Genomic DNA, 115,343 nt, shown 5'->3' on the forward strand with positions numbered 1-115,343 from the left:
AAAAAGCGCACAATTAATAATTAACTGTACGCTTAAATGAATGTAGTGATTACTACGTGTTATGATTAAGTTAAATATAAAATTAGTTACTTTTAATTATCTGCCCACCACAAAAGATGAACATCCTAAAAAAGCGCGCCCATCTATTTGAAGATGAGCGCGCTTAATTTGATTCACACATTTTTAAGAATAAAATGTTTTGCCACGACGTGATTCTAAAAATTTCATCACGTCTTGATCAATGTTGTTGTCGTATTTTTCATGAATTTCAATGACTTTATCAATACCTATCGCATCCATCATTTCGAATGGTCCAATAGGTGAACGTGAGTTAATATGCCAAGTTGTATCAATGACATCGTATTCTGCAATTTCGTTAACGTATAAATCTTCAGCGGCTTTGAATAAAGACAATAACAATTTAGATAACACGCCATTGTTGTCATTCGCGACGGCTTGTTGTAAATGTTCGTCAGATGGTTTTTCGTCGACAGGAATGTCCCAAGTTTCATATTCAGGGTTTGGATATGTGTAGAATCCTTTACCTGTTGCTTTACCAAGTTCACCATTTTGGATTTTGACGTTATTTTTGTCAACGTACGCTTTTTTCCAAGGTGTGCCGTCTTTTTCATATTCTGCTTGTACGATAGCAGTATTTGTATTTAAACCAACGACGTCAATCGCACCGAATGGACCCACGTTCATACGTATAGCGTTCATCCAAATTTTATCAATTTCTTGTGGTGTTTCTTCTTCATTCGCATACATTTCTTCAGCCACGTGGAAGAATGGCACAAGAAGTGAGTTTTGAACGTAACCTGCATGTTCTTTTTTAATTGACACTGGGTGTAAGCCCATTGCTCCTGCATATTCAACAACTTCATCAAATACAGCACGATCTGTGTCTTTAGTCGCCATAATTTCGCCGACATTATTTAACCAAATTTCGTTCGCAAAGTGTAACGCTAAGAAACGATCTGTACGTCCTGTTGCATCTTTAAAATCACTTGGTAATAATGTTGAGGAGTTTGTTGCGAAAATTGTTTTTTCTGGCGCAACTTCTCCAAGTTCTTTATAAAATGATTGTTTTATTGATAATTTTTCAGGAATGGCTTCAATCACTAAGTCCGCATCTGCGACAATTTCTTTTAAATTTGTTGAAGTTTGGATGCTTTTAACGGTTGCTTTTAATTTGTCTTCTGGCGCATCTAAATCTTTAATATAACGCGGTACTAATTTTTCTAAACGGTCTTTTGCCGCTTCAAGCCCTTTTTTATTCACATCATAAATTGAAACGTTAAAACCTGAATACGCAGCCTGAAAAGCGATTTGGCTACCTAATACACCGCCACCAGCGACAACTACATTTTTAATATTCATCTCTACACTACCCTTCAGAAATAATTTTAGTAAATACCTTTATTATGACATCTAAAAATTAACAAAATCATGAGGTGTTATTTTTATGGGGTGTCACAATTTATTCACAACATAAGTATAATTAATATACCTTTGAAAATCAAAAGAAGAGATTTCCACTCGCAACTGTCTAATTTGGAAAACTCTTCTTATTTCGTGGCATTGTTTAAACTTATATAGTAGATATGCGCTTAGTAAAACCTTGTAATCACTAAATCACTAATATTTAAACGACTGTCATCATTTAATAAGGTAATAAACAGTTTTTTGATAAATGTTATTCTTCTAAAATTCTTTTTAATTTACACACTAAAAAATATCATCCTTAACAATAATAAGTTATTTAAATTATTGATTAAGGAGGATATTTTTATATCTATTTATTTCTCAATTTAGAACTAGATTTTTATCGTGCTTTCAACTCATTTCCTGTCATCCATTTATGATTTTTAATGATTTTACCATTATCTTTGGATTTGTAATCAACTACGTAAACAGTAGTCTTTTTCACGTTATCTATATTGGCTGTAGCACCTTTCATACCAGACATATGACTTGCTTCTAATTTAACAGTATCGCCCTTGCTAAATCCATCTTTAGGTGCATCTTTAATCTCTTCGTTTACGACCCATTTATGATTGTTTACTTTTTCATTTCCATTTGTGGGTTTATAACTTACAACATAGGCATATGTTTTATACGCACCTTTTACAGTAGCTTCTGCACCTTTCATACCTGGCATATGCCCTGCTGTAATCGTTACTTTATCTCCCACTTTAAATTCACCCTCATTAGTCGATTTCATATCTTCTGGAACTTTACTTTCATCATTATGCTTCATATGGCTCTCACTTTTTTGGTCATTAGTGTCTTTATCTTTTTCATCATTATTGGAGCAAGCTGATAATATTAGTAATGATCCTAATATCATAAAAAATAATTTTTTAATCATAATAAAACTCCTATCTTTTATTTTAATTTTAATGTAAAGGCATTAATTGCAACAATAACCGTACTTAGTGACATTAAAATAGCACCTATTGCAGGTGATAAAATCAAGCCGATAAATGCTAAAATACCAGCTGCTAAAGGTACAGCAACAATATTATAACCTGCACCCCACCATAAGTTTTGTACCATTTTTCTCATAGTATTATTTGAAAGGGTCAAGAAATGAATAATATCTGATGGATTACTTTTAACAAGTATGATATCACCTGAATCCACTGCAACATCTGTGCCTGCACCAATTGCTATACCAATATCGGCTCTTATAAGACTCGGCGCATCGTTGATACCGTCTCCGACCATCATGACTTTATTACCGTCACTTTGATAATCTTTTATAATGCTTTCCTTATCTTCTGGCATGAGTTGTGCGTGGACATCACTAATACCTAATTCTTTTGCGACAGCGTGTGCCACTTCATTATTGTCACCTGTAAGCATGACTGGTGTAATATTTCTTGATAGTAAATCAGCTACCATTTGTTTTGAGCTTTCTTTAATTTGATCTCCTTGAGCAATCATGCCAATGACTTGTTGATCCTCAATTAAATAGCTGATTGAATTACCTTGTTGAGCTAATTTAGTAAACAAGTCATCGTCATAATTAAGTTTATGTTTATCAAGATAAGAGACATTTGTTATTTTATATGTTTTATTATCAATTAGACCTTCTAATCCGACACCTGGAATATTATTAACGTCTTGTGGATTAGTAAATGAAACATTTTTACTTTTCGCAAAATCAACAATACTTATAGCTAATGGGTGATTAGATCGACTTTCTAATGAGGCGAAAAGGCTTAATATTGTATCATTACTCAAATCATTTTTAAAGCTCTCATAATGATTCACAGAAAAGTTACCCTCAGTTAAAGTACCAGTTTTATCCATCATTACATAATCGATATGTTGAGCTATTTCTACAGACTCTCTATTTTTAATAATTAAACCATTATGTGCACCAATTGAAGTAGAACGTGCAGTGACAAAAGGTATTGCCAAGCCTAAAGCATGTGGACAAGCAATGACTAACACAGTTACAAGACGTTCTAATGCAAAATCAACATCATTTTGAATGAGCATCCAGACAATAAAAGAAATCACACCAACACTTACAGCAAAGTAGAATAAATAACCCGCTACTTTATCAGATAACAATTCAGCACTAGATTTATCACTTTGTGCTTGATTAACAAGTCCCATAACTTGAGAAAGATATCCATCTTCTCCCACAGCTGTAACCTTGACTTGTATTGTTCCAGACCCATTAATAGAACCCCCGATGACGTTGTCATTTTGATTTTTTTGTACTTTTTTAGATTCTCCAGTGACTAGGGATTCATCTATAGATGTTTGTCCTTGAACGATAATACCATCTGTTGGAATGCTTTCTCCGGCTTTTACTTCGACGATATCATCAGTCATGATGTCTGATATTTTAACTTCTTCGCGTTGGCCATTATCCATAACTTTAATAGCACTATTAGGTAACAGTTCTGCCATTTTCTTTAAAGCATCTCCAGCATTTCCGACAGCATTCATTTCTATCCAATGTCCTAATAACATAATTAAAATTAAGGTAGCTAATTCCCAAAAAAAGTCCATTGTATGACCAGTTGCACTACTAAAGTTATTCATATAAAAAGCATACAAGCTATAAATATAAGCTACCGAAATGCCTAGGGCAACTAAGGTCATCATGCCTGGTTTTTTTGCAGCAATTTCATCTTTACCACCAGACAAGAACGGTTTACCACCATAAAAGAATAAAATTGTACCTAATATTAACACTACCCATTCAGAACCTGGAAATGTGAATTGAAAAGGTAATTTAACGCCCATCATTGGCGATAAAAAAATGATAGGTATTGCAAAAATTAATGAAACAAAAAACTTAGCTTTAAAATTCCCATGATGATGTGCATGGCCACTATGATGATTATGTGATTCATGGTTATCATGATGCATTTGATTGGAATGATTCATGTGATTTTGATGCTTAAGCTCTTCACCATTATTCTTCAAATTAACTCCTCCTATTTATGAAAATATTATATTAGCTATACTTATACTATAACACATACCCCTTAGGGGTATAAATGTTTTCGATTTATCTACTTTTATGGATTTATATAATTCCGAAACTTATGTCTACACGTCCTACATTAGACCTTGTCATCGATATTTAAAACAATGTTTTAATTAAAAGATCTAATCTTAACTATCGCATGAAAATACACTCTGACCAAGGTTATCATTACCAAAACAAGTCATATATTAATATTCTTAAAGAAAATAACGCATTTCAGAGTATGTCTAGAAAAGCAAATTGTCTAGATAATTATTTAAAGAAGCCAGTAAATGAATTTATAATAAACTCATTTACTGGCCATTTTTCTAGTATTTATGCTCACTCTCTTCAAACTATATTAATCATTTTTTGATTCTCATATTCTACGCCACAATAGCTGCATTCTATTAAAGTTACTATATATTCAATCAATTTCAAAGTGAGTTATATACAACCTATTTTTTAGTTTTATTTGTGATAAGCTTCACCGCGCATGATTTTAAACGCACGGTAGACTTGCTCGATTAAGACGACGCGCATCATTTGGTGTGGAAATGTCATTTTACTGAATGATAGTGCGTAGTCACTTCTGTTTAAAACGTCTTGATGCAAGCCATTGGAACCACCGATAATAAATGTGAAGTCGCTTTGGCCGCGTGTCATGCGGCTTTCTAATTCTTTAGCAAGTCCTTCAGAAGTCAGCATATTGCCTTTTATTTCTAAAGTAACGACTGTGGATTGTGGCTTTACTTTTGCTAGTAAGCGTTGGCCTTCTTTTTCTTTCACTTGTTCAACTTCTTTGTCACTCATATTTTCGGGTGCTTTTTCATCTGGTACTTCAATAATTTCAATTTTGGAATACGCACCTAAACGTTTTTCGTATTCAGCTATGGCTTGTTTCCAGTATTTTTCTTTTAATTTGCCAACTGCAAGTATAGTAATTTTCATAATATGCCTCCTGTAAAAGCTTAAAAATCAATAGTTATTAGACTTATCCACAAGTTATGCACTTATTCACACAATTCCCTCTTATTATAACAGGAATGTATACGATAATTTAAAATAATTTACGTTTTTTTCACAAGTAAGAGTGGATAACCTGTTTATTTGTGGATAACTCTGTGTATAATGTGGGTATTTCTCTGTTAATTGTGCACATCTCTGGATAACTTTGGATAAATACGTGGATAAGTTGCCGATTGTCTTACATACTTATTCACAAAATTTACGTTTATTTTACAAAATCTCATGTTCGTTCAAGCTATAAGGTAAGTTATCCACTGTTTATAAATTATCAGATAAATGCATATATGTAACTACTTTAATTAGCTCGTCATTTTATAAAATTGATAGTTAAACAAACCTCTAATTTAGTTAAAATGATTTCGTCGTGTCATCACGGCAAGAGACTAAGGATCATGCATAAATCGTCTCCGATAACTCAATAATATGAAAACTGGTGCTTTAACTAGATTTACGTTTAGCCATCGTGTTAAAAATTACTCAATTTCACTTCATATGCCAACTACGCTTCGAATCATCTTCAGCAAATCCATCAAGATCCTCTAACTTTTCAAACAAGCCGTTTAAACAATAGCTTACAGTAATCTCGGGTTAGTGCACAAAAAAGCCCTAACCGCTTCAATGAAGGGCAAGGGCTGCTTTATTATAGTGTATATATTGGTGTGGCTTGAGCTTTGTCTGTGTCGCAGAGAAGTACTTCTTTTTCTGTATCGATGTCGTGTTCGTTTAGGACTTGGCCAACGCTCATGCGTGCAAGGTCTTTCATGTTGTTGTCTTGTGATAAGTGAGATAGGTAGATGCGTTTCGTGCTGCCTGTAATGACGTCTGTCATGGCGAGCCCTGCATCTTCATTAGATACGTGTCCCATATCACTGAGGATACGTTGTTTTGTCTTCCATGGATAGCCACACATACGAAGCATGTCAACGTCGTGATTACTTTCGAATACGAAAGCATCACTGCCTTGAATCATGCCTTTCATGCGATCTGAAACGTAGCCTGTGTCTGTGAGTATCGTGAATTTTTTATAATTATTATGGAAGATATAAAACTGTGGATCTATGGCATCGTGAGACACGTTAAATGATTCAATATCAAAGCCTGCAATAGACTTAGTCTCGTATGGATTAAAAATGAATTTCTGATCCATTGGAATTTTACTATCTTTCTTTTCGATTGCCGACCATGTTTTTTCGTTTGCGTATATTGGCAATCCGTATTTACGTGCTAAGACACCAAGGCCTTTGATATGGTCGGAATGTTCATGTGTTACTAAAATGCCGTTTAAATGCTTAATTTGTTTGTCGATTTGACCAAACAGTTCTTCCATCTTCTTACCTGTCAGGCCTGCATCGACGAGAATACTACCTTTATCACTTTCTACATAAGTGGCGTTACCTGTACTACCACTCGCTAATACACTCATTCGTATCAAGCGATTCACCCTTTCTAATCGATAAACACTCGTTGCTTATAATTTGTATAGGCAGTCTACGGTTTATGTGACCTCAACATGCCCTCTGTCTAATGATTAAAGTTTTTATATCTGTTGTGTTTTTTAAATTATGTACTTTTGAACTATCCTATGTGGTACATATTTATGCTTACATGCGTTCATCTTAAATCAACGCAGTTGGTTTATAACTTTGATTTAACAATAATCTATTTTAACATACTTTGAAGCTTAAATTGAATTTAATGTTTAATGTGGTGTCTTGTTTTTTAAATACTGTGTCTCAAAGTACATAATAAAAGAGCGGTATCAAAATCAATGTTAATACTTTTGATTTCGTATATCCGCTCTCTTATTTTTATGATAAATCTTTCAATACTCACTAAACGATATGCTTGCGTGAAGTCATAAATGCTATGTCCGCACTATTCTTCAACAATTTTGGGACTGTCTGAAATAGCTTCGACGTAATATGTCTTGGATTCGTCTTTATGTTTTACTTTGATTTCCCAATTGGCTTCTAGTACTTGCACGTTAGGCTCTTTAACGACGGTATAATAGCCGAGTCGGACGTTGGTCACTTCATCGTTTCGTTTAAGATAACGATTATAATAAAGTGCTTCTATCGCGCTTTTCGCAGTGTTTACTTGTTTCTTATCGTTGTTAGCACCTTCTGATGGCTCTATGGATTTCATAGCTGTTTGTCTGTAGCTTGATGCTTTACCATCGTCATTGATATTAAATTTGAGTTGTGCTTTACTATTATTCATGATTGGAAAGTCGTTATAAGTCTGTTCAAAAGTAACATTTTTATCGTCAATTTTACTCATTTCGTAATTTTGACCTTTAAAGATTTTATCTTTAACATACGATTTTAAATCTGTGTATTGATCGTTACCTACATCAATTGGATCATTGATTTCACCTTTGATTTTTTGACCGTCTTCTTCGCTTGCAATACTTGAACGTGCTTTTGCATAAGATGAAAAATCATTAGATCTTGCAGTGAGTAGTTGCATTTCTATATTTTTAACGCTTGGCAAATTTTCAGGAATTTCTATTTTTTCTTGTTTAAAATTCACTGCATTTTCGTCGGCGCTATCGTTAATATGAGATTTGTTGACTTTATCAATATAGATGATGATAAGGCTGATGTTCACTAGAATAAATACAAAAATAAATAATGTTTTCGTGTGTTTCCAGTTCATTTATTCTAGCCCCCCATCTTTGTATGCACGCCACTTGTCATCGTACTCTACATACCAACATGGCTTAAATTCACTGTTGCGCTGGATTTCTATATCACCGTTGTCCTGTTTATCTTCCATGCGGTAACCAATGGTCATGTTTGTTACCTTTTCGAAATCTACTTCAGGATTATTGGCTAGTTCCGAACGGACAGTTTCAGCGCCTGGCAGGTTGACTTCTTTTTCGCCACTATCAATAGTTACATTTGCTTTTAATAACGTACGCGCATAGCTATAAATACCTTTATTGCCCCAAGAAACTTTCAATGTATTTAAATCGTCGTCGTTAAACGTTGGTCGTCCATTCAAGAACAGTTGATAAGTCAGATCGCCACGTTTATCGTCTGTATGGAATAATCTGAAATCATCTGTAAAACCACCGTGATTATTGATGTATGCATAGGTGCTTGGAATGCTTTCTTGCATGTTCGTTGAACGGTTTTCATCTTCTAATAGATTTGTGTAGCGATATTTTTCGGTCTCATCATTGTAGTTGGCCACACCTGTATTATTGTTGTAAGTGACTGCACCGCTTCTTGAACTACGCACTACCACTGAATCGTTAAATAGTATTGAATTCATGGTATCTACACTAATGTGATTATAGATTGTATGGTAGGATTTTTGTCCTTTTGGTGACTTCGGCGCAAAGATATGTGTCGCTTTATCTATCGTATCTTTATTGGTAATAATTTCTGTGTATGGTTGCATATGCTTATGCTGGTTTTCCAATGCTTGTGTGAATTTATCTGTCTTCACAGTTGTGGTCATGCGTACAACATTATGTCTATCTTTACTAATCGCATAAAGTTTAATTTTGCCGTCTTGATTGTTGTCTATTAACAGGCGATCAAATTTAAAGTTGTTGGGTACTTTGGCATTGATATTTAATACTTGTCCTAAATATGTAGCAAGTGGCATATCATAGGTGAAGTCCAATACTAAAAATTCATCGCTCAAGTCTGGAATAATTAAATTATGATTGCTGTGCATTTGTTCAGCGTGTAATACACGATGATTTTTTAAGGGTTTAATGATTTCTTCGACATTGCTGCGTGTTGCTTCCATACCTTCTGTACTTTCACCTTTAGAGTGAATGACTTGGTATGGTGTGATCACTTGAGGCATCCCTTGTTTCAAAGGTTTACCGATTGTATTTGATTTCGCTTCTTTTTTACTATTGTCTTGTTTATCAACATTAGCCAAATCAGGTGAAAAGTTCCATGTCATATACGTCAAAATCGCACTCATGAGTACTAAAAGAAATAGGATAATAGATTTAATTAGTTCTTTACTCTGCATCCCAATCACCATCTTCTAGTACTTCACATGGAAGTGTAATAAAGATTGACGTACCTTGTCCTTCTACACTATTTGCCCAGATGCGACCGTTATGTGCTTCGACAATTTCTTTAGAAATGGCTAGTCCTAATCCTGTACCACCCATTTTTCGCGTCCGTGCTTTATCTACACGGTAGAAACGATCAAAGATTTTATCTACTTTATTGATAGGGATACCAATGCCGTTATCTTTGACGCGGATGGTCATACGATTATACAGTGAGTTTTGTTTCACGTGAAACTCAACACGTTTATCACCACGTGAATACTTCATTGCGTTGGTAATGACATTGTCAAACACTTGTGTCATCTTATCTGGATCAATTTCTGTAAAGATTGTTTGTTTTGGAATCTCACGTACAAATGTTGTATCCTTCGCTGACATTTCATGGCGATTAATAATTTTATTGATAAACATATTAAAGTCGACAATTTCTTTGGTAATCTGATCTGATTCGTTATCCATTTTTGATAATTGTAGTAAATCGTTTACGAGTCGAATCATACGTTCTGTTTCTTCACGTGTTACTGATAAAAATTGTGGTGCTAACGCATCATCTTTCCATGCACCACTTTCTAATGCCTCGATATAACTATTCATGGATGTTAACGGCGTACGTAATTCATGTGAAACATTCGCCACGAATTCGCGACGTTCTTGTTCAACTTGTTGTTGTTCTGTTACGTCATGAAGTACGGCAATATAACCTGTAACGAAGCCAGTCTCTTGTACGATTGTACTAAAGTTTACACGAGCGATTATACCTTCACTTTCATTGATATCTAATAAGAAACTATCATTATTTTCTTGAATTTCATCTAATGAAAAATCTTCTTCTAATTTAAGCATATTTAACATGTAATGACCGATAATTTCTTCTTTCATCATGCCTAGCATCGTTAATGCCATATCGTTGACAATACGCACACGGCCACGACGATCGGTTGCGATAATACCATCACTCATATGCGTAATGACAGAGTCTAGACGTCGTTTTTCACTTTCTGTATTTGCTTGTGCTTCTTGTACACGTTTGGATAAATTATTAAAGGCTAGTGCAAGTTCACCAATTTCATCATTACCGTAAATTTTAACACGTTGCGTATAGTTACCTTTAGACATCTCAACGGTTTGGTTACGCATATCGGTAATTGGCTTTGTGATTGTGCGCGCAATAAAGAAACCTAGTATCACTGTAATTAATAGCGAGATGCCTGTCCCAACAATAAAGATCTGGTTGATGTTACTTAATTGGTTATATACATCGTTGATATCTGCTTCTATATAAACATCACCAATTGTGCCATCATCTGATGTCTTCACTGGTAAATTGTAGACCCACACACGTTGTTTTCCATTACCATAGTCTTTTAATACTGTATGGCTATTAATTTCTCCTAGAGATAGCGCTTTTTGTATGGAGCTGTCATTAGCTTTTTGATTTATTAGACTACGCGTAGACTGCTTTGAGGTAGCCATGATAATTTGATCTTTATCAATAAAACGAATTTCTTCTATTTCTTGTCTATTGGCATACTCATTCAATAAATTTTGAACTTCTTTTTGTGCATTGACTGAGTTGTCTTCGTCATAGACTTTTTCTATATTAATTTCTATTTGTTTCGCGTATTGCGAGATATTATTTTTAAATGTTTGTGTTAATTCTTTTTCTAGACTATTGGTAAAGTATAAACCGATAATCTGCATACCGATTACGATTAACAATACATAGACAATAACAAGTTTCGTGTGTAGAGATTGAAAATGTTTAAGCCACTTCATTTAATATTGTCCCCTAATCGTGTTGTTGGAGGAAGTATCCAACACCACGGCGTGTCACTATATATTCTGGGTGTGATGGATCGTCTTCAATTTTTTCACGTAAGCGACGAATCGTTACGTCTACTGTACGTACATCACCAAAATAGTCATAGCCCCAAACAGTTTGTAATAAATGTTCACGTGTCATAACTTGACCCATGTGTTTAGATAAATAATGGAACAGTTCGAATTCACGGTGTGTTAATTCAATATCTGTACCACGTTTTTTAATAGAATATGCATCTGGATAGATAACAATATCTTTAATTGTAATTTCATTAGATGCATCGTTCACTTCTTGTGCTGGTTGTGAATAATGACGACGTAAGTTTGCTTTGACACGCGCAATTAATTCACGCGTGCTAAATGGTTTCGTCACGTAGTCATCGGCGCCAAGTTCAAGACCCAATACTTTATCGATTTCTGAGTCTTTTGCGGTTAACATAATTATTGGCATTTCATATTTTTTCCGTACTTCACGGCATACTTCCATGCCATCGCGACCAGGTAACATAATGTCTAATAAGACAATGTCTGGTTCTTCATCATATATTAAATCTACTGCGTCATTACCATCATATGCACAGAATACTTCATAACCCTCTTTTTTCAAGTTGAACTCTAAAATATCAGCAATTGGTTTTTCGTCATCTACTACCACAACTTTTCTAGCCATATTTATAAACCTCATTTCTAAATTGTAGTACGTTTACATATTTTTCTACGCATTTCTCTATAATATAATTTACCATTTATAGCGTGCTAATTCTATTTTTCTAAACAAAAAAATAAATTGGTATATTGTAAAATTATAACATTTTTTACTATTAATAGGTTAATTATAGATATATTAAGCCTACACAACATGATATCACTGTGCGACTATATTGCCCATAGTCTATAAAAAAGTGATACATATCTCAGCAAGGGTCATGTTATTTTGACTAAGGTATTTGAGATAACTTAGTCATAATTTGAACATGATGTCGCTTAAACTGGATATGCATCACTGATAATATTAAATATTTTTAGATTTTTTAACGAAGAGCGATAATATAAATCCGATAACTGTCAATATTACAATAAAGAAACAGGCATATTGGATACCATAAGACAGTACAACTTCTTGTTCTGCATTTGGATGGCTTGCGCCAAAGGTACGCATTGCTGTGGTATAAATCGTAATGGCAATTGCAGTACCAGCTGAACCTGCTACTTGTATTAACGTTGTAATTGTTGCTGAACCATCAGCATAAAGGTGGTGTGGCAATTGATTTAAGGCATTTGTCTGTGCTGGCATCATGACCATCGATATGCCAAAGAAAAGTACCATGAATGCCAAAATAATAGCCCAAACAGGTGTAGAAACTGAAATCATTAATGCAAACGTTAACGCAGCAATAAACATCAGTAAAAATCCGAAAATGCCAAAGTATCTAGCACCAAAACGATCAAATAAGGAACCAACAATCGGGGATAAGATTAAATTGATTGCATTACCTGGTAATAAAATTAAACCAGCAATAATCGAATTAAATAATAAAGCACCTTTTAAATATAGCGGCAATAATATACCCATAGATAGGATGCATAATATCGTAACGAAAACCATTGCAGCCCCTATGACAAACATTGGATATTTAAATACGTTTAAATTAAGCATCGGCGAATCAATCTTGAATTGTCGTACGATAAAGATAGCCAGTGCAACAACGCCGATTAATAACGGCAACCATACAATAGTACTTGTAAATGGTGCTTCAGCTAATGTGCTTAATGCAAAGATTAATCCCGCAAATCCTATTGTAGATAATGCAATAGAAATCATATCAATTTTAGGTTTGGTAATTTCTCCAACATTTTCTACTTTTGAAATTGCCATAAATAATACGATAATGTATAAAATCGCACTAATCCAAAAAATATAATGCCAGCTAGAAGCTGAAATAATGACACCTGACAGCGTTGGTCCAAGCGCAGGTCCAGCGGTAATCACTAGACCCATAATGCCCATCACGGCACCGCGTTTTTCTATTGGGAATATAAGCATCAACACTGTCACCATGATTGGTAGTAAAATACCTGTGCCAAGTGCTTGTACAATACGTCCTAATAATAAGAAACTAAAATTAGGCGCGAGCGCACCAATAATAACGCCTATTAATGATAATACAATTCCTGTAATAATAAGTGGTTTCGTATTAAACCACTTGATTAAATAAGAAGAAGCAGGTACTAAACAAGCCATAACGAGTAAATATCCCGTCGTCAGCCATTGCACCACTGCAGCTGAAACTTGAAAATCAGCCATAATATCTGTGAGTGCCATGTTTAACGCTGTTTCACTAAATAATCCCATAAATCCACCAATCATAAGTACAAGTGCGTACATGCTTGGGTTCTTTACTTTTACTTGCGTTGTCATTTTAAATACTCCTTTTTAATGGTTCCATGAAGTATAAGTATTATTAAGAGACCTAACATTGATATGTAATGCTGTCGTACGTGATAAACTTCGTACGCATTTACCTTTAAAATTAATCTCTTCGATCCATAACTTATCTCGATATACCATTCAAATTTGTTTTATATCATTGAGCATTTACAATATGAATTTTAAATGATAAACACATCTTTTCATTGATATGTATACGTTATTTGTTACTTCAAAGTAATGTCCTCGAACGATTAACTTCATTACTGTATCAAAATTTTCCTTTTATTGTCAACTAGGTTGACAATTTTTAGTACAAAATTAAAAGTATTGTAACCATTGCTTTTAAAATGGCACAATACTTCATGCTTGGATATTTTATTGTAAGTCTTCTAGTTGCCAGTCTTGATGTAAAATCGTTTTAAATAGCTGTAATTGCTCAGTTCCAATGACTTGTGCAATGTGTTTTTCAATGGATTGTTTATAAGTCATATACTGTTCAATGCATTCGATGCCGCTATCTGTTAATGACACACATTTCTCTTTTTTATTATGAACTAAATTTTCAACTTTAACTAATTCTTTTTCTTCTAATTGTTTAATCGCTTTATGAATGGCTTGCCTTGTTAAATTAACCGATTGTGTTACTTCAACAAACGTAAGTTTACTTACGTATAATTTTGCCATGATATACCATTCTGAACTGGAGTTGTGTATCCCGTTCTTGTCATTTGCTTTGTTTTCAACAATATTCCTCAATGCACCGTGTCGTTCGCTCAGGGCATCTAGCATATCTAAATTTTTCAATTCTGGATCTACAGTCATTATTGTTTCACCTCTTGTCTCACTCAATACATTTAGTTTAACCTTTTTTATTTTAATTGTATAAAAAAGTGTTATTGCAAAGCAGCATCGCATTTACAATGATACTTTTATGAACTGTGCTAATCTGCACTAACATGAAACATTTAAAAATTCTACGTATTTAAATTGAGCATCCGCTTGTTTCACAAACGAAGGCACACGCTTTAATGTTTATACATAAATAACTACTATCTTCAATAGAATGAAGTTTAAAATATATATCGTAGAAAATTGTACAAAAAAATGCCCATCCTATTGGATGGGCAATACGGTCTCGACGGGAATCGAACCCGCGATCTCCTGCGTGACAGGCAGGCGTGTTAACCGCTACACTACGAGACCTAAAAAATGGTGACTCCTACGGGACTCGAACCCGTGTTACCGCCGTGAAAGGGCGGTGTCTTAACCGCTTGACCAAGGAGCCTCTCTTAAGCACAAGATAAATTATATCAACTCTCATTATGGTTGACAAGCTATTTTTTAAATTAATTTAGTATAATTTTCTATCATTAATGTATAAAGTAAGAAAATAATACTCGAAGCTGTCAAAACAGTATTTTATTTGCTTATTAACTCACTTTTGAGAGACATTGATGTACACTTACTTCTATAATTATGTTCTTTTTCATTTTTATTTAAAAATGTAAATAATAAATACAAAATCTTTTTTGTTTTAAATTCATTTTGCTAAAATTATAATTAGTTTAAATAAGGAGGCGCAATATTGGCAAAAATATTATTTGTTAATCCAGGTTCTGCTGGACATGTAAACCCAACAATTGCAGTTGTTAAGGCATTAGTTGATCGTGGCGAAGAAGTTGTTTATTACGCTAGCGATATATATAAAGATAAATTGAAAGATACTAGCGCTGAAATTAGAACGCTACCTACAGAAGCGATTATGACAGCATTCACTGATCATGAAAATCATCATTTGTTCAATGTTATCAATGGCTTATTAAAAACTGTAGATATCATTGTGCCACAAGTTTTAAGAGAAACTGAAAATGAGCATTTTGATTATATGATTCATGATTCTATGTTTAGTTGTGGCTATATATTAGCGCAAAAATTGAATTTACCATCGATTTCATCTGTATCTTCATTTGCTCATACAAAGACATCTTTTGAAACATTTATTAATCATTTAACTTCTACTGTGAGCAAGCAAGAAATTCAACATGCTGATGAAACCTTTCATCATTTAAAAGCCCATGTTGAATCAACATATGATGTAACCATTCCTTCTCGTTTTGAAGTTATGAATAACCCGGGAAATATTAATATCACTTATGTAATGAAAGGTTTCCAAGTTGGTTATGACGCCTTTGATCCTGAATATTACAAGTTTGTTGGTCCTTCCATACTGAAACCTAAAGATTCTGGCTTTATGGACAACATTGATACCACACGACCAGTCGTCTATATTTCTCTTGGAACGGTATTTAATCAAAATATTGAATTTTTCAATCTCTGCTTTGAAGCATTTGCAAATATCGACGCTTCATTTGTTGTATCCATTGGTCATGATAATCAACTTGAAGATTTTAATGCGATACCATCTAATTTTACGGTTGCACATGTTGTGCCACAAACAGAATTATTGCAACATACGTCACTATTTTTAACACATGCGGGTATGAATAGTACGAATGAAGCGATGTTGATGGAAGTACCTATGTTAGCTTTTCCGCAAAGTGCAGATCAACCCGTTGTGGCTCGCCAAATCGAAAAACTACTTGTTGGTCGTCAGTTACAACTAGAAAATATAACGTCCCGAGAGTTAAAACAAATTGTCTTAGACATGCTAGATGATATACCGAACTATCAACGTAATATCAGAAAAGTTAAATCTATACAATCTAGTAATAAAACAGGTTATCAGTTAGCAGTCGATCACATTCTAAATTTTCGTGATCAATATGTAACACATTCAAATATATAAATAAAAAACACCTTGTAAAGATGGCCATATTAGGCTACATCAACAAGGTGTTTTTTCATTTCAACATTTTACTTTTTAAATTTATAAATCAGTTTTTATAGGTAAACGGCTTACCATAATGATTTTAATAAGTTTGTTTGATTACGATCTGGTCCTACAGAGAAGATTGAAATTTGAACGTCACACAATTCAGAGATACGTTCTAAATATCTACGTGCATTGTCTGGTAATTCATCTAATGAGCGACAACCTGTAACATCTTCTGTCCAACCAGGTAATGTTTCAAAGATTGGCTTACAACGTTGTAAGTCTTTTAAATTCGCTGGATATTCAGTAATTTCTTTACCGTCCAATTCATACGCCGTACAAATCTTCACTTCTTTAAGGCCTGTTAAGACATCTATAGAGTTGATTGATAAATCAGTAATACCACTCGCACGACGAGAGTGACGTAATACAACTGAATCGAACCAACCTACACGACGTGGACGTCCAGTAGTTGTACCGTACTCACGGCCAACTTCACGGATGTGGTGTCCATCATCATCAAATAGTTCTGTTGGGAATGGGCCATCACCGACACGTGATGTATAAGCTTTACATACGCCAATGACTTTAGATACGTATGTTGGACCAACACCACCACCGACAGTGACATTACCTGCAACTGGGTTACTTGACGTAACGAATGGGTATGTACCGTGGTCGATATCTAACATAACGCCTTGAGCACCTTCAAATAATACTTTTTCTTCTGCTACAAATGCATCGTCCAATACTTTTGCAGTATCCGTAACGAACTCTGCTAAACGTTGGCCTGCTGCGTAATAAGTTTCAAAGATTTCTTCAAATGAAGGACATGCTTTATCAAACATACCTTTGAAATATGCTGATTTGTATTCAATATTTTCTTTTAATAATTTTTCAAACGTTTCTTTATCTAATAAATCTGCAACACGAATACCAATACGTTGTGCTTTATCTACATAAGCTGGGCCGATACCTTTTTTCGTAGTACCGATTTTATTATCTCCACGACGTTCTTCTTCATATTCATCTTGTTTAATATGATAAGGTAAAATAACTTGCGCACGGTTTGAAATACGTAAATTATCTGTTGAAATACCTCTTTCATTTAAAGCGTCTAATTCTTTTAATAGTGCTACTGGATCGACAACGACACCGTTACCAATGACTGCTAATTTTTCTTTATAGAAAATACCAGATGGTACTAAGTGCAATTTATATGTTTCGCCACCAAATTTAATTGTGTGGCCTGCATTGTTACCGCCTGAAAAACGTGCAATAACATCTGCTTGTTCTGCTAAAAAGTCTGTGATTTTACCTTTACCTTCGTCTCCCCATTGTGTCCCAACAACTACGATTGATGACATATGAGCACCTCCAAGTTTTTCTCAATTAACCATTAAGTATTCTACCAATACCACACTAATAATGCAAACAAAAATCGAACATTGGTTTTTTACATTTTCTCGAATTTCATTAAATGTTTAAAAATGCAATTACACACCTTAAACATAGTGTCATCAAGGTTTTCAAAGCGATATCCATTTAATTACAACACATACTTCATTAAAAAAGAAAGAACCAAATGCAAACAAAAACCGTACAATAAATAAATAAATAAATTTATAAATCGTACGGAAAAAATAAATTTTATTCTTTTTTCTTAACCCATGTCTGCATGTGCATAATCGATATCAGTAAATTTATTATACTGCTTCATAAAGTGTAATTTAACAGTCCCTGTTGGACCATTACGTTGCTTCGCTATTATAATTTCAATCTCACCATTATCATCATTTGTTTGTGGTTCAAAGTTCGTATCTCCATCATCATCGTCTTCATCTTCGCCACGATTATAGTAATCATCACGATATAAGAATGCGACGATATCAGCATCTTGCTCGATTGATCCTGATTCACGAATATCACTCATCATTGGTCGTTTGTCTTGACGTTGCTCTACACCACGTGACAACTGACTTAGTGCAATGACTGGACATTCCATTTCTCTGGCAATCGCTTTTAATGTACGAGAAATCTCTGATACTTCTTGTTGTCGGTTATCTGAGAATCTTGAACCACTACCTGAGATTAATTGCAGATAATCAATCACTACCATGTCTAAACCGTGTTCTTGTTTTAAACGACGGCATTTTGAGCGAATATCTGTAATTCGAATACCTGGTGTATCATCAATAAATATCTTTGTTCTAGATAATTTACCTACTGCAATTGTAAAGCGATTCCAGTCTTCTTCTGTCATCATACCCGTTCTTAAACGGTTCGAATCTACGTTACCAGAACTACAAATCATACGTGTTGCTAATTGGTCTGCACCCATTTCTAGCGAGAATATACCGACTGAGAAATGGTCTTCATGTGTAGCAACTTTTTGTGCAATATTAAGTGCGAAGGCAGTCTTACCTACTGATGGTCTGGCAGCCAGAATGATTAGATCATTACGGTTAAAGCCCGCGGTCATCTGGTCTAAATCTCGATAACCAGTTGGGATACCAGGCGTTTGACCACTATTTTGATCAAGTAATTCTGCATTCTCATACACTTCTCCAAGCACATCTCTAATATCTTTAAATCCATCACTTTCACGTGTAGATGACAATTCTAATATTCGACGTTCTGCATCGTTCAATATTGTATCTAATTCTAATTCATCATTATAACCATCGTTAGCAATGCTATCGGCAGTTTGTATCAACTTACGTTTTGTCGCATGCTTAAATACGATATCTGTATAATATTGAATATTTCGAGTTGTCGGTACATTACTAGATAATTCTGCTAGATATTGTGGGCCACCCGCTTCATTCAGTCGTCCTTCATACGACAGTTGATCCATAATTGTAACCACGTCAATATCTTTATTATCTTCGTTGAGGTTCATCATGGCTCTAAAGATGTGTTGATGTGCGCCTCTATAAAAGGACTCAGGAAGTAAGACTTCCTGAGTTCTGTTTATCAATTCCGGATCTATGATAATGGCACCTAAGACAGATTGTTCAGCCTCATTACTGTGGGGCATTTGATTTTGTTCATACATTCCATCCATTATGATTACACCTCATATCTCAATCCGTTTTTATTGTTCAACTGTGTGTACACGAATTGTACCTTCTACTTCTTTATCTAATTTAACTGGTACATTTGTGTAACCCAATGCATGTATACCGTTTGGTAAATCCATTTTACGCTTGTCTATTTTAATATCATGTTGTTGTTGTAATGCTTGCGCGATTTGTTTTGTACTAACTGAACCGAATAATTTTCCAGCATCACCTGTTTTAGCAGATACTTCAACTTCAATATGACTTAATGTTTCTTTTAATTTTTTAGCATCTTCAATTTCTTGTTGGCGTTCCGCTTCTGCAGCTTCATTTTTCTTTTCAAGCTGTTTTAAATTACCTGGTGTAGCTTCTACTGCATAATTTTTCTTCAATAAGAAATTGTTTGCATAGCCTACAGGTACATCTTTAACTTCGCCTTTTTTACCTTTACCTTTAACATCTTGTGTGAATATTACTTTCATGAATTTTCACTCCTACTCATTTGTTCTGTTATAGCTTGTTGTAATTGTTCTATTGCTTCATCAACAGTGACATCTTTTAATTGTGTAGCTGCATTAGTTAAATGACCACCGCCACCAAGTGCTTCCATTGTCAATTGAACGTTAACTGCACCGAGTGATCGGGCAGACATACCGACTAGATTATCTTCTCTTCTAGCAACTACATACGAAGCTTCTACACCATCTAAACTTAACAGTTCATCAGCTGCTTGTGCAACTGTTACAGGATGATAGATTTTTTCGTTCGAACCATGTGCAATTGCGACACCGTTCTCTTGAAGTTTCACTGTTTGGATTAATTCAGTACGATTAATGTACGTATCTAAATCATCTTTCAAGAAATGCTGCGTTAATATTGTATCTGCACCATGTGCACGTAAATAACTTGCCGCATCAAATGTTCTTGAACCTGTACGTAATGTGAAATTACGTGTATCTACAATAATACCTGCAAACATAATTGTCGACTCTAAACGTGTTAATCGTTGTTCTGTTGGTTGGTATTCTAGCAATTCAGTCACTAGCTCTGCAGTTGAACTTGCATATGGTTCCATATAAACAAGTAATGGGCTAGAGATAAAGCTTTCACCACGTCTATGATGATCGATCACAACTTTACGATTTGCCTTGTTTAATATGTTTTCGTCGATAACCATTTCAGGTTTATGCGTATCTACAACTACTAAAGTTGTCTTAGACGTCATGACATCCCATGCTTCATCAGATGTGATAAAACGCTCTTTTAGTTCAGGCTTTTCATCGACTGCATTCATCACACGACGCAGCGTCGGATCAATATCTGAATCATTTAACACAATATAAGCATCTAAATTGTTCATCATAGCAAACCTTGAGACACCAATGGCTGCACCTATAGCATCTAAGTCTGGACGCGTATGTCCCATAATGATGACTTTGTCGCCTTCCATTAAAATATCTTTTAATGCATGAGAGATAACACGTGCTCTTACACGTGTACGTTTTTCCATGGGGTCAGTCTTACCGCCATAGAAACGCACATTTCCGTTCATATGCTTAATTGCAACTTGGTCACCACCACGGCCTAGTGCTAAATCAAGTCCAGATTGAGATAATTCACCTAAATCGATTAAGTTCTCTGAACCTTCACCTACACCAATACTTAATGTCAATTGCGCACGGTAACCCACACTTTTTTCGCGTAATTGACTCAGTATACTAAAATTAGATGCTTCAACTTCATTTAGAATGCGTTGGTTTAAATAAGCAACAAATTGATCTGAACTATAACGTTTGAAATAAATGTCATATTCTGTTGCCCATCTACTTATGACGCGCGTAACCATAGAGTTAATTTCTGAACGTTGTGTATCATTCATATTTTGCGTAATTTCATCATAGTTGTCTAAAAATAGTGTTGCAATAATTGGTTTAGATGCTTCATATAACTCTTGTGTATGTATTTCTTCAGTAATGTCGAAGAAATACAATACATGTTCTTTTTCTGAATATCTTACACGATAGTGATATTCATTTTCTTGAATTTCCACTTCTTGTGTTTTTTCTAACTGTTTTAATATATTAGGATATACTTCATTGACTGGATCAGAAATGACATTTCGATCTAGACGATCCGACATAAATTGGTTCATCCACTCTATGTTTTCATTTTCATCTAAGATAATCATCCCAATAGGTAACCTTTTAATAGCAGTATTACTGCTTGCTGAGATTTTTCCACTCAGATTATCTACATAGTTATCCAATTTTTGTAAAGCTTGTCTTACCATCAGTACTGTCCCTACGATTATGATGAGTAATACAACAGTAGCTATACCTGCAATCAATTGGTTAAAAATAAACCAAACGACGACAAGCGCTATCGCTGTAAGCACCATAATAATAAATGGTAAAATCAACGCTTTTTTAGTGGATTGACGATTCATTTTTCCACCTCAAATCATTTTTTAATGATACGTTTTAAATTGATACATAAATCTACAAATCCCAGGAGACTCACAATATGTGTTAATGGCATTAAAATTGTCCCTATTACCATTAATATCACAGTAAGTGCTGGCGGCATTGATTTCGCTTTTCCGAAAAAGTGAATCACACTTAACCCCTGAATGTACATACATAATGATAACACAATTTCAAAGTTTAAGACGATGGTTTGAAACGCACTTGGTTGCGTTGAAAACATAACACAAATTAATACAATAACATACATCCATAAGACAGAACGCTTCATTTGCCAAGTATATAATGGTTTAAATATGGGTGTAGCGATTTTGAATTTACGCAAGATTGGAAAAGTGATAATTAAATTGATTAATATAAGTAGAAATACACCAACAATCATATAACTTGGTAGTTGCACTGCTGATTGGCGGAAAGTCTCTTCAAACATTTGTTTATAATCCGCGTTGACTGAAGCGCTAGAAATTATGTTATACATCTGTTCTTTAATCGGTTTGATTAATGATGTAGCACTTGGTATTTTTTTAAATGCTTGTAACACCATAAATGCAATTAATGCAATGATACTAATAAACGTTGTTGTTATATAAAGTATACGTTCTTTTGATGTACGTTCTTTTAATAATTGACCCACTACAACACTCACTACGAACAAGAGGATCATGATACTTAACACGAATATATTACCTAATAACGTAGTTAGCACAACTGTAATGACTGCCGTTAAGCCAAAAGATTCTACAGATTTATGCCATAAAATAATACCTGGAATTGTTGCAAATAAACTCAACACGAGTCCAAGTAGCGGTAATATATGTAAAGCTAAAGCTACTATAATTAACGTGATTACACTAAGTATAGTGGCTTTAGTATGTATTTTAGAAAACAAATTCGCCACTCCTATACAATTTTTGTCTATGTTTATTATTTTAACCTCTTTAAAACTTTTATACAATTATTGACAATTCTTTTTGTCAGAAGTTCAATATCAGCGACAAAATCTGAAAATGAGCGCCTTTTTAAATTACATCTCCTCGTTAATACCAACTTCAAATTTCACATTTTACTCACCATAAAAATAAGACGTCATAGGAACACAGTTATTTCCACTTTCATTTAAGTATAAAATAACTATCCCAGACGTCTTATAATACAAAACGAACTAAAATGTAGCATATCGTCATTTTCTTTTGAACTTGGAAACTTTTAAAAAGTGATACAAATTGGGTGCCCAATCGTTAAAGTTCAGTAAGAAACCATCATGTCCTACATTATCTGGCACAAAGCAATGCTTATGATATTTAAATCGCGCACCTGTAGCATATACTAAATCGTCTGGATATAATAAATCATCCGTAAAGCCCATAGTCATAACTTTAGTATCTAGACGTCCAAACACTTCATCTACATCAGTACGATCTCTATCTATATCGTGGCTATCTAAGACGTCTAGCAGGGTTAAATAACTCAATGGATCAAAGTGCTTTTTGAACTTATTTCCCTGATGCTTCTGGTAGTTTACAACTTGGTCTGGTGTAAATCGTCTATCGTAACTTTTAGAAGAACGATACGTTAAGAAACCAAGTTGTCTTGCGATACTCATACCTTCACCATGATCTAATCGAATCGCCTGTCTCGCAATTTCATTAAATGCACGACTATATGAGGATGTCTTATCTGTTGCAGCTAAAATGACTGCTTTATCTACTTCAAATTTATGATTATACAATAATTCCAGCGCTTGCATACCTCCTAAAGACCCACCGATTAAAATACTAATTCGATCAAACCCTAATGTTTGAATACCTAATTCTATTGCATTGACAATATCACGCAATGTTAAATGCGTGGGGAAGTCAGCATCTGTAAGTGGCGAACTCGAGCCATATGGACTACCTATCACGTTGAATGTTAAAAATTGATAATCATGTATTGGCATGTACCCTCCATCTATAATCTCTCGCCACCAACCAGGATTGTCATCCGTCCCGTATGTCAAATGATTACCTGTCAACGCATGGCATACAAGTACAAGTGGCTGCCCTTCATATCCAACATGTTCATAACGTAATTTTAAATTTAAGATCGTTTCACCTGATTCAGTTGTAAATGGTCCCAATTCTAATGTATCAGCCGTATAATTTGTCATCATTTACCTCCTACTTAGTAAAAAAACTTCCTACCTATTTATAATAAGTAAGAAGTTACAATACTTATTATTCGAGCGAATCGTTGGTATTAGCACCGTGCTTCTAAAGTCGGTTGCTGAAGCTTCATTGGGCCAAGTCCCTCTGCTTCTCGAAATAAGATTTAATTTTAATTGTAAAAAGCTGTGTATAAATCAAACATCTATTTTAACAAGTATTCCTTTAAAATTATCAAAATTTTCTAATTATTGCTATTCTAACGGATAATGTGAACCACTTCAATAATATATTTAAAATATCCATCTTAAAACTGCCATTATTAAAATACCACTGACAATCGTAATCGTTAAACTCCGTGTAATAATGGCAATGATTATTGTTGGAAGCATCGTCACTAAAAACGGTAAATTAATACTATACACCATTGAACCTTCATGTTGTTCTAGGACGCCGTCTACAATCAATGCCGTAAATAATGTAATAGGAATGAAGGAAAGCCACTTTACAACTGTCTCAGATAGTTTAATTTTTGTAATTAATATAAACGGTATAATTCGTGTTAACCAAGTGACCACACCACATAAAACAATGATTAATAGCATATGTAAGGTCGTTGTCATTTATCGATCACCACCCCTAACCCCGCAGTAATTGTCGAAGCTAAGATAATTGCTACATATGAAGGCATAAAGAAACTTAAAATGAGCATTAATATGATCACACAAACAATTAATACTAAATATGTTTTAAATTGTGATTGCTTAATAGCATCAAATTGGGAAACAGCTAAGAATATAAACATTGCAGTAATAGCAAAATCTAACCCAAATGCATCTGGGTTTGTTATGTATTTACCAAAAACAGCACCAACAACACTTGCAAATGTCCAAAATAAATAAGCTGTGATATTTAATCCATGCAGCCATCGATCATTGATTTTTTCACCTTTTAGATGTGGTGTAATAGCGACACCAAATGTTTCATCTGTAATCAAAGAAGACATACCTATACGATTCCAAAACCCATATCCTTTATAACTTGGCGCTAAGGTCATACTTAATAAAAACATCCTAGAATTTACAATAAATGTCGTTAATACAATTGCAGAAATTGGAGTTCCAGCAATGACTAACGCACAAATAATGAATTGTGCCGCGCCAGCATAGACAAGTAAGCATAATAAAATGATTTCAATCAAATTGAAACCTGAAGCAACTGCAACAATACCAAATGAAAGACCAACACCAGCATAACCTAACAAAGTCGGTACACATTCTTTTACACCTTGCTTAAAAGTTAAATGTGTTGCCATCATGCCACCTCCCACACATTTTATAAAAATAATAGAACTAGTTTAATACAAACTGAAATATACATTCAATGTTTTTAGACTGACGTATGTGTAACCTAAGACTTACGTTTGTCTAAAAATACTGTTATTATAGTAATTTAAATTCCAGAATATTGTGTTATTATTTTAGACTTACCTCTCATTTTTTGAATAAAATAAGGCCTTCAATAAATGAGATAACCTACAAAACGAGATATTTAACACCTCCCCTACCCTTTCTTTACTTTAAAAGTATTTAAGGTATTTAGAAGATCAGAAGGATCATTGTTCATATAAAATGAGAGGTTGAGACATCCATTTGTCTCAACCTCTATTTGCATTTCATCATTTTGTAGCATCTATTTTGAAAGTTCAACACTTGAGCTAACTCAAATACCGCTGATGATATTCATTACAACTAATCTTATTTTTCTTTAACTGGGTGAATCACTGTTTTACCACCCATATATGGTACTAATGCATCTGGAATAGTAACTGAACCATCTTCATTTTGATAGTTTTCTACGATTGCAGCAAACGTACGTCCTACTGCTAAACCACTACCATTCAATGTGTGCACTAATTCTGGTTTTGCTGTTTTATCACGTTTAAAACGAATGTTAGAACGGCGTGCTTGGAAATCAGTAATATTTGAGCAAGAGCTAATTTCTTTGTACTCATTATAGCTTGGTAACCAAACTTCTAAGTCATAAGTCTTGCTTGAGCCAAAGCCTATGTCACCTGTACATAAAATAACTCTACGATATGGTAAGCCTAACTCTTCTAAAATTGCTTCTGCATGTTCTGTCATTTCTTCTAATGCTTGCCAAGAGTCTTCCGGTTTTTCAAAACGTACCATCTCTACTTTATCGAATTGATGTAAACGGATTAACCCTCTTGTATCTCTACCAGCTGAACCCGCTTCACTACGATAACACGCTGATTGCGCTGTGAATTTAGCAGGTAAGACATCCGGACCAATAATTTCATTACGATAATAATTCGTTAATGGTACTTCTGCCGTTGGTATTGTATATAATCCTTCTTTTTCAATTTTGAATAAATCTTCTTCAAATTTTGGTAATTGGCCAGTACCGTACATTGAATCAGCATTTACTAATTGTGGTACCATCATTTCTGTGTAACCATGTTGCGTCGTGTGTTTCGTGACCATATAGTTCATTAATGCTCTTTCTAACTGTGCGCCTTCGCCAGTTAAGAACACAAATCTTGCACCAGAAACTTTTGCACCGCGTTCAAAATTAGCCATTTGTAGTGACTCTACTAAATCCCAATGTGCTTTTTCATCAAAATCAAATTTTCTTGGTGTACCCCAACGTTTTAATTCTACATTCTCTTCATCAGAATCACCCTCAGGCACATCATCATGAATTGTATTTGGAATACGAGATAATAAGTCTTCTAGCTCTTTATCCACATTATTTAAATCATTATCTAACAGTTTGATGTCGTCACCTAATTTTCTCATTTCTGCGATAACATCATCTGCATTTTCTTTATTGCGTTTTTTTTCCGCAATTTCACCGCTCACTTTGTTACGTTCAGCTTTCATTTCCTCAGCTTTACGAATTAATTCACGGCGTTTGTCATCAAGCGATAATACATCATCTACTACTTTTGTATCCATACCACGTTTTGCAACTTTGTCTTTTAAAAACTCTGGGTCATTACGAAATAGTTTAATGTCTAACATGTCATTTTCCATCCTTTCAATTTCTTTTTTTTTAAGAATAGAACACAAAAAAGACCACATCCCTGTACAAGGGACGTGGTCTTTACGCGTTGCCACCCTATTTAACAGTCAAAAGAGACTGCGCTTTCACCAAAATAACGGTTAAACCCGATTGTTCTCATATAGTAGGTAGATTCACATTGACACTGATTACTTGTTCTCACTAACCACAAGCTCTCTGAAACCAGAAGTACAATACTACTTATCCTACGAACAATAGCTTTATTAACTTGATTTTAATATAGCAAATAACCTATCACTTTTCAAGGCCAAGGATATGCAATCGCTGAATGTTCATTAAAAATTCACCCAACCTTAATTAGCATAATCGTGATCTAATAAATACTGTGAAACAGCTTCTATGTCTTTATGAAATTGGCGGTCTTCAGTGATAGATGGTACCACTTTTCGTAAAGCTTGATATTTTTCATAGGTTTTAGGTGATAATTTTTCAATATCTTTATATTCTACTGCTTGAAGTGCGATGATTGTTTCTATTGCTAAAACACGTCGTGCATTTTCAATCATTTGGTAACCATGGCGTGAAGCAATCGTCCCCATAGAAACGTGGTCTTCTTGATTAGCTGATGATGGAATAGAATCTACACTAGCTGGGTGTGCGAGTGTCTTATTTTCCGAAACAAGACTTGCAGCTGCATATTGCATGATCATTGCACCACTCTGTAAACCCGGTTGAGGGCTTAAAAACGCCGGTAAACCATTGTTCAATTGTGGGTTTACTAATCTCTCTAAACGTCTTTCTGAAACATTGGCTAATTCACTTACGCCTAACTTTAAGAAGTCTAACGCGAATGCAATCGGTTGACCATGGAAATTACCTCCAGAAATAACTAATGTCTCATCATCTTCATCAAATATTAATGGATTATCGTTCGCCGCATTCATTTCAAATTCAAGCTTTTCTTTTACATAATTAAAAACTTGGAAGCTTGCGCCATGTATTTGTGGAATACAGCGTAATGTATAAGCATCTTGTACGCGAATTTCTCCCTGTGTCGTTGTTAATTTAGAACCTTCAAGCCAGTCTAACATGCGCGAAGCAACATCTATCTGTTCTGGAAAATTTCGGACGCGATGCACTTTTTCATGATATGCATCAGTAATACCATTTAATGCTTGATGTGTAAGTGCAGCAATCCACTCCGCTTGGTAACCAATATCTTCCGCTTCTATATAATTAATTACACCTTGTGCAGTCATAGCTTGCGTGCCATTAATTAAAGCAAGACCTTCTTTAGCCTGTAAGCTCAAAGGTTCACGATTTAATAAATTTAAGACATACCGACTGTCTACTTCTTCACCTTTATAATAGACGCTACCTTCTCCAATCAATGCCAAAGCTAAATGTGAAAGTGGTGCTAAATCACCTGAAGCACCAAGAGACCCCTGTTGTGGAATGACTGGAATAATTCTATTGTTAATAAAATATATGATTTGATTCACTAAATCGATTGTCACACCAGAATGACCTTTTAGCAATGTGTTTAGACGTAAAATCATCATCACTAACGCGACATCCTGTGAAAAAGGTTTTCCGATACCACATGCATGTGAACGAATTAAATTTACTTGTAATTGGTTATATTCTCCCTCATCAATACGCACATCACTGAATAAACCAAATCCAGTCGTTATACCATAAATTGTTTCTTTATCATCTATAATCTTTTCTACTGTTACCCTGCTCTGTTTTACATGTTCATATGCATCCTCTGTTACTTTTACATCATCACTTTGATATAAAAAATCTTTAATTGCATTAATTGTTAATTTTTCACCATTAAGCTGTAATGTCATTTCCCCATCTCCTTACTTCTGATGATTTTCAATTAATTAGAGTATACGCTTCCATATTTTTAAGAACAATAGGTTCGTCCATATCCGTAACATGGTATTAAATTAGTATTTTAATAAGATAAAGAAGCCAAATTTATTATTTCTAAAAATAAACAAATTCTTAATGCTTTTACCTATTGACTAAAATGCAAAGCAGGTATAATATTTTCTATTGTATTTAAAAAGCAGATTAATAAAAAAGCTACAGAGAAAACCTTTCGTAAAGCTTATAAATACACAATTCTTATCAAAAAGTACAAACTTACGAATCAACAAAATAATAATCAAATATACAAATTAAAAGTTGAAATAACTAATATGATTAAAGGGGGTTTCAATGTTGGAAACAATTTCATCAGTAAGCATTCCAAAACGTAAAGATGAAACGCATAAAGGTGATTATGGCAAAATTCTTTTAATTGGGGGTAATGCGAATCTAGGTGGGGCAATCATGCTTGCTGCACGCGCTTGTGTCTATAGTGGCAGTGGTTTAATTACGGTAGCTACACATCCAACAAACCATGCTGCGCTACATTCACGCTGTCCTGAAGCAATGGTGATTGATATCAATGATACTAAAATGCTCACTAAAATGATTGAAAATACAGATTGTATCTTAATTGGTCCTGGGTTAGGCTGTGATTTCAAAGGAAATAATGCTATCACGTTCTTATTACAAAACATTCAACCGCACCAAACACTTATAGTGGATGGAGATGCTATTACTATATTTAGTAAATTAAAGCCAGATATTCCAACTTGCAATGTTATTTTCACACCACATCAAAAAGAGTGGGAACGTTTAAGTGGTATCGCAATAGAAGAACAAACCTATGAACGTAATCGCGAAGCTGCTGATAGAATTGGAGCAACGATTGTATTAAAAATGCACGGCACTGAAATCTATTTCAAAGATGGAGATTACAAACTACCAATTGGTACACCTGCGATGGCTACAGGCGGTATGGGTGATACACTTGCCGGTATGATTACAAGTTTTGTAGGTCAATTCAACGACACGAAAGAAGCGGTTACGAGTGCTACTTATACACACAGTTATATCGGGGAAGAGTTATCAAAGAAAATGTATGTCGTACCACCTTCTCATTTAATTAGCGAAATTCCATATGCTATGAAAGCATTGGAGAGCTAAATAAGCACCTGCGATATAAATATATTAAACCAAAATAAAATGAGTCTGGAACATAAAGTTCTTGGACAAGTAAAAAGGCAATTTCTATTGAAATAATATAGAAATTGCCTTTTTTATTATTGTTTTGGTTATATTTAGTTCTTTGAGCTACTACTTTTCTTATATTAAGTGCCATTAATACAAAAAGTTAAAGATGTTAATAGGGCATCTACTTTAGGATTTACTCTAAAACGATTAATTGTTTTAGAAGAAGGCTTTTGATTTTGTGATAGCCACATCATTCGGATATCATCATTAAGTAGTTTTTCTATTTTATGACTAGAGTGCTGACGCTCGGGGAAATGATATGAGCGAGAGACTACAGGCTCGAGCCATATACCCAGGCAAGCATGCACGATCAAAATCGTAAGATTTTAAATATAAAGAGGACCAATCCATATTAAGGATTGGCCCTCTTAATTTGAGAATAGGGATTTATGTCCCAGATTCATTTGTATATTTAAATTTTTCAATTTTGAATGTAGCTGTTGGTTTACTTATAGAAATTGAGATTATTCGTCATCTTCGCTTTCAGTGTCTTCATTATCACTATTATCGATGTCTTCATTGATACGATCCATAAAGTCTTTTCTCACTTCTTGACGACCATCTTCATCTGTATCTTCTTCAACTTCGGTATGAACGATACCTTCTGATAAATCATCAGTTACTACAGATTCTGATTGTTGACCGTCACTTGAAGAGCCTTCAATTTGTTCATTTTCTGTTTCTTGAAGTTCAATTTCTTCAGCTTCTTTTTCTTCTTCATCTACTTTAGCAACTGTAGAAACAAATTGATCGTCGTTTAATTTAATCAATCTTACACCTTGGGCTGCACGTCCATTTTGTGAAATATCTTCAACGCCGATACGGATAATTACACCAGCATTTGTAACAATCATCAAGTCTTCTTTACCTTCGACGGATGTGATACATACAACTTGACCGTTACGTTCTGTAATCGTAGCAGTCTTAATACCTTTACCGCCACGGTTAGATAAACGATATTCACTAACTGGTGTACGTTTACCGTAGCCATTTTCAGTCACGACTAGAATTTCATCATCTGTTTCTGCTTTAGTAACATCTAATCCAATGACGCTGTCGCCTTCTCTTAATGTAATACCTTTAACACCAGCAGCTGTACGACCTAAAGGACGTAATGCAGTTTCGTTAAAGCGGATTAAAGAACCATGAGCAGTACCGATTAATACATCATCTTCACCATCTGTTAATCTCACTGCAATCAATTCATCATCTTCTTTGAAACCAATCGCAATCTTACCGTTTTTATTAATGTGTGAGAAATTACGTAATGCTGAACGTTTAACGATACCATTTAACGTTGCAAATACTAAGTAGTCTTCTTCACTTTCTAAATCTTTGACGGCAATCATTGTACTAATCGTTTCATCATTATCCAGTTCAATCGCATTGACTACTGGGATACCTTTAGACTGACGGGAGAGTTCTGGCACTTCATAACCTTTAAGTTTATACACTCTACCTTTATTCGTGAAGAATAAGACATGATCGTGTGTACTCAATGTAACAAGTTGACTTACAAAATCTTCTTCTAATGTTTGCATACCTTGTACACCACGACCACCGCGATGTTGAGCTCTATATGTTGAAACGGGTAGACGTTTAATATAGTTATTGTGACTTAATGTGATGACGATTTGTTCTTCTGGGATTAGGTCTTCGTCTTCAATATTGTCGAGACCACCCATTTGAATTTCTGTTTTACGTTCGTCACCATAGCGTTCACGAACATCAATTAATTCATCACGAACAAGTTGTAATAGTTTTTCTTCGTCTGCAAGAATCGCTTTTAATTCTTCTATATATGCAATTAATTCATTATATTCAGATTCAATTTTATCTCTTTCTAAACCTGTTAAACGTCTTAATCGCATATCAAGGATGGCTTGCGCTTGTCGTTCAGTAAGTTTAAATTGTTCTTGCAAGCTTACCATTGCAACTTTATCTGTATCAGATTCACGGATCACACGAATAATTTCATCAATGTGATCTAAAGCAATTCTTAAGCCTTCTAAAATATGTGCACGGTCTTGTGCCTTCTTCAAGTTGTATTCTGTTCTTCTTCTTACAACTATCTTTTGATGTTCAAGATATTCAACCAATGCTTCTTTAAGGTTAATCAATCTCGGTCTGCCATCAACTAAAGCAATCATGTTAACACCAAATGACGTTTGTAATGGTGTCTGTTTATACAAGTTATTTAATACAACGCTGGCATTGGCATCTTTACGTATGTCAACTACAACACGCACACCAGTACGTAAACTTGTTTCGTCACGTAAATCTGTAATGCCATCGATTTTTTTATCACGTGCTAATTCAGCAATTTTTTCAATCATGCGGGCCTTATTTACTTGATATGGAACCTCTGTTACAACGATACGTTGACGACCGCCACCACGTTCTTCAATTTCAGCTCTTGCTCTCATTTGAACTGAACCACGTCCAGTTTCAAATGCACGGCGTATACCACTTTTACCAAGAATAATACCTGCTGTAGGGAAGTCTGGCCCTTGAACATCTTCCATTAATTCTGCAATCGTAATATCTGGATTATAGCTTAAACTTAATACGCCATTGATTACTTCAGTCAAGTTATGTGGAGGTATATTAGTAGCCATACCTACTGCGATACCTGATGCACCATTTACAAGTAAATTTGGAAATCTTGAAGGTAAGACTGCCGGCTCTCTTTCGTTACCGTCATAGTTATCAACAAAATCAATCGTATCTTTGTTAATATCTCTCAACATTTCGAGTGTGATTTTAGACATACGCGCTTCTGTATAACGCATCGCCGCTGCGCCATCACCATCCATAGAACCAAAGTTACCTTGGCCATCAATTAAAGGATATCGATAGCTGAAGTCCTGGGCCATTCTAACCATAGCTTCGTAAATTGAGGAGTCTCCGTGAGGGTGATATTTACCCATAACGTCCCCAACAATACGCGCAGATTTCTTATATGATTTATCAGGTGTCATACCTTGTTCGTGTAAGCCGTAAAGTATACGTCGATGTACTGGTTTTAAACCATCTCTAACATCTGGTAGCGCACGTGAAACGATAACGCTCATCGCATAATCTAGGAACGATTCACGCATCTCATTCGTTATATTTCGTTCATTTATTCTTGATTCAGGTAATTCAGCCATCAAGATATCCTCCTTCAAAAATTCAGTTCATTGTCTTAGAAATCTAAGTTTGCATAAACTGCATTATCTTCAATAAACTGTCTACGGTTCTCAACAACATCGCCCATTAACATTTCAAAAACTTGGTCAGCTTCAATCGCATCATCTAATGATACTTGTAACATAGCTCTGTTCTCTGGATTCATAGTTGTTTCCCATAATTGATCAGCATTCATTTCACCAAGACCTTTGTAACGTGCAATAGACCATTTTGGACTTGGATCCAATTGAGCTTTAAGTTTTTCTAATTCACGTTCGTTAAACACATAGTATTTCTGTTTACCTTGTGTCAATTTGAATAATGGTGGTTGTGCAATATAAACATATCCAGCTTCAATTAACGGTCTCATAAAGCGATAAAAGAATGTTAATAGTAAAGTTCTAATATGTGCACCATCAACATCGGCATCTGTCATAAGGATAATCTTGTGATAGCGTGCCTTACTTAAATCAAACTCTCCACCAATACCAGTACCAAAAGCAGTAATCATAGAACGTATTTCATTATTATTTAAAATTCTATCTAAACGTGCTTTTTCAACGTTCAATATCTTACCACGTAATGGTAAAATGGCTTGCGTTTCTGAGTCACGACCAGATTTTGTAGACCCTCCGGCAGAGTCACCTTCGACGATGAAAATTTCACTTCGAGAAGGGTCTTTACTAGAACAATCTGCAAGTTTCCCTGGTAAACTTGAAATTTCTAGCGCAGACTTACGACGTGTCACTTCACGCGCTTTTTTAGCTGCAAGACGTGCTTGTGATGCCATAATCCCTTTTTCTACGATTGTTCGACCTACTTGTGGATTTTCGTATAAAAAGCGTTCAAACAACTCGGAGAATATACGATCAACAACTTGACGTACTTCGGAGTTACCTAATTTAGTTTTAGTTTGTCCTTCGAATTGTGGATCACCATGTTTGATTGAAACAACAGCCGTTAAGCCTTCACGTGTATCTTCACCTGAAAGTCTTTCTTTATCTTCTTTCATGATTTTACTGTTAAGACCGTAGCTATTTAACACACGAGAGAGCGCTCGTTTAAAGCCTTCTTCATGAGTACCACCTTCATAAGTGTGAATATTATTCGCGTATGTTAAAAGATTTGTAGCATAGCCTTTATTGTATTGAAGCGCTATTTCAACTTCAATATCATCTTTTGATTGATGTACATAAATCGGTTCTTCATGAATAGGTTCTTTATTTTCATTTAACATTTCAACGTAAGATTTTATACCACCTTCATAGTGATAAGTATCTTCACGAACCTCTTCTTCTCTTTCATCTCTTAATGTAATTGAGATACCTTTATTTAAAAACGCCAGTTCTCTGATACGTTGTTGCAAGACTTCATAATTATATGTTGTTGTTTCAGTGAATATCTCAGGATCAGCTTTAAAACGAATCGCAGTACCTGTAGAACCAGTACTTTCATCAGTTTCACCAATGATTTTTAAATCAAACTGAGGTATGCCTTTTTTATATGCTTGATGATATATATTTTCATCCTTGTATACATACACTTCCAAATCTTCTGATAAAGCATTTACAACAGAAGAACCTACACCATGTAGACCGCCGGAAACTTTATAACCGCCACCGCCGAATTTACCACCAGCGTGTAGTACAGTTAGAATAACCTCAACGGCAGGTCGTCCCATTTTTTCTTGTATACCAACAGGAATACCACGACCATTGTCTGTTACTTTTATCCAATTATCTTCTTCAATAATAACGTCGATTTGGTCAGCATAACCTGCAAGTGCTTCGTCAATACTGTTATCAACAATTTCCCAAACTAAGTGATGTAGTCCTCTTTCTGAAGTTGAGCCTATATACATACCTGGTCTCTTACGAACCGCTTCTAGACCTTCTAATACCTGAATCTGACCAGCACCATAATCTTCCGTGTTGTTCACATCTGACAATGCTTCCACCTTCACTTTCCGTTACTTTATAATTTCGCCATTATTAATGCGATAAAGTTTAGCGTTTTTCATAATTTCATGATCAATGCCATCAACTGATGTTGTCGTCACAAATGTCTGCACTTTATGTTGAATTGTGCTCAATAAATGAGACTGACGTGAATCATCTAATTCACTTAACACATCATCTAGTAATAGGATGGGATACTCACCTACCTCAATATTCATCAGTTCGATTTCTGCAAGTTTGATTGATAAAGCCGTCGTTCTTTGCTGTCCTTGCGAACCGTAAGTTTGAGCATCCATACCATTTACGTTGAAACCTAAATCATCTCTGTGAGGGCCAAACAAACAGACACCTCTATCTTTTTCACGATCTTTATTATCATCTAGTAAAGTTAAGACTTCCTCTAAGCGTTCCGTCTCACTTTTTTCTTCCGCATCTAATTTGATACTAGGAAGGTACCTTAATGATAGTGTTTCATTCTCGTCTGTAATACCAGAATGAATAGGTTTGGCTAATGATTCAAGTTCTTTAATAAAATGTTCACGTCTTAATGTAACTTTGAGTGCATATGTTGCAAATTGTTGGTTTAAGACATCAAGCATAGTGCTGTCAGTCTTTTGACCATATTGCAATTGCTTCAAATAATTATTCTTTTGTTTTAAAATTCTTTGATATTGAGACAAATCATTTAAATATACAGCTGAAATTTGTCCAAGTTCCATATCTATAAATCTACGTCTTATTTGAGGTGCGCCTTTGACAATATTCAAATCTTCAGGTGCAAACAAGACAACGTTTAAGTGACCGATATATTGTGTCAGTCTACTTTGTTCTAAGTGATTGATTTTAACCTGCTTACCCTTTTTAGTTATAAACATCGTTAAAGGCATTTCTCCATATCTATAACTGAGTTCACCCTCTATTTTAGCATAGTCTCGATCAAAACGTATGAGTTCTTTATCATTTGATGTTCTGTGACTTTTGGCTAATGCTAGTGTATAAATAGATTCCAATAAATTAGTCTTCCCTTGCGCATTCTCGCCAATCAATATATTGACTTCAGGGTGACAATTTAGAGTAATTGACTCATAGTTACGATAATTGTCTAGCTGGAGTGTCTTTAGTTTCATTCTTCACCTTGATGTATAATCAAAAATGAACCGACTTCTGGTATAACGATGTTATCTTGATGGTTTAATTTTTTACCACGACGCATTTCGCGCTCACCATTGATCATTACTTCAAAATCTTGCAGGAACCATTTCGCTTGACCACCAGATTCAATAATACCTTCTGTCTTTAGAAATTGCCCTAAAGTAATGTCTCCATCAACAATTACTTCTTCAACCAAATCAATCACTCCATTCCTTTTAAACTCATCTATATATTATACCTTTTTTCGAGAAAAATTTCATGCAAAATGCAGATAGAAAGCGTTTTCTTATGTATAATTTTTACTATTATTGAAATTTATTTACAAAAGTACTTTTAACAAGGTAACACTCATATATTATAACAAACTTTTCTTCCTAATATTCTATCTTCTTAAAAAAAGATTCTACTTAAAAATTAATTATTAATGTTCTTAATTACGCAATATTTCATAAAAAATTTTAATATGCGTTCAACGACAATGTTATGATTTTGAATTTTAATGACTTTCTCAGCTTAATTATTAGTTTTAGGTATCATAAGTCTAAAAAAGTTTAAATTGCTTATATTTAAGCTCTAAATAGCATGTAAGTAGCGTTAAATGTTTATGATTAATATATCTCTATCAATATACACGTTTTATTTTATGAAATTACTTCGAAATAAAAAAGAGTGAAGCAATGGTTTATATGTGACAGAGGTTGAGACATAATAGATTCGCCTCAAACGCATTTCATATTGGCAGTAGATGACTGAATTGAAAATGGGTTTTAAATCAAGATTCTGTCCACACCTCTAAGTTATGCTTACTATGTTTTAAATATCTACAATATAAAAAACCCGAGACATAAATCTGTCTCAGGCTCTATCTCTTGAACAAAAGCTTAATATGTTCTAATTGGTAAAATTAATTGTGTAACTGAATCATCATCTTTTGGTTTTAAAATAAATGGTTTCATCGTACCAAAGAATTCAACTTCAACTTCATCGTTATCGATTGCTTTAAGTGCATCCATCATATATTTAGAGTTAAATGAAATTTTTAAATTGCCACCATCAACGTTATCCGCTTTTACTTCTTCTTTCACAGTACCAATTTCTGGTGATGTAGAAGATAGTTCGACTAATTCATTACCTGTACTTAATTTAATAACATTGTTTCCACCTTCACGTGCTAATAGAGACGCACGATCAATAGCATGATAGAATTCTCCGTTATCTATGCCTATTTTAATTTCATAGTTTTCTGGGAATAAACGTGAAGTATCTGGATAGTGACCTTCTAAGAGACGTGAAATAAAGTTTACATTTCCGACTTTAAATAATACTTGGTTTGATGCAAAGAAAATATCGATATCTTCTTCACTATCAGACATAATTTTATTTAATTCTGCTAAAGCTTTACCTGGAATAATGACATTTTTATTTTCAGATTCATCTTCTAAAGCTACTTTTCGCACAGCCAAGCGGTGTGAGTCAGTCGCTGTGCATATTAATTCATTATCTTGTATAAGCCAGTTAACACCAGTGAGTACTGGGCGTGTTTCTGAGGTGGACACTGCGAAATTCGTTTGTGCTATCACGTTTTTAAGCACTTTTACAGATAATTGAATGGCATCATCACGAGAAACTTGTGGTAATAAAGGATATTGATCTGGATCTAAACCACTTAAATTAAATTCTGAATGTCCAGAAGTTATTAAAGTTTGGAATTGTTCATTTGTTGATAATTTAACTTCTTTTCCTGGTAGTTTTTTAATAATATCTACAAAGAAACGACCAGGGAGTACAACTGAACCAGTTTCTGTAATTTCAATAATGTCTTCTCCATCTACTTGTTTAGGAATTGTAATTTCTATTGAGATTTCTGAATCTGAACCAGTAAGTATGACTTCATTGTTTTTAACTTCAATTTTTATACCCGTTAGTATAGGTAATGTAGTTCTTGGTGAGATTGCTTTTAATGTGTCATTTAATTGATTTATAAAATAATCTCTTCTAATTGTAAATTCCATTTTTAAACTCCTTCCAGTCGTTTATATAATAATTATATAGGTTTTAAACCCGTAGTAATAGTAGTAGGGCTTGTGGATTAGGGGATAACTCAAATTAATACAATCATGTCATTGTTTGACGACTGTGGATAACTTGTGCACAGTGTGTATTACTTTTGCACATTGTCCACAAAGTTAAAAAATAAGTTATTTTGTTATACCTCTAAATTGATTTATTAATCTGTTATAGTACAGATTGTTTTATTGGTTTCTAATTTCTTTTTCAAGATTTTCAACTTCTTGCTTAAATGTCGGATCATTATTGATATCTTTTACTATTTTTTCATGTGCGTGAATAACAGTAGTATGATCACGTCCACCAAACTCTTCTCCGATTTTAGGCAGCGAAAAGTCAGTTAATTCACGTGATAAATACATAGCAATTTGACGTGGATAAGCAATCGATTTTGTACGTTTCTTGGCACTAAAGTCTTCTATTCTTACACTATAGTATTCTCCAACAACTTTTTGGATATCTTGTATAGTAATTTTTTTAGATTTAGGTGCTTGGATGATATCTTTCAGTGCAGCTGCTGTTAATTCAGTTGTGATAGGTTGTCCTTGTAACTTTGAAAAGGCCAATACACGATTAAGTGCGCCTTCAAGTTCACGTATATTTGATTGTATTTGATTAGCGATATACGTTAAGGCTTCAGTAGGAATATTTATATTTTCTTCACCAATTTTTTTCTGCAAAATCGCCATTCTGGTTTCGTAGTCTGGCGGTGTAATATCTACTATCAATCCCCACTCAAAGCGAGAACGTAGTCGATCTTCTAATTTAGCAATTTCTTTAGGAGGTCTATCACTAGAAATAACAATTTGCTTATTCGCTTGATGTAAATCATTAAATGTGTGGAAGAATTCTTCTTGAGTTTGTTCTTTGTTTTGAATGAATTGTATATCATCTATTAAGAGCACATCGATATTACGATATTTTTCTCTAAAACGTTCTGTTTTATTGTCTCGGATAGATTTAATGAATTCATTAGTAAATTTTTCACTAGATGTATAGATGACTTTGGCATCTGGATTATTATCTAAGACATAATGGCCAATAGCATGCATTAGATGGGTTTTACCTAATCCTACACCACCATATATAAATAATGGATTATATGCTTGGGCCGGTGCTTCGGCTACAGCTAAACTCGCAGCGTGTGGGAATCTGTTTCCGGGACCGATGACGAATGTTTCAAATGTATTGTTGATATTGAATTGTTCATCACCAACTTTTGCTACATCAACAGTATCAAGGTCTACTTCTTTTTCATTAGCACTTTGTTTAACATCTTGTTTTTTTTCAGATTTTAAACTTTCTAATTCATCTTCAGAGTAAAATACTGGCATGATTTCGTGACCAATAGCTTCATATAATGCAGATTGTACGATTTCAACATAATGTGTTTTTAACCAATTAGCTACAAAAGGATCATCAATGACTACAATAGCTTCATCATTTTGTAACGAATAAAGTTTTGTATCTTTCAAAAAAGTTTGATAGCTAGGATAGCTGACTTTTTCTTGAGCTAAGGTTAAAACTTTTTCCCAAATTTCTTGTTCTGACATAATAGCAAACTCCAACTTTCTATATTTTAAAAGTTATACACAGAAATAACATGTGTGAATAAACATAATCACAAGCTGTTAATAATTATCCACAAGTTACACACAATCAGTGGATAACTCATTGTGGATTATAAGTTATACACAACCATTTAGGATATATCTCCATAATATAATCCCTTATCTATCAATATTTACATAACTTATCCACACAATTATACTTTTTAACAAACACCTCTGTCAAATGGCTGTGAATATGTTGTTAAATCGTAAATAACCCTGTGCATAGATGAAATATTATCCACAAAATAAGCATGCGTATCTGTGAATAAGTGGATAACTTACAAGAATGAATAGTATATCAAAAATTAAACGATTTGTGGGCTTGGGAAATAATTTATAAAAAGTGTATGGAATTTGTATAATTAAAAATTCTCTAGATTTGAAATGAAAAATATTTATATGATAAGGTGAATCTTCTATATTAATAGACGTATTTATCAATACAGTTTAAAAATATCTAGTACTCATTCATATTATAATGAGATGAAAATATGCTTGAAATTGATACTTGCTTTATAAAAAAGATTTTGTTATATTGTAGTAGTTGCTTGAATTATGACTAGAAATTAATAATATTAAATCAAGACTTGAAGCAAAAAGCTTATATTAATTTATCTATTATAATATTTAGATAACCGAATACAGATGGAGGTGTTTTTGCATGGTAAAACGTACTTATCAACCAAATAAACGTAAACATAGTAAAGTTCATGGTTTCAGAAAACGCATGAGCACAAAAAACGGTCGTAAAGTTTTAGCGCGTCGTCGTCGTAAAGGCCGTAAGGTATTATCAGCATAAGATCACTGACTCATCAGTGGTCTTTTTTTTGGTTTAAAATAACGAAAATAAGTAGCAAAATTATTGTTATTATTAAAAAATACAACACATGTTAGGTATATAATAATAAATGTAATGAAAAGATAAGCGAGTGATGTTTCGTGGAGAAGGCATACCGAATTAAAAAGAACAGTGATTTCCAATTTATATATAAAAAAGGAAAATCAGTAGCAAATCGTCAATTTGTAGTCTATACGAAATCTAATAAAGAATTAGAACACTTCAGACTAGGTATTAGTGTTTCTAAAAAATTAGGTAATGCTGTTGTTAGAAATAAAATTAAGCGTGCTATTCGTGAAAGTTTCAAGGTACATAAACAAAATATATTACCAATGGAAATTATTGTGATAGCCAGGCAGCCAGCTAAAGATATGGATACACTACAAATCCAAGCAAGTTTAGAACATGTTTTAAAAATAGCTAAGGTTTTTAATAAACGAATTAAGTAGGGTAGGGGATAATTTAGACTGACGTCAGTCTAACGCCACACAACCCTAAGACTAACTTATTAGAAATTTTGAACAAGATGTTAGCTTTTTGATCCAAAACTATTTACAATATTATAATGATAAATTTTAGAATAAAGGAGGCGAGATGGATGATGGATTTAGATACGATAACGAGTATATCCACACCTATGGGTGAAGGTGCTATTGGTATTGTACGTTTGTCAGGTGTTGACGCGGTAAATATTGCAGATAAATTATATAAAGGGAAAGAACCATTAGAACATGTACCTTCTCATACAATAAATTATGGGCATATTGTTGATCCTGAGACAAATGAAGTGGTCGAAGAAGTGATGGTGTCTGTCTTACGTGCACCGAAAACATTTACTAGAGAAGATATCGTTGAAATTAATTGTCACGGTGGTATTTTAACCATCAATAGAGTGTTAGAGTTAACGATGACACACGGTGCAAGAATGGCTGATCCAGGTGAATACACAAAACGTGCGTTTTTAAATGGGCGTATTGATTTATCTCAAGCCGAAGCGGTGATGGATTTTATTCGTTCTAAAACCGATCGTGCATCTAAAGTTGCAATGAATCAAATTGAAGGTCGTTTAAGTGATATGATTAAGCGACAGCGACAATCCATTCTCGAAATTCTTGCACAAGTAGAAGTTAATATAGATTATCCAGAATATGATGATGTGGAAGATGCCACAACAGAAGTTTTATTAGAAAAATCAAATCAAATTAAGACAGAGATTAATAAGTTATTAGATACAGGCACACAAGGGAAAATAATGAGAGAAGGTTTAGCAACGGTCATAGTTGGTAAGCCGAATGTTGGTAAGTCATCCATGTTAAATAACCTGATCCAAGACAATAAGGCGATTGTTACAGAGGTGCCTGGTACGACTAGAGATACTTTAGAAGAGTACGTAAACGTTCGCGGTGTACCTTTAAGGTTAGTAGATACTGCTGGGATACGTGAAACGGAAGATATCGTTGAACGTATTGGTGTAGAACGTTCACGCAAAGCTTTAGGTGAAGCGGATTTAATCTTGTTTGTGCTAAATTATAACGAATCATTAACAGAAGAAGATCGCAAATTATATGAAGTTATTAAAAATGAAGATGCCATTGTCATAATTAACAAGATGGATTTAGACAAACAATTAGATATTTCAGAAGTAAAAGAAATGGTTGGAGATATGCCAATCATTCAAACATCAATGTTAAAACAAGAAGGTATTGATCAGTTAGAGATACAAATTAGAGATTTATTCTTTGCAGGAGATGTCCAAAATCAGGATATGACATATGTATCGAATTCAAGACATATTTCATTGTTAAAACAAGCGAGAAACTCAATTCAAGATGCTATAGATGCTGCAGAAGCTGGTGTGCCAATGGATATGGTTCAGATAGATTTAACGAGAACTTGGGAAATTTTAGGTGAAATTATCGGAGAATCCGCAAGTGAAGAATTGATAAATCAATTATTTAGTCAATTCTGTCTAGGAAAATAAAAGGGAGGAAAAAAGTATGGCTCAAGAATATGATGTAATAGTAATTGGAGCCGGACATGCTGGTATTGAAGCTGGACTTGCTTCAGCAAGACGTGGTGCCAAAACGTTAATGTTAACAATAAATTTAGATAATATTGCATTCATGCCATGTAACCCATCAGTTGGTGGCCCGGCTAAAGGAATAGTAGTTCGTGAAATAGACGCATTAGGTGGCCAAATGGCGAAAACAATCGATAAAACGCATATCCAAATGCGTATGTTAAACACTGGCAAAGGCCCGGCAGTAAGAGCACTTCGCGCACAAGCTGACAAAGTACTTTATCAACAAGAAATGAAAAAGGTAATTGAAGATGAAGCAAACCTTGATATTATGCAAGGTATGGTGGATGACTTAATTATTGAAGATGAAGTCATCAAAGGCGTACGTACGAATATCGGCACAGAATACTGGGCAGATGCGGTCATTATTACAACTGGTACATTTCTACGTGGTGAAATCATTTTAGGTAACATGAAATATTCAAGTGGTCCAAACCATCAATTACCATCTATTTCACTAGCTGACAATCTTAGAAATCTCGGATTTGAAGTAGTGAGATTCAAAACTGGTACGCCACCGCGTGTTAATGCCAAAACGATTGATTATTCTAAAACAGAAATACAACCAGGTGACGACGTTGGTAGAGCATTTAGTTTTGAAACAACGGAATATATTTTAGATCAATTACCTTGTTGGTTAACATATACCAATGGAGAAACACATCAAGTTATAGATGATAATTTACATTTATCTGCGATGTATTCAGGCATGATTAAAGGTACAGGACCTAGATATTGTCCATCAATTGAAGATAAATTTGTAAGATTCAATGATAAGCCTAGACATCAACTTTTCTTAGAACCAGAAGGTAGAAATACCAATGAAGTTTATGTCCAAGGTTTATCAACAAGCTTACCTGAACATGTTCAACGTCAGATGTTGGAAACAATTCCAGGCTTAGAAAAAGCGGATATGATGCGTGCAGGATATGCAATTGAATATGATGCACTTGTACCGACACAACTGTGGCCAACACTAGAAACTAAAAAAATTAAAAACTTATATACTGCAGGACAAATCAACGGAACTTCTGGTTATGAAGAAGCGGCAGGACAAGGTATCATGGCTGGAATTAACGCAGCGTCAAGAGTACTAGATGAGGAAGAAGTCATCTTAAGCCGTTCAGACGCCTATATTGGTGTTTTAATAGATGATCTTATAACAAAAGGTACCAATGAACCATATCGTTTATTAACATCTCGTGCAGAATATCGTTTATTATTAAGACATGACAATGCAGATTTACGATTAACAGATTTAGGTTATAAATTAGGTATGATTTCTGAAGAACGTTATGCGCGTTTCAATGAAAAACGTCAAATGATAAAAGATGAGCAAGCACGCTTAAATGAAATTAGAATAAAACCGCACGAACGTGTACAAGAAATTATTGAAGCGCAAGGCGGTTCACGCTTGAAAGACGGTATATTAGCCTTGGAGTTATTGCGTAGACCTGAAATGACGTATAACTTGATTCTAGAAATTTTAGAAGAAGAAAATCAATTACCTAGTGATGTTGAAGAGCAAGTTGAAATTCAGACAAAATATGAAGGCTATATCAATAAGTCGTTACAGCAAGTTGAAAAAGTAAAACGTATGGAAGAAAAGAAAATTCCAGAAGACTTAGATTATAGTAAAGTTGATAGTTTAGCGACTGAAGCACGCGAAAAATTAGCGGAAGTTAAACCGTTAAATATTGCGCAAGCATCTCGGATTTCAGGTGTAAATCCTGCAGATATTTCGATCTTATTAGTGTTCCTAGAACAAGGTAAAATACAAAGGGTGGAAAATTAAGATGAGTGTAAAATGGTTAACTGAGCAACTCAGCACACAAGATATCGAACTTACAGAAAAACAACAACATCAATTTCAAACGTATTTTCAAATGCTCGTTGAATGGAATGAAAAAATGAATTTAACAAGTATTACTGAAGAACATGAAGTGTATTTGAAACATTTTTATGATTCAATTGCACTAAGTTTTTATACGGATTTGACACAAGAGCTAACAATTTGTGATATTGGTGCTGGTGCTGGTTTTCCAAGTATTCCATTAAAAATTATTTATCCTAATTTAAAAATTACAATTGTAGATTCATTAAATAAACGCATCCATTTTTTAAATCAATTAGCAGAAGCATTAGATTTAGAAAATGTGAATTTTGTACATGATCGCGCAGAAATTTACGGAAAGGGAGACTACAGGGCGTCTTATGATATTGTAACTGCACGTGCAGTTGCTAGACTTTCCGTATTAAGCGAATTGTGTTTACCGTTAGTTAAAAAGGGTGGACAATTCATTGCTTTAAAATCAGCTAAAGGCGAAGAAGAATTGGAAGAAGCGCGTTTTGGTATAGGAATCCTCGGTGGTAAACTTCAGGATGTCATTTCATATGAATTACCAGAAGATGCTGGTGAAAGGCAAATGATAAAGATTGATAAGAGAAGTGAGACACCAAAGAAATATCCAAGAAAACCAGGAATGCCCAATAAGTCTCCATTACTTGAAAAAGAAAAGTGATTTAATACAACTAATTTAGAGGGAGCGCATAAAATATGAAGAAACCTTTTTCTAAATTATTTGGTTTGAAAAATAAAGATGACATTGTTGGTTATATAGAAGAGGATCATAATAGTGTTGAATCTATTCATACTGAACGTATTGTGCCAAATCGTTATCAACCAAGACAAGTATTTGAGCCAAATAAGATTAAAGAACTCGCAGAATCAATAGATGAGCATGGATTGTTACAACCGATTGTAGTACGTCCTATAGAAGAGGATATGTTTGAAATTATTGCTGGAGAGCGTAGATTTAGAGCCTTACAATCGTTGAATAAGACATACGCAGATGTCATTATCAGAGATTTAGGTGATGAAGAAACTGCAGTGGTTGCTTTAATAGAAAATATCCAACGTGAAAATTTATCTGTTGTAGAAGAGGCAGAAGCCTATAAAAAACTTTTAGAACTAGGTGATACTACACAAAGTGAATTAGCTAAAAGTGTAGGTAAAAGTCAAAGTTTTATAGCAAATAAATTGAGATTATTAAAATTAGCGCCAAAAGTGATAGAACGTTTACGTGAAGGCAAAGTTACAGAACGTCATGCACGTGCGATGCTAAGTTTATCAGATGAAGATCAAGAAACATTAGTGGAAACGATTATAAGCCAAAAGTTAAACGTGAAACAAACTGAAGCTAGAGTAAAACAAAAAGTCGGCCCTGAAAAAGTGAAAGCGCAAAGTTTTGCATTTGAAAAAGACTTAACAGATGCACGTGAAGCGGTAGGCAAAAGTTTAGAAGAAATTGAAAAAAGTGGCATCAAGTTTGAACATCAAGCTAAAGACCATGATGATTATTATGAAATAAAAATTAAGCTTTATAAAAAATAACAGTTGAGTTTAATTGAACATATCGCTTATTCAAAAAGTACAACTTCGTTTTAATTTAAATGAGGTTGTACTTTTTTTATTTATTATAAGTGTTAATGAGTCAGATATCATTTAAATGTAAAGATTATTTTAAAAGTATATTTTATTTTATATTCCCCAAAAATTAAAAATAAATAAATAAAAAACATTTACAGGATTGTCGAATAATAAAATATGTGATTAAATTAAGAAAACGCTTACATATTATTAAAGGGGGATGTTAAAATGGTAACGTTTATTGTATCTATTATTTTATTAGTTATAGGTTATTTCACTTATGGGAAGTATATCGACAAAATGTTTGGCACGAAACAAGATAGACCAACACCAGCATATAATCAACGTGATAATGTCGATTATTTACCTATGAAGACATCATCAAATTCACTCATTCAACTATTGAACATTGCAGGTGTAGGACCGATTTTCGGACCGATTATGGGGGCATTATATGGACCTGTAGCATTTATATGGATTGTTGTGGGATGTATTTTTGCAGGTGCAGTACATGATTATCTGACTGGAATGATTTCAATTAGAAATAAAGGGGCACATTTACCGGAGCTTGCTGGTAAATTTTTAGGTCAGGTCATGAAACACTTTGTAAATATCTTTTCAATCTTATTATTATTGCTAACTGGAACAGTTTTTGTAACAAGCCCGGCATTGTTACTACATAATTTATTAGATGGTCGAATCACATTAGGCATCATTATCTTTGTCATTTTTGTTTATTATATTTTGTCTACAATTTTACCTATAGACAAAATCATTGGACGCATTTATCCAATTTTCGGTGCATTGCTATTAATTAGTGCAGTAGGTATAGGTTTCCGTCTTATTCAAACAGGTGCACCGATACCTGAAATTAATTTGAAAAATATGCATCCAGATGGCGCTCCTATATTTCCACTACTATTTTTTACAATTACTTGTGGTGCTTTATCTGGTTTTCATGCTACACAAACGCCTATTATTTCGAGAACGACAAACAAAGAGAAAAATGGTCGTTTCATATTCTATGGAATGATGATTGCAGAGGGTATTATAGCAATGATTTGGGCAGCTGCAGGCATGAGTTTATTTAATGGATATAGTGGATTAAGTGATGTTTTAGCACGTGGGGAAGCGGCTCTTGTTGTAAGTGAAGCATCACATCTATTATTGGGTTCTGTGTTTGGTACGATTGCAGTACTGGGTGTTATTGTCTTACCAATTACAAGTGGTGATACATCTTTCCGTAGTGCACGTATGATTATAGCTGATTATTTAAATTATGGTCAGCGCAGTATGTTAAAACGAGTGATTGTAGCTGCACCATTATTTGTCGTAAGCTTTGGTTTGACTCAGGTAGACTTTACCATTTTATGGCGCTATTTTTCTTGGGCAAACCAAACTACAGCTGTTGTCGCTTTATGGGTAGGTGCAATGTACTTACTTATCGCGAAAAAGAATTTTTGGGTGGCAGCAATTCCAGCAGTCTTTATGACTTGGAATATTTTCACTTATATTTTAAGTCAGAAGATAGGTTTAGGTCTGGATCTTAATTTAAGTTATGGCCTCGCATTTGTATTTACAATTTTATGGATTGGCTACTTTACTTATCAATATAAAAAAATTACTGCAGGTGCTTCATTTGAATTAGATCATCCTATACCATATCAACAACAACAAACTGCGACATAAATATAAAATTATGATGGGATACTGATTTCTTAGCGCTATGATACAGGTTAATTAAATAATAATAATGATAGGAGTAAGATACGTGATTAAAAACATGATTTAGTTGCGGTCTTACTCTTATTTCTTGTAAGTCTAAGGGAGGTCTAAAAAAGACGCTATAGCTATATGACAAAAACTTTTTGCATAATTAAATGTGCGCATGTCAATACAATTTGGTAGTCTAAAATAGAATCACACTATAGTCTCAAGTTAAAGGAGCTTGGCAAATGAACATAGGTAATCAAATTAAATTTTTTAGACAGCGTGACCATTTATCACAAGAAGAATTAGCTGCAAAATTGTATGTTTCACGACAAACAATTTCAAATTGGGAAAATGATAAAAGTTATCCAGATATACATAATTTGTTAATGCTTAGTTCTTTGTTTCAAGTTTCTTTAGATAATTTAGTTAAAGGAGACATAGAGATTATGGAACAAAAGTTAAAACAGAGCAAATTTAATTTATGGAGTCATTTAATGATTTGGCCTATGTTATTATCCGCAATTTTAGCAGGTCCAACACTCTACTATTGGACGACATTATGGATTTCAGCTGAACTTATACTCTTAATAACTATGATTATTGCATCATTTAAAGTAGAAGCCTTAAAAAAATCGTATAGAATACAAACGTATGACAGGATAGTTGCTTTTATGCATGGGAAAGACCCTAATGATGTTTATAGTAGTAAATTGCGTAATACTGTAACTTTTATGTACAGTTTTATAGTTTGTGTCGGATTATTTATTATAATTGTGCTATTAAGCATGCATTTTTTTGATGTATTGTAATAGTTACTTTTCATAACACCTTGTAGTTAAAGATTTATCATAACTATGAGGTGTTTGATTTATGAAATCTTTGATTATTGCGATCGTATACCCCACGCATTAGTAAATTTTATTTCTTACAATAATAATATTCAAATCTTAATAATAGTATTGCTTTACTAACTGGGAAATATTAATATTAAGTAAATAATTTGTAAATAAAATGTTAAGAAAAAATAATTGCTAATTTAGGGGTGATTGTATGTTTCGTTTTTTAAAGCCAGCAAAACATGTGGATCCTTTACCATCTGAAAAGGTAGATGATACATATAAAAAGTTACGGTTACAGGTTTTTTTAGGTATTTTTATCGGTTATGCGGGTTACTATTTGCTGAGAAAAAACTTTTCATTAGCGATGCCTTCATTAATTGAAGATGGTTTCAGTAAAGGAGAGCTTGGTATTGCGCTATCAGCCATTTCAATCGCTTATGGATTTAGTAAATTTGTAATGGGAACCGTAAGTGATCGCAGTAATGCGCGTGTATTTTTAACTTTAGGTTTGATGCTTACGGCAATTGTTAATTTACTATTAGGATTTGTACCATTTTTTACTTCTAGTATAACAATCATGTTTATTATGTTATTTCTAAATGGATGGTTTCAAGGTATGGGATGGCCGCCATCAGGACGTGTACTTGTGCACTGGTTTAGTGTTAGTGAACGTGGTAGTAAAACGTCTATTTGGAACGTGGCTCATAATGTTGGTGGAGGACTAATGGCACCGATCGCAACTTGGGGAATATCTATGACTGCTCTTTATAATTTTGGTTATTTAAGAGGATTTGAAGGCGTATTTATATATCCAGGATTACTGGCAATTGTTATCGCAATTATTGCATATTGTTTAATTAGAGATACACCTCAGTCACAAGGTTTACCTCCTATTGAACGCTTTAACAAAGATTACTCAACGACGTCACATGAAACACTTGAAACAGAGTTAACAACAAAAGAGATATTGTTTAAATATGTATTAAATAACAAATGGGTATGGGCCATTGCTTTTGCTAATATTTTTGTCTATTTTGTACGTTATGGTGTGTTAGATTGGGCACCTACTTATTTAAGTGAAGAAAAGCAATTTAATTTAAGTGAATCAGGTTGGGCTTATTTCCTTTACGAATGGGCAGGCATTCCAGGTACACTACTTTGTGGTTATATTTCCGATAAAGTATTTAAAGGGCGCCGTGGTCCTGCAGGTTTCTTCTTTATGCTTGGCGTTACAATCTTTGTATTAATTTATTGGTTAAACCCACCAGGTCATGCATGGTTGGACAATTTATCATTAATTGCAATTGGATTTTTAATCTATGGGCCAGTGATGTTGATTGGTTTACAAGCATTAGATTATGTACCTAAAAAAGCAGCCGGAACAGCTGCAGGTCTAACGGGTTTATTTGGTTACTTATTTGGTGCTGTGATGGCAAATATTGTTTTAGGTTTTGTCGTACAACATTTTGGATGGGATTTTGGTTTTGTCTTATTAACAGTTATTAGTATTTTAGCGATGTTAAGCTTTATTTTAACTTGGAATAAACGAGGCCAAGAACAATTACATTAATAAAACAAGCATTATAAGGCGTGACTATGAGATCAATGAAATGATTTTGATTTCATAGTCATGTCTATTTTTTATAAACGACATCTATTTTTGAAATCATTATTGTGAGTGTTATTTGTGTATGTAATCAACAAGCTATAAGTATTTTGAAACGCTGAATATGAAATATTTCATTAATAATGGTTATTTAATGAATAATTTATATAAAATTGTGGTAATTAAATAATAAGTAAGTACACTAAAAAATTTTTATGGTATGGGTACATCATTGATTTAATGCAAAAAGTTGCTCAATACTTCAGTTGTTTCACTAGTAAAATACGCATTAAGGCACCAAAAATATATTTAAACGAGCAAAACTACATGAGACTGTTTTGCAATAGTTTAATTAAGAAAGGTGATTTATTATGTATAAAAATATTTTACTACCATACTCTTTTGAAAATGATTTCGATAACATTCCTGAGAACTTAGCGAAATTAGTTGGAGAAGATTCCACTGTAGTTGTTCATAATGTCATGACTGAAAATGATTTATTAGCGAGTGTACGTTATGAAAATAAACATAAAGAAGATATCATTAAAGAAAAGGAAGAAGAACTTACTCCATTTCTTGAAAAATTAAAAGAGCAAGGTATTAATTATAAAGTAGCCATCGAATTTGGGCCTGTAAAAGATACCATACTTGAGAGAATTAGTTTTGGAGATATGGATGTAGGCGATTTTGATTTAGTTGTAATGAGTAACCATCGAGTAAGTATAGATATCAAACATGTACTTGGAGATGTAACACATAAAGTTGCTAAAAGAAGTCCTATACCAGTACTTATAGTGAAATAATATTGAAGTCAAAGTATTGAAATGCTTTTATTGTAGCGATGAGCGTTATGTTTCCGCGTAAAAACATCATATTTTAGACTAGAATGTAATGGTTAAAATTACTTTCTAGTCTTTTATTTTTTAGATTAAAACATGGACAAGTTTATTTTAAAGTTAATGAATTCAACTTTAATAAATATATTTATAGAAATATTGAATTTTTATGTTTAGTTTTGTAATCCTTTTATGACGGCTTTAGCCAAACGATATATATATGAAAACAAATGTTAGTGCTGTTGTTTTCATATATAAAGTCTGTTATTCTGCCTAATGTTCAATTATAAGGGAGGTTACTAATTTTGGAAAATAAACAACATAATGCTAGTGGGAAGAAACTGTCTTCTGTTTTTACTTATAGTATTATTATTACCGCAATAGTTGTATTGTTAGGTGCAATATTTCCAAATCAGTTTAATTCAATAGGGACAAATATTACTGGTTGGATTACTGAATACTTTGGTTGGTATTATATGGTTATTGTAGCTCTAATGATATTCTTCTGTGTCTTCTTGATATTTAGCCCAATCGGAAAATTGAAATTGGGTAAACCTGAAGATAAACCAGAATTTAACACAATTTCATGGTTTGCGATGCTATTTAGTGCTGGTATGGGAATTGGTTTAGTATTTTGGGGAGCAGCTGAACCAATCAGTCACTTTGTATCACCACCATCTGGAGAACCACAATCAGCACATGCTTATAAAGAAGCTTTAAGAGGTGCATTTATGCAATGGGGCTTCCACGCATGGGCAGTGTATGGTGTTGTTGCGTTAGCGTTAGCTTACTTCCAATTTAGAAAAAATGAACCTGCATTAATTTCAAAAACATTACGTCCAATTTTCGGAAATAAAGTAGACGGTCCGCTTGGTACAGTTATTGACGTAGTGTCTATTTTCGCTACTATCGGTGGTGTAGCGGTATCTTTAGGTCTAGGCGCTATGCAAATTGCAGGTGGTCTAAACTACCTATTTGATATCCCGAATAATATTGTGACTCAAGGTATTATTATTGTAATTGTTACAATCTTATTCTTAGCTAGTGCATGGTCAGGATTAAGCCGTGGTATCCAATATTTAAGTAATGCTAATATTGGTTTAGCAGGCATAATCTTATTATTTATTTTTATTGTAGGACCAACCGTTTTAATCTTAAACATGTTAACAAGTTCAACAGGTGAATATTTGAATACGTTATTATTTAACATGTTTGATACTGCACCATTAGATCCACAAAAAAATGAATGGATGAAATCATGGACTTTCTTCCAATTAGCTTGGTGGATTAGTTGGAGTCCATTTGTTGGTATATTTATTGCACGTGTATCTAAAGGACGTTCAATTAGAGAGTTCGTATCTGGAGTTATGTTAGCACCGGTACTTGTAAGTTTAGTTTGGTTTGCAGCATTCGGTGTTCTAGGTATCGAAACTGCAAAAGACAATCCAAAAATATTTGATATGCCACCAGAAACTGCATTATTTGGTGTGTTTAATGAAGTACCATTAGGCTTTGCACTGTCCATTGTGACATTGCTCTTAATAGCAACGTTCTTTATTACGTCAGCCGATTCAGCGACATTCGTATTAGGAATGCAAACAACATTTGGTTCATTAAACCCATCAGCAATGATTAAAGTGGTTTGGGGTGTTGCACAAGCATTGATCGCATTTATCTTATTATTCTCAGGTGGAGATAATGGATTAAATGCCCTTCAAAACATGGCAATCATGACCGCCTTACCATTCTCTATCATCATTCTTTGTATGATGGTCAGTTTCTATAAAGATGCCAATAAAGAGCGTAAGTTCTTAGGTTTAACACTATCACCAAACAAACATAGATTAGAAGAATATACGAGAATTGCAGAAAATAGAGGCGCCAACAAATCAGAATAATTATTAAATATAAGAAATATCTGAGACACAAACCTCAATCTCAAAATAAAGGACTAATTCGTTTTCAAACGGATTAGTCCTTTTTATATGAAAATATTACGATTTTGATCGTGCATGCTTGCCTGGGGATATGGCTCGAGCCTGTAGTCTCTCGCTCATATCATTTCCCCGGGCGTCTGCACGATGCAAAATCTCTATAAAAGATGTGTTTTAATACAATAGAAAAAAGCTTCGTATTATTACACATGATGGATGAGTTCATTTTATATAAAAACTTACGGTTTTGATCATGCATGCTTGCCTGGGGATATGGCTCGAGCCTGTAGTCTCTCACTCATGTCATTTCCACAAGTAACAGTACAATGCAAAATTGCTACAATGAAATATAGTCACGCAATGAGTACCGATGTTCTATAGCAACAAAACAAACGTCAATGCCTATCATTGTAATAGAAATTGACGTTTATGTTTGAATCAGGGATAGTAATCTCCCTATTTCTTTTTTATAGTTAAAATTATAATAAATAAAGAACTGCGTATTTAGTTGTAAAGTAGCATAAGTTTTTACAAATACTTCAAAACTTAGCGCTTTCTTATTTTATCTTTTTGATGTGAATCAAACATTATGAAAAGATTTGAGTATGCTGTCACTTTTACAAAAATTGATGAACTTATCTAACGTGACAGGTAGTTATAATGTTTTCTTTCCTGTATGACACCCATTTTTAGAGCCACAAGAGTTACATTTACCAGTTTTAGCTTTCTTGAAAAAGTTGAATAATGTAAAAACAACATAACTAATAATAGCTAAAAAGATAACTACATTGATAATAATCGTCATTAAATCACATCCTTAATAAAATAATAATCCGATTTGATAAAAGACAAACGAAAGTAAATATGCAGTGATTAATGGATATGCTACAGCCAGTACAGTCCATTTAAGAGAATATGTTTCTTTGCGAATGGTTGCGACTGTAGATAAACATGGTATATATAACAAGATGAAAATCATAAACGAATATGCCGATAATGGTGTGAAATGACTTTGTATAATGTTTACAAGACCAGCTTCGTCTGATGCATAGATAATTGCCATCGAGCTAACGATAACTTCTTTTGCTAAGAATCCAGGTATTAATGTAGCACCCGCTTGCCATGAACCAAAACCTAATGGTGCAACTAATACAGCAAAGAAACTTCCAATTGAGTGTAAAAAGCTATCATTAACGTCTACATTGAAACCGCCAGGACCTGTATAATTCAATAACCAAATAATTACCGAACCAGCAAAGATAAATGTTCCTGCTTTTTTAACAAAACCTTTAGCCTTTTCCCATGTACTTCTCCATAGTGTTTTGACTGATGGTAATCGATAAGTAGGCAATTCGACGATAAATACAGAGTCATCATTTTTTAATACCGTTTTCGTTAATAGTACACTTGTTAATAAAGCCACAACAATACCAAGTACATATAAGCTTAGGACGATGAGTGCCTGATGAGATTCAAAAAACACACCTACAAACAATGCGTAAACGGGTAATCTCGCAGAGCAAGACATAAATGGTGCAATCAAAATCGTTGTAAGTCTTTCCTTCTCACTTTCAATACTACGTGCTGCCATAATACTTGGCACGTTACATCCAAATCCTATAATCATTGGTATAAAAGATTTACCACTAAGACCAAAGTATTCCATAATTCGATCCATTAATATGGCAATACGAGACATATAACCAGAGTCTTCTAAAAGAGAAATAAAGAAGAAAAGCACCAGTATTTGTGGCACAAATACAAGTACTGCACCTACACCAGCAATAATACCGTCATTGATTAAATCTTGTAAAAATGGAACGAGACCTAATTTATCCATCAAGTTTGATACCGTATCCGTAAAGGTGCCACCTAAAAATTCATCTAATGCGTCGGATATAGGTGTACCGATCCAAGTGAAAGTAACGTGGAAAATCAACCACATAATGATTAAAAAGATTGGGATGCCTAAATATTTATTTGTTAAAATGCGATCTATCTGATGCGTGAAATATTGTCGTTCCTCATCAGGATATTCAACTGTATCTTTTAAAATATTGTCTATATATGTATTGCGTGTTGCTTGTATCTCATCACGTATAGAATTATCTAATTCTTCTGATAAATTTTGACGTAATAATGTTATTTCTTTCAAAACAGTATCATCTAGGAATTCATAAATTTTTGGGTTCTCTAATAAAAATTGTATTGATATAAAGCGTCTTAAATGTTTATCAATAGAGGTGCTTGATGTTAAATGTGCTTCAATTTGTGATATCGTATCTTCAATGTTCTTACCATAATTTAATTTCAATGGTCTGTTTTTTGATAAGCCATTGTCTTTCAAAGATTCTAATAATTGATGCGTCCCCTTGCCATTTCTTGCTATGATAGGTAGTAATGGCAATTTTAATTTTTTCATAAGTGCTTGTTGGTTGATACGAATACCACGTTTTGTAGCAACATCAACCATATTTAATCCAATAATTAAAGGTGCACCTAATTCCATGAGTTGAACGGTTAGTTGTAAGTTACGTTTTAATTGGCTTGCATCTACAATATTAATCATTCCAGAAAATGAATTATTCAATAAATAATCCGTCACAACCATTTCGTCTTTAGAAATAGGTGACAATTCATAAATGCCTGGTAAATCAACTAGGTCTCCAACATGTTGTTTGAGGCGCCCTACTTTTTTCTCTACAGTTACGCCACTCCAGTTTCCTACATATTCGTATGTGCCAGTCAATGCATTAAATAAAGATGTTTTACCGACGTTAGGGTTTCCTAAAATACAATAACTATTAGTCATTGGCTTCCTCTAATTCAATCTGACATGCATCACAACCACGAATACTTAAACATTGACCATTCACTTCTAATATACAAGGACCCTTGAACAGGCACTTTTGCTTAATTTTTAATTTAGTACCATTCACTAAACCAAGTGCATTTAATCGATGGCGCATGTGTTGATTTTTAATGTTCATTTCTTTGATTTTGTAATTCTTTTTTAAGTCTCCACTTTTTATGCTTAACATAAAACTCACTCTTTCTTATAATGAGATAATAATAATCATTATCAATTATACAATTTTATCAAAAATAATAGAAGTAAATTTAATATAATTTTGTGAATGTTTTGTTAAGCATTATTGTACGTAACATATATTGGGTTAATTTTTTGCTTTTGAAAAATAAATGACCAATAAATGAGCAAAGAAATTGATATAAATACAATGTAATATTACACTTAGGTTAAACAATAATTTCCTGAATATGAGATGACATGACCTTAGTCCAAAAGATGGTTTGATGATTGACTGTTGTTCAAAATTTTTGAGCTTCGGATATGAATCATGAATCGTTATATAAAATATGTGTTTTTAAAATTGATTTACATATTGAGATAGGAGGGATTCAAATGGTTATCCGTGATAATAAACGCATAAAAGTAAAACGTTTAAATGAAACGCGCTCAAGTGGGATTTCTGTCATGATTGAAGAAGGTGGTTTGGGAGCTGACCAATATTATCAAATTGAAAAGCAAAATGCGAAAACATCTGAAGAACATTTACATCAATTTGAACATGAAGTGAGTGAAAAAAATAATGCTGAATTGATTGATCTCTTAATTATAAATGCACAGGAGAGTACGAATAAAGCCTATAATGAAGCATTAAAGACAATTCAGCAAGAAGTGTTAAACCGAATGAAATCATAAATAATGTATTTGTAACCAAAGACAATAAAGATTGAAGGTTAACCATTTAGACTATTGATAAAGCTATTTAACTGCTGTATCGATAGTCTTTTTTGTATTTAAATATAGGTAAGACTTAGGGTGCGCTATATTAAGGTATAAAACATTAGAAGTAACAAACATTAAACGAATATAGTTATAAGCTAAATAATCATAAATTTATTAAAGATCTTTTTTAAAAGGATATGTACATTATAGTTAAAAATCACTATACTGTAATACGTGTTTGTACATAATTAGCAAGGAGAAAATTAATGAATCTTTTAAAACAAATCTTCAAAAAAGAAGATATTTCTAAATTTCAAAACAAAGATGCTCATTTAGAGCGCACGTTAAGAATAAGAGACTTTTTAGCTTTAGGTGTAGGTACAATTGTTTCTACTGCTATTTTTACATTGCCTGGTGTTGTAGCTGCTGATCACACAGGTCCATCAGTCAGTTTGTCCTTTTTAGTAGCAGCTATTGTAGCAGCTTTGGTGGCATTTGTTTACGCAGAAATGGCATCTGTTATGCCTTTTGCTGGATCAGCATATACATGGATTAGCATATTGTTTGGAGAATTTTTCGGATGGATTGTAGGTTGGGCTTTAATTGCTGAATATTTAATTGCTGTAGCTTTTGTAGCATCAGGATTTTCAGCTAATTTGAGAGGTTTACTAGAACCTTTTCATATATCGTTACCTAATTCATTATCTAACTCTCTTGGTACAGACGGAGGTATCATTGATTTATTAGCAGCTGTCGTGGTGATTATAACGGCGATATTGCTATACAGAGGAACGTCAGAAGCGGCACGTGTTCAAAATGCACTCGTGATACTTAAAGTATTGGCTATTCTCTTATTTATAATCGTAGGTTTATCAGTCATTGATATTGGTCATTACATACCTTTTATTCCAGAGTACCGTGAAACTGCAGCAGGCGCGTTTGGTGGCTGGCAGGGTATATATGCAGGTAGCTCTGTCATTTTTGTTGCTTATATTGGGTTTGATTCTATTGCTTCAAACTCTGGTGAAGCGATTAATCCGCAAAAAACAATGCCACGAGGAATCTTGGGCTCTTTACTGATTGCAGTTACATTGTTTATCGTCGTTTCACTTGTATTAGTGGGGATGTTTGATTATGCGCAATATAAAAATAATGCTGAGCCAGTAGGTTGGGCTTTACGTATGAGTGGACATAGTACTGTTGCGGTCATAGTGCAGGCAGTCTCAGTAATTGGTATGTTTACTGCTTTAATTGGTATGATGATGGCAGGTTCTCGCTTGCTTTATTCGTTTGGTAGAGATGGTATCTTACCGTCTTGGTTAGGAAAATTAGATAATAAAAATTTACCAAATCGTGCATTAATCATACTATCGATTGTTGCAATTATTATTGGCTCTGTTTTTCCATTTGGCTTTTTAGCACAATTAATTTCAGCAGGTGCGCTTGTAGCGTTTATGTTTGTTACAGTAGGTATTTTTTCATTGCGTAAAAGAGAAGGCCATGACCTACCAGAACCAGCATTTAAATTGCCATTTTACCCAGTGATGCCAGTGATTATATTTATTTGTGTGTTTATTGTGTTCTGGGGATTAAGTGGTCAGGCTAAGATCTATACATTGATTTGGTTTTGTATCGGCATCATTTATTATGTACTGTATATTTTAAAAAATCTTAAAAACATCAAAAATTAATATGTTAAAGATAATAAAACGCTCTTTAAAATTTTCACTTTTTAGTGTCTATTTTAGAGAACGTTTTTTTAATGTGTGTAAAGTATTATAGATATTATTAATTGGTAGTAGGATAAAAAGTATAATGCTGGCCATCACAGCATCTTATAAGTTTATATATCATGTTTTGAGTTTAAGTTGAATTGTTTATTCTATGTTATGTTGTTTTTTTAAGGATAAAGCTAAAATGAGTACGATAATCAGTAGAATACCAATAAGTTGAAAACTACGAAATGTAACATTAAGCCAAAGCGCGCTTGCTAATATGGCCATAACAGGTTCGATTGTGCCGAAAAGTGTGGTTTCTTTTGCTGATAAGTAATTTAAACTTTCAATAAAGAAAAAGAATGCTATAGCAGTTCCGGCAATAATACCAAAAGTTAAATAAAGTGCAGTCGATCCTGTTAAATTGGACCAATCAAACTGCCATATAGGTGCTTTGAAATTCATGACAATGCCTGAAATTAACATTGCCCAACCGACAACTAAAATAGACGGAAACCGAGTTAATAATTGTGTTGCGTAAAGTGTATAGAACGCAAGTGCTAAACCAGATATAATCCCCCAAATTACACTCGGTGTAGATACCACAAGTTTACTAAAAGATCCGTTGGTTAGTAGCAAAAAGGTACCTGATAATGTAAGGACAATCGCGATCAAATCAAAAAGTTTAAAGCGCTCTTTACGTCTGATAACATACCAAATAATGATATATACTGGCGCTATATATTGGAGTAAAGTAGCGATTGCTGCATTACCGAAATTGATAGACACCATATAAGCGTATTGAACGAGCAACATACCAAAAATTGAAAAAATAAAAAGTTGGAATAGGCTATGTTTATTTTTAAATATATCGAATAATGAAGATTTTCTATTAATTATTTTGTAAATCATTAATAAGAAGAAGCCACTGATTAATAACCTCGCAGTTACATACCAATTGATATCAATGTCCCTTTGTTGAAAAAGAAAATCTGATACTGTGCCACCGAGTCCCCAAAAGGATGCTCCTACAATTGCTAATAAAATACCTACGATTCGAAATTTTGTTTCATTTACCATATCATCACCTGTTAAATATTAATATATTCATACTATAGCGTGAAAATACACGATATAATATATAAAAATGAGCTTAAAATAACAAAATATTGAGGGGTCTAATTTATGTATCAAGAAATTATCGTAGAAAATACAAGAGAAGAGTTAATACAATTTCCTGATAAACAATGGAAACATATTATTTTACATACATATTTAAATCGCACGATATTTGGCTACATTCCTATACATTGGCACCACGCATTGCAATTCATGTATGTGATTAATGGAGCACTCAATGTTTCAATTGGTGACGACACATTTAATGTTAAAAAAGGTGACGGGCTTTTTATCAATTCAAATGTTGTGCATGAGTTAACAAGTGAAGTGTCGCATACAGAGTATTTTTGTTGGAATATTGAGATACCAGAAACTACCAATTATGTAGAATTTAATTATGTGTCAGAAATTATGAATAAAGCACATCATGTGCCGTATATATACTTATCTCAAGATGAAAAACAGCAACAAGAACTTATAGAGATTATTAACTCAGCTGGGCAAATATATGAAAATCAAAATTTATATTTTGAACTAGAGATTACTGCTAAATATTATAAAGCAATAAAATGGTTATTGTTACATTCAGCAGTAGTAAATGAACAAAAACGATACTATTTTGACTACCGTATTAAAAGACTGATGACGTTTTTACAAAGTCATTTTCACATGAAAATTTCATTACAAATGTTAAGTGAAGAGATTCATATGAGTAAATCTGAAACGGTTAGATGCTTCAAATACTATGTAAACCAAACCCCTATGCAATACTTAGTGAATTTACGATTAGAGCACAGCGTAAGAATGTTGCGTAGTAAATATCCCTACACAATTACAGATATTGCAATGGCATGTGGTTTTTCAACAACGAGTTATTTTATAAAAGTTTTTAAAGAAAAATACAAGTTAACACCAAAACAGTTTCAGAAAAAGCAAACTGCCACTAAGTAATGATTCAATGTTTATTAGAAAAATTGTTAATTATAATGATAAGTAGATAAAATGAGTTTAATGCTAAATAAGGGGGGATTTTTTATGAATATTAAACTGATTGTCGTAGATATGGATGGCACATTTTTAAATGATGACAGCCAATTTAATAGTGAGACTTTTCAACTGTTAAAGGAAAATTGTGCAGATCAAGATATCCGCTTTGTTTTTTGTACTGGTAAACAATGTGAACGTGTGGAAAATATCGTAGGAGACCTCGCAACAAATACATTTATTGTAGGTGATAGTGCAACACGAATTAAATATAATGGAGATTTTATTTACAATGCAGAGATAGAAAATGAAAAAGCAAAAGAAATTATTGATACGATAAGGGAAATTGATGATACACAAACTATTCTGGCTTGTTCAAAAACTGGCGCTTATGTGTTAGACAATATTTCGGAGTCAGAGAAAAGGCACGTGCATGGTTCTTATCAACATGTGAACTATATTAAAGATTATAACGATATTGAAGAAGATTTATTAAAAATTACAGTTCATGATGCAAGTGGTCATTGTAAAGAGACTGCCGACCGTCTAAAACATTTTGAAAAAGACGTTTATATCGTAGCTTCAGATGAGGCATGGATTGATATTGCAGACTTGGGCGTGAATAAAGGAACCACAATTAATCGAATTCAGAATTTACTTCAAATTACGCCTGCAGAAACTATTGCATTTGGTGACGGATATAATGATTTAGACTTATTTAAAGCTGCCAAATATAAAGTCGCAATGGATAATGCCTATCCCGAATTAAAAAAAGAGGCTAATTTAATTGCAATTAATAATAATGAAGATGGTGTTGTACAAACTTTAAATTTACTTTTAGGATTCAAATAAAAGTAAATTTTTAATTGAATTAGAAAAATAGTAAAAAATCATAAAATAAATTGTACTTTGTATGATAATATCTATCTAGTGCGTATTTTTATATGCAATATTTAGATGAGGAGGCTCATGCATCGTGAGTACAAAGTAACAATCAAACAACAAATTGATTTTAGCTATTGTGTTAAGTGTGTTAACGTATTGGCTTTTTGCCCAATCGTTTATTAATATATCTACACAGGTTCAAAATACCTACCAAACAACACCAGGTGTTGTTAACTTATCTGTCAGTTTAGCATCATTTGCTACTGGTATTTTTATGGTAGGTGCAGGTGATGTTTCTGATAAAATAGGAAAACTAAAAATGACTTATATTGGTATCATTTTTAGTATTTTAGGCTCATTACTCATTATTGTATCTAGTGTGACAGCGTTCTTATTGGTAGGACGTATGCTGCAAGGACTTTCTGCGGCTATTTTACTTCCTTCTACTGTAGGCGTGATAAATGAGCAATTTAAAGGTAAAGAAATGCGTAGAGCATTTAGCTACTTGATGATTGGTAGTGTTGGTGGTATCGGTTTAGCATCGATGGTTGGTGGATTGATAGCTACATATGTCAATTGGCAATCTAACTTTATCATCTCTATTATTATTTCAATTATCGCATTTTGGTTATTGTGGGGAACAGAAGAAGTAGAAAAAGAAAAAATTGACACAAGACCATTTGATTATATTGGGATGTTTTTATTTGCAGTTTTAATAGGAAGTATTACTTTATTTGCTACACAAGGATTTGAACAAGGATGGTTCAGCACCTTTTCAATTACGTGTCTTGTAATTTTTGTACTTTCTACAGTTGTCTTTATATTCTTTGAAAGACAAAAACATGCACCATTCATTGATTTTTCACTATTTCGAAACCGTGGATTTGTGGGTTCTTCAATGATCAATGTTGTACTCAATTCTGGCGTAGGTACAACAACAGTATTTAATATGTATGCGCAGACAGAGTTAGGGTTAAATGCCTTTCAAGCAGGTCTTGTGACTGTACCTTATGTCATTATGGCAGTTGTGATGATCCGTTTAGGAGAAAAATTATCCTTACGCTTTGGTGGTAAGCCACTGTTATTAGTAGGACCATTATTTCCAGCAATAGGAATTATGTTTATTAGTTTAACTGTATTACCAACAGATTGGTACGTAGGCATTGTCGTGTTTGGCTTTGTCATTTGTGCTATAGGAAATGGTTTATGTGCTACACCAGGAATTACAGTTGCAATTTTAACCATACCTGATGAAAAAGTTGGTTTAGCTTCAGGTATCTACAAAATGTGTGCAACACTAGGTGGCGCGCTAGGAATTGCGCTTAACACAACTATTTTTGCAGCAGTACAAGTCAACCATAGTGCTAGTGTAGCTGCAACTACTTCATTTTTAACAGGTTTATCAATTATGGTTATTGGTGTGATTCTGACTCAAATCATTATACCTAAAAATATAAAAGCTTAAGCATTTATTTATAAATGATACTGTGCTATAAATTTCATATTTAAAAGGCACCTTGTCAAATAGACAGTAAAAAATAAAATGTTTATGAGTCTGGTACATAAATCCCAGAAAAAGCACTCAGATGATTTAATTCATCTGAGTGCTTCTTTTTAATTCAATACTTCGTATTGTTGGCTCGCTTTCTTAGGGGACAGCTTCAGCCTGTAGTCTTCAGCTTGTCCTGTTCCCTCAAGAGTCTCGCCAAAATACGTCCCATTTGCCCAAGAACTTTATGTCTCTGGCTAATTTTTAATGTGCTTCGTTTTTTATTAAAAATGAAACTATGAACGATGTTAGAAAAGCGTTTGAATTTTATAGTTATGTTTCCGACCGGTTACGTTATATTGGTGACCTCTTACGATAAAAGTACTGACAAAATAGAAGGGAATTATATAGTATAAGTAAAAAGAGGGGGCGGTACTATGGAAAGTGACGTACGAGTTCATCTGAAAATAGACGAAGTTCGCACTATAACAGAAGTAAACATCAATACTTTTGATAGAAAAACAGGTGAAAGTTTATTAGAACACATTAATAATTTCACATTTTCAAATTTAGATAAACTAGGGATTAAAACATCAGAAGGTATATTCATGATCAGTAAATCAGATATTATGTTCGCTGAAATATTTGATAAAGAAATCACAATTACGACAACAGAAAAAGAACTTACAACACGCATGTCTTTAAGTACATTACAACATAAATTGGCCGGAGCTTTCTTTATACAAATATCTAAATCATCAATTATTAATGTTCATTTTATAAAGAAAGTTAACCCATCATTCTCAGGTAATCTAATAGCTACACTTACGAATGGTAAAAAAGTGTCTATATCTCGAAGATACGTCAAAAATTTAAATAAAGCATTAGGCATATAACATATAAGGAGAGGATTATAATGAAAAGAATCTTAAAAGAAATGTTACAAGGTGTTGGATTTAGCAGTAGCATTACGATTATATTTCTCGCAGCTAATCATATGAGCATTGGTTTTGGTGATGTAATAGGAATATATTTCTTTGGAGCCGTTTGTGGTTTATTATCTAGTATTTATGTAGTAGATAATATACCTTTATTACTGCAATTATTCATTCATTTAAGTGGTAGTGTTATTTCATTTATTGCTGTAGCTTATCTTAATCATTGGTTACCAATGGAGGTTTCCACAGTAGTTTCATCAATTACTATATTTGTGATTATTTTTCTAATATTATGGTTTATATTTTTTATTAATAATATAAAACACAGTAAAAAAGTTAACGCTAAACTAAAAAACTAAAATAGAATTTGGCACAAAAGCATGGGTGTAAAATTCAAAAGAAAATAGCAATATAATCATTTTCGCTTACAGTACAGCACATCCGAATGATACAAAGATACCATAAAAATAATTAGTATTTTTCAATAATCTCTTGCTTGATATCGCACTCTAAGGTTTATGGTTGGAATATATTTAAAGGAGGTTATATAATATGGGTAAATTTAATAGTCTACAGGACAAAGTTGTAGTTATTGCTGGTGGTGCTAAGAACCTTGGTGGTTTATTAAGTACTACTTACGCTAAAGAAGGAGCCAAATTAGTAATCCATCACCATGATGAAAAATCTTTAGATGATGCAAAAGCGACACTTACAAAAGTTGAAAACTTAGGCGGAGAAGGTACATTATTTTCTGGTGATTTGACAAACGTTAATAATGTCCAAGCTTTATTTCAACATGCTGAAGAGACATTTGGAAAAGTTGATATTGCAATAAATACTGTTGGTAAAGTGCTTAAAAAACCTATTTCAGAAACGACTGAAGAAGAATTTGATAGTATGGCAGACATCAACGCGAAATCAGCTTATTTCTTTATTAAATATGCTGAAAAATCTATGAATGATAATGGTAAAATCATCACTTTAGCCACTGCATTGCTTGCTGCATACACAGGCTTTTATTCAACTTATGCTGGAGGCAAATCGCCTGTTGAGCATTATACACGTGCAGCATCATCAGAGTTTATGGATAGAGGCATTTCAGTAAACGCGGTCGCTCCTGGACCAATGGATACGCCATTCTTCTACCCACAAGAAAGCGAAGATGCTGTAGCATTCCATAAATCTCAAGCGCTTCATAACCAACTTACAAAAATAGAAGACATCGCGCCAATTATTATTTTCTTAACTTTAGATGGATGGTGGATCAACGGACAAACATTATTTGCTAACGGCGGTTATACGACACGCTAGTTTACTTATTAATCATGAGGAGGTCATTTTGATATGAATTACTTTTTAGCAATATTTAAAGGGAAAGAAACAGATATCAAAATTATTACAGAAACAAAGGTAATAGATGAAAAAAGTGTATCTGTGCCAAGTCATAATTACGTTAAATCATTAGCTGAAGAGATTATTGAGCTATCGCATCAAAATAATTTATTCCATAATGATATTAAAGGCATTGGTTTAAATATAGATGATCCTGAACACATTGGTTATAATAGTGTGGAGTCATTAAAGAACGATATGACATCGACATTTGGATTTGAAGCTATCATTGATAATGACTATGAAGATTTACTGGTTCAACTTATGAAATAGACAAAAAGGTGACTTTATAAAGTCACCTTTTTTTAGGAGGTAAATTATGCAAGTAAAACAAGTTGCCGATAACTTAGGCATCAGTGAACATACCATTCGATATTATGATAAAGCAGGACTTTTTCCATTTGTTCAGAGAAATAAGAATGGTTATAGAGATTTTTCAGAAGAAGATTTATATTGGATTGAATTTATAAAATGTATGCGTCAGACACATATGCCCATATCAACGTTAAAAGAAATTGCGGAGTTATATCATCAAGGAAGTGACACAAAAACGAAGCGAAAAAATATATTTTTGGAACATCAAAAAAATTTAATTGAACAAAAAAAGATTATAGATCAAGGACTTCAAACTCTAGAAAAAAAATTTAAATTGTTGGAGAATGAATAGATAAAAGTACAGTACAAGAGAGAAAATCTATACGATAAAAAAGAATCTGGGACGAATCAATGTTGTCCCAGATTCTTTTTTATCATCTTAAGACATATTTACTTTTTTGATAAACTATTTGATTTATATACCCCTCGTTCAACTATTTTCATATTTTTCTTAACCCACTTCTAAAACTGTCACAGCGGATGTTGTGCGTATTTTCACAATTCACTATAAACGTAAAATTTAAAATTTTTGCATAAATTTCAAAAATAATGGTATATTACATGTAAGGGCTTACATACATAAAGAAAGGAGATATTTATAACTCAAAACTTTAATAGTTGGATTAAACATAGATAGGAGAAACTGTATGAAAATTATTCCATTTTCAGATTTGAAAGACATCGTAAATGAAGGTGATGTTATAGCTCTGGCAGCCTTATCTACAGCAAATTTACCAGCTGAGATACTTAAAACGTTAGTCGAACAATATGATGAAGATCAATCACTTAATAATTTAACGTTCATGCTTGCAAATGATATTAGTGATTATAGAGGAGACAGTTATGATTTAGATTCATTTGTTTCAAGGGGTATGGTCAAACGATTAATCACGAGTATTATTACTGGTTCACCATTAACGATTCAAGCAATGCAAAACAATGAAATAGAGGCTTACTTCCTGCCTCAAGGTGTAATAACCACACATTATCGTGGAAGTACGGAAGCTTTTCCAGGTCCGATTACTAAAATTGGATTAAATACAAACGTGGATCCACGTTATTCAGGTGGCAAAGTCAATTCATGTACGACTGATGATTTAGTTTCTTTAATAAATATAAATGATGACACTTATTTGAACTACCGTTTTCCAGATATTGATATAGCTTTACTAAGAGGTACATATGCTGATGAAGAGGGCAATATTTACATGCAGCATGAGACACATTTAGGAGAAGGTTTTAGTTTAGCAGCAGCTACGCATAAAAATAAGGGTAAAGTCATTGTTCAAGTTAAAGAAGTGATTCAAAGTGGTCGTTTCAATCCAAATGAAGTGTTTATACCTGGTAAATTAGTAGATTATATTGTGGTGAACCGTGATCCAAAATATCATAGACAAGTGATTCAAACGTATTATGATCCGGCACTTTCAGGACATTATCAAATTACAGAGATGCGAGAACCATATATAGCATTGAACACTCGAAAAGTAATTTTGAGACGTGCTGCTCAATTTTTACTTCAAGGTGATGTCATCAGTATTGGTTTTGGCATAAATAATGAGTTATCCAATCTTTTAACTGAAGAAGGCGTTAATAATTTAGTACAGCCCAATATAGATACAGGCGTGTTTGGTGGTTTGATTAGCAGCGGAAAATATTTTGGTATGAACTATAACTTAAGTGCACGTATGAGACACGATATGACTTGGGATTTCATTTATAACGGAGGTGTTGATATAGCATTTCTAAGTTTTGCTCAAGTAGATTCCAAAGGTAATGTAAATGTCTCAAAATTTGGCAATAAAATGAATGGCTGTGGTGGATTTATCGACATAAGTCAAACGGTAAAAACAATTGTCTTTTCCGGTTCGTTAGTTGTCGGGGGTCAACTAAGTTATGAACAGCGCAAGGTAAATGTAGAACAAGAAGGTCATATACCAAAATTTATCAATGAAATTGATAATATCGATTTCAATGTTGAAAATGCGTTTTTGCTTGATCAAGAGGTGTACTTTGTCACCGAAAGGGCTGTATTTGAACTTACACAACAAGGATTAAAACTCATTGAAATAGCTCCAGGTCTTGATTTAGAGCGGGATGTTCTAGCAAATATGGAATTCAAGCCGCTCATTGCAACACATTTGAATGAAATGAATAGCGATATCTATCAAGATAAGTGGGGAGGATTGTCTGATGCAATAAAGTCGGATTATCGTATTTAAACTAAGGGGGAGAAAAATATGAACTACGACTGGATTAAAACGAGAGCGACATTTGACGATGAAAAAGCCGCAGTGATTGACCCATTCAAAGGCACAGAATGGACCTATCAAGATTTGAATATTCGTGCAGAAAATTTAGCTAATTATTTACAAGATCAAGGTGTAAAACGTGGTGATGTCGTCGGTATATTCACTCCTAATGATGTAGCATTATTAGATTTGATGTTCGCTTCATTTAAATTGGGTGCTGTATACTTGCCAATTAACTGGCGTTTGAAAACACAGGAAATAAAAAGTGTGATTGAAGATTCCAAGGTCAAACTCATTTTTTATGCTGAGAAGCATGTTTCAAGTTTAGAAGGTATTGCAGATGATTTGCTACACATGGATATTGACTCAAAAGCATACGATGAAATAGTAGATCCTTCGCAACACCGTCCATTCAATACTGTTAGTGTGGAAGGAAGCGATTTAGCGTCATTAATGTATACAAGTGGTACGACAGGGCTACCTAAAGGCGTTATGTTTTCATACGATTCTTTTGTAAATAATCCAATTAATATAGCACTGACTTATAAAATTAATTCGACATATACAACAATTGTTTCCACACCAATGTTTCATGTCTTAGGATTTAACGATTTGACACTGCCTCTATTAATGGCTGGCGGCACACTGATATTACAGCGTTACTTTAATGGCGAAGCGTTAAATGATTTAATGGCTCAGTACCAACCTAATTATTTAATTCAGATTCCAACGATGTATTACGCCATGTTAGTAGCTGAAAATTTCGATCTAAAAAACTTTGAAAGTATCGATTTCTTAATTCAAGGTGGTTCATCACCTTTACCAATGGTACAAAAGAAATTTAATAGCTTAGGCTATTCAATTATTAACGGTTATGGTTTAACTGAAGCACCGCTAGTCATGGTTAATACACCTGAGAATGGTGCACAGAAACCAGGCAGTATTGGTAAGCCGGTCATGTTTATGGATATATGTATATTTGATGATAATTTTGAAGAAGTAGAAGTTGGTGAAATTGGTGAACTTGGCGTTCGTGGTAATAATATAACACCTGGTTATTGGAACAAACCGGAAGAAACTGCAAAAACATTTCATGGCGAATATTTCTTAACAGGTGATTTAGCAAAAGTAGACGAAGATGGTGATGTCTATATTGTTGATCGTCGTAAAGAAATGATTATTACTGGTGGTGAAAATGTCTTACCTTCCGAAGTAGAAACGGTATTAGCAGAACACCCACTCGTAGCTCAAGGTGTTGTCGTTGGATATGACAGTCCTAAATATGGTGAATCAGTTGCTGCAGCAGTTGTACTTACCGAAGATGACCCGGATTTTGAAGCAAAATTAGATGCGCATATGCGTGAAAATATAGCTGGTTATAAAATACCGAGATTATATCTGAAATTGACACACATGCCATTGAATTCAACGTCAAAAGCAGACAAATTAGAACTTCAGAAATACATGAATGAGAAAGCCCAACAAGAAGCAAAAGATGTTGACGATTTGAATTAAAGTAAAATGCTGAAAAGCACAAAATTTTTTTACTATAAATGTAAGCGCTATCAAAAAATGGAGGTTTTTATTATGCCAACAAAAGAAGAAACATTAAAAGCATTGTACCCAGAAGATATTTTAAGTATTGGAAAAGATTTAACAGAAGGTGAAGTTAAATTATTAAAACAATTGAATGACATGTTAGAAGAAAAGTATCGTGATTCTGTCAATGAACATTGGTTAAATGCCACTGAGCCAGAAGATTATTTTGACGAGTTAGGTAAACTTAACTATTTTAATAATCCATTGCTTTTTGAAGGACGTGAAGGCGCTCGTACACCGAGTCAAATGTTCCAATTTTTCATGTCATATACGATTGCAAGATTTGATGTATCTTTAGCAACGTTGCTAGGTGTGCATCAAGGATTAGGACATAATTCATTCTGGTTTGGCGGTAGTAAAGAGCAACAGGCATATTACCTACCAAAGTTACAATCGCATGAATTACGTACTTGCTTTGCACTAACGGAACCAGAACATGGCTCTGATGTCGCAGGTGGATTAGAAACAACTGCAAAACGTCAAGGCGATGAATGGATTATTAATGGTGAAAAGAAATGGATTGGTGGAGCAAATGTATCAGATGTTATGCCAGTTTATGCCGTAGATGTTGAAACAGGAAAACCTAAAGGTTTCATTATTGAACCAAGCCAAGAAGGTGTAGAAATTGAACTGTTAGAACATAAAATTGCACTAAGAATCGTACCTAATGCAAAAATTCGTTTGAAGAATGTCGTTGTCAAAGAGGAACAACGCTTACAAAATATCAATAGTTTTAAAGATATAGCGAAAGTTTTATATTCAACACGTGCAGGTGTTGCATATATGGCAACAGGTGCAATGGCCGGTGCATTGAAAGCAACGACAGATTACGTAACAAAACGTAAACAATTTGGTAAAGAAATTAGTAAATTCCAACTCATTCAAGAAAAATTGGCAATGATGCAAGGAAACTTAGCACAAGCCATGGCTACATGCGCACAGCTCGCACGTATGCAGGCTAACGGTGAATACGATGAAGTAGCGACTTCAACAGCTAAAATGATGAATTCATTAAGATTAAGAGAGACTGTAGCTATGGGTCGTGGTGTTCATGGTGGTAACGGTATCTTAGCTGGAGAGTATGATATTGCTCGTTTCTTTGCGGATGCAGAAGCGATATACACATATGAAGGTACGCACGAAGTCAACGCACTGGTTATCGGCAGAGCAATTACAGGAGATTCCGCATTTATATAAAAATTTATGCTTAAATGGTTAATGAAAAAATTGGAGGGTTTAGTATGACGATAAGAAAAGCAACAGTGCTAGGTGCAGGAACAATGGGTAGTCAAATTGCTGCACTACTTGTAAATGCAGGCTTAAAAGTTAAATTATTGGATATTGTCATTGATGAAAATGATCCAAACAAAATCTCGAAAAAGGCTTATGAAGTAATAACAAATCCTAAACGTCCACAACTGTTTGATTTATCATTTGCCTCAAACTTATCATATGGTAATTTCAATGAAGATTTACAAGATGATGATGCAGATATATATATTGAGGCAGTGAAAGAAGAAGTGGACATAAAGCATCAAATTTGGGATCAAGTTAAAAAAGTAGCAAATGACGATGCAGTGTTTGCAACAAATACTTCAGGTATTCCAATTGAAGCAATTGCAGAGGTATTTGACGATAGTGATAAAGAAAGATTTTTCGGTATGCACTTCTTCAATCCACCAAGAATAATGAAATTAGTGGAAGTTATCCCAAATAAACAAACGCATTCAGAGGTTGTCGAACGGGTACAAGCTTTTGCAGAAGATGTATTAGGTAAAGGTGTAATTGTAGCAAACGATGTACCTGGATTTGTTGCCAATAGAGTCGGCACACAAACAATGAATGATATTATGTATCGAGCAGAACAACAAGGTTTCTCTATTACTGAAGTTGACGCATTAACAGGTCGCAGTATTGGTCGACCTAAAATGGGCACATATGGGTTATCTGATTTAGTAGGATTAGATATTGCTATGGCTGTGATCAAAGGATTACAAAAAATTCCAGAAGAGCAACCATTCTTCAAGGATGTAGCACTTTCTGAAAAATTAGCAAAAAATGGTGCATTAGGTAATAAAACAAAACAAGGTTTTTATAAAAAAGTAAATAAACAGCGTTATGTATATGATGATAAGCAAAATGACTATGTTGAACCTAAACACCCACAATTAGAAATTTTAGGTCGCTTTAGTAAAGATCTTGCCTCAAATTTAGATGTTATCTTTAATGCGCAAGATGATGCGGGCGTATTCTTATGGGAAACATTGCGAAATAATTTCTACTATTCAGCAGTGAATGTACCAAAAGCTGCGGAAGATTTTAAAGATATTGATCGCGCATTAGTTTGGGGCTTTAACTGGAAATTAGGACCATTCCAATTATGGGATTTAATGGGATATGAACGTGTTAAATCTCGTATGAAAGAAGAATTAGGTCAATTACCAGATTGGATTGAGCAACGCAACGAAGCATTTTATGCTGAAGGTGAATCTATTGAACGCGTAACACCAGTAACAGCTTATATCGATTCAGAGTTGTGGGATAGATCGGATTCTAATTTATCTATAGCAAATAAAGATCAACTATTATTAAAATTACAAAGTAAAAATAATGTCATTTCAAATAGCTTTTTATCTGACTTATTAGAAGCTATTGATAAGCTTGAAAATGAAGACTTTACGAGCATGGTGATTTACGCAGGCGGTAACAACTTTAGTGTAGGTGCTAATTTATATCAAATGAAGAAAGCACATGAAGACGGAAAAGTAGTTTCTGAAGTAGGTGAAGCGGTCGAACAATTACATCATGTATTTGCGAGACTGAAACATGCATTGAAACCTGTTGTAACAGCTGTTCAAGGACGTGCATTAGGCGGTGGTTGCGAACTCGTACTACATTCACCAATTGTTGTAGCGGCAAGTGAGTCTTACATTGGTCTTGTAGAAACAGGTGTAGGTTTATTGCCAGCAGGTGGCGGACTCGCAGAACTCACGGATCGCATTATGCGTACAAATCATAAAAATGATGATAAACAAGCGTCTATTACTAAAATTTTAATGCAGATTGGTTTTGCTAAAGTGTCTACAAATGCTTATGAAGCTAAGAGATATGGCTATTTAAAAGAAACAGATACGGTTATTTTAAATACCGAAAGACGTATTGAAATTGCATTGAAACGTGCGCGCTATGAATCCGAAGCAAATTATGTACCACTTCCAAAATCTCAATACATCGCTTTAGGCCGAGACTTTAAAGCCTTAGCAGAAGGTCAATTAGATGCACAGCGTGTAGGTCACTTTATTAGTGATTACGATTATGAAATAACATTGAAGGTTGCAGAAGTACTGAGTGGTGGAGATGTTCCACGTAACACCTATGTAAATCAAAGATATTTACAAAAACTTGAAAAAGAAAGATTCTTAGAATTACTTCAAAATAAAAAAACATACGATAGAATTTCTCATATGTTAGAAAAAGGAAAACCACTACGCAACTAATAATCGAACATTATAGAAGAAAGGGTGAAACTAAATGCGAGATGCATATATAGTAGCTTATGGACGTTCAGCAGCTGGTAAGGCAAAAAATGGTGCAATGACTCATGAAAGACCTGATGAAGTTGCTGCAAAAGTATTGAAAGGTGTTTTAGAAAGAGTTGGAGGTTCGTTTGAACCTAATATGGTTGAAGATGTCATTGTTGGGAATTCATTTCCAGAAGGCTTGCAAGGGCAAAATATTGCTAGAACGATTGCTTTATTAGCAGGAATGCCTAATGAAGTACCAGGTCAAACAGTCAATCGTTATTGTTCTTCAGGGTTACAAACGATTGCACATGCAGCAAATCAAATTAAAGCGGACCAAGCGGACATTCTTGTTGCCGGAGGTATTGAACTAATGAGTGCAGTACCGATGGGAGGCAATGAACCGACCAATAACCCAATTCTGCAAGACGAAGATTCTGGTGTTTCTTATCCGATGGGTTTAACTGCTGAAATGGTTGCTGAAACTTATAAGGTTTCTAGAGAAGATCAAGATGCCTATGCAGTACAAAGTCATGCTCGTGCTGCTAAAGCACAAGCAGAAGGTAAATTTGAAGATGAAATTATTCCGATTGAAGTGAATAAAGTAGATTATAATGAAAATGGCCCAGTCGTATCGCAGGAAGTATTTAAAGATGATGAATTGATTAGACCAGATACGAATCAAGAAGCATTATCTAAATTACCCACTGTTTTTAAGGCAGATGGCACAGTGACTGCAGGCTCCTCGGCACCCTTGACTGACGGCTCAGGCTTTGTAGTCGTTATGTCAGGAGAAAAGGTGAAGGAATTAGGCGTAGAACCGATTGCAAGATTCGTAGGCTTTAAAGCAGTTGGGGTAGATCCTAAATTGATGGGTATTGGGCCTGCCTATGCAATTCCTGAAGTGTTAAAACAAGCAAACTTGAATGTAGATGATATTGATTTAGTAGAGTTGAATGAAGCTTTTGCATCTCAAACAATCGCTTCAATGAGAGAGACAGGTTTAGATACTCAAAAGACAAATGTTAATGGCGGTGCAATTGCCTTAGGTCATCCATTGGGTGCTACGGGTGCGATGTTAGTCGGCAGATTACTTTCAGAAATGAAAAAACGCCCAGATACACAATATGGTATGGTTACAATGTGTATCGGTGTTGGTATGGGTGCTGCAGGTATCTTTGAATATGTAAGGTAATAATTTAAAGATTAAGTAGTAATAAAACTCTGAAATATTAATATTTTGTTAGGAATGCGTCTAGGACAATTAATATGCTCCCTTCAAAGTGACATTTAAAAAATGAAACTTGGAGGGAGCATTTCTATGCCAAAAAATTATTTTAGCATATTCTTATCATATCTATAGCGATAAGACATGATAAGTATTGGTAGGTTAGGTTTGTGTACGTAAGCGTTGTTTAGCAGTGTGTGTAGCTTTGGTTACTTTTTCATTTTTACGCGCTTTTCCTAAACCAAAATCTGGCATATTTATATAAATATTTTCATATTGGTTCGCATCGACATTATAAGTCTCATGATAAAAACCTACAGCATCATTATGCTTAAGTTCTTTCATAAATCGCCGCCACGCTTTTAAATGTACAGGCATTTTTGAATAAGAAAGTAATTTTTCATTAGATTCCCAATATTGAACAATCATCACACCACGATATTTAAATAGCATTTCAAAAGATAAACAACCCAGCGTTTGGTCTTTTGATAATTCTCTGAGCATAGGTGGCATAGATAAGAGTACAGGTAACCATTTATGAATTTTATGCCATTTGTTTATACGAAGCCCTATTAGAAAAACTGTGACCGATGAATTGGGTATTACAGTGTATCTACCTTTATTCATGTTTTTCATCCTTCCTTTTTGAAAGCATAGCGTTAATCTCATTGATATCTTGTTGGTTACGCTTCGTTTCTATTGACCAAATGATAAAATAGACAATGGTATAGATGACGACAAAAGATAATAAAGCTGAAACTTTAAGTGGAAACCAGCCCGCTAGTATTGCTAAAGGTAGCATGATGACGAACATTAAGGTGAAATGAAGTGAAGTTTTAAATAATAAAGATTTTCTAGAATTTGAAAATATGAGCTCCCCAAAACTGAATGTAATACCAATTAATGCCCAGATGGTAACTGCGATAAACATCGTTTGTAATTCACTTAAATATTGAAAGTATAAATGACCCATTGTTGAGACAGGAGAAACTGGATGAAATGAGCTATGTGAAAAAATAGTTGAAAACAATAACGAAATTATAACTCCAATAGCAATACCTGTGATTGCGCCGTGTAATAAACGTTTCATAATTTTAATGCCTCCTTGATTAATGGTAAGTACCTTCTTGATGAATAAGTGAAATCACTATTAGTAAAACGAACTTCAATTGTGCCATTTTTATTGAGTTTCAAATAATCAATATAATTAATATTGATTATTTCAGATTTAGAAATTTGTAAAAAATAGGTGTTGAGTTGAGATTTGATTTCGTATAGTCGTTGATTCATGGTGAATTGTTTATCTGTAGTAATCATAGTTAAGATTTTATTTTCTATGCGAAATGAAATAATGTCTTCTTGTTTTATAAAGTGTGTTTCTCCTTTATATTTTCCGGGAAATAATTTAGTTTTAGATAATTTATTAATATAGTTAACGATGTCATTTACGTGTTCAGTGTGCTCATTTACTTCAATGATGATTTGATTGTTGTCTAAATTTTGATTATATATTACTTTCACATCCATGCTCAGTTCGCCTCCTTCTTATGATAAGTAAAACAAATATATGTCTGGGTTACCATACTAAATGGATAAGTGGTCGTAATCATATGCTAAATGGCATACTTAACGGTATATTTAGCATTAAAAAAACCACCTCAATACGATTAACTGTAAAGTAATTGCTAAGACTGTCGACAAAGTCTCCGACTTTGTTGGCAGTTTTTTATACACGCTTTCCGCGGGCACTGCCTTAGCCTGTAGTCTTCGGCTAGTGCTATCCCGCAGGAGTCGGCATAAATGACTGCCAATATGATAATATATGTAAATTAAGCAGTGATGGTGTTTATTATGTTGAATAAATCAATTGATAAAAGAGATCAATATGAAATGATTTCTATCTTTAACTTAGTCGCTAATAGTCATTTATTACGTAAAGTCGATGAGATATTAGATTTAAATTTTGTATATGAACTTGTCGAAGACAAATATTTGAGAAAATATAAGAAATAGCTATCAAAACAATTTAATAGATCACTCATCTTTATTTATTGATTCTATGCATATTAAAGCAAATGCAAATAAGAATAAGTATACTACTGAATTAGCTGAGAAGGACACACTCCATTTTCAAGAAGCATTAAATAATGAAATTAACGAATAAAGATTAGTTCAAGGGGGAAAGTTCTATTTGAAAAAACGATATAAATAGAAAATAAACAAACCCTTCGCAAATTAATGCGAAGGGTTTGTCTACTTTCTGTACGATTGACTTTAAAGTAATCGCTGAGGTGGTTGTAGGATTAAAAGCGATGGGATGATAGCGTAGTGTCTGGCGCAACTATCAATAAACATCACGTTGATATCTTTGATTTTTAATTAGTTCTGTTAAATAGTCTTCTGCTTGTGCTTGATTAAAGTTACCGTGCTGAATGAGTACATTGACAAAGGATTGGTGTACACCTTTTGCCATCTCTTCTTTGTCACCACAAAGATAAATGGTTGCACCATTTGTTAGCCATTGATAAAAATCTGCCCCATTTTCTTCAATTCGGTGTTGAACATAGATTTTATTTTCTGTATCTCTTGAAAATGCTAAATCTAGTTTGCTAAGCACGCCTTGATCTAGCCATAATTCTAAATCATTACGATATAGGAAATCTGCATCGACATTTTGATTTCCAAATATGAGCCATTGGTTTCCTTTAAGTCCTAAATGTTCTCTTTGTTGGAGATATGCTCTGTAAGGCGCAATGCCAGTACCTGCTCCAATCATAATGACTGGTGTTTGCTCATCATAAGGGAATTTAAAATTTGGATTCTTTTTAAGATAAACAGGTAATTTATCGCCTAATTGTGTACGATCTGCAAGTTGTACAGAGCATACGCCATGGCGTTCACGATGATGTGCTTCATATTTAACCACGCGTACAGTTATATGGACGGTATGTGGGTTTACTTGATTGCTGCTGGCAATAGAGTATTCTCTAGGTGGCAGTTTTCTTAATAAGTCTTTTAGCATATCAGGTGACAGCGCGACAGGTGTAAAATCTTTAATTAAATCTATGAAATCTCTGCCATAAATATAATCTTGCACCCATTCCTTGTTTTGTACATTTGCATTTAGCATAGGATTTCCAAATAATGCAGCTGCATTATTTAATATAGATGGTGTTAATTTAGCAATTTCAAACTCATTCGTAAGTGCATCTTGTATAGTAGCACTATTGCCACTATTGTCTATATCTATGGTTGTTGTGCTATCCCAACTCAATGTATTGATCACTTCTGCTACAAGTTCTGGATTGTTTTTAGGGATAATTACTAAACTGTCTCCAGGTTCATAGGCTTCGCCATATCCCTCTAAAGATAATTCAAGATGTCTGACTTCACGGGTAGCAGTTGGTTCAGTTAACACACTATTTTTGATGATTTCAGCATAAAATGGATGTGTTTTTGAATAAGCTGCTTGTGGTTCTTCGACAACAACATCTTCATCTTTGGGTTCATTGTTTTGAGTACCGGGAGACATTTGAGACAAAAGTTCAAGCATGTCAATAATCCATTGCTCAGATACTTCTTCAAAATCAAAGTCACATTCAACACGATCAGCTAAACGATGACCGCCTAAATCACCTAAGATTTTGTCGAAATCTTTACCTGCTTGGCAGAAATCAGGGTAATCTTGATCACCTAACGCGAGTACTGAGAAGTTTAAATGACTTAAATCTGGTGCCTCATCGCTATGCAGGTAGTCATAAAAATCTAACGCATTAATCGGAGGTTCACCCACGCCATGCGTTGAGGTAATGATAAACACATGGTTAACTTTCGATAAGTCCTCTTGAGGAAAGTCATCCATTTCCCACGTGTGAACTGTAAAATCGTGTTCTTTTAATTTCGTTTCAAATTCATCAGCAATTTCTTCAGCATTGCCTGTTTCTGTACCAAATAAAATGTTAACTTCGATGGGTTCATCTGTAGATATTGTCGAATGTGACGTATCTTCTGTTGGTGCTTCAGCAGTAGTTGTGTGAATGGATGATGTTGATTCAGCTGTTGCGTTTGAGTGCTCAGATGGTTCAGGATGATCAGTATATTGTAATGGGTCACCTTCATCTGTAGAAGCATTAAGCAAATAGCCGCTTAACCAAGACTGTTGATTTGATGACAGTGTTGGCATGAGTTGTTGTATAAGTTCCAATTGATTTTCATCAAAAGGGGAATTTGTTCTATTTAATTCCAAAAAGGTCACCTCGTATTGTATTAAAAATTTATAGTAAAGCATGAACAATAACACGCTATTTATATAATAGAATTTAATTGAAGTATAACATTGATTTTAATTTTTTAAATGATAGAGATTATCATCTGTCAAAAATCCAACTTATGACCTATGTATTTATTCAATAAAAGTGGGACGGGATAGAAATCAAATATGGTATTTGATATCAAATTCCCGCCCCAATTAAGTTGGTAATATGATTTAATATGTTGGCTTCTATAAACAGCAAATGATAATGATCTGTGTAGTATCATTTCAAATAGTTACGTATCAACATGATCATACTTTAGAATTTATTTATTATTTATAAAAGAGAAATATCAATATAAGAAGTGCTCAATTTCTTATATATTATAATGGCTAGGTTTTATAAGTTTTATATTATAGAGGCGAAATGGACGGTTTCGCATCATGTTTATGGTTTGATAGCAAAGGCACGTACTGGAAATCCAGGTGCTTTGTTTGGTTTTGGACTAATAGCATAAATAATGGCACCTCGTGTAGGCAGTTGATCCAAATTCGTTAGTAACTCAAGTTGGAAAGTATCTTGACCTAATACGTAACGCTCACCGACAATATCACCATTTTTGGCAACATCTATGGAAGCATCTGTATCGAATGTTTCATGGCCGATAGATTTGACTTGTCTATCTTCTAGTAAATATTGTAAGGCATCCAAGCCCCAACCAGGTAAGTGAAGTTGTCCTTCTGCATCTTTATTTTCAAAGCGTTCAATATCTGGCCATCGTTTGGACCAATCGCTACGAAAGGCAACAAAAGTGCCAGGTTCGATTGAACCATGTTCAGCTTCCCATTGCTTAATATGCTCACGCGTTAAAATAAAGTCAGCATCAGCTGCTACTTCTTGTGAAAAATCTAAAACAACTAGTGGTAATACGAGTTCTTTTAAATCAATCTCATGAAGATAGCGTGTTTTTTCGACAAAATGTATCGGCGCATCTATGTGTGTCCCATACTGAGTCACAATATTCCAATTTTGGACATAGAAGCCATCGTCAGCAACATTAAATAGTGTAGAGACTTTTGCGCGTTCAAATTCACTAAAACATGGAATGGTTTCATCAAATGTATGGGTTAAATCTACCCATGTTGAAGTTTTTAATTGTTCTAACTGCTCCCATAGTGGATAATTCATTGATATCACCTTCGTCATTAATGATTAAACTGTTGCTGGATTTGTTGATTTACGTAATTTGTCTACTGAATTCACAAGCACAGTCAATGCTTCTCTTACTTCGTCCTCTTTACGTGTTTTCAAACCACAGTCTGGATTAACCCAGAATAAAGAACGGTCAATTTCTTGTAAAGCGCGGTTAATCGCTTCTGTAATTTCAGATTCAGTAGGGATACGTGGACTATGGATATCATATACCCCTAATCCGATACCTAAGTCATAAGTAATATCTTCAAAATCTTTAATTAAGTCTCCATGGCTACGAGATGTCTCTATTGAAATAACATCTGCATCTAAATCATAGATAGCATGAATGATTTGTCCAAATTGAGAATAGCACATATGTGTATGAATTTGCGTTTCATCGGCAACAGATGATGTAGCTAATTTAAATGAATGCACAGCTTTATTAAGATAATCTTCATGATATTCTGAACGTAATGGTAAACCTTCTCTCAATGCAGGTTCATCAACTTGAATAATTTGGATACCAGCTTTTTCTAAAGCTAAAACTTCTTCATTAATCGCTAATGCAATTTGATCCTGTACAGTTTCACGCGGTAAGTCTACACGTTCAAATGACCAATTCAAGATAGTCACTGGTCCTGTAAGCATACCTTTTACTGGTCTATCCGTTAAACTTTGTGCATAAAGTGTCTCTTTTACTGTTAAAGGCTCTGTCCATTTTACATCACCATAAATGATTGGTGGTTTTACCGCACGCGAACCGTATGATTGCACCCATCCATACTTCGTCACTAAGAAGCCTTGTAATTTTTCGCCGAAGAATTCTACCATGTCATTTCGCTCAAATTCACCGTGTACTAAGACATCTAAGCCGATATCTTCTTGGATTTTAATCCAGCGCGCAATTTCATTTTTTAAGAATGTTTTATAATCTTCATCTGTAATTCGATTATTTTTCCAATCTGCACGGAATTTTCTTACTTCTTGCGATTGCGGGAATGATCCAATCGTTGTCGTTGGTAAATCAGGTAAGTTAAGACGTGCATCTTGTGCTTTTTTACGCACTTTAAATGGTGACTGACGTGTAGTGCGTACACTGTCGAAATCATACTCTAGATTTTTGAATGATTGATTTTGGAAGCGTTCATAACGTGCTTTTAATTCATCAAATTTTTGGCTGTCATTGTCATTAAATAATCGTCTTAATGCATCTAATTCATCTAATTTTTCAGTGGCAAAACTCAAGCCCTCTGCGATAGATTCATCTAATGTTTCATCGTCTAATGATACTGGCACATGTAATAGAGAAGAAGATGGTTGAATGACAAGGTTATTTGTAGCATTTTGTAATGTGTCGATCAATGATTTTTTAGCTTCAATATCTGCTGCCCACACATTACGACCATCTATAATACCTGCATAAAGTGATTTGTTTTTGTCTAAGTCTCCATCTTTAATTTGTTTTAAGTTATAGCCATTATCATGTACAAAATCTAAACCTAATCCTTTTACAGGTAAGCTGTTTAGGAATTTTAAATTTACACGTTCAAAATAAGTTTGAATCACAAGGTGATTACTTACGCCTGCTTCGTCAAAATAGTTATAAGCAGTACGTGTAATATCTTCAAATGATGCACTATCATCTTCCACAAGTACAGGTTCATCGATTTGAATGTATTCCGCTCCTGCATCTACTAAAGACTGTAAAACTTCTTTATATAAAGGCAGTAATGTATTTACTTTTTCTTCAAATGATTGTGAACCTCCCTTAGAAAGTTTTACGAATGTTATTGGGCCCACGATCACTGGGTGTGCATTCACGTTAATAGATTGTGCATATTTGAAACGCTCTAATAATACGTTGTCATTCAATTTTGGCTCTACGTTGTCCCATTCAGGTACAATATAATGATAATTTGTGTTGAACCATTTGATCAATGCACTTGCAACATGTTCTTTATTACCTCTGGCAATGCCGAATAATAAATCATTGTCTAATGCTCTGCCTTGGAAACGTTCTGGAATAATGTTGAATAATAAAGATGTATCAAGAATATGATCATAAAGAGAGAAATCTCCGACAGGGACACTTGTTAAATTATAATTCTTTTGTAGCAATAAATTCTCTTTATGCAAGTCTGTTAATTGTTGATTTAATGTAGGGGCATCTATTTTATTAGCCCAGTAACTTTCTATTGCTTTTTTCCACTCTCTTTTTCTACCTAATCTTGGGAAACCTAAATTTGATGTTTGAATTGTCATAATATTGCCTCCTGTTTACTTGAAGTAATTGATTGTGAATATGATGCAAGTGCTAAAGTGTAATCTACTTTCTGGAACGGTGTAATTAAATATAAACCGTTAAAATATTTATGGACGGTATCTATAAGTTCCTTAGAAAGTTTAAGGCTTAATGCTTTCGTTTTTTCTTTATCATCTTTAACAGCTTCAAATTGTTCTAAAATGTCTTCGGACAGTTTAATACCAGGCACTTCGTTGTGTAAAAATAGTGCATTATTATAGCTGGTGACTGGCATAATGCCAATAAAGAATGGTACGTCCAAATGTTTGGTTGCTTCATATATTTCTTCGATTTTTTCGGTGCTATAAACTGGCTGTGTTATAAAGTAGTGCGTGCCACTTTCTATTTTTTTCTCAGCACGTTTGACTGAACCTTCGAGTTTACGAACATTCGGATCAAAAGCACCTGCGATGTTGAAATTTGTTTTCGTCTTCAGCGCATCACCATCAGTGTTAATACCTTCGTTAAAGCGTAATGCAATTTCTGTTAAACCTTTGGAATTCACATCGTAAACATTCGTTGCTCCTGGCAAGTGACCAATTTTTGATGGATCTCCTGTAATGGCTAATATTTCATTCACATTTAGTAAGGATAAGCCTAATAAATGTGATTGCAATCCAATGAGATTACGGTCGCGGCAAGTAATGTGAACGAGCGGTTCAATATTATATTGTTGTTTGATAATACTCGCTGCTGCAACATTACTGATACGCACAGTGGCTAAGGAGTTATCTGCTAAGGTCACCGCATCAATTTGAGCATCGTCGAGTTTTTTGATATTTCTGAAAAATGTTTCTGTATCTAAGTGCTTTGGCGTGTCTAATTCTACTATAATTGTAGGTTGTGCTTTAACTTTAGTTGTTAAATTTTGTTGCTGTGTATTGGCATATGAAGGGCTATTGTATTTTTTTATAGGAATTACATTTTTACTGGATACCGGTTTGAGATTGGCTACTGAGGACTTAATGTATTGAATATGTTCTGGTGTAGTCCCGCAACATCCCCCGATAATCCTAACGCCTTCTTTAATTAATTGTTCCGCCACTTTACCAAAGTATTCGGCATTGTCACTATATTTAAATCGACTATTTTCAATATCTAATAAACTTGCATTGGGATAGCAAGATAAATACGCATTGTCAGGTAATTCAATATGTGAAAAAGATTGCTGCATGTGATGAGGACCATGGTGACAATTGAGTCCAACGATATCAGCGCCACTGTCAACAACCCGTTGTAAAGCTGTATTAATTTCTGTACCATCTCTTAAATAATTTGTGTTTAAAGCAGTTAATTGAGCAATGATAGGAATATGATGTTTTCGTTTTGTAGCTTTAATAATATTAGTAAGCTCTTCTAAATCATAATAGGTTTCAAAAAGTAAACCATCGACACCTTCTTCAACTAAAGTATCTACTTGGATTTCGGTATGATATTGAATGGCTTCTAAACCTAAATCTTCCTGTTTCACACCTCTAAATCCACCCACAGTACCTAGTATAAATGTTTCGTCATTAGCTGCTTTTTTGGCTATTTGTACTGCGGCTTTGTGTATTTCTTTAACTTTGTGTTCTAAACCAAATACTTTTAATTTTTCAAAGTTTGCACCATAAGTATTGGTCTGAATAATATCAGCACCAGATTCAATGTAGGAGCGGTGTATCCGTTCTATTTTGTCAGGATGGGTTAAATTATATGCTTCTGGACAAGTATCTAAACCATCAGAATATAGAATGGTCCCCATTGCACCATCAGCGACTAAAATGTTCTGTTTCAGTTTGTTGATGAGTTGACTCATTGAAAGCCTCCTTCAGTGCGTAGTTTAAATCAGCAATTAATTCGTCAGCATTTTCTAAGCCCACACTTAATCTGAATAATCCAAACGTTATATTGCGTGCTTCACGAACTTCTTTTGGTACAGCAGCATGAGACATAGTAGCAGGGTGAGATAAAATAGTCTCGACACCACCCAAACTTACAGAAACAAGTGGCAGTGTGAGTGCATCTACAAAGGCTTGTGCCTTCGATTCATCTTTAAGTCTTAAACCTAAAACAGCACCACCATGTTTTGCTTGAGACAAGTGTAACTTGTCATTTCCCGGGTAATAAACTTCTGCAATTTCTTCACGCTGCGATAAGAAATCATAAACTTTCTGTGCATTTTCCACAGATTGATTGAAACGTACAGACAATGTTTTTAAATGTTGTGCTAACGTCCAGCAATCATGTGCAGATAGTGCAGTTCCAGTACCGTTTTGTAATAGATAAAGTGCGTCTGCTACTGCTTTATTGTTTGTGATAGCAGCGCCAGCAATAATATCACTATGGCCACCCAAGAATTTTGTAGCGCTATGTACGACGATATCTGCACCTAAAGCTAAAGGTGACTGACCAAGTGGCGTCATAAATGTATTATCAACAGCGAGTAATAGTTCGTGTTGTTGTGTAATACGAGAGACGCCTTTAATATCAGTGATTTTAAATAATGGATTAGATGGTGTTTCAATATAAACTAGTTTTGTATTTGATTGAATGGCTTCCTCGATTTCTTGTAATTGCGTTGTGTCTACCGTCGTAAACTGAATATTAAAACGTGTTAAGATTTGTTCTGTTAATCTGAAAGTACCACCATAGACATCATCGGGTAGAATGACATGATCACCTGCATTTAATGTAAGCAGTACAGCTGAAATAGCTGCAATACCTGATGCGTAAGCAAATGCGTAATCGCCGCCTTCAAGTGCTGCTAATTTTTCTTCTAACAAAGCACGATTAGGGTTGCCACTTCGCGCATAATCATATTTAGCATCGCCACCTAAAACTTTTTGATGAAATGTCGAAGAAGCATATAATGGTGGGTTAGCTGAATCGTATTCAACACCTCTTTGTGCGTCAAATATCACTTCTGTTTCTTTTGATAAACTCATATAATCACGCTTTCTTTAGATTTTTCTAATGCTTGTATAATGTCTTGTTCAATATCTTCGTAATCTTCAACACCGATGGATAATCTTAGTAAATGTTCATCAATGCCTCGTTTTTCTTTTTCTTCATCTGGCATATCAACGTGTGTTTGTGTATATGGAAATGTTATAAATGTCTCTGTTCCGCCTAAACTTTCTGCAAAAATACATACTTTTAAGTTTTCTAAAAATTTATCAGCTTTATAATTTTTATTTAAACGTAGACTCATCATTCCTGTTCGACCACAATATAAGACTTGGTCAATGCCTTTTAAGTTATAACATCGTTTGGCTAATAATTGAGCATTATATTCTGAACGATCCATTCTTAAGTGCAATGTCTTTAAACCACGTTGTAGTAAGTAGCTGTCAAAAGGTGATAAAGTTGCACCAATCATGTTATGAAATTCACCTAATTTTTCAGCCAAATTTTCGTCTTTAACTGTCACTACACCAGCAAGTACATCATTATGACCACCTATATATTTCGTAGCAGAATGTAGTACAATATCTGCACCATCTTCAAGTGGTGTTGAGAGATATGGTGTTAAAAAAGTGTTGTCTATAATCGTCAATAAGTGATGTTTTTTACTTAAAATATAATATGGATCAACATCTACTTCTTGCATTTGTGGGTTTGAAATCGTTTCTATAAATAGTGCTTTGGTATTTTCTGTAATGTTTTCCTTGACTGTTTCATAGTTTAAGAAATCTACATATTTGAAATGTACACCGTATTGTTGCTCATAAAAATCAAATAGTCTAAATGTGCCACCATAAAGGTCGAATGAAACGAGTATTTCATCGCCAGCTTTAAATAAATTACATATTAATTGTATGGCTGCCATGCCACTTGCAGTTGCAAATGAAGCAGTACCACGTTCTAACTTAGCAAATGATTCTTCAAAAGCTGAACGGGTAGGATTTTTAGTTCTTGTATAATCAAAACCAGTTGATGATCCTAAATGAGGATGCTGATATGCTGTTGATAAATAGATTGGATTTGCAATCGCTCCTGTTGCATCTTGTGTCAGTGCAATTTGTGATAACTCAGTATTTTTCATAATACAGATAACCTCCTTTAAAAAATAAAAAAAGCTTCCGTCCTTTAAACCCGACTCAATCGGATGTAAAGGACGAAAGCTTAGCTCGCGGTACCACCTTTGTTCATTACTTTATCACTAAAGTAACCTTATCCAGTACGCCAAATTGCATTAATTACTTGTACTGAACTTGCGCTACCGTAATATGTCCAAATAAAAAACTCACTGCCACTGAAAGTGAAATGAGTATTAACGACATATGCAACGCTTGGAATAATCCAGTACGCCATTAAACAAAATGTTAATACTGTATCGCTATAACGGGCGATCCCGTTGACACCTCATATTGGCATCAACACTCAAAGGCCATTTTCAAACTTTCTTTCTGTGTCTTCTTTCAGCAGGTGAAGACTCTCTGTGTCAGCAGTGTAAGTTCTACTTTCCTTATTACTGTGTGTTGCTATTTCGAATTTGTTATCACTTAGATTACACATTAAAATAACTTTTGTCAATAACTTATCTGAAAATTTTGATTTAACCGATAATTTAAAATAATATTTTTCATTGTTACTGTGATGATATACTATGTTTAACTAAAAAAATTATTTTATTTAAGAAAGTAGGTGTAAAAAATGAATGATTCTATAGATGAACGACTCAAAGTAGATAACAATGCGCACGTAAAAGAAATTGCTATTAACAGCATTAAACCTAATCCTTATCAACCTAGAAAAACATTTGATCAAGAACGTTTAGAAGATTTAGCTGAGTCGATAAAACTTCATGGTATTTTACAGCCTATCGTGTTACGAAAAACAATATCTGGTTATAACATTGTAGTTGGAGAGCGACGTTATCGAGCTTCAAAACTAGCAGGATCAACGACAATACCAGCTATTGTAAAAGTGCTATCTGATGAAGACATGATGGAACTCGCTGTGATTGAAAATTTGCAGCGCGAAGATTTAAATGCGATTGAAGAAGCAGAAAGTTATCGTAAGCTAATGGATGATTTAGAGCTGACTCAACAAGAAGTTGCACAGCGATTAAGTAAATCTAGACCTTATATTGCCAACATGTTGCGTTTACTACAATTGCCTAAGGAAATTACTCAAATGGTTAAAGATAATAAATTATCAGGTGCACATGGACGTACATTATTAGGGATAAAAGATAAACAAAAGATGAAAAGCATTGCTGAGCAAGCCTTCCAGGAGTCTTGGAGTGTACGTACATTAGAACAGTATGTAAATGAAAACAATGAAGATAAAAAAAAGATTATAGAGAAACAACAAGCAACTAAAAAACCAAAGTTTATTCAACAGCAAGAGCGACAACTAAAAGAACAATATGGTTCAGCTGTGACGATTTCTAACAAAAATAAAAAAGGTTATATCACCTTTGAATTTAAATCCGAAACGGAGTTCAGAAGGTTGATACACCAATTGAATGAGAAATATAATTAAAATAGAATTTTTATCTGTTAATTAATAAGTGTAAAGCATTTTTAAAACATATTAATAAGAGTAAATAAAAAAGTTAAAACCACAAGCCAACTCATTTATCGTCCTGTGCATGTGGTTTTTAATTTTTGTTAAAACTAATTTCTAAAAAAATATATTTTATTTTAAATTATATTATGAATGAAAGTAAGCAATGATTTCCTATATGTTGTCTTTTAAAAAATTGTTAATCATAAAATAGTTACAAATTAATGAATATTGAATGTGAAAATTATGTGAAATAAAACACATTCTCTTGTAAGTAAACGAATGGCGTACAATAATGGAGGTGAAGGAATAACTAGGAGGGGTTTTATGTTAAATCAAGAAGAAATACAGACTATAAGAGAAACGATACCATTATTAAAAGATAAAGGGCAGACAATAACATCAACTTTCTATAAAAGATTATTTGAACAACATCCTGAATTGAAAAATATATTTAATCAGACTAACCAAAAAAGAGGGTTACAATCTTCTGCATTGGCGATGGCAGTGTTAGCAGCGGCAGAAAATATCGAAGACTTATCACCGATTGTTCCCGCAATTATGCCTGTGGTTTACAAACATTGTGCTTTACAAGTAAAAGCTGAGCATTATCCAATCGTTGGTGAAAATTTAATTTGGGCAATTCAACAAGAGACTGGTTTAAAAGAAGACGATCCTATTATCCAAGCTTGGATTAAAGCATATGGAGAAATTGCTGATGCATTTATCGGTTTAGAAAAAGAAGTATACAGTAAAATGGCTTGGGATGGTTTTAAACCATTTACTGTAACAAATATCACTGATGAAACTGAAATAATTAAATCATTCACAGTAACATCTGACGACATTGATTTAAGTCAATTTGTACCTGGACAATATATTACAGTAGACATATCTAGTGAGAAGTTGCCATACAGAGCTAAAAGACATTATTCTATTGTAGATGGTGACAAGGATTTCTTAACATTCGGTGTACGTAGAGACGTTACGGAAGAACATGAAGGTGAAGTATCTACAGTGCTACACGATGAAGTGAACGTTGGAGACACTCTATTGCTATCTGCACCAGTTGGTGGATTTGGATTGGCAAACAAAGATAACAAACAATTATTCTTAGGCTCTGGCGTAGGTGTTACACCTCTCGTTTCAATGTATAAAGAAGCAGTTGATGCTGGTTTAACTTCAACATTCCTTCAATCAACATCCGATGCTCAAAATGTAGCATTTGAAGAAAATTTAGAAGCAATCACAGCACAATCTTCAGTAGCACAATTTGATAAACATTTCCGTGATCAAGACGGATTTATAGACGCTGAACAATTAAAACAATACCTTGATGGTGAAACAGAAGTTTATGTATGTGGTGGTAATTCATTCTTAAAAGCTATGATTCAAGAATTACAAAAATTAGAAGTACCAATGGAGCATATTCATTTTGAAACATTTATCCCAAGATTGAGCTTTTCAGTGTAATTTAACTCGGTTTACACATTTTATATAGATTCAAAAAATATTATAAAATAAACATGGTATTTTATTTATCTGAAGACCTTTCATTTTTATTAAATAAAGCCCTCGACTTAATAGCTTAGTCGGGGGTTTTTTTTATTTTACACTGCGCAAATATTTTTCAAATAAATCAAAAATATAAAGATATAGTGCCAGTTAAGTATACTTTGTAATTAGCAAAACAATTTGAGCATAAATTGTATGTATACAAAGCATTTTTACCTTCTATACACATAAAAATAGACATTCAGTTGTCGTATAACGTTTCGTAAAATAATGAAAATTCTAGGTTTATATAATTGACCTATTAAATCCAAAAGCGTAGTATAAACAAAGTACTTTGTTAAAAGTACTTTTATAAAACTATATATGTGTATTAGAGAGGATAATTAAGATGAAATTTAGTGCTTTTTTAAAAACAAAAGGGGCAGTTGGCGCAATATTCATGGGGATTTTTTATGGATTAGTGATGTTGGCCATCTTTTTACCTGGTTACAAAGCGATGCCAGGTAATATTGATAAATTACCGATTGCGATTGTTAACGACGATAAAGGGGATTACGGTAACCAAATATCAAAACAATTGAACAAAAGTTTACCGTTCGAACATATTAAAAAAGATATTTCTAATGCGAAAGCAAATAATCAGTTGGAACATAATAAATTAAATCTTGTTATTCATATACCTCAAGATTTTTCAAGTGATTTAAAATCTGAAAAAGCTACACCAGGACTAGATTTTAAAGTGAATGACGCTTCTCCAACGATGATTAGTCAATCTATGGATTCAATCGGAAGTGAAATTAATAGTCAGCTTAGTAAACAATTTTCTAACCAAACTACAGAAGGTGTTTTACAACAAGCAAAAATACCTGATGAACAAATGGACGGCTTAATTAAGCAAATAAATGCCTCATATTCTGGTGACATTACTCATATGAATAAAATGCCATCAAGCATGAATTTTAAAATGTTACCTATGTTTTTAACTTTAGCTGGATATGTAGGAGCAATGATTGGAGCGATGCAATTAGTTAGTGCATTTAAAGAAAACAGAAACAAGGCTAGTAAAACTAAATTGTTCATCTATGTTCAACTAACAGCCTTAATCATTGGACTAGCTTCTTCTGTAATTTCGTTAGGTATTGCTTATTTAGTAAATGATTTAGAAGCTGATAAATTCTTAAGTATTTTTGGCCAATTAGTATTGAATTATTGGGTTTCCTTTAACTTTACTGCAATCGTCGTTTTCCTAATAGGTCAGGCAGGTATGATTTTAAATATTCCTATTTTACTCATACAAACAATTGCTAATGGGGCAACAATGAGTCGTGATATGATGCCTACAGTTTATAACTGGATGAGTCATATTTCACCAATGTATTATTCAGTGCAGGGTCATTTTGCAAACATTTAATGAGTCGTGATATGATGCCTACAGTTTATAACTGGATGAGTCATATTTCACCAATGTATTATTCAGTGCAGGGTCATTTTGCAAACATTTTTGGAAGTGTGTCACAAACACCATATATTTTATCTATGGTAACTGTAGGTGTCGCTGCCATGTTGGTTAATATTGTTATCGTAACTTTTGTTTATAAAAAAGAACCCGATGTTGTTTTTGAGCATTACAAAAATACTAACGAAACACTTGCAAACTATTAATATCTTCTTTGATTCTGTTAAAATAAAGGTATTATGAGAAAAGGAGACTTTAATAATGTCTATCCAAATATTTATATTAGGGAAATTAATGGAAAAAAACAGTTATCCTTATTTATTAAAAAAACAGCTATCAGAACCAATACCTTTTGATAAAATGAGCGGACTAACAGAAAGTAAACTTTATTATAATTTTGAAGCATTATCCAAAAAAGGCCTTGTAGAAATAGTGGAGACAATTAAAGAAGAAAATCGTCCGGATAAGCAAGTATTTCAAATTACTGAAAAAGGTAAACAAACTTTGCCTAAATTGATATATAAGTTGTTCGAGAACACTAAAGAAATTAGTGAAATGTATGTTGGTGTTGCTTACCTTAAATTTGTAGATAATCAAAAAGTAATCAATATCTTGGAAAGCAAGATTCAAGATAATAAACAAATGTTAATAGAAGCACAAGAGATAAAGCACAAAATTCAAGTAACGCCTGAAAATGAAGGGCTTTTAAATTTTATGTCGGATCACTTTACCACTAAAACAAGTAATACAATTCATTTTTTAGAAAAACTAATAACACTTATTGAAAATGAAAATGTATGATATTAAAGAAGGAACGAGTAACGTAAGAACGGTTACTTGTTCCTTCTTTGTTGTTGTGAAAAGATGGTGCCTTATAGATATGAATTTGCAATGAAAAAAGGTTTTGATATATTTTAAACAATACTTTTATTTTCTGTAAATGAGTAGTACAATATAATCAAATAATTAAAATTTTGGAGGGATACCCAAGTCTGGCTTAAGGGAAATTAATAGTTAATATTAATTAGAAGCATCTTGCTTGCGTTGGTTCGAATCCTTCTCCCTCCGTTGAAAATCATTTAGCCAAGCCTTCCTAGTGCTTGGTTTTTTTAATGATATATAAATATTGTTCAATGCATTATAAATTAAGAGAAAGTAGGTTTACAATGTATTTCACTCACTTGAAAGTTGATGAATTTGAAAATTTTACTCATAATCATGCCTCACATTACACACAAAGTGCCAACCATTTTCATTACAGAAACCAACATAAAAACGATGTGCATATTGTAGGTGTTAAAGATAACGAAGATAATGTTATAGCAGCATGCCTTTTAACTGAAGCACGTTCCTTTAAATTTTTTAAATATTTTTATACGCATCGAGGACCCGTTTTGGATTTTTCGGATTATCAGTTAGTAAGGTTTTTCTACAAAAATTTAACTAAATATTTAAAAAAGCATCGTGGTTTATATGTTTTAACAGATCCATACACGTTAGAAAATATAAGAAATACTCAAGGTGAAATATTAGAAAGTTATAACAATAAACCACTTATTAAGACTATGGAAGATATCGGTTATAAACATCAAGGGTATACAGTAGGGTATTCTCAAATAAGTCAAATTCGTTGGTTATCTGTTCTGGATTTGAAGAACAAAACTGAAGATGACCTACTTAAAGAAATGGATTATCAAACACGTAGAAATATTAAGAAAACATACGAGATGGATGTACAAATACGTACACTCCCTATTGAGGAGACTAGTAGATTTTTTAAATTATTTAAAATGGCTGAAGAAAAACATGGTTTTAAGTTTAGAGATCAGCATTACTTTAAAGAAATGCAAAATATTTATCATGATAATAGCATGTTAAAATTAGCATATATCGATTTGTCAACATTGTTAGTCAAACAAAATAAACAATTAGAAAAATTAAATGAAGACTTAGAAAATATTAAAGCGCGCTTAGAAAATAATCCTAACTCGAAAAAAAATAAAAATAAGTATGAGCAGGGTTTACAACAAATAAAAGCACAACAAAGAAAAGTAACTGAAACAGAAGCATTAATCAAAACAGATGGAACCATATTGGATTTAGCAGCTGCACTTTATATTTACAACGATCATGAAGTTTATTATCTTTCAAGCGGCTCCAACCCTAGATACAATACATATATGGGTGCCTATAGATTGCAATGGGAAATGATAAAATTTGCGAAAGCGCACAATATCCATCGTTATAATTTTTACGGTATAACAGGAGATTTCAGTGAAAATGCTGAAGATGCTGGTGTACAAAAATTCAAAGCAGGCTTCAACGCGCATATAGAAGAGTATGTTGGAGATTTTATTAAACCAATAAGACCTTTACTTTATAAAATATATGCATTAATAAAATAGGATTGATTTACTTAACGCTTTAGTTTTATTAACTGATACGAAGGACAACCACCCACTTTAACATTGCATATTATTATATTTTAATTAACCATTGATTTGAATTTCTAAAAATTGAAATGAGCAAGCCACCTTTTTATAAAAGGTGGCTTTTAAAATACAGTCAAAAATGAAAAATCTAAAAAATTTCAGAAAAATGTGAAAAGATGTTAGAAAAGGCGAAAATTCAATATAACAAGGTTGTTATAAAAATGAATTAACTTAGAAATTAAAAGTGCCTAAAATACTATGACTATGCACTTTCTATACAAATTTAATAAAAAATGTAACTAATGCGCGCGTTCAAATATACACTTGACATAAAAATTTACAATGAGTAAAGTGTAAATCATAATTATTTTCAAATAATTCTAAATTTATAATAAATCTAATTATAATGTATTCATGTACGTTATGAGGGGGCGAATAGATTAATGTTTGAACCAAAAGTTACTTATGAACATTTTAATGCAAATGTCTTTGAGTCAATAGATATTGATGATGAAACAAAAGGTGCACGCGAAATCGTCTCATGGGCTTACCAAACCTATGGAGATTCGGTTATTTATGCCTGTAGTTTTGGTGCGGAAGGCATGATTTTAATAGATTTGATTTATAGTGTTAAGAAGGATGCACAAATTGTATTTTTAGATACAGGCCTTCACTTTCAAGAAACATATGATTTAATTGATCGTGTTCAAAAACGCTACCCAGAACTACGTATTAAACTTAAAAAACCGGAATTAACTTTGGAAGAGCAATCATCACAATATAACCCCGCACTTTGGAAAAACAATCCAAACCAATGTTGTTATATTAGAAAAATCAAACCATTGGAAGATGTCTTGTCTGGTGCTACTGCTTGGATTTCTGGGTTACGTAGAGCGCAATCGCCAAGCCGTCAAAATACGCAGTTTATAAATAAAGACGAACGTTTCCAATCAGTTAAAATTTGTCCATTGATACATTGGACATGGGATGATGTATGGCAATATATTAAAAAATATAAATTGCATTATAATGAATTACATGATTTTAACTATCCAAGTATAGGATGTATACCGTGTACGACAGCTGTTGAAGGATCAGGAGATTCAAGAGCGGGAAGATGGACCAATTCAAACAAAACAGAATGCGGTCTTCATACCACAGACCATACATCTTTATAATAATAAATTTTTTTGACATTAAATCCTAGTATTCCCATCGGATAGATATATCTAAAGGGTGATTAAACAAAATAATCTTAGGTGATGGTTAAAAATTTTTCTGAAGAGAGTATGGCGTCAATTGTTGAGTAAGTTTAAATAAAATGATTGTTAAATAAAAAATTAAAATGAGGTGAAATGGTTGTGAACTTATCCGTAATAAATAGTCCATTTGATGAAAATCAAGCCACACAACTAAACCAAATTATTCAAAATCTTACGATTGAGCAGCAAGTTTGGTTAAGCGGTTATTTAACTGCAAATTTACAAAGTGTTACTACAAAACAAGAAACACCATCGGAAGTAGCTCAGTTTGTATTAAATAAAGAAAACACTTCAAATAGTGAGAGACATATCACTGTATTGTATGGTTCAGAAACTGGTAATGCACAAGGTTTGGCTGAAAAGTTAGCTGATCGCCTTGTCGAACTCAATTTCAATGTGAAATTGAGTGCAATGGGTGATTATAAAACAAAAGATCTAAAAAAAGTAGAAGATTTATTTATTATTTCTTCTACTCATGGTGAAGGAAATCCGCCCGATAATGCCATTAGCTTTCACGAATTTTTACATGGTAGAAAAGCACCTAAGTTAGAAGGTGTACGTTTTTCAGTTTTATCACTCGGGGACGCATCATATGAATTCTTCTGTCAAACAGGTAAGGATTTTGATGCACGTCTAGAAGATTTAGGAGCTTCCCGCTTAGTAGATAGACGAGATTGTGACTTGGATTTTGATGATATGGCTGAATCTTGGATGGATCAAATTATTGAACAGTTAAGCGAAGCCTCATTGAGTGAAGAAAAGGTGACAACAACGAACGCGGTACAATTGACAAATGAAAAACGATATTCAAAAACACAACCTTATGAAGCTGAAATATTAGAAAATATTAACTTGAATGGTAGAGGCTCTAATAAAGAAGTTAGACATATTGAATTACAATTTGAAGATTATGGTGAAGACTATGAGCCAGGTGATTGCTTGGTTGTGATTCCAGAAAATGATGAAAAACTAGTAGAAGTCTTACTGGATAAATTAGATTGGGATGCTCAAACAGAAATACCAATCAACGACAAAGGCGATGTGCTTTCATTAAAGGATGCACTACAACATCATTTTGAAATTACTAAATTAACTAAACCACTACTACAAAAAACAGCTGAGTTGTTTGGAAATGAAGCGTTGGCAGAAAACGTCTTAGATCAAGCGTGGGTTAAATCTTATGTTTATGGTCGAGATTTAATTGATTTAATTCAAGACTTTAAACCAGAAAACCTGGCGCCTGAGGTGCTATATCAATTTTTAAGAAAATTACCACCTAGAGAATATTCTATAGCGAGCAGTTATGAAGCAAATCCTGATGAAGTTCATATCACTGTAGGCGCTGTAAGATATCAAGCACACCAACGTGAGCGCCAAGGTGTTTGTTCAGTTCAATTAGCTGAACGCATGGAACCTGGAACATCTATATCTGTATATCTAAAGAAAAACCCGAATTTTAAATTTCCATTCGATGAAGCTACACCCGTCATTATGATTGGCCCTGGAACAGGTGTCGCACCTTTTAGATCTTATTTACAAGCACGTGAAGAGTTAGATTTATCAGGCCAAACATGGTTGTTCTTTGGAGAACAGCATTTTACAACAGACTTTTTATATCAAACAGAATGGCAAGATTGGCTTAAAGAAGGTGTGCTGAGTAAGTTGGACTTAGCATTTTCAAGAGATACGGATGAAAAAGTTTATGTTCAACATAAGATTGTGGAACAAAGTGAAACTTTTTATGAGTGGTTAAAAAACGGTGCATCTTTATATGTATGTGGCGATGAACAAAATATGGCTAAAGATGTACATAAAGCGATACATCAGGTCTTAGTTAAAGAAGGTAATATGTCAGAGGAAGAAGCTGAGACTTATTTGACACAAATGAAAAAAGACAAACGATATCAAAGAGACGTTTATTAGAAAAGGAGCTGATCACGTGACAGAGTCAAATTTAAATTTTTCTCAAAAACTTGATGAGATGGAACGTATCAAAGCTGATAGTAACTACCTTCGTGGCACAATTGTTGAAGGGTTAGCAGATAGAATTACAGGTGCTATTTCAGAAGAAGATACTAAATTATTAAAGTTTCATGGGAGTTATATGCAAGATGACAGAGATCTTCGCGATGAACGCCGTAGACAGAAGTTAGAGCCTGCATACAGTTTCATGATAAGAGTGCGTGCTCCGGGCGGTGCTTCGACTCCAGAACAATGGATTGCGATGGATGATATCGCGAATCAATATGCAAATCAAACGATTAAATTAACGACGAGACAAGCGTTTCAATTCCATGGGATTTTAAAAAGAAATTTAAAACAAACGATGTTTGATATAAACCAATCTTTATTAGACACGCTTGCAGCATGTGGAGATGTTAATCGTAATGTGATGTGTAACCCTAACCCTTATCAATCTGATGTGCATGCGGAAATTAATCAGATTGCGAGTGATATTAGCCGTCACCTTTCACCTAAAACACAGGCTTACCATGAAATTTGGTTAGACGGAGAGAAAGTGTTAGATACGAGTGATCAAGAACCAGAACCAATGTATGGCAAAACCTATTTGCCACGTAAATTTAAAATTGGTATTGCAGTCCCACCCTCTAATGATATCGACGTATTTTCACAAGATATCGGGTTAATTTCAATCATTGAAGACGGTGAATTAGTTGGATTTAATCTCACAGTTGGTGGCGGCATGGGTATGAAACATGGAAATACTGCGACGTACCCACAAGTTGGACGATTGATTGGCTATTTCCCAAAATCACAGGTCATTGATGTTTGTGAAAAAATCCTTACGATTCAGAGAGATTATGGAAATCGTGAAGATAGAACGAATGCACGTTTTAAATATACTGTGGATCGCAAAGGGGTAGCATGGATCACGGATGAACTGAATCGTCGTTTAGGTTGGGAATTAGAGTCCAAGCGTGCATTTCACTTTGAAGATAATGGTGATCGATATGGTTGGACTGAAGGCAGTGGTAAGCATCATTTCACTTTATTTATTCAAAATGGACGTGTTAAAGATACGGAAGAATATAAATTGAAAACAGCGTTAAGAGCGATTGCTGAAGTACATACTGGAGATTTTAGACTTTCACCTAACCAAAATTTAGTAATTGCGAATGTTGAAACAGAGAAAAAGCCAGAAATTGAAGCACTCATAAAGCAATATGGTTTAACAGATGGTGAACATTATACTGGGTTGCGGAAAAATTCCATGGCTTGTGTCGCTTTTCCTACTTGTGGTTTAGCAATGGCAGAATCTGAACGGTATTTACCTTCATTAATTACCAAAATAGAAAGCTTGTTAGATGAAGAGGGCTTAAATGAAGAAGAAATAACTATTAGAATGACGGGATGCCCTAACGGTTGTGCGCGTCCGGCATTAGCTGAAATTGCATTTATTGGTAAAGCACCAGGTAAGTATAATATGTACCTAGGTGGCGGTTTCGCTGGTGATCGTTTAAATAAATTGTATAAAGAAAATATTGATGAAGCAGAAATATTAGAAAGTTTGAGACCCATTTTATTGCAATATGCACAAGAAAGAACAGATGGTGAGCGCTTTGGTAATTTTGTAGTCAGAGCAGGGATTGTTGAAGCAGTCACAGACGGTCAATTATTCCATAGTTAATCAATTAAAAAGGTGGTGTTAGGATGGGAAAAGTTTTTTTAGTAGGCGCAGGACCTGGTGATCCTGATTTAATTACAGTTAAAGGTAAAAAATCGATTGAAACAGCTGACATTATTTTATACGACCGTTTAGTTAATCCTGAGTTGTTGGAGTACGCATCTATAACTGCGCAGTTAATATATTGTGGTAAAAATCCTAACCATAAATCTGTTTCGCAAGTAGATACTAACCAACTACTCGTTGATTTGGCTCAAGAAGGTCACACGATTACACGTTTGAAAGGTGGAGATCCTTTCGTTTATGGCAGAGGCGGCGAGGAAGCAGAAGTATTAGCCGCCAATAATATTTCATTTGAAATCGTACCAGGTATAACTGCAGGTATTGCAGCACCTGCATACGCAGGTATCCCTGTAACACATCGAGATTACAGCTCTTCTGTTGCATTTGTTACGGGTGTTATCAACAAGGAAATTGACAAGGATGAATACTGGAGACATCTAGCTTTAGGGCCGGAAACGTTATGTATCTATATGGGCGTTAAAAAGCTGCCAGAAATTGTTGAGTTGCTAACTAAAAATGGGCGTAATAAAAATACGCCAGTAGCGCTTGTACATATGGGTACTTCTAAATTACAAAAAACCGTTGTTGGCACATTAGAAACCATTGTCCACGGTGCAAAAGATGTTGAAAACCCAGCGATGATTATTGTGGGTGAAGTCGTGAAATTGCGTAACCGCATTAGTTGGTTTGAGGAAACATATAAAAATGAATTATTAACACAACTCACATAACAGTGGCTGGAGGGATAATTATATGCAAGGCGTCTTATATGTTAGTCATGGTAGCCGTGTAGCAGAAGCAGTTGAAGAAGCAACGTCATTGATTGAGCGTGTTCAAGCAAAAGTTAATATTCCTTTACAAGAAACATGTTTTTTAGAACTTGCAGACCCAGATATATCTGAAGGTTTTAGGAAATTAGTGCATCAAGGTGCAACTGAAATTTCCGTAATCCCTGTATTACTGCTTAGCGCAGGTCATTACTACAAAGATATACCTGTAGAGATTGAACGTATTAAAACTCAATTTCCCAACATAAAAATCAATTACGGTAAGCCTTTGGGTGTACAAAAACGATTAACTGAAATTCTTAAACAACGTTTAGAAGAGCGTGAAATCACGCCTAATGCTGACGCTAAATTATTAGTTATTGGTAGAGGTAGTTATAATCCACAAACGAAGCAAGATTTTTCGATAATAAAGTCACAATTATCAGAAATGTTTCCTTCTAAAAGCATAGAAGTGTGTTATTTGGCAGCTTGTGAACCGCTATTTGAAGATGCGTTGGACCGTTTAGTAAACGCAGGTCATTCGCAAATATTTATTTTACCGTATATCTGGTTTACAGGTATTTTAGACCAACATATCGCTGATGTTGTGAGTGCATACCAATTAAAAAGTGACATTATTTTAGCAGCTCATCTAAGCCATCACGAGCAATTACAAATTGCATTAAAAGAACGTGTTGAAGAGACGTTTGATACAGTTTAGTCATTTTTATCAAAGTTGAAAGTACTTATCTGAGGAGTGACATCATGTCTTACATCCCTTTAGTGGTTGATATTTCACAAAAACAAATCGTTGTTATAGGTGGCGGAAAAATAGCTGAAAGACGTGTCAATGTTTTAAAAACATATACAAAACAAATTCAAATTATTAGCCCCACGCTAACAAATAGCTTAGAACATCTTGTTGATAAACAAGTCATTCAATGGCGGAATAAAACATTTGAAAGTAGTGATGTGCAAGACGCGGATTTAATTATTGCTGCGACGAACGATACAGACGTAAATCAATCCATATTACAAGCCAAGCCAGACAAGGCATTAATTAATATGGCGGGTCAAGCGTTAGCTGGCGATGTATTCATTCCAAGTATATTACGACGTGGAAAGTTAATGATTAGTGTTTCAACACAAGGCGCCAGTCCTAAACTGACAAGCCAAATTTTAGCTGAGTTACAACAACATTTTAATAGTGCATATGGTGATTATGTTGATTTCCTATATGAATGTAGGCAACAAGTTAAACGTAGCTCACTTTCACCTGAGGAAAAAGAACGGTTTTTGAAGCAAATCTTAAATGAAAAATATTTAAAAATAAGTAAGCAAAATGAAGTTAGAAAGTGGTTATCAGCGCTGGAATAAATTGAAAGGAAAGGGGGACATCATATGTATAAATTATTTGTTTTTGCACTGGCTGGTTTTCTCGCTCAGTTAATTGATGGTTCATTAGGCATGGGGTTTGGCGCATCGTCTTCTTCGATATTATTGACATTTGGTGTGGCGCCAGCAATCGTATCAGCTACAATTCATTTTTCAGAAATTGCTACTACAGCTGCGTCAGGAACGTCGCACTGGAAATTTGAAAACGTACATAAACCTACGATGATCAAATTAGCGATTCCTGGAGCGATAACAGCATTTATTGGTGCTGCTATATTGAGTCATATACACAGTGATTTTATTAAACCATTTATCGCTATTTTCTTGTTATCAATGGGACTCTATATTTTATACCAATTTTTATTTACCAAAGAAAAACCATTATCGAAAGCGAATGAAAAGACATCTCGACTTGTGTTAATACCACAAGGTGCAGTGGCAGGATTTTTAGATTCAATTGGCGGTGGAGGCTGGGGACCAGTCAATACGCCATTGATACTTGCTCAAAAGAAATTAGAACCTAGGTATGCGATTGGTACGGTATCCGCAAGTGAGTTTTTCGTAACGGTGTCTGCGTCTCTAAGCTTTATTATTTTTCTTGGCTGGAGCCAAATTAATTGGTGGCTTGTCGTATCATTAAGTGTCGGTGGTATGATTGCAGCACCATTTGCAGCGTGGTTAGTTAGACTGTTACCGATGAATATTTTAGCTGTTTGTGTGAGTGGATTGATTATTTTCACAAATACAAATTCACTGATTAGTGTTGTTGAAATCAATCATGCTTTATCAATCACAATAAAAATTGCATTGATTGTGATTTGGTTCGGATTAATTCTGTATGCTTTATACCAAAATAATAAATTACCGTTTGCTACTTTTAAAGATGAAACAAATGTAAATAAATTAGATTAATTCATTAAGGAGTGTGACGACATGTCATTAATAAACGAAAAAGAACAATCTACCATCCAACCTCATGGTGGTTCACTTATCAATAGAGAGGTCCACGGTGCAGCGCGAGAACAATTGCTTAAAGAAGCTGAAACACTCGCATCTATCACATTAAATCCTTGGAGTTTATCAGATTTGGAATTAATTGCAATCGGTGGTTTTAGTCCATTGACAGGATTTATGAAAGAAGCTGATTATTCTAAAGTTGTAGAAGACATACACTTAGAAAATGGTTTGGTTTGGAGTATCCCAATCACATTACCTGTGACAACAGAACAATCTCAAAATTTGAATATTGGCTCTCGTGTTGCCTTGTATGGTGAAGATGGTGTTTTATATGGTGTGATTGACTTAGAAGAAAAGTATACGTATGACAAACAAAAAGAAGCGCAACTTGTATACGGAACTACGGATGTTGATCATCCTGGTGTCAAAAAGGTCTATGAAAAAGGAGATGTGTATCTCGCAGGCCCAATTTATTTATTAAACAGACCTAAACACGACGAATTTGTGGATTATCATCTAGACCCTAAAGAAACAAGACAACTCTTTACAGACTTAGGATGGCAAACTGTGGTAGGTTTTCAAACTAGAAACCCAGTACATCGCGCACATGAATATATTCAAAAAGCAGCCTTAGAAGCAGTGGATGGCTTGTTGTTGAATCCTTTAGTAGGTGAAACAAAATCTGATGACATTCCAGCATCAGTGCGTATGGAAAGTTACAAAGTTATATTAGAAAATTATTACCCGGAAAATAAAACGCGTTTAGTTATTTACCCTGCTGCAATGAGATATGCAGGACCTAGAGAAGCGATATTACATGCTACAGTACGTAAAAACTATGGATGTACACACTTTATTGTTGGACGTGATCATGCAGGCGTAGGTGATTATTACGGCACCTATGAAGCGCAAGAACTGATTTCTAAATACGAAGCAGAATTAGGTATACAAATATTAAAATTCGAACACGCCTTTTATTGTAAAACGTGTGAAAATATGGCTACAGCAAAAACGTGCCCACATGATGCTTCAGAACATTTGCATTTAAGTGGTACGAAAGTTCGTGAAAAATTGAAAAAGGGAGAATCGCTACCGAAAGAATTTTCGAGACCAGAAGTAGCTCAAGTCCTTATAAATGGATTGAAAGAACAGAAATAAAGGAGTGTAGATGTAGTAATGGGAGAATCTAAAAATATAACATGGCATGCTTCAGAGGTTACCAAGGATGAAAGATTACAGCGTAATCAACATAAGAGTGCAGTTATTTGGTTTACAGGACTTTCTGGCTCAGGAAAATCAACGATATCTGTAGAACTTGAAAAAGCATTGTTTAATCACCAAATCCATACATATCGTTTAGATGGAGATAATGTTAGACATGGATTGAATCGAAATCTAGGATTTTCACCTGAAGATCGTAAAGAAAATATAAGACGTATAGGTGAAGTTAGTAAATTGATGGTAGATGCAGGTTTGATAACAGTCACAGCTTTCATCTCTCCTTATAAATCAGATAGAGAAGCAGTACGCCATTTATTAGATACAGATGATTTTATAGAAGTTTATACGCAATGTAGTCTATCAGAATGTGAAAATAGAGACCCGAAAGGTTTATATAAAAAAGTAAGAAGTGGTGAAATCGCAGAATTTACTGGCGTAAATGCGCCATATGAAGCCCCTACACAACCAGAGATTACATTAGATACAGAAACACTTTCTGTGGAAGCATCAGTATCCAAAATTATGGATTATTTACAAAAACATCAGTATATCGATGACATTTAAGTTTAATAATAAAAAATTGAAGGGGCAATCGAATGGAGATATTAAATATCATTGCCATAATATTATTTATTATATTTATTTTAGTAGTATCGTGCGGATTGTTACTTGTGCGTTTAGGTCAAAGTAGAAAACATTTTTTTGTAGAATTGAAAGTGATGGTCACAATTATGGTAATATGTTTTATTGGCATAGGTGTATCACTAATAATACTAGGTTATTATCATCAATTATAAATTATATATGCATTGATAAACAGGGCTACGAAATCAAATGACAAGTTTGATTTCACCCTGTTTTTATATTTAAATAAGTGTATTTCTATTTAACAATCGTTATTATATATTGTTTTGTAGATAAGCAAACAGTATCAATGATACTTATATGTTTTATAGTAAAGTGAAAATTAAAGTGTTATATTAAGTAAATCAAATTTATCTGATTGGCGTTTTAAACGTAATGAATACAATATAAAGGTAGGGACATTTATCAAAATGGATCAAAGTATAAAGGATATTCCTAAAATAGAATTACATTGTCATTTAGATGGTTCAGTCAGTAAACATTTAATTCGACAATTGGCACAAGAACAACGCATACCTTTAAACGAGGATTGTCTTACGGTGCATGAAGATTGTGAAAGTTTAGAAGCGTATTTGAAGTGTTTTGATGAAGTATTAAAAGTATTACAAACCGCAGATAGCCTAAAGCGTGCAATTGTAGATGTTGCGCAACAAGCTTATGAGGATAATGTTAAATATATAGAGATTCGCTTTGCACCGTTGCTACATATGGAACAAGGTATGACGCTTTTAGATGTATTAAAAGCTGTAGAAGCGGGGGTTAATATCATACAAGACACATTGCATATGAAAGTGAATTTACTCATTTGCGCAATGAGGCAGCATGCATCGTCTGTGAATAAACAATTATTTGATGATGTGTCTATATATAATAGCGAAAAAATATGTGGTATAGATTTTGCGGGGCCTGAAGTAGGATTTCCTCCATATGAAATTCAAGATACTATTCAATACGGATTAGAAAAAGGTATGAATTTAACACTCCATGCAGGTGAGTGTGGTTGTATACATAACGTTTTAGAAACGATCAAAATAGGGGCTAAGCGTATTGGTCATGGTGTTGCTGCTAACTTAGATGAAGCTGTATTAAAGGAAGTTAAAGCGAAGGATGTATTGTTAGAAATATGTCCTAAAAGTAATTTGCAAACCAAAGCTATAGAGACATTGTCACAAATAAACATCCCTTACTTATTAAAAAACGATATACCTTTTATTATCAATACAGATAATCGTATGGTGACACAAACTTCATTAAATGAAGAATATACGTTGTTATTAAAACATCAGTTAATAAATATAAACCAGATTAAATACATTAATAAGCGTGCAGTTCAATATGCCTTTTTAACCGAAGAAGAAAAAAGTCAAGTGCTTCAATCAATGTCATAACGCGTATACACTTTACACAATATGAAGCGTTAATCATTAACATTTTATAATACTAAAAATATACACTACTGTTTATTTTTAGTATTCAAGCGCAACAGATTTGATAGTTTGAATAAAATGAGTCATAGCAGGGCTTAAATGATAATTTTTATTCCAAATAAAATCCGTTGAGATATTACTATAGTTATCAGGCAATTGATAACTATACAATGACCCGTTTTCTAAGTCATTTTGTACGGATGATTTTGGAACTAAACTGATACCGATACCAGATTTAACACTACCAATAATTGTTTCCATCGTACCAAATTCTACAAGTAATGGCTTTTTAATATTTTCGGATTTTAACCAGGCTTCAAGATTTCTTCTATAATTACATCCATTTTTAAACACCAAAAATACAGCGGATGTTATATCTTCTAATTGCGTCATTTCTGTACTGGATATTAACACAAGTTTTTCTTTAAATAACTCTACTTTATTTATATTATGATGATGTTTGAAGCCTGTGACAAATCCACAATCCAAGTTTTGATTGACTATTTTTTTAGAAATATTGGCAGTAACATCAGTATGTAATGATAGAGAAATTTGTGGCGATTTTTTCCGAAACATTGATAATAGCATAGGTAATTTAGTAATCGTTTCGACAATCCCGATATCAATTTTACCGTTAGATGATGCTTGTTTGTCAAAATCACGTTCTATTTCATTTAATGTAGCTAAAATTTTTTCAACATACGTTTGGAATTTTTCACCATCTGTCGTCAAGGTCGTACCTTTATTATGACGTAAAAAAAGTTGTGTGTTGAGTTCTTGCTCTAACTGTTTTATGCGAAATGTAACATGTGATTGCACATAATTAAGTGATTTAGCAGCCTTACTAATACTTTGATGTTGACTAACACTTTGAAAAATTTTAAAATCTTTGATTTCCATAATATCACCCGACTTTTCGTTTGAGGCTATTATACATGAAACCATTTCTTTTATGCTGAAAAAAAGCACTGCCGTCGCTATGACGGCAGTCTTATTATGTTGCATATTTTTTAATTAAAGTTTTGAAGAAGTCTATAGATCGTTCAAATGCTTCTATTTCTACATATTCGTTGGGTTGATGTGCTAATGTTTCTATTCCAGGTCCATAAATTAATGTAGGAATGTTGCTATTAGGGTTTAGCACAGAGCCATCGGTGTAATAAGCCATTCCAGTAATATTATTTTCTTTAGAAGTATCTAAGGCTTTTTGAATAATTTCAGTGTCCTCATCAGTTAGAATCGTAGCGCGATCAAGCAATACTTTTGTGCTTACTTTTGGAGCGTTCCTATCAGAAAATATCTGTTTTAAACGTTGATTAAATTGCTTATACAGCTTGTCATGAATATTCGGTGTAACTGTTCGTATATCAACATTTAATACACATTCATCAGGTATCACGTTCGTTTGAATACCACCATTGACCATATTTGCAGAGATACTACTTTTACCTAATGCTGCAGTTTCTTCTGACCATTCTTCTTTTAAATCATTTATCAATTGAATGACTTTGTTTATGCCTTCAACTGCATTAATACCTTGTTCTGGCATCGCGCCGTGTGCAGTTTTTCCAGTCAAAGTGACTTCTATCCATAATGCGCCCTTATGTCCAATTGCAACTTTCTCAGTTGTGGGTTCAGCTATAATGATAGCAGCGACATTATCCATATTTGTGTTTTTGACGTAATGTTCCGCACCTATTGAATCTACTTCCTCTCCTGCAGTGGCTAAAAATTCGATATCTTTCTTTAATTCACAGTTTTCCTCAATTAAAGATTCTAATGCGAGATATAAAGCGGCTAAGCCACTTTTCATATCTGTTGTTCCTCTTCCATATAATTTTCCATGATCAATATCACCTTTAAATGGGTCATAATCCCATTTTTGTGCACCTATCTTTACAGTGTCGGTATGGCCGGATAATATGAGTTTGCTAGCGTTTGGCTGCTTGGATTTTAAAGTTACTGAAAAATTGCTTCTATTATCACTTAAATTTGTAATGTTAAAAGGAATGTTTCGAGACGCACACCGTTGTTTAAAAAGTTTTACAACGTTATTTTCATTAGCAGGTGGGTTGGTGCTATCAACATTGATGAGAGATTGTAAGAATTCTAAATTTGATTGTGTCATGTTCAACCCCCCCTAGCTTTATTAAAAACTTTGTCTTTATTTTCAGGTTGTAAACTTGGACGTGTTATTTTAAACAGTGATATATCCTGTTTGGATTTACCTTTAGTGGTTAATTCATATAATATTTCTCCGACTGCACTTGAAAATTTATAGCCATGTCCTGAAAAACCAGCAGCAACGACAATATGTTGATGTTCGGGATGTTTGTCTATCACAAAGTGCTCGTCTAATGTATTTGTAAACATACACGTTTTACCAACATTAATATTTCCGTTCGCTTGTTGCATGTATTGGTTCAAAAAACCACTAATATCGTTTTCGTCTTTTTCATAAGACCCAAATGATTTATTGTAATAAGTTGGGTTGATAGGGTCTCCATTATCGTAACGTCCAATTTTTAAACCAGTGCCATCAATAGAAGGGAATCCATAATATACACCACTTGGGACGTCGGCAAAAAAGCCCGGAAACCCATCTGACTTATACAAAATATCGTTGGAATCAAACCACGCAATCGTTTGTCTAGAAGGTTGGAGTTGAAGTTTTAAATCTAAATCATCTAAAATTTTTTTATTCCAAGCACCACCAGTGATAATTAATTTATTTGCGGTGAATGTTTCGGAATTGGTTTGAACTTCGACTGAGTCATTAAAAATATCAATATTCATGACTGGCGCATTGGTTTTTAATTCAGCACCATGATTTAAAGCAAGTCGTTTAAATGCGCGGATACAGTTTTGAGAAAATAGCACTCCGGCCTCAGGTTCATAACAACCAATTTGGTCATCAGGTATTGTAATACCTGGCCAAGTGTCGTTAATTTGTTTAGCTGATAAAGTTTCAGTATTTAGATTATATTGTTGAGCGCCATTGATTGCGGTTTGTACAAACAATGAATCGCTTGGGCCAAAAGTAATGACACCAGTATTTAAAAATATCCGTTCATTTGTTTGTTTTTGAAGTTCATTCCAAAGTTCTTGTGCTCTCAAAGCAATAGGTACATACGCTAAACCTTCTCCACAAGCATGCCTTATTAATCTTGTGTCACCACTATGACTACCATTTTCATGTGGTGGGTCAAAAGCATCTATCATTAAAGTATCCCATCCACTTTTTGCCAAATAGTATCCAGCTGACATACCCATAGAACCGGCACCGACAACGATGACATCGTAATGTTTTCTCATTTCCATCTCTCCTTAGTTGAAACAAATTTAATATTTGCCAAGTATTTATTTCAAGTCTAATAGCAACTAGTCTTAGTGTAAAATTACAAAATGAGATGGTTGATATCTCTAAAAGTGATATCGATATACGTATGTATTTTGCCTAACTGTACTTTTTTTATTAATTTAAGACAGTTAGGAACTTAACTATACGAATTGAGAAAAATTTAACATTTAAATTATTAATTAGCATACAATGTAATTACACAAACAAGTAAAGGGGTGTATTGACATGATGATTGCAGATATTATCGGTGGTATCATTAAATTAATCAAAACTTTAGTTGACACTTTCGCGTAATTTTCAAATAACTAATTAAATCAATTTAAAGGAGTGCTTACATTATGTCAGGTATCGTAGAAGCAATTTCAAATGCAGTAAAATCAGGTTTAGATCACGACTGGGTAAATATGGGAACTAGCATTGCAGATGTAGTAGCTAAAGGTGCAGACTTCATCGCTGGATTCTTTGGTTAATAAACATGTTTTTAAATAAACATATACTTAATCAAAAAAGCTACTGTTTCACACGTAAAGTGTTAGAAAACAGTAGTTTTTTTGTTGTTAAGTTATTTAAAAAAGTAACTTTTGTTTTTGAATAACTATACAAATAATATACATTATATTTTGTATAATCATACATTTCAGAGAGATTAGGTTAACTGCCCAGATGCTAAAAATAGACTGGCATCTTTGTTCATAAATATATTTTTGCCTTGATAAAAAGTATGGCTATTTATATTTGAAAGTCCTATTTTACGTAATGCTTTGTGGATATCTTTTTGTTCGAATCCATTATATATATTCGGGTGATTAACATTTTCATTTTTATCGAAGTCTACTATGATTAGTATGCCATTACGATTTAATTGAGTAGCTAATTGTTGCAGTAACGCCATGTAATTTCCGCTATGAAGTAGTACAAGTGAGAGTAATATCACGTCATATGATTGGTGAAGTTTTGTTTTGTTTGGATCTAGTAAATCGCCTTCAATGGCTTTAATGTTTGTTTTATTTAATGATTTAATTTTGGCATTACATATTTCAGCCATTTTAGGTGATGCATCTAAAATAGTAATGTGATTGAAATGATGTGCGATATCGAATGCGACAAGCCCAGTGCCACCACCGTAATCTAATAACGAATCATACGTAGTTTTTTTAAACAGTAAATTTAATTCGGAAGAGATTGTTTTAGCTAACTTAATTCTTTCGTCATTATCATAATTTTGTGCTATTTGATTAAATTGAGATTGATTCAAGCTCATCATCCTTTAGAATAGATTTTCTTTTTGTATTTTTAGAGTTATTATAGATTTGTAAAGTCTTTAATTGATTTTAGCATAGTAGGCAAATTTTTTTCAATTAAATGACGTCAAGTTGTCTTGTAATATTTAAAATTATAGATAATCAATGGTTATTTTAAAAAAGTATATTTGTTCAATTTATGTATGGATAAAATATTTAAATAAAATTACATAATATACTAATAGTATATTAAATTAGGTAAGCCTAAAGTCTGATTGAGTATGGCTGTTATATTTGGTTTACTAGGTGGTGGACGTTTATAACGAGGTGCAGAGATGAAGAAAAATATGAGAGTAATTAGGCGGCGGTTAAAAGGTCTAGATTACGGGATGCTAATTAGTTTTATTATATTAGGTGTTTTAGGTGTCATCATGATATATAGTGCGAGTATGGTATCAGCATCTAAGGGTGCATTAACTGGTGGCGTTCCAATTGAAAGTAATTATTTTATGAAAAAACAATTTATCTTTTTGATTGTGGGTATTTTAGTGATTATATTTATTGCATTATGCATAAATATAAACTTTTTAAAAACACGCATGTACAAAAATTGATGGTTATCAGTTAACGAGCGCGTTAACCTCGATTGGTAATGGTGGCCTGACTGGTAAAGGTTTAGGAAATGGTCTAGCAAAGTTAGGTTATTTACCAGAACCGCACACTGATTTTATATTTACCGTTATTTCAGAAGAATTGGGGCTACTAGGTGTGCTATTTACGCTCATAATTTATGGTTATATCTTAATAAAAGGACTTATTTATGCGAATAAAACGAACAATCAATTTTATAAATTGATTTGTGTTGGTGTAGTCAGTTACATATTTATGCAAGTTTTCATTAATTTAGCTGGTGTATCTAGTATTGTTCCATTAACTGGTGTGACTTTGCCCTTGTTGAGTTATGGTGGTTCTTCTATGTTGAGTATCAGTATAGCTTTTGGCGCACTTTTAGCAGTGGCTAGAAGAATTAACAACGACAGAAAGGAAACTTTAAAATGACCCGTATTTTAAAAATTACACTACCAGTTATTTTGCTTATTGCTATTTTGATTGGTATTGCAATAGGTATAGCAAAACCTATAGATCAAGGGATCTATAACATGTTACATACATATTTAAATATAGATGTTATAAAACAATATCTATATTTTGTTTCAACTATTTTTGACCCTAAAATTTGTTTGATTTTAACATTATGTGTTTTGGCTGTTTTGTTTTTCTATCATAAATTTAAGTTTTTGTGGTATGGCTTTTGGTGCTTTTCAGTATTTTTAATAGGTACTTTTATGAAATATGTCATTCAACGGTCGAGACCATCCGAACATTTTGACGGATATAGTTTTCCCAGCATGCATGTTTTAAGTGTATGTATATTAGTGAGCCTAATTTTATTAATAAAAAGGAATAAAACATTATATTGTATAGCCATTATTTTAGTGGCTTCAATTATAGTATCCCGTATTTATGTGGGCGCGCATTATTTTACTGATACTATGGGAAGTTTATTAGTGATTTCAGTTATGATTCAATCACTTAATTACAATAATCATGCAAGCGAAAAACTAGATAAAATCGAATGATTTGTTAAGCTAAATGCTAATCTATAAATTATTTATTGATTCATACATGGAATGATGAAGGGAGTCATTTGATTGAATTATGAAAAATATTTAAACAGGACAGTCGAACTTGCTGAGGAAGCATTAAATTATGGGAATGAACCTTTTGGCTCACTTTTAGTGGATATTGAGGGTAATGTTTTATTTGAAGATTATAATAGAATCAGTAGTGGTGATGCGACTGAACACCCAGAAATTGCTATCGCAAAATGGGCAGCGACCCATCTTACTCCTGACGAAAGAAAGCATACTATTGTTTTTACTTCCGGAGAACATTGTCCAATGTGCGCAACTGCACACGCACTCGTTGGTTTAGATAAAATTGTATATGCGAGTTCCTCAAAACAATTGAGTCAATGGTTGGAAGCCATCAATGTTGCGCCTGCCCCTTTTAAAAATTTACCTATTGAAAGTGTAATTAGAGATGCTCATGTTGAAGGACCTTTTGAAGCAGTGTCATCTAAAATTAAAAAATTGCAAATTCGTTATCATCAACAATAAGTGGAAGTATGAAACCCCTCCAGTAGCCAAACTGCTGAGGGGTTTTATGTTTTTTAGCATTTTTTGTCTTTAAATGCTTATAAATTGAAAAGCTTTGATGGTTGTGATAAAAGCATTTGTCATGTTTAAGAATATACAGAATGGGAAAATTATGCATAATATCGTAATAACACAACTAAGGTGTTTTTGATAAGGGGGACAATTAGATGAGTACGTTAATTTTTCTTTTAATTCTAGCTGTAATCATTATTATTTATTTACTAGTGAAACAAAGTTTTGCTAAAGATTTTAAAGCTCAAAAGCATAAACGTTATAGAGAGAAGCGAGTGATAGATTTTATTCAGAGCGCATATAAAATTGACAACATTGAAGGAATTCACCGTAAACATAATCATTTAGAGCTCATTTATAATCGTAAGACGATAGATGTAAAAAGTGAACAGGTTATTTTTGTCGACGAAGCAGATCAGGAAGATGTTGAAACTAACTTTAGCTTAGCTGAAGACGATGAAAGAGAAGACTTATTTGATAAAATTTTAGAAAATACGTATTTTTATATGACAAAGGAACGCTTCGATCATTTAATGATTCAGTCTAAAGCGTAATGGTTAATGTGTATCCATGAAAAATGATGACGGATATTTTAAGAGGAGGACTTTCTTATGAAACCAGTAGTTAAAGCTTATAAGAATGATAGTGAGTTAGAAGTGGATGTTACTGCATTACAAGATAAAGGTATAGGTAATCAGGACATTTACGTATTATCCTTAGATAAATCTCGAACAGAAAAAATTGTAGAAGATACGAATATTTTAGGTATAGATATTAAAAAAGAAAATGATTCTGAGAGAGAAGCTTTGAAAAGAAAGTTGATTGATTTAGGTGTAGATGAAAGTGAAATCGCTACTTTTAAAAGTGATATGGATGACGGCAAAGTTTATTTAATCGTCACTGATGTAAGAGTTAGAGGGTTATTGTAAAATATTTAGATGAACTATATCGCTTCAGGATTTTAAGTAAACAAAATGCCTATGTAGTTCATGTTTTGAATGCTCTGAACATTGAGTTGAATGAAGATAAAGTTGATATAAATGCTTTGAACAATGATGCGCTTAAGCGTAAACAAAAAACGTCAATTTCTATATTATATAGAAATTGACGTTTTTTTAATCAACAATATTGATGTTCTAGACATTGTATTGTTATTTATACGTGTTTATAAGGTGCGACGTTTTGGTTTACTGTCGTCTGAAAGTCTAAATGATAATAGTAATCCAATTGCTGAGATAACTGTAGCAATGATAAACGTTACGTTAACACCATGAATTATACCAGTAATACCGTCTTGAGGTATTGCTGAAACTGACATTATAGTAATAAAGACTGCAGTACCAATAGCACCTGCCATTTGTCTAAATGTATTGTTCATGGCAGTACCATGTGCGATTAAATCATTTGGCAGTTGGTTAATTGCTAATGTCGTCATAGGCATCATAACCATGGCGATTGAAACCATTCTCAATGCATTAGAAGTAGCGAGATACGTAAATGTTGTATGCTCTGTTAACATTGTAAATGGTAATGTCGAAACGACTAGTACGAATAAGCCAATTCGAGCGAGCCATTTACCACCGAATTTATCGAATAAATAACCAGTTATTGGGTTCATCATACCCATAATAATTGCACCTGGTAATAAGACTAAACCAGATTTTAAGGCTGAGTATTGTAGCATGTTTTGCATATAAAGTGGCAAGATAATATTTGTTGCAATAAGTACACCAAATACAAACATACTTAGTACCGTACCTAACGTATAAATACCGTAACTAAATACTCTAAACTCAAGCATAGGTTCTTTTAAGTTTAATTGACGACGGATAAATATAACGAGTGAAACGATACCAACAACAAGCGGTGCAATAAATTGTACGCTAGTCCAACCTGCTTCACCAACAGAACTGAAACTATATAGTAAGCCACCAAATCCTAATGTAGATAAGATAACTGAAGCAATATCTAATTTTGGATGTGTTGTTTCTGTAACGTTCTTCAATAGGAATATAGAAGCAATAATGATAATAATCGCGATAGGGAATACAACATAGAAGACACTTCTCCATGATAGGTGTTCGACTAATATACCTGATAAAGTAGGTCCGATAGCTGGAGCAAATGCGATAACAAGTCCAAACAGACCCATTGCAGTACCGCGTTTTTCTTTAGGGAAAGTTAAAAATAGTATTGTTTGCATTAACGGCATCATTATACCTGCGCCTGCTGCTTGTAAGACACGTCCGATTAATAGCATTGAAAAATCAATACCGACTGCACAAAGCAACGTACCTACTGCAAAAATACTCATTGCAGTTAAGAATAACTGCCTCGATGTAAAGCGTTCAATTAAAAATGCAGTTACAGGAATCATAATCCCGTTTACTAACATAAATATAGATTGTAACCATTGTACTGTACTTTCTGACACTTGGAGATCTTTCATTATTGGTGGTAATGCTGTTCCAAGTAAAGTTTGGTTTAAAATAGTTATAAAAGCCCCTGATAATAGAACGATAAACAGAGGTATTCTCTTTTCAACATGGAAATTTCCAGTTTCTGTCAATGTACTCACTTCTTTCTTAACAAATTACACATCTAAATATTATAGCACTTGAAACGTTGTAAATCTAAAAGTTGAACTTATTTTTTAAAATTTATCTGTGAGAAGTTTGGAATATTGTCATGAAAGGGATTTCTTATGTTGGGTATATAGCAATTTAGTTTTGTTATGCATCAAAAAGTTGTATGAAAATATAAATGAGGGTGAGACATGATAGGTGTCTCATACCCTCGATTTAATTAAAAGTAGCTGAATTCATAGATTTTAAATTAAGGTGTATTATTTAAATGGTTTGGTCTCATTTTTAGAGGAGAAAAAGCATAATCGACGTTATCCCAATTTAGAAAATCCGCGAATTTTAAATAAGACGCTTTGAAAAATTGAGTTATTGTATCGATATCATGATGTTGTTTATATTCGATTAGATATTCCATTAATTGTTGATCAAAATAGCAATCTTTAGGAAATTGATGGTCAGTATCAAAAGGTTGATCTGCAAAAGGATACGGTAAAACAAAGAAAGTCGGACCTTCAAACTGGTCATCACCAAACCAAAAGCCAAATTCAATCATTTCTTCATCAAAAGCCGCACGTTCAATGACCATGCTATCATTTTCAAATGGTGCTGATTTATCTTTGACGATAATACAAGAAATATCAAATGTTCCCCAAAATAGGCCAGGTTTAGATTTTCTTACTCTTAAGCCATTAATGAAATTTGCCTCAGCATGGTAAGCAAATTTCATCAATGCTAATGCCTCTGATGCAATTTTATCATCGTAATGATGATGTTCTACGTCATTTTCAAACGGTATCGGATTTGGTACTTCTTGTGGCAAAGTGTTAACTTTTAAATGAATATCTGATTGATTTAACAGTTTTTCAATTTCATTATAATAATA

General features: G+C 33.7%; 97 protein-coding genes, 3 tRNA genes, 2 pseudogenes, 1 riboswitch and 2 other annotated features (1 of these 105 running past the window's edge). Of the genes and pseudogenes, 53 read left to right on the forward strand and 49 right to left on the reverse strand.

Annotated features, from left to right (window positions below; all coding sequences use genetic code 11):
• Positions 1-183 precede the first annotated feature (183 nt).
• From FYJ81_RS09130 to FYJ81_RS09190, 13 genes are all read right to left on the reverse strand, one after another.
• Positions 184-1,398 carry a 3-hydroxyacyl-CoA dehydrogenase gene (locus FYJ81_RS09130; RefSeq protein WP_326752235.1) on the reverse strand — a complete coding sequence of 405 codons (1,215 nt, stop codon included), beginning with the start codon at positions 1,396-1,398 and terminating at the stop codon, positions 184-186.
• Positions 1,399-1,825: 427 nt separating this feature from the next.
• Complete coding sequence (locus FYJ81_RS09135) at positions 1,826-2,371, reverse strand: YdhK family protein (RefSeq protein ID WP_000592150.1); 546 nt, start codon at positions 2,369-2,371, stop codon at positions 1,826-1,828.
• A gap of 17 nt (positions 2,372-2,388) precedes the next feature.
• Complete coding sequence (locus FYJ81_RS09140) at positions 2,389-4,452, reverse strand: heavy metal translocating P-type ATPase (protein ID WP_195837324.1); 2,064 nt, start codon at positions 4,450-4,452, stop codon at positions 2,389-2,391.
• A gap of 514 nt (positions 4,453-4,966) precedes the next feature.
• Positions 4,967-5,446: a 23S rRNA (pseudouridine(1915)-N(3))-methyltransferase RlmH gene (gene rlmH / locus FYJ81_RS09145; protein ID WP_019468536.1), complete on the reverse strand. Its 480-nt coding sequence runs from the start codon at positions 5,444-5,446 to the stop codon at positions 4,967-4,969.
• A 718-nt stretch (positions 5,447-6,164) separates the two neighbouring features.
• Positions 6,165-6,965, reverse strand: coding sequence for an MBL fold metallo-hydrolase (locus FYJ81_RS09150; protein WP_103211427.1), 801 nt, complete (start codon positions 6,963-6,965; stop codon positions 6,165-6,167).
• A 434-nt stretch (positions 6,966-7,399) separates the two neighbouring features.
• A complete protein-coding gene (locus tag FYJ81_RS09155; protein ID WP_107523312.1) occupies positions 7,400-8,182 on the reverse strand; it encodes a two-component system regulatory protein YycI in 783 nt (260 codons plus the stop codon).
• On the reverse strand, positions 8,183-9,523 hold the full coding sequence (locus FYJ81_RS09160) for a YycH family regulatory protein (RefSeq protein WP_040030064.1): 1,341 nt from the start codon (positions 9,521-9,523) through the stop codon (positions 8,183-8,185).
• Positions 9,513-11,345: a cell wall metabolism sensor histidine kinase WalK gene (gene walK / locus FYJ81_RS09165; RefSeq protein WP_046207189.1), complete on the reverse strand. Its 1,833-nt coding sequence runs from the start codon at positions 11,343-11,345 to the stop codon at positions 9,513-9,515. The genes FYJ81_RS09160 and walK overlap by 11 nt, the downstream gene beginning before the upstream one ends.
• 13 nt (positions 11,346-11,358) lie before the next feature.
• Positions 11,359-12,060: a response regulator YycF gene (gene yycF / locus FYJ81_RS09170; protein WP_019468531.1), complete on the reverse strand. Its 702-nt coding sequence runs from the start codon at positions 12,058-12,060 to the stop codon at positions 11,359-11,361.
• Between the two features lie 342 nt (positions 12,061-12,402).
• Entirely contained in the window at positions 12,403-13,809 is a 1,407-nt protein-coding gene (locus FYJ81_RS09175) for a DHA2 family efflux MFS transporter permease subunit (protein ID WP_107523311.1), read from the reverse strand.
• A 387-nt stretch (positions 13,810-14,196) separates the two neighbouring features.
• Positions 14,197-14,643: a MarR family winged helix-turn-helix transcriptional regulator gene (locus FYJ81_RS09180; protein ID WP_154409592.1), complete on the reverse strand. Its 447-nt coding sequence runs from the start codon at positions 14,641-14,643 to the stop codon at positions 14,197-14,199.
• A gap of 308 nt (positions 14,644-14,951) precedes the next feature.
• Positions 14,952-15,024 (reverse strand) — tRNA-Asp (locus FYJ81_RS09185).
• A 7-nt stretch (positions 15,025-15,031) separates the two neighbouring features.
• A tRNA-Glu gene (locus FYJ81_RS09190) sits at positions 15,032-15,106 on the reverse strand.
• Positions 15,107-15,406: 300 nt separating this feature from the next.
• On the opposite strand from FYJ81_RS09190, the gene FYJ81_RS09195 reads away from it, so the two are divergent.
• Positions 15,407-16,627 carry a macrolide family glycosyltransferase gene (locus FYJ81_RS09195; RefSeq protein ID WP_154409593.1) on the forward strand — a complete coding sequence of 407 codons (1,221 nt, stop codon included), beginning with the start codon at positions 15,407-15,409 and terminating at the stop codon, positions 16,625-16,627.
• Positions 16,628-16,737: 110 nt separating this feature from the next.
• Here FYJ81_RS09195 and FYJ81_RS09200 read toward each other — a convergent pair whose 3' ends face one another.
• The 10 genes from FYJ81_RS09200 to hutH all read right to left on the reverse strand — a co-directional run bounded on the left by FYJ81_RS09200 (position 16,738) and on the right by hutH (position 29,247).
• Positions 16,738-18,021 (reverse strand): adenylosuccinate synthase, encoded by a 1,284-nt coding sequence (locus FYJ81_RS09200; RefSeq protein ID WP_064264657.1) that lies wholly within the window; start codon positions 18,019-18,021, stop codon positions 16,738-16,740.
• 296 nt (positions 18,022-18,317) lie between these two features.
• Positions 18,318-19,721, reverse strand: a complete 1,404-nt coding sequence (dnaB, locus tag FYJ81_RS09205) for a replicative DNA helicase (RefSeq protein WP_019468526.1) — start codon at positions 19,719-19,721, stop codon at positions 18,318-18,320.
• 30 nt (positions 19,722-19,751) lie between these two features.
• Positions 19,752-20,198, reverse strand: a complete 447-nt coding sequence (gene rplI / locus FYJ81_RS09210) for a 50S ribosomal protein L9 (protein ID WP_019468525.1) — start codon at positions 20,196-20,198, stop codon at positions 19,752-19,754.
• Positions 20,195-22,162, reverse strand: coding sequence for a DHH family phosphoesterase (locus FYJ81_RS09215; protein ID WP_107523309.1), 1,968 nt, complete (start codon positions 22,160-22,162; stop codon positions 20,195-20,197). Before FYJ81_RS09215 ends, rplI begins: the two co-directional genes overlap by 4 nt.
• A gap of 14 nt (positions 22,163-22,176) precedes the next feature.
• On the reverse strand, positions 22,177-23,103 hold the full coding sequence (locus FYJ81_RS09220; RefSeq protein WP_181187422.1) for a DUF2232 domain-containing protein: 927 nt from the start codon (positions 23,101-23,103) through the stop codon (positions 22,177-22,179).
• Positions 23,104-23,379: 276 nt separating this feature from the next.
• On the reverse strand, positions 23,380-24,348 hold the full coding sequence (metX, locus tag FYJ81_RS09225) for a homoserine O-acetyltransferase MetX (protein ID WP_107523307.1): 969 nt from the start codon (positions 24,346-24,348) through the stop codon (positions 23,380-23,382).
• Between the two features lie 61 nt (positions 24,349-24,409).
• Positions 24,410-24,509: riboswitch (SAM riboswitch) on the reverse strand.
• Positions 24,510-24,636: 127 nt separating this feature from the next.
• On the reverse strand, positions 24,637-24,966 hold the full coding sequence (locus FYJ81_RS09230; RefSeq protein ID WP_019468521.1) for an AzlD domain-containing protein: 330 nt from the start codon (positions 24,964-24,966) through the stop codon (positions 24,637-24,639).
• Entirely contained in the window at positions 24,963-25,658 is a 696-nt protein-coding gene (locus tag FYJ81_RS09235) for an AzlC family ABC transporter permease (RefSeq protein ID WP_019468520.1), read from the reverse strand. The genes FYJ81_RS09230 and FYJ81_RS09235 overlap by 4 nt, the downstream gene beginning before the upstream one ends.
• Before the next feature lie 442 nt (positions 25,659-26,100).
• The gene (gene serS / locus FYJ81_RS09240) at positions 26,101-27,390 is read right to left on the reverse strand and encodes a serine--tRNA ligase (RefSeq protein ID WP_019468519.1); all 1,290 of its coding nucleotides are present in this window, start codon (positions 27,388-27,390) and stop codon (positions 26,101-26,103) included.
• A gap of 66 nt (positions 27,391-27,456) precedes the next feature.
• Positions 27,457-27,647: a binding site (T-box leader), on the reverse strand.
• Between the two features lie 97 nt (positions 27,648-27,744).
• Complete coding sequence (gene hutH, locus FYJ81_RS09245) at positions 27,745-29,247, reverse strand: histidine ammonia-lyase (RefSeq protein WP_154409594.1); 1,503 nt, start codon at positions 29,245-29,247, stop codon at positions 27,745-27,747.
• Between the two features lie 379 nt (positions 29,248-29,626).
• Between hutH and FYJ81_RS09250 the strand changes: the two genes are divergently transcribed.
• Positions 29,627-30,439, forward strand: coding sequence for an NAD(P)H-hydrate dehydratase (locus tag FYJ81_RS09250; protein WP_026034765.1), 813 nt, complete (start codon positions 29,627-29,629; stop codon positions 30,437-30,439).
• A 188-nt stretch (positions 30,440-30,627) separates the two neighbouring features.
• Here FYJ81_RS09250 and FYJ81_RS09255 read toward each other — a convergent pair.
• From FYJ81_RS09255 to dnaA, 7 genes and pseudogenes are all read right to left on the reverse strand, one after another.
• A pseudogene (locus FYJ81_RS09255) lies at positions 30,628-30,762 on the reverse strand (transposase); the annotation flags it as partial.
• Positions 30,763-30,990: 228 nt separating this feature from the next.
• Positions 30,991-33,678, reverse strand: coding sequence for a DNA gyrase subunit A (gene gyrA / locus FYJ81_RS09260; RefSeq protein ID WP_107523305.1), 2,688 nt, complete (start codon positions 33,676-33,678; stop codon positions 30,991-30,993).
• 35 nt (positions 33,679-33,713) lie between these two features.
• Positions 33,714-35,654, reverse strand: coding sequence for a DNA topoisomerase (ATP-hydrolyzing) subunit B (gene gyrB, locus FYJ81_RS09265; RefSeq protein WP_181187414.1), 1,941 nt, complete (start codon positions 35,652-35,654; stop codon positions 33,714-33,716).
• 12 nt (positions 35,655-35,666) lie between these two features.
• A complete protein-coding gene (gene recF / locus FYJ81_RS09270; RefSeq protein WP_019467931.1) occupies positions 35,667-36,782 on the reverse strand; it encodes a DNA replication/repair protein RecF in 1,116 nt (371 codons plus the stop codon).
• Positions 36,779-37,012, reverse strand: a complete 234-nt coding sequence (gene yaaA / locus FYJ81_RS09275; protein ID WP_171027031.1) for a S4 domain-containing protein YaaA — start codon at positions 37,010-37,012, stop codon at positions 36,779-36,781. The genes recF and yaaA overlap by 4 nt, the downstream gene beginning before the upstream one ends.
• A gap of 676 nt (positions 37,013-37,688) precedes the next feature.
• The gene (dnaN, locus tag FYJ81_RS09280; protein ID WP_019467929.1) at positions 37,689-38,819 is read right to left on the reverse strand and encodes a DNA polymerase III subunit beta; all 1,131 of its coding nucleotides are present in this window, start codon (positions 38,817-38,819) and stop codon (positions 37,689-37,691) included.
• Between the two features lie 240 nt (positions 38,820-39,059).
• Positions 39,060-40,427 carry a chromosomal replication initiator protein DnaA gene (dnaA, locus tag FYJ81_RS09285; protein WP_107386351.1) on the reverse strand — a complete coding sequence of 456 codons (1,368 nt, stop codon included), beginning with the start codon at positions 40,425-40,427 and terminating at the stop codon, positions 39,060-39,062.
• 721 nt (positions 40,428-41,148) lie between these two features.
• Here dnaA and rpmH point away from each other — a divergent pair.
• From rpmH to FYJ81_RS09340, 11 genes are all read left to right on the forward strand, one after another.
• A complete protein-coding gene (gene rpmH / locus FYJ81_RS09290; RefSeq protein WP_000240855.1) occupies positions 41,149-41,286 on the forward strand; it encodes a 50S ribosomal protein L34 in 138 nt (45 codons plus the stop codon).
• 140 nt (positions 41,287-41,426) lie between these two features.
• Positions 41,427-41,774, forward strand: a complete 348-nt coding sequence (gene rnpA, locus FYJ81_RS09295; RefSeq protein WP_107386350.1) for a ribonuclease P protein component — start codon at positions 41,427-41,429, stop codon at positions 41,772-41,774.
• Between the two features lie 152 nt (positions 41,775-41,926).
• Complete coding sequence (gene mnmE / locus FYJ81_RS09300) at positions 41,927-43,306, forward strand: tRNA uridine-5-carboxymethylaminomethyl(34) synthesis GTPase MnmE (protein WP_181187421.1); 1,380 nt, start codon at positions 41,927-41,929, stop codon at positions 43,304-43,306.
• Between the two features lie 16 nt (positions 43,307-43,322).
• Positions 43,323-45,200, forward strand: coding sequence for a tRNA uridine-5-carboxymethylaminomethyl(34) synthesis enzyme MnmG (gene mnmG / locus FYJ81_RS09305; protein WP_107384809.1), 1,878 nt, complete (start codon positions 43,323-43,325; stop codon positions 45,198-45,200).
• A gap of 1 nt (position 45,201) precedes the next feature.
• A complete protein-coding gene (rsmG, locus tag FYJ81_RS09310; protein WP_107384810.1) occupies positions 45,202-45,927 on the forward strand; it encodes a 16S rRNA (guanine(527)-N(7))-methyltransferase RsmG in 726 nt (241 codons plus the stop codon).
• A 35-nt stretch (positions 45,928-45,962) separates the two neighbouring features.
• The gene (locus FYJ81_RS09315) at positions 45,963-46,799 is read left to right on the forward strand and encodes a ParB/RepB/Spo0J family partition protein (RefSeq protein WP_040030046.1); all 837 of its coding nucleotides are present in this window, start codon (positions 45,963-45,965) and stop codon (positions 46,797-46,799) included.
• A 264-nt stretch (positions 46,800-47,063) separates the two neighbouring features.
• Positions 47,064-48,524 (forward strand): carbon starvation CstA family protein, encoded by a 1,461-nt coding sequence (locus FYJ81_RS09320; RefSeq protein WP_107505404.1) that lies wholly within the window; start codon positions 47,064-47,066, stop codon positions 48,522-48,524.
• A 266-nt stretch (positions 48,525-48,790) separates the two neighbouring features.
• Positions 48,791-49,357 (forward strand): helix-turn-helix transcriptional regulator, encoded by a 567-nt coding sequence (locus FYJ81_RS09325; RefSeq protein ID WP_107385339.1) that lies wholly within the window; start codon positions 48,791-48,793, stop codon positions 49,355-49,357.
• A 241-nt stretch (positions 49,358-49,598) separates the two neighbouring features.
• Complete coding sequence (glpT, locus tag FYJ81_RS09330) at positions 49,599-50,957, forward strand: glycerol-3-phosphate transporter (RefSeq protein ID WP_107386058.1); 1,359 nt, start codon at positions 49,599-49,601, stop codon at positions 50,955-50,957.
• A gap of 407 nt (positions 50,958-51,364) precedes the next feature.
• Positions 51,365-51,796, forward strand: coding sequence for a universal stress protein (locus FYJ81_RS09335; protein ID WP_107385344.1), 432 nt, complete (start codon positions 51,365-51,367; stop codon positions 51,794-51,796).
• Positions 51,797-52,131: 335 nt separating this feature from the next.
• Positions 52,132-53,727, forward strand: coding sequence for a BCCT family transporter (locus FYJ81_RS09340; RefSeq protein WP_107523301.1), 1,596 nt, complete (start codon positions 52,132-52,134; stop codon positions 53,725-53,727).
• Between the two features lie 691 nt (positions 53,728-54,418).
• Here FYJ81_RS09340 and FYJ81_RS09345 read toward each other — a convergent pair.
• From FYJ81_RS09345 to FYJ81_RS09355, 3 genes are read right to left on the reverse strand one after another with little or no spacing between them, the layout of a single operon-like run.
• A complete protein-coding gene (locus FYJ81_RS09345; protein WP_107384178.1) occupies positions 54,419-54,568 on the reverse strand; it encodes a FeoB-associated Cys-rich membrane protein in 150 nt (49 codons plus the stop codon).
• A gap of 12 nt (positions 54,569-54,580) precedes the next feature.
• Positions 54,581-56,575: a ferrous iron transport protein B gene (gene feoB, locus FYJ81_RS09350; RefSeq protein ID WP_107384177.1), complete on the reverse strand. Its 1,995-nt coding sequence runs from the start codon at positions 56,573-56,575 to the stop codon at positions 54,581-54,583.
• On the reverse strand, positions 56,568-56,804 hold the full coding sequence (locus FYJ81_RS09355) for a FeoA family protein (protein ID WP_040030384.1): 237 nt from the start codon (positions 56,802-56,804) through the stop codon (positions 56,568-56,570). The genes feoB and FYJ81_RS09355 overlap by 8 nt, the downstream gene beginning before the upstream one ends.
• A 383-nt stretch (positions 56,805-57,187) precedes the next feature.
• Here FYJ81_RS09355 and FYJ81_RS09360 point away from each other — a divergent pair, with 383 nt between their 5' ends.
• Positions 57,188-57,487 (forward strand): hypothetical protein, encoded by a 300-nt coding sequence (locus tag FYJ81_RS09360; protein ID WP_107384176.1) that lies wholly within the window; start codon positions 57,188-57,190, stop codon positions 57,485-57,487.
• 293 nt (positions 57,488-57,780) lie between these two features.
• Entirely contained in the window at positions 57,781-59,205 is a 1,425-nt protein-coding gene (locus tag FYJ81_RS09365) for an APC family permease (protein WP_107386055.1), read from the forward strand.
• A gap of 186 nt (positions 59,206-59,391) precedes the next feature.
• Here the strand turns inward: FYJ81_RS09365 and FYJ81_RS09370 are convergent, their stop codons facing one another.
• Positions 59,392-60,309, reverse strand: a complete 918-nt coding sequence (locus tag FYJ81_RS09370; RefSeq protein ID WP_107523300.1) for a DMT family transporter — start codon at positions 60,307-60,309, stop codon at positions 59,392-59,394.
• 105 nt (positions 60,310-60,414) lie between these two features.
• On the opposite strand from FYJ81_RS09370, the gene FYJ81_RS09375 reads away from it, so the two are divergent.
• From FYJ81_RS09375 to FYJ81_RS09440, 13 genes are all read left to right on the forward strand, one after another.
• Positions 60,415-61,299, forward strand: coding sequence for an AraC family transcriptional regulator (locus FYJ81_RS09375; RefSeq protein WP_107523299.1), 885 nt, complete (start codon positions 60,415-60,417; stop codon positions 61,297-61,299).
• A gap of 84 nt (positions 61,300-61,383) precedes the next feature.
• A complete protein-coding gene (locus FYJ81_RS09380; protein WP_107386052.1) occupies positions 61,384-62,184 on the forward strand; it encodes an HAD family hydrolase in 801 nt (266 codons plus the stop codon).
• Positions 62,185-62,338: 154 nt separating this feature from the next.
• Complete coding sequence (locus FYJ81_RS09385) at positions 62,339-63,682, forward strand: MFS transporter (RefSeq protein WP_154409596.1); 1,344 nt, start codon at positions 62,339-62,341, stop codon at positions 63,680-63,682.
• A gap of 461 nt (positions 63,683-64,143) precedes the next feature.
• Complete coding sequence (locus FYJ81_RS09395; protein ID WP_107523298.1) at positions 64,144-64,602, forward strand: LytTR family DNA-binding domain-containing protein; 459 nt, start codon at positions 64,144-64,146, stop codon at positions 64,600-64,602.
• Between the two features lie 20 nt (positions 64,603-64,622).
• Positions 64,623-65,003, forward strand: coding sequence for a DUF3021 domain-containing protein (locus tag FYJ81_RS09400; protein WP_107523297.1), 381 nt, complete (start codon positions 64,623-64,625; stop codon positions 65,001-65,003).
• Between the two features lie 193 nt (positions 65,004-65,196).
• Positions 65,197-65,955, forward strand: coding sequence for an SDR family oxidoreductase (locus FYJ81_RS09405; protein ID WP_107386049.1), 759 nt, complete (start codon positions 65,197-65,199; stop codon positions 65,953-65,955).
• A 33-nt stretch (positions 65,956-65,988) separates the two neighbouring features.
• On the forward strand, positions 65,989-66,309 hold the full coding sequence (locus FYJ81_RS09410; RefSeq protein ID WP_107384172.1) for a hypothetical protein: 321 nt from the start codon (positions 65,989-65,991) through the stop codon (positions 66,307-66,309).
• Positions 66,310-66,355: 46 nt separating this feature from the next.
• Complete coding sequence (locus FYJ81_RS09415; RefSeq protein ID WP_107386048.1) at positions 66,356-66,703, forward strand: MerR family transcriptional regulator; 348 nt, start codon at positions 66,356-66,358, stop codon at positions 66,701-66,703.
• A 355-nt stretch (positions 66,704-67,058) separates the two neighbouring features.
• The gene (gene fadX, locus FYJ81_RS09420) at positions 67,059-68,633 is read left to right on the forward strand and encodes a fatty acid degradation protein FadX (RefSeq protein WP_107523296.1); all 1,575 of its coding nucleotides are present in this window, start codon (positions 67,059-67,061) and stop codon (positions 68,631-68,633) included.
• 18 nt (positions 68,634-68,651) lie between these two features.
• Positions 68,652-70,178 (forward strand): long-chain-fatty-acid--CoA ligase FadD, encoded by a 1,527-nt coding sequence (fadD, locus tag FYJ81_RS09425; RefSeq protein WP_107523295.1) that lies wholly within the window; start codon positions 68,652-68,654, stop codon positions 70,176-70,178.
• Positions 70,179-70,250: 72 nt separating this feature from the next.
• Positions 70,251-71,459, forward strand: coding sequence for an acyl-CoA dehydrogenase FadE (fadE, locus tag FYJ81_RS09430; protein WP_019469790.1), 1,209 nt, complete (start codon positions 70,251-70,253; stop codon positions 71,457-71,459).
• A 44-nt stretch (positions 71,460-71,503) separates the two neighbouring features.
• Positions 71,504-73,759: a 3-hydroxyacyl-CoA dehydrogenase/crotonase FadB gene (fadB, locus tag FYJ81_RS09435; protein WP_107504859.1), complete on the forward strand. Its 2,256-nt coding sequence runs from the start codon at positions 71,504-71,506 to the stop codon at positions 73,757-73,759.
• A gap of 34 nt (positions 73,760-73,793) precedes the next feature.
• Positions 73,794-74,978: a thiolase family protein gene (locus FYJ81_RS09440; RefSeq protein ID WP_107384166.1), complete on the forward strand. Its 1,185-nt coding sequence runs from the start codon at positions 73,794-73,796 to the stop codon at positions 74,976-74,978.
• 195 nt (positions 74,979-75,173) lie between these two features.
• Here FYJ81_RS09440 and FYJ81_RS09445 read toward each other — a convergent pair whose 3' ends face one another.
• The 3 genes from FYJ81_RS09445 to FYJ81_RS09455 are packed head-to-tail and all read right to left on the reverse strand — an operon-like array spanning position 75,174 to position 76,538.
• A complete protein-coding gene (locus FYJ81_RS09445; RefSeq protein ID WP_107384165.1) occupies positions 75,174-75,638 on the reverse strand; it encodes a DUF4188 domain-containing protein in 465 nt (154 codons plus the stop codon).
• Positions 75,631-76,101 (reverse strand): DUF3021 domain-containing protein, encoded by a 471-nt coding sequence (locus FYJ81_RS09450; protein WP_107523293.1) that lies wholly within the window; start codon positions 76,099-76,101, stop codon positions 75,631-75,633. Before FYJ81_RS09450 ends, FYJ81_RS09445 begins: the two co-directional genes overlap by 8 nt.
• Positions 76,098-76,538, reverse strand: a complete 441-nt coding sequence (locus tag FYJ81_RS09455; RefSeq protein ID WP_107504862.1) for a LytTR family DNA-binding domain-containing protein — start codon at positions 76,536-76,538, stop codon at positions 76,098-76,100. Before FYJ81_RS09455 ends, FYJ81_RS09450 begins: the two co-directional genes overlap by 4 nt.
• Positions 76,539-76,862: 324 nt before the next feature.
• On the opposite strand from FYJ81_RS09455, the gene FYJ81_RS13015 reads away from it, so the two are divergent.
• On the forward strand, positions 76,863-77,024 hold the full coding sequence (locus FYJ81_RS13015) for a hypothetical protein (protein ID WP_181187411.1): 162 nt from the start codon (positions 76,863-76,865) through the stop codon (positions 77,022-77,024).
• A 331-nt stretch (positions 77,025-77,355) separates the two neighbouring features.
• On the opposite strand, the gene FYJ81_RS09460 is transcribed toward FYJ81_RS13015, so the two are convergent.
• The 6 genes from FYJ81_RS09460 to FYJ81_RS09485 form a co-directional block, all read right to left on the reverse strand.
• The gene (locus tag FYJ81_RS09460) at positions 77,356-79,257 is read right to left on the reverse strand and encodes a diflavin oxidoreductase (protein ID WP_107504863.1); all 1,902 of its coding nucleotides are present in this window, start codon (positions 79,255-79,257) and stop codon (positions 77,356-77,358) included.
• A 454-nt stretch (positions 79,258-79,711) separates the two neighbouring features.
• Positions 79,712-80,452, reverse strand: coding sequence for a cyclase family protein (locus FYJ81_RS09465; RefSeq protein ID WP_107386463.1), 741 nt, complete (start codon positions 80,450-80,452; stop codon positions 79,712-79,714).
• A gap of 24 nt (positions 80,453-80,476) precedes the next feature.
• Complete coding sequence (gene metE, locus FYJ81_RS09470) at positions 80,477-82,723, reverse strand: 5-methyltetrahydropteroyltriglutamate--homocysteine S-methyltransferase (protein ID WP_192943004.1); 2,247 nt, start codon at positions 82,721-82,723, stop codon at positions 80,477-80,479.
• Positions 82,717-84,558 carry a bifunctional homocysteine S-methyltransferase/methylenetetrahydrofolate reductase gene (locus FYJ81_RS09475; RefSeq protein ID WP_107504865.1) on the reverse strand — a complete coding sequence of 614 codons (1,842 nt, stop codon included), beginning with the start codon at positions 84,556-84,558 and terminating at the stop codon, positions 82,717-82,719. Before FYJ81_RS09475 ends, metE begins: the two co-directional genes overlap by 7 nt.
• Positions 84,512-85,687 (reverse strand): cystathionine beta-lyase MetC, encoded by a 1,176-nt coding sequence (gene metC, locus FYJ81_RS09480; protein ID WP_107384158.1) that lies wholly within the window; start codon positions 85,685-85,687, stop codon positions 84,512-84,514. Before metC ends, FYJ81_RS09475 begins: the two co-directional genes overlap by 47 nt.
• A complete protein-coding gene (locus FYJ81_RS09485; protein ID WP_107523521.1) occupies positions 85,684-86,787 on the reverse strand; it encodes a PLP-dependent transferase in 1,104 nt (367 codons plus the stop codon). Before FYJ81_RS09485 ends, metC begins: the two co-directional genes overlap by 4 nt.
• A 65-nt stretch (positions 86,788-86,852) precedes the next feature.
• Positions 86,853-87,226, reverse strand: a binding site (T-box leader).
• A 172-nt stretch (positions 87,227-87,398) separates the two neighbouring features.
• On the opposite strand from FYJ81_RS09485, the gene FYJ81_RS09490 reads away from it, so the two are divergent.
• The 18 genes from FYJ81_RS09490 to add all read left to right on the forward strand — a co-directional run bounded on the left by FYJ81_RS09490 (position 87,399) and on the right by add (position 105,003).
• The gene (locus FYJ81_RS09490) at positions 87,399-88,232 is read left to right on the forward strand and encodes a ParB/RepB/Spo0J family partition protein (protein WP_107384156.1); all 834 of its coding nucleotides are present in this window, start codon (positions 87,399-87,401) and stop codon (positions 88,230-88,232) included.
• Between the two features lie 351 nt (positions 88,233-88,583).
• Positions 88,584-89,729, forward strand: a complete 1,146-nt coding sequence (locus FYJ81_RS09495; protein ID WP_107385853.1) for a globin domain-containing protein — start codon at positions 88,584-88,586, stop codon at positions 89,727-89,729.
• 430 nt (positions 89,730-90,159) lie between these two features.
• Positions 90,160-91,182, forward strand: a complete 1,023-nt coding sequence (locus FYJ81_RS09500) for a YhgE/Pip domain-containing protein (protein ID WP_154409599.1) — start codon at positions 90,160-90,162, stop codon at positions 91,180-91,182.
• A gap of 11 nt (positions 91,183-91,193) precedes the next feature.
• Positions 91,194-91,433, forward strand: a complete 240-nt coding sequence (locus FYJ81_RS09505) for a hypothetical protein (protein WP_154409600.1) — start codon at positions 91,194-91,196, stop codon at positions 91,431-91,433.
• Positions 91,434-91,488: 55 nt separating this feature from the next.
• Entirely contained in the window at positions 91,489-92,028 is a 540-nt protein-coding gene (locus FYJ81_RS09510; RefSeq protein ID WP_107385854.1) for a PadR family transcriptional regulator, read from the forward strand.
• 175 nt (positions 92,029-92,203) lie between these two features.
• Positions 92,204-92,295 (forward strand) — tRNA-OTHER (locus FYJ81_RS09515).
• A 98-nt stretch (positions 92,296-92,393) separates the two neighbouring features.
• On the forward strand, positions 92,394-93,632 hold the full coding sequence (locus tag FYJ81_RS09520) for an aminoacyltransferase (RefSeq protein ID WP_107523674.1): 1,239 nt from the start codon (positions 92,394-92,396) through the stop codon (positions 93,630-93,632).
• A 470-nt stretch (positions 93,633-94,102) separates the two neighbouring features.
• Complete coding sequence (locus tag FYJ81_RS09525) at positions 94,103-94,837, forward strand: phosphoadenylyl-sulfate reductase (protein ID WP_107384180.1); 735 nt, start codon at positions 94,103-94,105, stop codon at positions 94,835-94,837.
• 183 nt (positions 94,838-95,020) lie between these two features.
• Positions 95,021-96,844 (forward strand): assimilatory sulfite reductase (NADPH) flavoprotein subunit, encoded by a 1,824-nt coding sequence (locus FYJ81_RS09530; protein ID WP_119517506.1) that lies wholly within the window; start codon positions 95,021-95,023, stop codon positions 96,842-96,844.
• Positions 96,845-96,902: 58 nt separating this feature from the next.
• On the forward strand, positions 96,903-98,570 hold the full coding sequence (cysI, locus tag FYJ81_RS09535) for an assimilatory sulfite reductase (NADPH) hemoprotein subunit (protein ID WP_154409619.1): 1,668 nt from the start codon (positions 96,903-96,905) through the stop codon (positions 98,568-98,570).
• Positions 98,571-98,593: 23 nt separating this feature from the next.
• The gene (cobA, locus tag FYJ81_RS09540) at positions 98,594-99,361 is read left to right on the forward strand and encodes a uroporphyrinogen-III C-methyltransferase (RefSeq protein WP_107384182.1); all 768 of its coding nucleotides are present in this window, start codon (positions 98,594-98,596) and stop codon (positions 99,359-99,361) included.
• A gap of 22 nt (positions 99,362-99,383) precedes the next feature.
• Positions 99,384-100,118: a sirohydrochlorin chelatase gene (locus FYJ81_RS09545; protein ID WP_107384183.1), complete on the forward strand. Its 735-nt coding sequence runs from the start codon at positions 99,384-99,386 to the stop codon at positions 100,116-100,118.
• Between the two features lie 44 nt (positions 100,119-100,162).
• Positions 100,163-100,774, forward strand: a complete 612-nt coding sequence (locus tag FYJ81_RS09550) for an NAD(P)-binding protein (RefSeq protein WP_107384184.1) — start codon at positions 100,163-100,165, stop codon at positions 100,772-100,774.
• 24 nt (positions 100,775-100,798) lie between these two features.
• Positions 100,799-101,704, forward strand: coding sequence for a sulfite exporter TauE/SafE family protein (locus FYJ81_RS09555; protein ID WP_019469811.1), 906 nt, complete (start codon positions 100,799-100,801; stop codon positions 101,702-101,704).
• A gap of 21 nt (positions 101,705-101,725) precedes the next feature.
• Positions 101,726-102,907 carry a sulfate adenylyltransferase gene (gene sat / locus FYJ81_RS09560; RefSeq protein ID WP_107504678.1) on the forward strand — a complete coding sequence of 394 codons (1,182 nt, stop codon included), beginning with the start codon at positions 101,726-101,728 and terminating at the stop codon, positions 102,905-102,907.
• 18 nt (positions 102,908-102,925) lie between these two features.
• On the forward strand, positions 102,926-103,534 hold the full coding sequence (gene cysC, locus FYJ81_RS09565; protein ID WP_107384186.1) for an adenylyl-sulfate kinase: 609 nt from the start codon (positions 102,926-102,928) through the stop codon (positions 103,532-103,534).
• A gap of 32 nt (positions 103,535-103,566) precedes the next feature.
• On the forward strand, positions 103,567-103,767 hold the full coding sequence (locus FYJ81_RS09570) for a hypothetical protein (RefSeq protein ID WP_107384187.1): 201 nt from the start codon (positions 103,567-103,569) through the stop codon (positions 103,765-103,767).
• A gap of 258 nt (positions 103,768-104,025) precedes the next feature.
• Positions 104,026-105,003, forward strand: a complete 978-nt coding sequence (add, locus tag FYJ81_RS09575) for an adenosine deaminase (RefSeq protein WP_107384188.1) — start codon at positions 104,026-104,028, stop codon at positions 105,001-105,003.
• Positions 105,004-105,081: 78 nt separating this feature from the next.
• Here the strand turns inward: add and FYJ81_RS09580 are convergent, their stop codons facing one another.
• The 3 genes from FYJ81_RS09580 to solA all read right to left on the reverse strand — a co-directional run bounded on the left by FYJ81_RS09580 (position 105,082) and on the right by solA (position 108,357).
• The gene (locus FYJ81_RS09580) at positions 105,082-105,942 is read right to left on the reverse strand and encodes a LysR family transcriptional regulator (protein WP_107385859.1); all 861 of its coding nucleotides are present in this window, start codon (positions 105,940-105,942) and stop codon (positions 105,082-105,084) included.
• A 94-nt stretch (positions 105,943-106,036) separates the two neighbouring features.
• Positions 106,037-107,170, reverse strand: coding sequence for a M20 family metallopeptidase (locus tag FYJ81_RS09585; protein ID WP_107384190.1), 1,134 nt, complete (start codon positions 107,168-107,170; stop codon positions 106,037-106,039).
• Between the two features lie 2 nt (positions 107,171-107,172).
• Positions 107,173-108,357: an N-methyl-L-tryptophan oxidase gene (solA, locus tag FYJ81_RS09590; RefSeq protein ID WP_107384191.1), complete on the reverse strand. Its 1,185-nt coding sequence runs from the start codon at positions 108,355-108,357 to the stop codon at positions 107,173-107,175.
• A 384-nt stretch (positions 108,358-108,741) separates the two neighbouring features.
• Between solA and FYJ81_RS09595 the strand changes: the two genes are divergently transcribed.
• A complete protein-coding gene (locus tag FYJ81_RS09595) occupies positions 108,742-108,873 on the forward strand; it encodes a beta-class phenol-soluble modulin (protein WP_046207113.1) in 132 nt (43 codons plus the stop codon).
• Positions 108,874-109,049: 176 nt separating this feature from the next.
• Here the strand turns inward: FYJ81_RS09595 and FYJ81_RS09600 are convergent, their stop codons facing one another.
• On the reverse strand, positions 109,050-109,658 hold the full coding sequence (locus FYJ81_RS09600; RefSeq protein ID WP_107384192.1) for a class I SAM-dependent methyltransferase: 609 nt from the start codon (positions 109,656-109,658) through the stop codon (positions 109,050-109,052).
• Between the two features lie 321 nt (positions 109,659-109,979).
• Here FYJ81_RS09600 and FYJ81_RS09605 point away from each other — a divergent pair.
• From FYJ81_RS09605 to FYJ81_RS09625, 5 genes and pseudogenes are all read left to right on the forward strand, one after another.
• Positions 109,980-110,703, forward strand: a pseudogene (locus tag FYJ81_RS09605) (FtsW/RodA/SpoVE family cell cycle protein).
• Positions 110,700-111,284 carry a phosphatase PAP2 family protein gene (locus FYJ81_RS09610; RefSeq protein ID WP_107384193.1) on the forward strand — a complete coding sequence of 195 codons (585 nt, stop codon included), beginning with the start codon at positions 110,700-110,702 and terminating at the stop codon, positions 111,282-111,284. Before FYJ81_RS09605 ends, FYJ81_RS09610 begins: the two are co-directional and overlap by 4 nt.
• Positions 111,285-111,356: 72 nt before the next feature.
• Positions 111,357-111,824 carry a nucleoside deaminase gene (locus FYJ81_RS09615; RefSeq protein ID WP_107385863.1) on the forward strand — a complete coding sequence of 156 codons (468 nt, stop codon included), beginning with the start codon at positions 111,357-111,359 and terminating at the stop codon, positions 111,822-111,824.
• Positions 111,825-112,030: 206 nt separating this feature from the next.
• Complete coding sequence (locus tag FYJ81_RS09620; protein WP_154409602.1) at positions 112,031-112,429, forward strand: hypothetical protein; 399 nt, start codon at positions 112,031-112,033, stop codon at positions 112,427-112,429.
• 57 nt (positions 112,430-112,486) lie between these two features.
• Complete coding sequence (locus FYJ81_RS09625; RefSeq protein WP_107384196.1) at positions 112,487-112,804, forward strand: general stress protein; 318 nt, start codon at positions 112,487-112,489, stop codon at positions 112,802-112,804.
• Positions 112,805-113,040: 236 nt separating this feature from the next.
• Here the strand turns inward: FYJ81_RS09625 and FYJ81_RS09630 are convergent, their stop codons facing one another.
• Together FYJ81_RS09630 and FYJ81_RS09635 are read right to left on the reverse strand one after the other, a co-directional pair.
• Positions 113,041-114,444 (reverse strand): MDR family MFS transporter, encoded by a 1,404-nt coding sequence (locus tag FYJ81_RS09630; protein WP_107384197.1) that lies wholly within the window; start codon positions 114,442-114,444, stop codon positions 113,041-113,043.
• A gap of 266 nt (positions 114,445-114,710) precedes the next feature.
• On the reverse strand, positions 114,711-115,343 hold the 3' portion of the coding sequence (locus tag FYJ81_RS09635) for a DUF5996 family protein (protein WP_107384198.1). Its footprint extends 267 nt past the window's final position; 633 of the gene's 900 nt are visible here — the last part of the coding sequence; its start codon lies beyond the right edge, outside the window — the gene reads right to left on this strand; the stop codon is at positions 114,711-114,713.

Origin of the sequence: Staphylococcus sp. McC-251-APC-3A2 (genome assembly GCF_009695665.1) — a bacterium.
Taxonomy (GTDB): domain Bacteria; phylum Bacillota; class Bacilli; order Staphylococcales; family Staphylococcaceae; genus Staphylococcus; species Staphylococcus cohnii.

What these genes read in the sequence shown, in the direction of transcription:
- FYJ81_RS09135 (WP_000592150.1), bottom strand. Translation starts at nt 2,371, where the DNA reads ATGATTAAAAAATTATTTTTTATGATATTAGGATCATTACTAATATTA.
- rlmH (WP_019468536.1), bottom strand. Translation starts at nt 5,446, where the DNA reads ATGAAAATTACTATACTTGCAGTTGGCAAATTAAAAGAAAAATACTGG.
- FYJ81_RS09155 (WP_107523312.1), bottom strand. Translation starts at nt 8,182, where the DNA reads ATGAACTGGAAACACACGAAAACATTATTTATTTTTGTATTTATTCTA.
- FYJ81_RS09160 (WP_040030064.1), bottom strand. Translation starts at nt 9,523, where the DNA reads ATGCAGAGTAAAGAACTAATTAAATCTATTATCCTATTTCTTTTAGTA.
- walK (WP_046207189.1), bottom strand. Translation starts at nt 11,345, where the DNA reads ATGAAGTGGCTTAAACATTTTCAATCTCTACACACGAAACTTGTTATT.
- yycF (WP_019468531.1), bottom strand. Translation starts at nt 12,060, where the DNA reads ATGGCTAGAAAAGTTGTGGTAGTAGATGACGAAAAACCAATTGCTGAT.
- FYJ81_RS09175 (WP_107523311.1), bottom strand. Translation starts at nt 13,809, where the DNA reads ATGACAACGCAAGTAAAAGTAAAGAACCCAAGCATGTACGCACTTGTA.
- FYJ81_RS09180 (WP_154409592.1), bottom strand. Translation starts at nt 14,643, where the DNA reads ATGACTGTAGATCCAGAATTGAAAAATTTAGATATGCTAGATGCCCTG.
- FYJ81_RS09200 (WP_064264657.1), bottom strand. Translation starts at nt 18,021, where the DNA reads ATGTCATCAATCGTAGTTGTTGGGACACAATGGGGAGACGAAGGTAAA.
- dnaB (WP_019468526.1), bottom strand. Translation starts at nt 19,721, where the DNA reads ATGGATGGAATGTATGAACAAAATCAAATGCCCCACAGTAATGAGGCT.
- rplI (WP_019468525.1), bottom strand. Translation starts at nt 20,198, where the DNA reads ATGAAAGTAATATTCACACAAGATGTTAAAGGTAAAGGTAAAAAAGGC.
- FYJ81_RS09215 (WP_107523309.1), bottom strand. Translation starts at nt 22,162, where the DNA reads ATGAATCGTCAATCCACTAAAAAAGCGTTGATTTTACCATTTATTATT.
- metX (WP_107523307.1), bottom strand. Translation starts at nt 24,348, where the DNA reads ATGACAAATTATACGGCTGATACATTAGAATTGGGACCATTTACAACT.
- FYJ81_RS09230 (WP_019468521.1), bottom strand. Translation starts at nt 24,966, where the DNA reads ATGACAACGACCTTACATATGCTATTAATCATTGTTTTATGTGGTGTG.
- FYJ81_RS09235 (WP_019468520.1), bottom strand. Translation starts at nt 25,658, where the DNA reads ATGGCAACACATTTAACTTTTAAGCAAGGTGTAAAAGAATGTGTACCG.
- serS (WP_019468519.1), bottom strand. Translation starts at nt 27,390, where the DNA reads ATGTTAGACATTAAACTATTTCGTAATGACCCAGAGTTTTTAAAAGAC.
- hutH (WP_154409594.1), bottom strand. Translation starts at nt 29,247, where the DNA reads ATGACATTACAGCTTAATGGTGAAAAATTAACAATTAATGCAATTAAA.
- gyrA (WP_107523305.1), bottom strand. Translation starts at nt 33,678, where the DNA reads ATGGCTGAATTACCTGAATCAAGAATAAATGAACGAAATATAACGAAT.
- recF (WP_019467931.1), bottom strand. Translation starts at nt 36,782, where the DNA reads ATGAAACTAAAGACACTCCAGCTAGACAATTATCGTAACTATGAGTCA.
- dnaN (WP_019467929.1), bottom strand. Translation starts at nt 38,819, where the DNA reads ATGGAATTTACAATTAGAAGAGATTATTTTATAAATCAATTAAATGAC.
- dnaA (WP_107386351.1), bottom strand. Translation starts at nt 40,427, where the DNA reads ATGTCAGAACAAGAAATTTGGGAAAAAGTTTTAACCTTAGCTCAAGAA.
- rpmH (WP_000240855.1), top strand. Translation starts at nt 41,149, where the DNA reads ATGGTAAAACGTACTTATCAACCAAATAAACGTAAACATAGTAAAGTT.
- mnmE (WP_181187421.1), top strand. Translation starts at nt 41,927, where the DNA reads ATGGATTTAGATACGATAACGAGTATATCCACACCTATGGGTGAAGGT.
- mnmG (WP_107384809.1), top strand. Translation starts at nt 43,323, where the DNA reads ATGGCTCAAGAATATGATGTAATAGTAATTGGAGCCGGACATGCTGGT.
- rsmG (WP_107384810.1), top strand. Translation starts at nt 45,202, where the DNA reads ATGAGTGTAAAATGGTTAACTGAGCAACTCAGCACACAAGATATCGAA.
- FYJ81_RS09315 (WP_040030046.1), top strand. Translation starts at nt 45,963, where the DNA reads ATGAAGAAACCTTTTTCTAAATTATTTGGTTTGAAAAATAAAGATGAC.
- FYJ81_RS09320 (WP_107505404.1), top strand. Translation starts at nt 47,064, where the DNA reads ATGGTAACGTTTATTGTATCTATTATTTTATTAGTTATAGGTTATTTC.
- FYJ81_RS09325 (WP_107385339.1), top strand. Translation starts at nt 48,791, where the DNA reads ATGAACATAGGTAATCAAATTAAATTTTTTAGACAGCGTGACCATTTA.
- glpT (WP_107386058.1), top strand. Translation starts at nt 49,599, where the DNA reads ATGTTTCGTTTTTTAAAGCCAGCAAAACATGTGGATCCTTTACCATCT.
- FYJ81_RS09335 (WP_107385344.1), top strand. Translation starts at nt 51,365, where the DNA reads ATGTATAAAAATATTTTACTACCATACTCTTTTGAAAATGATTTCGAT.
- FYJ81_RS09345 (WP_107384178.1), bottom strand. Translation starts at nt 54,568, where the DNA reads ATGACGATTATTATCAATGTAGTTATCTTTTTAGCTATTATTAGTTAT.
- feoB (WP_107384177.1), bottom strand. Translation starts at nt 56,575, where the DNA reads ATGACTAATAGTTATTGTATTTTAGGAAACCCTAACGTCGGTAAAACA.
- FYJ81_RS09355 (WP_040030384.1), bottom strand. Translation starts at nt 56,804, where the DNA reads ATGTTAAGCATAAAAAGTGGAGACTTAAAAAAGAATTACAAAATCAAA.
- FYJ81_RS09360 (WP_107384176.1), top strand. Translation starts at nt 57,188, where the DNA reads ATGGTTATCCGTGATAATAAACGCATAAAAGTAAAACGTTTAAATGAA.
- FYJ81_RS09365 (WP_107386055.1), top strand. Translation starts at nt 57,781, where the DNA reads ATGAATCTTTTAAAACAAATCTTCAAAAAAGAAGATATTTCTAAATTT.
- FYJ81_RS09370 (WP_107523300.1), bottom strand. Translation starts at nt 60,309, where the DNA reads ATGGTAAATGAAACAAAATTTCGAATCGTAGGTATTTTATTAGCAATT.
- FYJ81_RS09375 (WP_107523299.1), top strand. Translation starts at nt 60,415, where the DNA reads ATGTATCAAGAAATTATCGTAGAAAATACAAGAGAAGAGTTAATACAA.
- FYJ81_RS09380 (WP_107386052.1), top strand. Translation starts at nt 61,384, where the DNA reads ATGAATATTAAACTGATTGTCGTAGATATGGATGGCACATTTTTAAAT.
- FYJ81_RS09395 (WP_107523298.1), top strand. Translation starts at nt 64,144, where the DNA reads ATGGAAAGTGACGTACGAGTTCATCTGAAAATAGACGAAGTTCGCACT.
- FYJ81_RS09400 (WP_107523297.1), top strand. Translation starts at nt 64,623, where the DNA reads ATGAAAAGAATCTTAAAAGAAATGTTACAAGGTGTTGGATTTAGCAGT.
- FYJ81_RS09405 (WP_107386049.1), top strand. Translation starts at nt 65,197, where the DNA reads ATGGGTAAATTTAATAGTCTACAGGACAAAGTTGTAGTTATTGCTGGT.
- FYJ81_RS09410 (WP_107384172.1), top strand. Translation starts at nt 65,989, where the DNA reads ATGAATTACTTTTTAGCAATATTTAAAGGGAAAGAAACAGATATCAAA.
- FYJ81_RS09415 (WP_107386048.1), top strand. Translation starts at nt 66,356, where the DNA reads ATGCAAGTAAAACAAGTTGCCGATAACTTAGGCATCAGTGAACATACC.
- fadX (WP_107523296.1), top strand. Translation starts at nt 67,059, where the DNA reads ATGAAAATTATTCCATTTTCAGATTTGAAAGACATCGTAAATGAAGGT.
- fadD (WP_107523295.1), top strand. Translation starts at nt 68,652, where the DNA reads ATGAACTACGACTGGATTAAAACGAGAGCGACATTTGACGATGAAAAA.
- fadE (WP_019469790.1), top strand. Translation starts at nt 70,251, where the DNA reads ATGCCAACAAAAGAAGAAACATTAAAAGCATTGTACCCAGAAGATATT.
- fadB (WP_107504859.1), top strand. Translation starts at nt 71,504, where the DNA reads ATGACGATAAGAAAAGCAACAGTGCTAGGTGCAGGAACAATGGGTAGT.
- FYJ81_RS09440 (WP_107384166.1), top strand. Translation starts at nt 73,794, where the DNA reads ATGCGAGATGCATATATAGTAGCTTATGGACGTTCAGCAGCTGGTAAG.
- FYJ81_RS09445 (WP_107384165.1), bottom strand. Translation starts at nt 75,638, where the DNA reads ATGAATAAAGGTAGATACACTGTAATACCCAATTCATCGGTCACAGTT.
- FYJ81_RS09450 (WP_107523293.1), bottom strand. Translation starts at nt 76,101, where the DNA reads ATGAAACGTTTATTACACGGCGCAATCACAGGTATTGCTATTGGAGTT.
- FYJ81_RS09455 (WP_107504862.1), bottom strand. Translation starts at nt 76,538, where the DNA reads ATGGATGTGAAAGTAATATATAATCAAAATTTAGACAACAATCAAATC.
- FYJ81_RS13015 (WP_181187411.1), top strand. Translation starts at nt 76,863, where the DNA reads ATGTTGAATAAATCAATTGATAAAAGAGATCAATATGAAATGATTTCT.
- FYJ81_RS09465 (WP_107386463.1), bottom strand. Translation starts at nt 80,452, where the DNA reads ATGAATTATCCACTATGGGAGCAGTTAGAACAATTAAAAACTTCAACA.
- FYJ81_RS09475 (WP_107504865.1), bottom strand. Translation starts at nt 84,558, where the DNA reads ATGAGTCAACTCATCAACAAACTGAAACAGAACATTTTAGTCGCTGAT.
- metC (WP_107384158.1), bottom strand. Translation starts at nt 85,687, where the DNA reads ATGAGTTTATCAAAAGAAACAGAAGTGATATTTGACGCACAAAGAGGT.
- FYJ81_RS09485 (WP_107523521.1), bottom strand. Translation starts at nt 86,787, where the DNA reads ATGAAAAATACTGAGTTATCACAAATTGCACTGACACAAGATGCAACA.
- FYJ81_RS09490 (WP_107384156.1), top strand. Translation starts at nt 87,399, where the DNA reads ATGAATGATTCTATAGATGAACGACTCAAAGTAGATAACAATGCGCAC.
- FYJ81_RS09495 (WP_107385853.1), top strand. Translation starts at nt 88,584, where the DNA reads ATGTTAAATCAAGAAGAAATACAGACTATAAGAGAAACGATACCATTA.
- FYJ81_RS09500 (WP_154409599.1), top strand. Translation starts at nt 90,160, where the DNA reads ATGAAATTTAGTGCTTTTTTAAAAACAAAAGGGGCAGTTGGCGCAATA.
- FYJ81_RS09505 (WP_154409600.1), top strand. Translation starts at nt 91,194, where the DNA reads ATGATGCCTACAGTTTATAACTGGATGAGTCATATTTCACCAATGTAT.
- FYJ81_RS09510 (WP_107385854.1), top strand. Translation starts at nt 91,489, where the DNA reads ATGTCTATCCAAATATTTATATTAGGGAAATTAATGGAAAAAAACAGT.
- FYJ81_RS09520 (WP_107523674.1), top strand. Translation starts at nt 92,394, where the DNA reads ATGTATTTCACTCACTTGAAAGTTGATGAATTTGAAAATTTTACTCAT.
- FYJ81_RS09525 (WP_107384180.1), top strand. Translation starts at nt 94,103, where the DNA reads ATGTTTGAACCAAAAGTTACTTATGAACATTTTAATGCAAATGTCTTT.
- cysI (WP_154409619.1), top strand. Translation starts at nt 96,903, where the DNA reads ATGGAACGTATCAAAGCTGATAGTAACTACCTTCGTGGCACAATTGTT.
- cobA (WP_107384182.1), top strand. Translation starts at nt 98,594, where the DNA reads ATGGGAAAAGTTTTTTTAGTAGGCGCAGGACCTGGTGATCCTGATTTA.
- FYJ81_RS09545 (WP_107384183.1), top strand. Translation starts at nt 99,384, where the DNA reads ATGCAAGGCGTCTTATATGTTAGTCATGGTAGCCGTGTAGCAGAAGCA.
- FYJ81_RS09550 (WP_107384184.1), top strand. Translation starts at nt 100,163, where the DNA reads ATGTCTTACATCCCTTTAGTGGTTGATATTTCACAAAAACAAATCGTT.
- FYJ81_RS09555 (WP_019469811.1), top strand. Translation starts at nt 100,799, where the DNA reads ATGTATAAATTATTTGTTTTTGCACTGGCTGGTTTTCTCGCTCAGTTA.
- sat (WP_107504678.1), top strand. Translation starts at nt 101,726, where the DNA reads ATGTCATTAATAAACGAAAAAGAACAATCTACCATCCAACCTCATGGT.
- cysC (WP_107384186.1), top strand. Translation starts at nt 102,926, where the DNA reads ATGGGAGAATCTAAAAATATAACATGGCATGCTTCAGAGGTTACCAAG.
- FYJ81_RS09570 (WP_107384187.1), top strand. Translation starts at nt 103,567, where the DNA reads ATGGAGATATTAAATATCATTGCCATAATATTATTTATTATATTTATT.
- add (WP_107384188.1), top strand. Translation starts at nt 104,026, where the DNA reads ATGGATCAAAGTATAAAGGATATTCCTAAAATAGAATTACATTGTCAT.
- FYJ81_RS09580 (WP_107385859.1), bottom strand. Translation starts at nt 105,942, where the DNA reads ATGGAAATCAAAGATTTTAAAATTTTTCAAAGTGTTAGTCAACATCAA.
- FYJ81_RS09585 (WP_107384190.1), bottom strand. Translation starts at nt 107,170, where the DNA reads ATGACACAATCAAATTTAGAATTCTTACAATCTCTCATCAATGTTGAT.
- solA (WP_107384191.1), bottom strand. Translation starts at nt 108,357, where the DNA reads ATGAGAAAACATTACGATGTCATCGTTGTCGGTGCCGGTTCTATGGGT.
- FYJ81_RS09595 (WP_046207113.1), top strand. Translation starts at nt 108,742, where the DNA reads ATGTCAGGTATCGTAGAAGCAATTTCAAATGCAGTAAAATCAGGTTTA.
- FYJ81_RS09610 (WP_107384193.1), top strand. Translation starts at nt 110,700, where the DNA reads ATGACCCGTATTTTAAAAATTACACTACCAGTTATTTTGCTTATTGCT.
- FYJ81_RS09620 (WP_154409602.1), top strand. Translation starts at nt 112,031, where the DNA reads ATGAGTACGTTAATTTTTCTTTTAATTCTAGCTGTAATCATTATTATT.
- FYJ81_RS09625 (WP_107384196.1), top strand. Translation starts at nt 112,487, where the DNA reads ATGAAACCAGTAGTTAAAGCTTATAAGAATGATAGTGAGTTAGAAGTG.